Origin of the sequence: Burkholderia sp. BCC1972, from assembly GCF_905339605.1 — a bacterium.
GTDB lineage: Bacteria > Pseudomonadota > Gammaproteobacteria > Burkholderiales > Burkholderiaceae > Burkholderia.
On record NZ_CAJPGH010000013.1, the window covers coordinates 112,995 to 209,536 of the forward strand.

Here is a 96,542-nt window from a genome sequence, read left to right on the forward strand (position 1 = left end):
CCGCTGCCTTCGTTGTTGCGCGACGTGATCTTGTCGATCTCGTCGAGGAACACGATGCCGTTCTGCTCGACGTTCTGCACGGCCTTCGTCTTCACTTCCTCTTCGTTCAGCATCTTCGCCGCTTCCTCGTCGGTCAGCAGCTTCAGCGCTTCCTTGATCTTCACCTTGCGGCGCTGCTTCTTGCCGCTGCCGAGGTTCGAGAACATCGAGCGGATCTGCTCGGTCATCTCTTCCATCCCCGGCGGCGCCATGATGTCCATGCCGGCCGACGGCTGCTCGAGGTCGAGCTCGACTTCCTTGTCGTCGAGCTGGCCTTCGCGCAGGCGCTTGCGGAAGGTCTGGCGCGTCGCGTTGTTGTCGTCGTTCGCGTGCTCGGCATTGCCGCCGAAGCCCACCGCGCGCGGCTGCGGCAGCAGGATGTCGAGGATGCGGTCTTCCGCCTGGTCGGTTGCCTTGCTGCGCACCTTGCGCATCTCGGTTTCGCGAGTCTGCTTGACCGAGATCTCGATCAGGTCGCGCACGATGCTGTCGACGTCGCGGCCAACGTAGCCGACTTCGGTGAACTTGGTCGCCTCGATCTTGATGAACGGCGCATCGGCGAGCTTCGCGAGGCGGCGCGCGATTTCGGTCTTGCCGACGCCCGTCGGCCCGATCATCAGGATGTTCTTCGGCGTGATTTCCTGGCGCAGCGGGTCGGCGACCTGCTGGCGGCGCCAGCGGTTGCGCAGCGCGACGGCGACGGCCTTCTTCGCCTTCGCCTGGCCGATGATGTGCTTGTCGAGTTCCGAGACGATCTCGGCAGGGGTCATGGTGCTCATGGGGTGTCCTTACTCGATCGTTTCGATGATGCGGTTGTGGTTCGTGTAGATGCACATGTCACCGGCGATCCCGAGCGACTTCTCGACGATCTCGCGCGGCGACAGCTCGGTGTTCTCGACGAGCGCGCGGGCCGCGGCCTGCGCGTACGCGCCGCCGGAGCCGATCGCGCAGATGCCGCCTTCGGGGTCGAGCACGTCGCCGTTGCCGGTGATCACGAGCGTGGTGGTGGCATCGGCCGTGATCAGCATCGCCTCGAGGCGGCGCAGCATCCGGTCGGTGCGCCAGTCCTTCGCGAGCTCGACGGCCGCACGGGTCAGGTTGCCCTGGTGCTTCTCGAGCTTCGCCTCGAAGCGGTCGAGCAGCGAGAACGCATCGGCGGTGCCGCCCGCGAATCCGACCAGAACCTGGTTGTTGTAGATCCGCCGCACTTTCCGCGCGCCACCCTTCATGACGATGTTGCCGAGGGTTACCTGGCCGTCGCCGCCGAGCGCGACCTTGTCGCCGCGCCGGACCGAAACGATGGTCGTGCCGTGAAATTGCTCCATCTGCGTTCCTTGAGAAAAACGGGGAAGAGTCGGGCGGCGCGAGGCGCCGCCGCGTGAATCCGCAGTGCGCCGGGGAGCGGCCCGGCGCGCGTCCGTTTCATTTTAGGGCGGGCGCGGGGATATCAAGAGGCGGGAGGCAAATCGGAAAACCGGCCAACCGGGAGCCGGTGCCGGAAAAACAAAAAGCGCGCGGCAGGCCGCGCGCTTTCGGGAAGCAGCGTGTCTGAGCGGAACGCCGCTCGATCAGTCGCCGAACAGCTTCTGGCGCAACTCGCGGCGCTCCTGCGCCTCGAGCGACAGCGTGGCGGTCGGACGGGCGAGCAGCCGCGGAATGCCGATCGGCTCGCCGGTTTCCTCGCACCAGCCGTAATCGCCGGAATCGATGCGGGCGAGCGACTGCTGAACCTTCTTGAGGAGCTTGCGTTCGCGATCGCGCGTACGCAGTTCGAGCGCGTGCTCTTCCTCGATCGTCGCGCGATCGGCGGGATCGGGCACGATCACCGTCTCGCGCAGGTTCTCGGTCGTCTGGCCTGCATTCTTGAGGATGTCCGCCTGCAACTGTTCGAGCCGATTTTTGAAGAAGGCGAGCTGATCCTCATTCATGTAATCCTTGTCGCTCATCTTCAGGATTTCGGCTTCGGTCAAGAGTTTCTTCGTCATCTGCTTGCTTCTTCAATGTGCGGCAAATCGAGAGATATTGCCTGCACTTTGGGATTACCCGCAACCGCGTTTGCATTCATTTGCGATTTGCCGCCGCGGGGCCGAAAGCCTCTGGAAAACCGGTTCTCAAATACCAGGATAGGCCTGGCGCGGAGTTGCGCGCGCTGCGAACCGGTGTGCTGCGCGGCACATCGCATCGGCCGCGGCCGGGAGGCGGATTGGCGATCCGGCGCGGTTGCGATGCCCGGAAAACTGGTTCAGCAAGAACCGGGCCTGTTTGTTGCCGTACTCCAGCGGGCACGTATTGTAACTGAATCGCAAGCGGGCGCCGTATCGGGTCGATCCCCGTCGGTTGCGCCAATATCTAGAAAATATAACGCGCAAATCGCGAAAAAGCGATGACGGCGAAACCCTGCCCGAAAACGGCGCCGCGCGGGCGCCTCGGCCGCCGGGAAAGGCGGCCGGGCGACGCGGTGCGCGGCCGGTGCCCGCGCGCGTCAGGCGAGGCAGGCGTCGAGGCCGTCGGTGATCAGGTCCTGCGGCAGGTCGACGCCGATGAACACCATCTTGTTGGTCTTCTTCTCGACCGGCAGCCACTTCGCGGCGAGGTCGCTGCCCATCATCTGGTGCACGCCCTGGAACACGACCTTGCGGTCGACGCCCTTCATGTACAGCACGCCCTTGTAGCGCAGCATCCGCTCGCCGTAGATCTGCAGGATGCCGCCGAGGAAGTCTTCCAGCTTGTTCGGGTCGAACGGGCGGTCGTTGCGGTACACGAACGACTTGATCTTGTCGTCGTGGTGCGCGTGGTGGTGATTGTGGTGGTGGCCGTGGTCGTGATCGTGCGCGCATTGGCCGTGATCGTGGTCGCAACCGGCGTGATCATGGTCGTGATCGTGATCATGGTGGTCGTGCGCGTGGTCGTCTTCGGCGAGGAAGTCGGGGTCGATCTCGAGCTTCGCGTTCAGGTTGAAGCCGCGCAGGTCGAAGATTTCCTTGATGTCGGCTTCACCGAAGTTCACGACCTTGATCGCGGCCTTCGGGTTCATGTGCATCAGGCGGTGCTTGAGGCCGGCGACGGTCTGGTCGTCGACGAGGTCCGACTTCGTGATGAACAGGCGGTCGGCGAAACCGACCTGGCGCTGCACGACTTCGTGTTCGTCGAGCTGCGCATTCGCGTGCTTCGCGTCGACCAGCGTGATGACCGCGTCGAGCAGGAAGTCGTCGGCGATTTCGCTGTCGATGAAGAAAGTTTGCGCGACGGGGCCCGGGTTCGCGAGGCCGGTCGTCTCGATCACGATGCGGTCGAAGTCGAGCTTGCCTTCGCGCTTCTTCGCGGCGAGATCGCCGAGCGCGCGGGCGAGATCGCCGCGGATCGTGCAGCAGATGCAGCCGTTGCTCATCTGGATGATCTGCTCGTTCGAATCCTGCACGAGGATTTCGTTGTCGATGTTCTCTTCGCCGAACTCGTTCTCGATCACGGCGATCTTCATGCCGTGCTGTTCGTTCAGGATGCGCTTGAGCAGCGTCGTCTTGCCGCTGCCGAGAAAGCCGGTAAGGATGGTGACGGGAGTGGCCATGTCGGTCGCCTGTGGTTCGTGAATCGGGGTCAAAACCAGGATGTGCGTCGCGCCCGGGGCGTTGCCAGCCGGGGCGCACAACCATCCATTGAAACATACCTGTCAAGCCCTCGCCCGTCGTCCGAACGACAGGCGAAAGCGCTGATCCGCCGGGCGCCAGGCCGCGGCCGGCGGACGGTTACGCGCGTAGATCGGGGCGATCAGACGATTTGCAACAGCAGGCCCTTCAGATATTCGCCTTCCGGGAACGCGGCGAGCAGCGGGTGATCGACGCCCGCGCCGAGCCGTTTCAGGATGCGCGCGTCGACCTTCGCGTCGGCGGCCGCGCCCGCGACGATCTTCTGGAACAGGTCCATGTCGATCGCACCCGAGCACGAGTACGTGAACAGCAGGCCGCCCGGGCGCAGCAGCTTGAAGCCGCTCAGGTTGATGTCCTTGTACGCGCGCGCCGCCCGGTCGACGCTGTCGCGGGTCGGCGCGAACTTCGGCGGATCGAGCACGATCAGGTCGAAACGCTCGCCTTCGTCGACGAGGCGGCGCAGCGTCTTGAACGCATCGGCGTCGAGCCAGGTCGCGCGTTCGGCGTCGAAGCCGTTGGCGACGACGTTCTGCTGCGCGAGCGCGAGCGCATCGCCCGACGAGTCGATCGACACGACGCGTTTCGCGCCGCCCTTGAGCGCCGCGAGCGAGAAGCCGCCCGTGTAGCAGAAGCAGTTCAGCACGTCGCGGTCGGCCGCGTACTGCGCGACCAGCGCGCGGTTGTCGCGCTGGTCGACGTAGAAGCCCGTCTTGTGGCCGTTCGGCACGTCGACGTGATAGCGCACGCCGTTTTCGTTCGAGATCAGCGTCGCGGGCGGCGCGTCGCCGGCCAGCACGCCGGTCGTCTGTTCGAGCCCTTCCTTGTCGCGGATCGACACGTCCGAGCGCTCGTACACGTTCGGGCAGCCCGTCGCGCCGGAGAGCGCCGCGACGATCGCGTCCTTCCACGCTTCGACGCCCGCGGCCATGAACTGGCAGACGAGCTGGCCGCGCGGCGCCGCGCCGGCTTCGGCGGTGTCCGCGACGTAGTAGTCGACGATCAGGCCCGGCAGCCCGTCGGCTTCGCCGAACACGAGCCGCACCGCGCCCGTGCCCGACACCATCGTCGTGCGGTGCGCGACCGCGCGCTGCACGCGGCGCTTGAAGAACGCGTGGTCGATCGGCTCGTGCTCGTCGAAGCTCCACACGCGCACGCGGATCTGCGACTGCGGGCTGTACGCGCCGCGCGCGAGGAAGCGGCCGTCGTGCGCACGCACGAGCACGGTCGCGCCGGGCGCGGGCTTGCCGTCGACGCGGTCGATCGCATTCGCGTAGACCCACGGATGGCGGCGCAGCAGCGATTTTTCCTTGGACGGCTTGAGGGTGACGGTTTGCATGATGAGATCGAAATGAGCCGCGACGGAAGCCGACCGCGATCGGTCGCCGGGCGCGGCGGGTAACACGGGAAGTGCGTCAGTCGCGCTTCTTCGCACGCGGATGCGCGCTGTCGTAAATCTTCGCGAGATGCTGGAAGTCGAGCGACGTATAGACCTGCGTCGCGGCGACGCTCGCGTGGCCGAGCAGTTCCTGCACCGCGCGCAGGTCGCCGCTCGACTGCAGCACGTGCGTCGCGAACGAGTGGCGCAGCACGTGCGGATGGACGTTGGCGGGGATGCCCGCGGTGAGCGCCGCGCGCTTCACGCGCTCGCGCACGACGCCCGGCGACATCCGGTTGCCGCGCACCGATACGAACAGCGGATGCGGGTCGTGCTTCACGAATTCGCCGCGCACCGCGAGCCACGCGTTCAGCGCGTCGATCGCCTTGCGGCCGACCGGCACCTTGCGTTCCTTGTTGCCCTTGCCGCGCACGGTGACTTCGGCTTCGGCGAGATCGAGCCAGCCGGTCGAACGGTAGCCGTCGGCCTGCGTGTACATCACGTCGAGCCCGATCAGCTCGGCGAGGCGCAGCCCCGACGAATAGAACAGCTCGAGGATCGCATGATCGCGGATGCCTTCGGTCGTGCCGGCGAGCGGCGCGTCCATCAGCGCGGACGCGTCGTCGACCGACAGCGCCTTCGGCAAGGTCTTCGGGCGTTTCGGCGCGCGCACCGCGGCCACCGGGTTCGCGGGCATCTCGATGCGCTGCGCGAGCCAGCGGTAGAACGCGCGCCATGCCGACAGACGGTGCGAGATCGACCGCGCGGACAGCCCGCCCGCATGCGCGCGCGCGACCGCGCCGCGCATGTCGGCGGCCGTCAATGCCTCTAGCGGCCGGCCGGACGCGAGCTTCTTCAGCTCGTCGAGTTCGTGCGTGTACGCGCGCAGCGTGTGTTCCGACAGCTGCCTGACGTGTTTCAGGTTCGACAGGTAGGCGGCGATCGGATCGTCGGTCATCGCGTGCGGCGGATCAGTGCGGCAGCAGGCGCGTGAGCGCGGCGCTCGCGAGCGTCGCGATCTGCGCGAGGAAGTCGGTGGCCATCCCGTCGTGGAAGCGGCGCGGATCGGGCGAGCCGAGCACGAGCAGGCCGAACGCGGGCGCATCGGTGCCGCCGAGCGGCGTGCGCAGCGCGAGCAGCGCGACCGACGTGGCCGAGCCGTCGCCGGCCGGTGCGGCTTCGGCGCCTTCCGCCGCATTCGCGGCCGGCGCGGCGAGCGCGGGCGCGAGCCATTGCGCGGCTTCGAAGCCCGTGTTCGCGCCGCAGTACGGCGTCGACAGCCCGTTCGTGAACAGTCGCACTTCCTCGCCGACCTGGCGCGCGAAGTCGGCCTGCGCGTAGGTGTCGGCGACATCCCACACGCGCAGCGCCGTCTGCGGCACGTCGAACACGTCGGCGATGCCGTCGGCGATCGTGCGCGGCAGCGCGTAGGGATCGCGCTCCGCGATCACGCGTGCGGTCCAGCGGCTGAACTTCGCGGACAGGCTGTCGTTCTCGTGGCCGTAGCGCACGAGCTCGGCGAGCCGGCGCTCGAGATGCTTGTTCTTGTCGCGCAGCATCTCCATCTGCCGCTCCTGCAGCGAGATCGCGGCCTTGCCGTGCGGATTCGCGAGACGGATCGTCGCGAGCAGTTCGGCGTGCTGTGCGAAGAATTCGGGATTGGCGAGCAGGTAGTCGGCGACTTCGCGATCGTTCATGTGGCTGGCGCGTTCAGTTATCAAGGACGTTGCAGGGTCAGGCGTTCAGGTCGATCTCGCCTTCGAACACGGTCGCGGCGGGGCCGGCCATCATCAGCGCGGCGGCTTCGTCGCGCGCGCCGTCCCAGCCGATCGTCAGCGTGCCGCCGTGGGTGTGCACGGTCACGGGCGAATCGAGCAGGCCGCGCCGGATGCCGGCCGCGACCGCCGCGCACGCGCCGGTGCCGCACGCGAGCGTCTCGCCCGCGCCGCGTTCGTACACGCGCAGCTTCACTTCGTTGCGCGACACGATCTGCATGAAGCCGGCGTTCACGCGCTGCGGGAAGCGCGCGTGGCGCTCGATCAGCGGGCCTTCTTCCAGCACCGGGTACGCCTCGACATCGTCGACGACCTGCACCGCATGCGGGTTGCCCATCGACACCGTCGAGATCCAGCGCGTCGCGCCGCCGGCGTCGAGCGGCCACAGCGTGTCGCGGCCTTCGTGGCGGCCGTCGAGGCCCGACGCGTCGAACGGCACCTGCGCCGGCGCGAACACGGGCGCGCCCATGTCGACGACGACTTCACCGTTGTCCTGCAGCGTCAGCGTGATCAGGCCCTTCATGACCTGCACGCGCACGCTGCGCTTGTCGGTCAGGCCGCGGTCGCTGACGAACTTCACGAAGCAGCGCGCGCCGTTGCCGCAGTGTTCGACCTCGCCGCCGTCGCAATTGAAGATCCGGTACTTGAAATCCGCACCGTCGACGGTCGGTTTCTCGACGAGCAGCAACTGGTCGGCGCCGATGCCGAAGTGACGGTTGGCGAGTGCGCGCACCTGCGCTTCGGTGAGCGGCGGCAACGCGCGCGAATAGCCGTCGAGCACGACGAAGTCGTTGCCCGCGCCGTGCATCTTGGTGAACGAGAGTTTCACTGGGTCCGGAATTCCATGGCGAACAAGGCGGTCGGCACGGTGCGAACGGCCGGCGGCCATGCCGGGCGGCTTCGTTCGTCGTGCAGATCTCAACCGCAAATGATACATGCAGCCGACTGGGGCGTCCTGCGCGGGCGGGGCGGGGTGTCCGCTGGGCGCGCGAATGAGAGGGGGCAGATCGGCGGGGCGCGGCGTGGCGGCGCCGAGGCAACGGAGAAGCGGAATGCACGCGGCGTGCATTTCGTACCCGTCAAATTGAAGTCTCGATCCGGGAATCCGTATAGTGCGGCTATACGCGGCCGATGCCACCGGTTTCGCGCTCACTGCTACTGAAATGATTCAAGCCATGACCCGCATCTTCAATCCGCCCCACCCGGGCGAAACGCTGCGCGACGACGTGCTGCCGGCGCTCGGCCTGACCGTCACCGAGGCCGCGTCGCAGCTCGGCGTGACACGTGCCGCGCTGTCGCGGATCCTGCACGGCCATGCCGGCATCTCGCCGGAAATGGCGCTGCGCCTCGAAGCGTGGCTCGGCGACGAAAGCGGGGGAAGGGCCGATCTGTGGCTCGCGCAGCAGTCGGCCCACGATCTGTGGCGGGCGCGCGCAAAGGGCGCACCCAAGGTGGCGAGAGCGCAGGCGCGCACTTGACGGCGTGCCTGCGCATGCCACGCGGCAGGGTCAGTACAGGCTCGGCTCGCCGGGCGGGCGCGTCTTGAAGCGCTTGTGGACCCAGTAGTACTGCTCGGGCATCAGCGGGATCTGTTCCTCGAGGAACGCGTTCATCCGCCGTGCGTCGAGATCGTCGTCGCCGGTCGGGTAGTTATCCCACGGCTTGAATACCTTCAGACGGTAGCCCTTGTAGTTCGGCAGCACCTCGCCGATGAACGGCACGACCTGCGCGTGGCCCGTCTTTGCGAACCGGCCGACGGCCGTCAGCGTGCAGGCCGGCACGCCGAAGAAGGGCACGAACGTCGAGTTGCGCAGCCCGTAGTCCATGTCGGCGCCGAGCATCACCGGCTTGCGGTCGCGCAGCCAGCGCAGCACGGTTCGCGCGCTGTCGGCCCGGCTCGCGAGTTCCGCGCCGAAGCGGCTGCGGCCGGCCTTGGCCGCGGCTTCGATTTCCGGGCTCTTCATCGGCGTGTAGAGCGAGCCGCACGGACGGTCGAGTGCGAGGTTGATCGCCATCGAACCGGCCTCGATGCCGACGAAATGGAACCCGAGCAAGAGGGTCGGCGGCATGTCCGGATCGGTGAGGTCGATCTCGCTCTCGATCGTAAACAGCTTGCGGTAGGCCGCTTCCGACGCGAACCACTGGTAGCTGCGCTCGACGTAGCTGCGGATCGCATGGCGGAAATGCTTGCCCGCCACTTCCTCGCGCCGCTCGTCGCTCCAGTCGGGGAAGCAGAGTTTCAGATTCGTATGTACGATGCGCTTTCGCCGGCTGGGGATCTGATACAGCAGCCAGCCGAGGCCATCGCCGAACCGTGCGGTCAGACCGTACGGCAGCAGCGCGAGCAGCTTCAGCAAGCCGATGGCGAGGTGCGTGCCGAGGCGGCCTAGCATGCGGAATCTCCGTAGGGCAGGCTGGCCGGCACGTTGCGAACAGGGTGGTAAGACGGCGGAAAAGGCAGCACGGGCGGCGCTCTGTGACAATTCAGGAAAGCCGCTATAATACGGTCTTCGCCGAGTTAACTGACAACTTGCGGGGCGAAGCCGGCTGGTGCCACACGCACTGCCCGGTCCTGGTAATCCGCTAAAGCGTCGCCGCTTCAGGCCCAACGAAGCTGGCTACGTGAAACCACCCGTAACCACACAGGAGCCTGAAAAAGTGGCAAACGATTATTTCTTCACGTCCGAATCCGTCTCCGAAGGCCATCCGGACAAAGTCGCGGACCAAATCTCGGACGCGATTCTCGACGCCATCCTCGAGCAGGACAAATATTCCCGCGTTGCGGCTGAAACGCTGTGCAACACGGGTCTCGTCGTTCTGGCCGGTGAAATCACCACGACGGCCAACATCGATTACATCCAGATCGCGCGCGACACCATCAAGCGCATCGGCTACGACAACACCGACTACGGCATCGACTACAAGGGTTGCGCGGTGCTCGTCGCGTACGACAAGCAGTCGCCGGACATCGCACAGGGCGTCGATCGTGCACACGACGACAACCTCGACCAAGGTGCGGGCGACCAGGGCCTGATGTTCGGCTATGCGTGCGACGAAACGCCGGAACTGATGCCGCTGCCGATCTACCTGTCGCACCGCCTCGTCGAACGTCAGGCCAGCCTGCGCCGCGACGGCCGCCTGCAATGGCTGCGCCCGGACGCGAAGTCGCAGGTCACCGTCCGCTACGTCGACGGCAAGCCCGATTCGATCGACACCGTCGTGCTGTCCACGCAGCACGCACCGGACATCGAACTGCCAGCGCTGCGCGAAGCCGTGATCGAGGAAATCATCAAGCCGACGCTGCCGGCCGACCTGATCAAGGGCGACATCAAGTTCCTCGTGAACCCGACCGGCCGGTTCGTGATCGGCGGCCCGCAGGGCGATTGCGGCCTGACCGGCCGCAAGATCATCGTCGACACGTACGGCGGTGCCGCACCGCACGGCGGCGGCGCGTTCTCGGGCAAGGATCCGTCGAAGGTCGACCGTTCGGCTGCGTATGCAGGCCGCTACGTCGCGAAGAACATCGTCGCCGCCGGCCTCGCGTCGCGCGCGCTGATCCAGGTGTCGTACGCGATCGGCGTCGCCGAGCCGACCTCGGTGATGGTCAACACGTTCGGCACGGGCCGCGTGTCGGATGCGGTGATCACGAAGCTCGTGCGCGAGCATTTCGACCTGCGTCCGAAGGGCATCATCAAGATGCTCGACCTGCTGCGTCCGATCTACGAGAAGACCGCTGCCTACGGCCACTTCGGCCGTGAAGAGCCGGAATTCTCGTGGGAAGCGACCGACAAGGCGCTCGCACTGGCCGAAGCGGCTGGCGTCGAGCCGACGGCACGCGTCGCGTAAGCGTCGTTCGCCCGCAAAGAAAAACCCCGGCTTGCCGGGGTTTTTTTATGGGTTCCGATCGCGGCGCAACGGCGGCGATCGTCGCGGGCCGTGCCCGCCGGTGCGGGTTCAGCGTGCGCCGAACCCGAACCAGCCGTTGCTGGCCGCCAGCCGGCGCGGGCGGTTGACGCGGCGCTGCGGGCCGAGCGCACGGCGCAGCGCAAGCGCGCGCAGCGACGACGGCTTCTGCAGCAGCGAGCGCAGGCCGGCACGGCGGGCGAACGCCTGCGTGCTCATCATCGAGAAAAATGCGTGGAACCACGCACGGATGCCGTCCAGCCGGCTGTGTGCGGGCGCGCGCTCGGCCAGCGCCTGCGTGCGGGCGCGGTGATGGCGCAGCGAGCGGGCAGGAGCGGGCGGCACGACGCGCTTCGCAGCGCGGCTGAGACGGGAAGTCAGACGGAATGGCATGTGAACGATGCTTCGCTTGTATGGATGGCGCCCTTGGGAGCGCACTGGTATGAACGGCCTCGGATGGCGCAACGGATCTTACCGAAACTCGCTGCGCGCCGCGCCCGCCAGAATTGACAGGCCGCGACAGGCTACAGGGGATTCATGACGGGCAAAAGTCGCGATAAACCCTTGTGCCACAAGGCGCGTGCCGCATACCGCCTGTCGGTGAGGCAGGTGCCGCGGCGAACAGTTCCCTTGAGCCGGATCAAATCCGCGATTGGCATGCCCCTGCGTACGGCAATGGTGCTGTTCGCGGCATCCGGCGCCGATTTACAATCGTCACATTCACACAATAAACGTCTGGCATCCCATGTCGTCTCCATTGCAGTTGGAATCGATCCGCGCGCAAGTCGCGGAATTGCGCGAGCGCGGCTTCGTCGTCGCGCGTGGCCTCGTCAGCGAAGAGCAGTGCGCGACGCTCAGGCAGATCGCGGAGCGCCAGTTGCGTGAGGCCGCCGAGCCGATCGAATTCGAGGCCGACCTGCGCTACCCGGGCGCGCCGGAATCGAAGCATGCGCCGGGCGGGCACACGGTGCGGCGGCTGCTCGATGCGTACTCGCGCGATCCGGCGTTCGCCGAGCGCGCGGTCGCACCTGAAATCGGCGCGTGGATGCGCGAATATTTCGGTGAAGAGCCCGTGCTGTCGCGCGCGCATCACAACTGCATGATGACGAAACACCCGGCGTACGGCAGCCTGACGGGCTGGCATCGCGATTTCCGCTACTGGTCGTTCGCGCGCCCGGACATGGTGTCGGTGTGGCTCGCGCTGGGGCCGGAAACGAACGAGAACGGCGCGCTGTGGCTGGTGCCGGGTTCGCACACGGCCGAATTCGGGCCGGAAGCGTTCGACGACGCGAAGTTCTTCCGCAGCGACCTGCCGGAGAACCGCAGGATGATCGACGCGGCCACGTGCCCGTCGCTGCAGACCGGCGACGTCGTGTTCTTCCACAGCAATACGCTGCATTCGGCCGGGCAGAACCGTTCCGACCAGGTGAAATTCTCGCTCGTGTACACGTACCACGGCGCGAGCAACCGGCCGGTGCCCGGCACGCGTTCGGCGTCGAAGCCGGAAGTGCAGTTCTAGGTGCGAATCGGGCGGCGCGATGACACCGCGATGCCCAGGCGATGCGGCGCATCGCCGGCGAATGAAGCAACGGGCGGCCTGGCCGCCCGTTTCGTTTGATGCGTCGCGCGTGCGTGACGGGTGACGCGGGCCGTGCGTGCGCCGCGCGACGGCGCGCGTCAGCGCTTGCCGCCCGGCATCGCGAGGCCGATCAGGCCGATGAACGATGCGACGGCGCCGCCGACGATCAGCAGGATCGTCTTCGTCGCGGGCGAACCGGTGAAGAAGCGCGACACGTTGTCGTTGATCGAATGGAACGACTGGCCGCCGAAGTACAGCAGCAGGACGCCGCCGACGAGCAGTGCAACCGAGATGACCCGGGACATACCAACCTCGCTGAAACGGTGATTCGAGACGCCGCAGTGTAGGCGACGACCGCGGTCGCGTCCATCGCCGTGCCGCCGTGCGCGATCCGGCCGCTTTCGCTACCATAGTCGTCGTATGACTCCTTCGCCGCCGTCGCGCCATGTGTGCGGCCGGCGCGCGTCCCTTCCCCCGATGTCCTGACGGAACAGACTCATGGCCTACGAAGCAGCTTCCGAACGTTATGCCGGCATGCAATACCGCACCTGCGGCAAATCCGGGCTCAAACTGCCCGCCCTGTCGCTTGGCCTGTGGCACAACTTCGGCGACACGACGCCGATCTCGACGCAGCGCGAGATCCTGCGCACCGCGTTCGACCTCGGCATCAACCACTTCGATCTCGCGAACAACTACGGGCCGCCGTACGGCAGCGCCGAGACCAACTTCGGGCGGCTGCTGAAGGAGGATTTCCGGCCGTATCGTGACGAACTGCTGATCTCGACGAAGGCCGGCTGGGACATGTGGCCGGGGCCGTACGGCAGCGGCGGCGGGTCGCGCAAGTACGTGCTCGCGAGCCTCGACCAGAGCCTGCAGCGGATGGGGCTCGACTACGTCGACATCTTCTATTCGCACCGCTTCGATGCGCACACGCCGCTCGAGGAAACGGCAGGCGCACTCGCGTCGGCCGTGCAGCAGGGCAAGGCGCTCTACATCGGCATCTCGTCGTATTCGGCCGCGAAGACGCGCGAGATGGCCGAGCTGCTCGCGCAATACAAGGTGCCGCTGCTGATCCACCAGCCGTCGTACAACCTGCTGAACCGCTGGATCGAAGAGGATCTGCTCGGCACGCTCGACGACGTCGGCGCGGGCAGCATCGCGTTCACGCCGCTCGCGCAGGGCCTGCTTACGTCGAAGTACCTGAACGGCGTGCCGGCCGACGCGCGCGTGAACAAGCCGGGCGGCGGCTCGCTGAAGCAGGATCACTTGAGCGCGGACAACCTCGAGCACGTGCGCAAGCTCAACGCGATTGCCGAACGTCGCGGGCAGAGCCTCGCGCAGATGGCGCTGGCGTGGGTGCTGCGTAACGGCCGCGTGACGTCGGCGCTGATCGGCGCGAGCCGCGCGGAGCAGGTGCGCGAGAACGTCGGTGCGTTGAAGAACCTCGAATTCTCGGCGGAGGAACTCGCGGAGATCGACCGTTACGCGACCGAAGGCGGTATCAATCTGTGGGAAAAGCCGTCCACCGATCAGGCGATCTGACCGGGAGTCGATACGGCATGCGAAACATCGCGTGCCGTATCACGGGCTGGCGGGCAGCACACCGCATCGCTGCGGTGCAGCGATGCGCGTGATACGCCGGCTGACGTGTCGCGCTAGATCAGCGCAGGCAGGCCTTCAACGAGCAGCACCGCGACGCCGACGCCGAGGATGACGCCGAGCACGCGTAGCAGGTTGTGACGGAATTCGGTTGCGCACGGTACCGCGCCGAGAAATAGCGCTCCGGCCAGCGCCATCGGGATCAACAGGATGAAGTCGCCGATCGTGAAATAGGTCGTCATGCGTGTCTCCAGGTCTTGACCGAGGTCAGCGCATCAGCGCTTGATTCGGCCCCATGCCGGGTGTTTCTAGTGTTGTCCGACCCGTTGCGAGCGGGGCGGTCAATTCGAGTATAGGCAACCGGCGGCGCTTTTCGCTATCCGAACCATTAAAAATCGGCGGAAAGCCGCGTGAATCACGCGTTTTTCCTGCAAGTCGGACGAATGTCTTGCACGGATCTTTCTCGTTCCTTTCGATTTTCGCGGAATCATCGTATGTGTCCGATGCGGGCCGCCGCATCCGGAGACGCGGCGGCCCATCCGCTTACGTGCGCCCGGGTTGCGCGCGGGTGGCCGACGCGCGGAATACGAGCGCGAGCCCCGCGATGATCGCGCCCATGCCGGCGAGCGCGAGCGGCTCCGGCCGGTTGCCGAGCCACACGGCATCCATCAGCGTGGTGACGACGGGCACGAGATAGAACAGGCTCGTCACGTTGACGAGATCGCCGCGCTGCATCAACCGGTAGAACAGCAGTTGCGCGATCACCGAAATCACGATGCCGAGCCACAGCAGCGGGATGACGAATGCCCAGCTCATCTCGAACGACACCGGCCGGAACGGCACGATCGCGACGCACAGCGCGAGGCCGATCGCATTCTGCAGCGGCAGCACGTCGGCGGGCGCCGCACGTACGCGCTTTTGCAGCAGCGAGCCGGCGGTCAGCGCGACGAGGGCGGTGAGCGCATACGCGATGCCGGCAGCCGACAGGCCGCCCGTGCCGCCGCTCGCGCCACGGCACACGACGAGTGCGAGCCCGGCCAGCGACAGTGCGAGCCCCGCGACGCGCACGGGCTGCCAGCGCCGCTCGACGATCGCGAGCGTGAGGATCGGCTGCACGCCGAGGATCGTTGCGAGCACACCGGGCGCGATCCCGCGCTCGAGTGCGAGCAGGTAGAAGATCGAATAGCCGCCCATCATCAGCAAGCCGGTCAGCGCGGCCATGCGCCGCTCGCCGCGCGGCGGCAGCCAGCGTTTGCGCATGAAGGCCAGCGCGAGCAGCACGAGCGACGCGAGCGCGAAGCGTGCGGTGAGAAAGGCGAACGCGGACGCGTGACGCAGACCGAGTTCAGAGAAGATCGCGCCGCTGCTCCACAGCAGCACGAAGAGCGACGTCGCGCCATGCGCGGCAAGCGCGCGTTTGAACGAAACCATGTGAGTCCACCTGTCGAACGGATCGGAACGTTCCATTCGCGCGCGCGGCAACATGCGATGCGTGACGACGCACGCACTGAAGCCGACGGGGGCGAATGGAAGACGAAACGGAAGCCGGCTGGTCAGCCGGCGCGCGCTGCCGGAGGGGGCGGCGCGGCGCAGACGAGCGGCGGTGCGACAGGAGGAGGAAGAACCGACGGATGCGCGCACGCCTGCGGCCGCGAGTCGAACTGCGGCCGGGATTTTGCGAGGGCGGACGTGAGCGGATGCATCGTGTCGGAATGCGATTGAACGCGAATGAGAGCCTAAGGTACCGCAAGGCAGCGATCGAGCGCAATCACTGTCGGCGGTGTTGCATCGCGAACGATGCGGTGCGTCGATCCCGTGCGCGCCGCAGTGCCGGGCGGTTTCGGCGGGCAGTCACATTCGACAGGGTATGATGGGGGTGACCGGGCGGGCAAGTGCCTGCCCGGCGCAGTGGTTGATTGGAGACATTCGACGAATTCGCGGCACTTCGCCTGCTTCTTCTTCTTTTCGCGCTTCGATAAACCGTGAACAATGGGATCACGCGCAACGCTCCTCCGAGAGCGGCGCGGATCGTGCATTTGCCGGCTCGCCAGCGGGCCGGGTTTCAAGATTCAAGAGTGGGGAACCATCATGCATATCGGGTCGATTGTCTGCACTACCCATATCGCGGTGCCGAAGGGCGCGCGCGGCATCGTCCAGCGCATCCTGGGCGACATGGCCATGGTGACCTGGTACGCGGGCGTGCCGGGTGATTCGAAAGAACTCAACACCGAGCCGTTCTTTCTCGAGGACCTGATCGACACCGGCGAATCCGTCCTGCCGGCCGGCGCGGCGCTTCACTAAGCGCACATCGCACCGGACGCTCGTCTTTCGGTCCGGCTGGCGGCACAATGCGGGGCATGACAGACGCCACTTCCGCTCCCGCTTCTCCCGCCAGCCCGCCGTTCGCCGGCCTCACGCCCGAGTGCGTGCTCGACGCGCTCGACAGCGTGCTGATGCCGGCCGGCCTGCGCACCGACGGGCGCCTGCTCGCCCTCAACAGCTACGAAAACCGCGTCTACCAGGTCGGCATCGAAGACGGCCCGCCGGTCGTCGCGAAGTTCTATCGCCCGGCGCGCTGGTCGGACGACGCGATTCTCGAAGAGCATGCGTTCGTCGCCGAACTCGCCGCGCGCGAGATTCCGGCGGTGCCCGCGCGCACCTTCGACGGCCGCTCGCTGCACGCGTTCGACGGCTTCCGCTTCTCGATCTTCGAGCGGCGCGGCGGGCGCGCACCCGATCTCGACCGCAGCGACACGCTCGAATGGCTCGGCCGCTTCATCGGCCGGATTCACGCGGTCGGCGCAACGCAGCCGTATGTCGCGCGTCCCGTGCTCGACATCAAAACGTTCGGCTACGAGCCGCGCGACTACCTGCTCGCGCACGATTTCATTCCGGATGACGTACGACCGGCGTACGAGACGGCCGTCGCACTCGCGCTGGAAGGCGTCGAGGCCGCGTTCGAGCGCGCGGGCGACATCCGCCTGCTGCGCACGCACGGCGACTGCCATCCGAGCAACGTGCTGTGGACCGATGCGGGCCCGCACTTCGTCGACTTCGACGACAGCCGGATGGCGCCGGCGATCCAGGATCTGTGGCTGCTGCTGCCGGGCGATCGCGAAGGCGCGTCGCGCGCGCTGGCCGACCTGCTCGCCGGCTACGAGGATTTCTGCGAATTCGAGCCGCGCGAGCTGCATCTCGTCGAAGCGCTGCGCACGCTGCGGCTGATCCACTACGCGGCATGGCTCGCGCGGCGCTGGGACGATCCCGCGTTTCCCGCTGCCTTCCCGTGGTTCAACACGCATCGCTACTGGGAAGCGCGCGTGCTCGAGTTGCGCGAGCAGATCGGCGCGATGCAGGAAGGGCCGCTCTGGCCCGTATGACGGCGCGCGCGGCATTCACGCCGCGCGGCAGGCCGGCAAGGGCCGCGGCGCGATGCACGCGGCCCGTCCGGGCCGACTGCCTCAGAATTTCAGCATCAGCTTGATCAGCGCGGCGAAGCGCTTGCCGTACGGCGGCGCGAGCAGGTTGCGCGCATTCAGGCGCGCCTGCGTGAGCACCGGCTTCATCTTCGAGAACGTCACGAAGCCGTCGTAGCCGTGGTACGCACCCATGCCGCTCGCACCGACCCCGCCGAACGGCAAGCTGCCGCACGCGATGTGCATCAGCGTTTCGTTGATCGACACGCCGCCGGAGATCGTTTCGCGCATCACGCGATCGATCGTGCCGCCATCCTCGTCGAACAGGTAGAGCGCGAGCGGACGCGGGCGCGCATTCACGTAGGCGATCGCCTCGTCGAGCCGCTCGTACGGCACGAGCGGCAACAGCGGCCCGAAGATTTCCTCCTGCATCAGTTGCGACGCGGCCGGCACCTGCGTGATCGCGCACGGCACGAAGCGGCGCGACGCGGGATCGGATTGCGCGTCGGAGAGCGGATGCAGTTGCGCGCCGGCCGCCTGCGCGTCGCTCGCGAGTTGCTGCAGGCGCGCGTAGTGGCGCGGCGACACGATCGTCGTGTAGTCGCCGTTCGTCGACAGGTCCGGATACATCTTCGCGAAGCGTGCCCGCGCGCGCTCGATGAACGCTGCTTCCATTCCGCGCGGGAGCAGTACGTAGTCGGGTGCGATGCAGGTCTGGCCCGCATTCAGCGTCTTGCCGGCGACGATCGCGTCGACGGCTGCATCGAAGCGCGCGTTCGGGCCGACGATCGCCGGCGACTTGCCGCCGAGCTCCAGCGTGACGGGCGTGAGGTTGTCGGCGGCCGCGCGCATCACGTGGCGGCCGACATGCGTCGAGCCGGTGAACAGCAGGTGATCGAACGGCAGCCCGCTGAACGCGGCGCCGACCTCCGCATCGCCGTTCACGACCGCGACGTGGTCGCGCGTGAAGGTCTTGCCGATGAGCTGCTCGAACAGCGCCGACGTGCGCGGCGTCAGTTCGGACATCTTGATGATCGCGCGGTTGCCGGCGGCGAGCGCGCAGATCAGCGGGCCGGCCGCGAGCAGCACCGGGTAGTTCCACGGCACGACGATGCCGACCACGCCGAGCGGCTGCGGAATCACCTTCGCGCGTGCCGGGCGCAGCCACTTGTTCATCGGCTTGCGGATCGGCTTCATCCAGCGCTTGCCGTGCTTCAGTGCGTCGTCGATCTCTTCCTTCGCCATCCAGACTTCCGACAGCAGCACTTCCTGCTTCGCGCGATGGCCGAAATCGGCGCTGATTGCTTCGGCGAGTGCGTCCGCATGGTCGATCAGCATCGTGCGCAGCGCGCGCAGGTGCTGCGCGCGCGTCTCCCATGCGGGATACGGGGCGCGCAGGTACGCCGCGCGCTGATCGCGCAGCAGCGCCGTCAGCGCATCGACCGACGGCAGTGCTTGCGGGGCCAGTTCGGGCAGGTCGTTCTTCATGTCGTCTCCTCCAGTTGGGCCTGGCTGATGGGCCGGCCGTCACGCCGCACGCGCACGCTCGGCGAGCGCGGCGACGCGGATCGGGTGATGCGTGTCGCGCGACGCGGGGCCGGATGCGACGTGTGCTCGAAAACCGGTTGCTGCATTCGGCCGGCGTCGCATCCGCGCGACGGTATCGGCGTCCGAAAATCGTGCCGCACGGCACGCGCGCACGACTCGATGCGACGGCAAGCAGGTGCGGGATGCCGCGTTGCCGGCGCTTGCCGGTGCACCGACGCACGGCGGCGCGACGGGTACGCGACGGCGTGTCGCGGTGCATCGTGCTGCCGCGGCGGCAGACCGTCCAAACGGTCGGCGACGATACGTGCCGTTCGATTTCCATCGACTGCGCGCATGCCGCCGTGCAACGTCGCGCGGGCCGCCGTTTGAAATGAAATGCGGGCCGCGCGCGCGGCATCCGGAGAACCGGGTCGGCACACGTCCTGCAGAACCTGGCGCTGCATCGTTGTCCCTCCCGTTTCGCGACGAATCGGCTTCTCGTGGCCGGTGGATCGCGCGAAGCGAATCGATACATCTTAAATTTAGTTCACGCGGGCGTTTAGAGGAATCGCTCTTGAATCCGCGCGCCGCGTGCGCGGCGGCCATTCCTACAATGCCCGAACACAAGAGGGGACGCGGTCGCGCGGCGATGCCGGGCGCCATCCATGACACGACGGAGACGTGACATGCAATACGACTACATCATCGTCGGCGGCGGTTCGGGCGGGTCGAGCCTGGCAGGCCGTCTCGCCGATGCCTGCCCCGATGCGACGATCGCGCTGATCGAGGCCGGCTCGCATACGGAGCGCAACCTGCTCGTCAACATGCCGGTCGGTATCGCGGCGCTGGTGCCGTACAAGCTCGGCACGAACTACGGCTACGAGACGGTGCCGCAGCCGGGCCTCGGCGGGCGGCGCGGCTACCAGCCGCGCGGGCGCGGGATGGGCGGTTCGAGCGCGATCAACGCGATGATCTACACGCGCGGCCATCCGGGCGACTATGACGAATGGGCGCAGCTCGGTGCGACGGGCTGGGCCTGGCAGGACGTGCTGCCGTATTTCCGTCGCGCGGAAGGCAACGAACGCGGCGCGGATGAATGGCACGGCGCGGACGGCCCGTTGACCGTTTCCGATCTGCGCTTTCGCAATCCGTTCTCCGAACGATTCATCCAGGCCGCGCACGCGGCCGGCTATCCGCTGAACGACGACTTCAACGGCGCGACGCAGGAAGGCGTCGGCTTCTACCAGGTCACGCACCGCGACGGCTCGCGCTGCAGCGTGGCGCGCGCATACATCTACGGCCGCAACCGGCCGAACCTGCACGTGATCACCGACGCGACGGTGCTGCGCGTCGGCTTCGACGGCAAGCGCGCGGTCGGTGTCGCGGTCTCGCGTAACGGCCGTGTCGAGACGCTCGGCGCGCGCGCGGAAGTGATCCTGTCGGCCGGCGCGTTCAATTCGCCGCAGCTGCTGATGTGCTCGGGGATCGGCCCGGCCGAGCAGCTGCGCCGGCACGGGATCGCGGTCGTGCAGGATGCGCCGGACGTCGGCACGAACCTGATCGACCACATCGACTTCATCATCAACACGCGCGTGAATTCGTCGGAACTGGTGGGCGTGTGCCTGCGCGGCATCGCGAAGATGACGCCCGCGCTCGCGCGCTATTTCTCGAGCCGCACGGGGATGATGACGAGCAACGTCGCGGAGGCCGGCGGCTTCATCAAGAGCGATCCGTCGCTCGCGCGTCCCGACCTGCAGCTGCATTTCTGCACGGCGCTCGTCGACGACCACAACCGCAAGATGCACTGGGGCTTCGGCTATTCGCTGCACGTGTGCGCGCTGCGGCCGTTCAGCCGCGGCACGGTCGCGCTCGCGACCGGCGACGCACGCGACGCGCCGCTGATCGATCCGCGCTTCTTCAGCGATTCACGCGATCTCGACCTGCTCGTGCGCGGCACGCAAGCGATGCGCCGGATCCTGTCGCAGGCGCCGCTCGCGTCGCAGGGCGGCCGCGAGCTGTATACGCGGGCGGACCAGAGCGAGGCCGAGCTGCGCGCGACGATCGTCGCGCATGCCGACACGATCTACCACCCGGTCGGCACCTGCCGGATGGGCTCGGATGCGCGCGCGGTCGTCGATCCGCAACTGCGCGTGCGCGGCGTCGAAGGGCTGCGCGTGGTCGATGCGTCGGTGATGCCGACGCTGGTCGGCGGGAACACGAATGCGCCGTCGGTGATGATCGGCGAACGCGCGGCGGACTTCATCGTCGCGGCGCGCAACGGTGCGGTGCCGCGCGGCGAGGCGGCTGCCGCGGTGCACGGCCGCTGAGCGCGGCGCGCGCACCGAAACGGCATGCTCAGGCAAACGTATCGACGAGGCCGGCGCGGCTCACGCTCGCGGCGGCCGGTGCGGATTGCACAACGTCGGCCGGTGCATCGACGGCTGACGATCCGCCGTTCCCGCGCCGCGGCGACTGGCCGTGGGCGAAGGTCTGTTGCGGGTTCTGCTGCTGGGAAGCGAAGCCGCCGTCGCTGACGGTCGTGCTGCCGAGCCCGAGCCCGCCTGCTTCCATCGCCTCGCGCAGCTTCGGCAGCGCGGCTTCGACGGCCTCGCGCACCTGCGCGTGCTGCGACACGAACAGCGCGTGCGCATGGTTGTCCGCGACGCGCAGCACGACCTGCAGCGGCCCGAGATCGGGCGGGTTGAGCGTCAGCTCGGCGCTCTGCTGGTGCGCATTCGACAGGAACACGACCTTCTGGCTCAGTGCGTCCGTCCAGTCGGCGGTGCCGACATGCGGCGCGAGCACGTGCGCGTTGGCAGCGGCGATCGCACCGGCGGCCGGCGACAGCTGCAGGTTCGCCTGCGCGGCGGCCGCGGCCGTTGCGCCGGCCGCGAGCGTCGCGCTGGCGGCCGGATCGGTCGCTTCGCTGGCTGCCGCGAGTGCATGCTGTGCGCCGGACTGCGCGTTCGCGTCGGCCTGCAGCGCCTGCGGCGTGGCCTGGGTCGGCGCCTGCTGCGGGGCGAGCGCGCCTTTCGCGTCGGCGAGCGTACGGTCGAACGTCGGCACCTTCGGCGTCAGCGGCGCGGCGGCGGCGGTCGAGGCGGTTGCTGTCGGCGACGAGGTCGTCGCCGCGGCGGACGCGCCGGTCGCCGGCATCGCAATCGCGCCCGCGCCGCCCGTCAGCCTGGCGAGCGCGGCCTGCAGCGCGTCGCGGCTCGACGTCGGTTCGAGCGGCTGGGCAGCTGCATCCCCGGCCGCATGATCAGCCAGCGTCGCCGTGGCGTCGGGCTGGCCTGACACGGCCGTTTTTCGCGTCGTGTCGGCGACGGCGGCAGCGGCGGTGGCGGTGGCCGCATCGGCCGGCGCCGCGTTGTCCGTGCGCGCCTGCAGCTGTGCCTGCACGGCAGCGGCGGCCGCGAGCGCGGCGGCGTCGGGATTGGCCGTCGCGTTCGCGACGTCGGTGGACTTGTCGTCGTCGTCCGTGCCGGACGGCTTCGTGCTCGTGGCCGGCTTCGACGCAGCCTGCGTCGTCGATGCATCGGGCGCAGCGGGATTCGACGCGTCGCGACGGGTGACGACGCTTTGCTTCAGCGTCTGCGCGAACGGCGCAGCGGTCGCGGCCGCCGACACATCGTTGCCGGCGGCGGACGAACCCGAGCCGCGGGCGGCCTTGAGTGCGGCGCCGGCGGTGTCGAGCAGCGCGCCAAGCAGGGGCAGGGGAGGCATGACGGTTCTCTCGTTCGAATGCGTTGGTCGGTTACGACGAGCGGGCCGCGTCGGCCCGCATGCGCAGGATCTTCGCGGCGTGTTCGTCGGCGTCGCGCTGTTCGCGCCGGGCCTCGCGCGTCGCTTCCTGCGCGACGCCGCGTGCCTGCAGGATTTCATACGAGCCGACGGTGCGTTTCTTCTGTTGCCAGTTCGGGCGCGCCTCGTCGATCCGGACTTCGGCGGCGGCCAGCACGTTGCGCTGCTGCGAGATCGCCGCGTCGAGCGTGTCGATGAACGCCTGGAAATTGCGCCAGTTGCCGGCCGGCATCCCGTGTTGCGCGGACTGCGCGAAGCGCGCGTGATATTCGTCGCGGTAGCGCAGCAGCGCGTCGAGCTGCTCGGCGGCCGCGGTGCGGTCGCGCTGGGCAGTGCCGAGCTGCTTCGCGGCCGAGTCGAGGTCGTCCTGCGCGCGATCGAGCAGCAGCTGAAGGGGAAAGCCGTGAGCCATTCGGGTCAGCCTCCGTAAGCGTCGAACAGCGCGTCGAGCGCAGCGAGGCTCGACGCGAACGGCGCGCATTCGCGAAAGCCCTGCTGCAGGAATGCCTCGATGCGCGGGTAGAGCGCGATCGCGCGGTCGAGCTGCGCGTCGCGGCCGGGTGCATACGCGCCGACCGCGATCAGGTCGCGATTGCGCTGGTAGCGCGACAGCATCTGCTTGAACTGCCGCACGTGGTCGAGATGGCCTTCGTCGATCAGCGCGGTCATCGCGCGGCTGATCGACGCCTCGATGTCGATCGCGGGATAGTGGCCGGCCTCGGCGAGCGCGCGCGACAGCACGATGTGGCCGTCGAGGATCGCGCGCGCCGAATCGGCGATCGGGTCCTGCTGGTCGTCGCCCTCGGTCAGCACCGTGTAGAACGCGGTGATCGAGCCGCCGCCCTCCGGCCCGTTGCCGGTGCGCTCGACGAGCGCGGGCAGCTTCGCGAACACCGACGGCGGATAGCCCTTGGTCGCGGGCGGCTCGCCGATCGCCAGCGCGATCTCGCGCTGCGCCATCGCGTAGCGCGTCAGCGAATCCATCAGCAGCAGCACATGCTTGCCCTGGTCGCGGAAATACTCGGCGAGCGACGTCGCGTACGCGGCGCCCTGCATGCGCAGCAGCGGCGACACGTCGGCCGGCGCCGCGACGACGACCGAGCGCGCGAGCCCGTCCTCGCCGAGGATCTGTTCGATGAATTCCTTCACTTCGCGGCCGCGTTCGCCGATCAGCCCGATCACGATCACTTCCGCGCTCGTGTAGCGCGCCATCGTGCCGAGCAGCACCGACTTGCCGACGCCGGAGCCGGCGAACAGGCCCATCCGCTGGCCGCGGCCGACGGTGAGCAGCGCGTTGATCGCGCGCACGCCGACGTCGAGCACGTGGTGGATCGGCTCGCGTTCGAGCGGGTTGATCGACGGCGCCGACAGCGGCGCCTCGACTTTCGCCGTGAGCGGGCCGAGGCCGTCGAGCGGGCGGCCCGACGCGTCCACGACGCGCCCGAGCATTTCCCAGCCGACCGGCAGCCGCTTCGCGCCCGCGAGCGGATCGGCGACGGGTGCGCTTTCGCGCGGCCACACGCGCGCGCCGGGCAGCACGCCCGCGACGTCGGTGGTCGGCATCAGGAACAGGCGGTCGCCGGCGAAGCCGACGACTTCGGCTTCCGCGTGCGGCAGCGTGCTGCCGGGCGGTAGCTCGATCGTGCATTCGGCGCCGACCGACAGGCGCAGCCCGATCGCCTCGAGCACGAGGCCGGCCGCGCGCGTGAGGCGCCCGCACGGCCGCAGCGGTAGCGCGCGGTGGCTGCGCGCGCCAAGCCCGTTCAGGTGCGTGCGCCAGTGCGCGAGATGCGGATTGTGCGGTGCGCGCGGTGCGGCGCCGGCGGGGTCGGCGGCCGTATGCGGCGTGGCACCGTGTGCGGTGTCGTGCGCGGCAGCCGGCCCGAACGACGCGAGCGCGAGCTCGCGTTCGAGCGGCGTCATGCCGTCGTGCGCGAGCGCTTCGGGCGGCCGCGTCACCACGTGCTCACCTTGCCGATCGCGGCGGCGACACGCTGCCAGCGCGTGGGCAGCGTCGCATCGACCTCGCCGGTCGCGGCGTGCGCGCGGCAGCCGCCGCGCTCGATCGACGCGTCGGTGCGCACGTTCCAGCCGAGCGTATCGAGATCGTCCTGCAGGTAGGCTTCGACGACGGGCAGGTCGGCCGGATTCACCGCGAGATGCGGTGCGCCGGACAGTGCCGGTTCGGCCGCGAGCACGTCGCGCACGGCCGCGACCAGCGCGGCCGGGTCATGCTTCACGTGCTGGCGCACGACCTGCTGCGCGATGTCGAGCGCGAGCTGCGCGAGGTCGGACGCGAGATCGTGCTCGACGCTCGACACGGCCTCGCGGAACGACGCGGCGAGCGCGGCGAGCTGCGCGGCCTGCTCGCGTGCGTCGGCCTGGCCGGCCTCGAAACCCTGTTCGCGGCCCTGCTCGAAACCGGCCTGGTAGCCGAGCGCCTGGCCTTCGACGTGGCCGGCCGCATGGCCTTCGGCGTGCGCGGCGTCGCGCACGCGCTGCAGTTCCTCGGCGAGCGCGGCGGCAGCCGCCGCCGCGTCGTCGGGCGGCGGCGGGGGCGGCGGCGGGTCGAACGACGCCATCTCCCACCGCTGGTACGCGGTGAGGGTGCCCACGCGATCGCTCGCCGAATCAGACATACGCGTCTTCCGCCTTGCCGCCGATCGCGATCGCGCCGCTCTCGGCCAGGTTGCGCACGATCTGCAGGATGCGGCGCTGCTGCGTCTCGACGTCGGACACGCGTACCGGGCCGCGCGCGTCGAGATCCTCGGCGAGCAGTTCGGCCGCACGCTGCGACATGTTCGCGAGGAACTTCTGGCGCAGGGCCGGCGGCGCGCCCTTCAGCGCGATGATCAGCGTTTCCGACTCGACTTCCTTGAGCACCATCTGGATCGCGCGGTCCTCGAGGTCGAGCAGGTTCTCGAACACGAACATCTGGTCGATGATCTTCTGCGCGAGTTCGGCGTCGTACTGGCGCACGCTTTCGAGTACGCCTTCCTCATGCACGCTCGTCATGAAGTTCAGGATCTCGGCCGCGGTGCGGATACCGCCCATCGGGCTGCGCTTCAGGTTGTCGCTGCCGGACAGCAGGCCCGTCAGCACGTCGTCGAGCTCGCGCAGCGCGGCCGGCTGGATGCCGTCGAGCGTCGCGATCCGCAGGATCACGTCGTTACGCAGCCGCTCGGTGAAGCACGACGCGATTTCCGACGCCTGGTCGCGGTCGAGGTGCACGAGGATCGTCGCGATGATCTGCGGATGCTCGTTCTTGATCAGTTCGGCCACTGCGGCGGAGTCCATCCACTTCAGGCCCTCGATGCCGCTCGTGTCGCTGCCTTGCAGGATCCGGTCGATGAGCACGCCGGCCTTGTCCTCGCCGAGCGCCTTGGTCAGCACCGAGCGGATGTAGTCGCTCGAATCGAGCGACAGCGCGGTGTGCTGCTCGGCTTCCTTCGCGAACTCCTGCAGCACGCCCTCGACCTGCTCGCGCGTGACGTTCTTCAGCGCGGCCATCGCGGCGCCGATCTTCTGGACCTCGCGCGGCGCGAGGAACTTGAATACCTGCGCGGCCTCTTCCTCGCCGATCGACATCAGCAGGAGCGCGCTCTTGGTCAAGCCTTCAGCGTTCATCGGACACCCAGTTCTTCACGACGGTGGCGACGATCTTCGGATCCTGGCGGGCGATCGTGCGCGCGTAGTCGAGGTTGCGTTCGTAACGGTTCTTCTCGGTTTCGAAGCCGAGCAGCAGCGAGTCGGGCTCCTCCGCCTTCTCCAGCGCGGGCAGGCCGTCGAGCGCGACCGGATCGTCCGGCGCCGCGAGCGCCGGCGCGGCGGGCTCGGGCGGCGGGAATGCGCGGCGCATCGCCGGGCGCACGAACATGAAGTAGAGCGCCGCCGCGGCCGCCGCGATGCCGAGCCACTTCGCGGCTTCCTTCGCCATCGCGATCATGTCGGGCTGGCGCCACCACGGCAGGTCGGCGTACGGGTCGCTCGCGGTCGAGAACGCGCTGTTCACGACGTTCACCGAGTCGCCGCGCTTCTCGTCGTAGCCCATCGCGTCCTTCACGAGCTGCTCGACCTGCGCGAGCTTGGCCGGCGGCAGCGGCTGCATCGTCACGTGGCCCTTCGCGTCGGCGACCGGCTGGTAGTTGACGACGACCGCGACCGACAGCCGCTTCACGTTGCCCATCGGCTGTTCGAGATGACGGATCGTCTTGTCGACTTCGTAGTTGGTCGTCTGGTCCTTGCGGTCGCTGACCGGCGTCGTCTGCGGCCCGTTCTGGCCGTTGCCGGCGACGACCGGCGCGGACGCCGGCTGCGGCGGCGTGTTCGACAGCGCGCCCGGCACGCCCGACGCGCCGCCCTGCGCGAGTTCGGTCGAGCTGCTGGTCTGCTGGCTGCGGATCGCGGACTGCTGCGGATTGCCGTTCGGGCCGTAGCTTTCCGACGTCTGCTCGATCTTCGAGAAATCGAGGTCCGCGCTGACCTGCGAGCGCGCGTTGCCGGCGCCGAAGATCGGCGCGAGGATCGCGTCGATGCGCTTCTGCGTGTTGTGCTCGACCTGCTGCACGTACTTGAGCTGGCTCGCGTCGAGGCCCGTGGCGGACGCGGTCTGGGTCAGCAGGTTGCCGTCCTGGTCGACGATCGTCACGTTCTTCGCGGGCATGTCGGGCACGCCGGACGACACCATCCGCGTGATCGCCTGGACCTGGCCCTCGTCGAGGACGCGGCCCGGGTAGAGGTCGACGAACACCGACGCGCTCGGCGCTTCCTTGTCGCGCACGAACACCGACGGCTTCGGAATCGCGAGATGCACGCGCGCGCCGCGCACGGCATTGATCGATTCGATGGTGCGCTGCAGCTCGCCTTCGAGCGCGCGCTGGTAATTGATCTGCTCGGCGAACTGGCTGATGCCGAATTTCTGGTTGTCCATCAGCTCGAAGCCGACCGAGCCGCCCTTGGGCAGCCCCATCGCGGCGAGCTTCAGGCGCGTTTCGTGCACCTGGCTCGACGGCACGAGGATCGCGCCGCCGGCGTCGGCGAACTTGTAGGGAACGTTTGCCTGCTGGAGCGCGGCAATGATCGCGCCGCCGTCGCGGTCCGACAGGTTGCTGTACAGCACGCGGTAGTCGGGGGCGCGGCTCCACAGCACGAGCGCGGTGATCGCGGCGATCGCGAACGCGACGGCGATCAGGAACGGCAGCTTCGGGTTGCCCTTCATCCGCGAGATGCCGGGAATGCGTTCCGCGAAGCCGCCCAGCCCGAAGTCAGCGCCGGCGACGCCCGCGCCCGGCAACGCGGCGGCCGCGGCGGCACCGGACGCCGGGCTGGCGAGGCCCGCGCGGGCGTCGGGGTTGATCAGCGAGTTGGCCTGCGAATCCATGCGTCGAGTTTCTCCGGAGCGGGACCACTGAGCTCGCTCGGACGAGCGGGCGGACAATGACACGATGCGATTATCGTGATCCGCGCCGCACTCCGATCGACCGAAAAGAGCGGGGTTTCCCCCGTACTTTCTCGGCTTTGACGCGCGGCGCGCTGCTATCCTTTTTCGCGATCCGGCATGGTGCGCGTGGTGCGGCGCCGGCGGATCCGCCCGGTACGTCCGGGTCTCTTCTCTCAGCCTGGGGACAGCATGACTGCGAACGTCAGCGGAATCGGTTCGGTGTTGCAACAGATGCAGTCGATGGCCGCGCAGGCGTCCGGCGGCGTCGCGAGCCCGACGGCAGCGCTTGCCGGCTCGGGCGCGGCGACGGCCAGCACGTTCGCGAGCGCGATGAAGGCGTCGCTCGACAAGATCAGCGGCGACCAGCAGCACGCGCTCGGCGAGGCGAAGGCGTTCGAGGTCGGTGCGCCGAACGTGTCGCTGAACGACGTAATGGTCGACATGCAGAAAGCCAACATCGGCTTCCAGTTCGGGCTCCAGGTCCGCAACAAGCTAGTGAGCGCTTACAACGACATCATGCAGATGTCGGTGTGACAGGCGGGCCGGGCGGGGCCGGTGAACCGGCTTTTCCGCGCCCGGCGGCCGCCGCGTGCGCCTAAAGCTTTTCAAATCCCTTCCGATAACTCCGGAGAAGGCCGCGCCGTGCGATGCACGGTGGCGGCGACCGTATAGCCAAGGCAGAACAAGGAGAAGCGCATGTTTTCCCCAGGACACGCTGGAGCCAGTGCCTATGCGCGTGTCGGCGTCGAGACGGGGGTGATGGGCGCCTCCCCGCACCGGCTGATCGCGATGCTGTACCAGGGCGCGCGGCAGGCGATCGCGCTGGCGCGCATGCATTTGCAGCAGGGCAACGTGCCCGCGCGCGGCGAAGCGATCAGCAAGGCGATCCGGATCGTCGAGAGCGGGCTGCAGGCCTCGCTGAACCGCGACGCAGGCGGCGAGATCGCGGACCGGCTCGACGCGCTGTACGCGTATATCGGCCGGCGCCTGATGGACGCGAACGCGCAGGCGAGCGACGCGATGCTGGTCGAGGTCGACAGGCTGCTCGCGACGCTCGAGGAAGCATGGACGGGCATCGGCCCGGAAGTCGCGCGGATGGCCGCGCAACAGGCAGCGGACGCATCACGATGAATCACAAGGCCGAATACTTCGCACGTTACGAGGCGCTCGCCGCCGTGTCGGGGCGCATGCTGTGCGCCGCCCGCGACGCCGACTGGAGCGCGTTGCCGGGGTTGCAGGCCGAATTCATGCAACTGGTCGACGGGTTGAAGGAAGCCGATCCGGGCGTCGCGCTCGACGAATCGGATCTCGGGCGCAAGCTCGGCCTGATCCGCCGCATCCTGGCCGACGACGCGGCGATCCGCGATCTCGCGAGCCCGGACGTCGCGCGGTTGTCCGCGCTGTTCGAGGCGCGGCGCTCGACCCAGGTATTGACCGATCTCTATCGGGCGCGCGGGTAGGGCCCGTTTTCGGGGCCACGCAAGCGCGTTCCATAGGCAAACACACCCTAGGGTGAGCAGGCTCCGATCATGACCGGTATCGATTCCGTTGCGGCCGCGCTGCTGGCGAGCCGCCTCGACAGCCTGCTGACCGACACCGTCGCGGCGCCCGCCGGCGGCGGTGCGACCGCGCAGGTCGGCACGCCGGGCGCCGGCGCGTCGTCCCCGCCGCCGGCCGGCAGCCCGCCGGCCGCGCCGCCGGCCTCCACGCAGACCGCACTGTCCGAGGTCGGGCGCGTGCTCGACGCGATTTCGCGCGCGGGCGGCGATGCGACCCCTGCGATTGCCGGGCGTACGCCGCTGCTGGCCGATCCCACCGTGCTGCTGACCGATCCGGCCGCGCCGGCGCGCGTTCCCGCTACACCCGCGCCGGCTGCATCCGCGCCGGCCACGTCGTCCCCGCCTGCCTCCGCCGCGGCATCGTCCGCCGCGGCTGTACGCGAAGCGGCCGCGCCGCTGCCGGTCGCGGCGCTGCGTGCGGCGCTCGCGCAGGCCGTGAGCGAGAGCGGCCTCTTCTACGAATCCCATCTGGCGCAGTGGCTGGCCGGCCAGCGTCCGCTCGCGGCGCTGATGCGCGAGCCGCAGGCACGCCTGACGTCCGCCCTCGCGCCGGCCGACCGCGATGCTTCGCCGCCCGGCTCGACCGACGTGCTCGACGAACTGCTGGCGCAGCATTCGCCGCTGCCTGCGCCCGCGCGGGCGGCCGCGCAGCCGGGCACGCCGGCCCAGGGCGGCGCACCGGCTCGCGATCCTGCGCAGGCGATGCCGGCGGCGGCCCGGCAAGGCGGATCGTTGCAGCCCGATCCCGCCGATCCGCTGGGTGCGCATGCCGACACGCGCTGGACGCCCGCGCGGGCCGACCTGGCTGCCGCATCGTCCGATCCGCAGGCGCAGACCCTCGCGACCGTCCATCCGGCCGCCGTACCGATCGTCAGGCAGCAGCTCGATGCGCTCGCGACCGACCAGTTTCGCTGGACCGGCGAGGCCTGGCCGGGTGTGCGGCTCGACTGGACGATCGAGCCTGACGAACCGGGCAACCACGGGGCGCGCGGCGGGGGCGACGACGCGGGCGACGGCATCGCCTGGCGCACGCGCCTGACGCTGACGCTGCCGTCGCTCGGCACGGTCGATGCGGAACTGGTGCTGAACGGCGAGCAGCTCGTCGCGCGGCTGCGCGCGAACCAGACGGGCGCCGACCGCCTCGCGCGCAACGAGGCCGCGCTGCGGCAGCGGCTCGAGGGATCGGGGCTCAAGATCGGCGGGCTGTCGATCCGCGCGGTCGACGACGGGCCGGACGGCTTCGACCTGTTCGCGGCCCAGGCGGCGGCGGCCGCCTATGCGCGCGGCGCGGCCGGTGCCCGGCCGGCGCAGGCGGCCGACGACGAGGCGCCGCGATGAGCATGACGTCCCGCAAGCGCGCGGCCGCGCTCGTCTACGACCCGAAAGGCGGCGACACGGCGCCGCGCGTGGTCGCGAAGGGTTACGGCCTGCTCGCCGAGATGATCGTCGCGCGTGCACGCGATGCGGGGCTGTACGTGCATACGGCGCCGGAGATGGTGTCGCTGCTGATGCAGGTCGATCTCGACGACCGGATTCCGCCGCAGCTCTACCAGGCCGTCGCGGACCTGCTCGCGTGGCTGTACGCGCTCGATCGCACAGATCCCGCGCCGGACGGCGCCGCGCCGCGTTTTCCGCTGCCGCCGTTGCGCTGACGGGCCGGCATCACGCGGTTTCTTACGCAATGCTGTCTCGGCCTTGCAAGGTCGTTCTGATGGTATTTGTCTGCGATCAGTCGGCATTTCATCGCAACGCGAGCGCATCGTGCGTGTTTCTCCGCGCATCCGGCCTGCCGCCGGCGATCCCGGCGGATTGAGCTCGCAATTGATTTATGTAATGATATCCATTCTCATTTTCATGTTGCTCGGCCGGCGCGCATGCATTGCGCGCCGGCCGTTGTTTTGAACGAATGGATACTTCCGCGTGAACGCGCCCGAAACGATCGACCCGCCCAAGGCGGGCATGCCGCGCGCCGGCGTCACCGTGCTGCACCCGGCGGGCCGCCATTTGAGCGACGACGAGCTGGCCGCGCGCCGCCAGCGCTCGCGTCGCGCCACCTTCATCAAGTGGCTGCGCAAGGTGCACGGCTGGGTCGGGCTGTGGGGCGCGGTGCTCGGGCTGCTGTTCGGCGTGACGGGCGTGCTGCTCAATCACCGCGCGCCGCCGCTGAAGATCCCGACCGGCGAGCCGCAGGTCGAGGAGATGCAGGTCGCGCTGCCGGATCCGGTGCCGAAGACGCCGGCCGCGATGACGAAGTGGCTGCAGCAGGAGCTCCATTTCGACGGCAAGCCGGGCCGCATGCGCAAGGAGCCCGCGCAGGCCGTCGCGTGGGGCGACAAGCGCGTGATGCAGCCCGAACACTGGCAGTTCGGCGTATTCGGTCCGCACCAGAACCTGCAGGCCGAATACTGGGTCGGAAACGGCTACGTGTCCGTGAAGCGCACGGGCAATACGTTCCTGACGACGCTGAACAACCTGCATCGCGGCGTCGGGATGAACCTCGGCTGGGTGCTGCTGATGGATACGATCGCAGGGTCGCTGATCCTGCTGTCGCTGACCGGCGTGCTGCTGTGGACCGAACTGAACAAGCGCCGTACGGTCGGCGTCGTGCTGGTGGTCGGTTCGGTTGCCGCCGCGCTTGCTGCCGGCCTGACCTGACCTGACCGGCACGCGCGCCGTGCCGCAGCCGGCGCGATCGTCGTTGGCTGCCGCGGCGGATCAGAGCCCGCAGGTCGCGCCGCGGTTCGCCGCGATCTCGCGCGCGGCCTTCGCGCCTTCGACCTGCAGGATCGTCGGCAGCGATACGTGATTCTTCGCGGCGGTGATCTCGGCGAGGATCGAGATCGCGATTTCCGGCGGCGTCCTGCTGCCGATGTAGATGCCGGCCGGCCCGTGCAGCCGGCCCAGTTCCGCTTCGTTCAGGTCGAATTCGCGCAGCCGCTCGCGCCGCGCCGCATTGTTGCGCCGCGAGCCGAGCGCACCCACGTAGAACGCGGGCGTCTTCAGCGCCTCCATCAGCGCGAGATCGTCGAGCTTCGGATCGTGCGTCAGCGCGATCACGGCCGAACGCGCGTCGAGCTTCATGTCGAGCACCGTATCGTCGGGCATCGTGTGCACGACGCGCGTGCCCGGCACGTCCCACGCATCCGTGTATTCCTCGCGCGGATCGCACACCGTCACCTGGTAGTCGAGCCCGACCGCGATCTGGCACAGATAGCGCGACAACTGGCCGGCGCCGATCACGAGCATCCGGTAGCGCGGCCCGTGGATCGTCACGAGCCGCTCGCCGTCGAACGCGAGAGCGTCGGTCGCCTGCGCGGGCGACAGCGACGCGCGGCCGGTCGCGAGCGTCATCGTGCGCGTGACGAGGCGGCCGGCCTCGACTTCCGCACACAATGCGGCAATCCCGCTGTCGCGCGTGAGCGGTTCGAGCACGAGCTGGATCGTGCCGCCGCAAGGCAGCCCGAAGCGGTGCGCTTCCTCGGCCGTCACGCCGTACTTGAGCGCTTCCGGGCGCGCGTCGGCCGCGATCCCGCTCGCGTGCACGCGGGCGATCAGGTCGTCTTCGATACACCCGCCGGACACGGAGCCGACCACCAGGCCGTCCTCGCGTACCGCGAGCATCGCGCCTTCGGGGCGCGGCGACGAGCCCCACGTCTTCACGACCGTCACGAGCAGCACGCGGCGCCCTTCTTCGAGCCAGCGCGCGCTGGACTTCAATACATCGAGATCGACGCTTTCCATCATCTTCTTCCTGTTGCCGGGCGCGCCCGCCGATGCGGGCCGCGGTTCGATGGCGCGATTATGAACCGGCCGCGGCAAGCGTGCAGGCAACGGGGAACGCGCAAAACGGGGAAGGGCGCCGTACAGCGGCAAGGAAGGCGGGCAGGACGGCCCGTGACGGGCCGTCGGCAGGTTGCCGGGCGGAGGCATCCGCCCGGCGGGGCGATGCGTCAGAGCGAGCCCAGATACTGCGTCAGGTTGCGGATGTTGTTGTCATACGCGTTCGGCGAGCCAAGCTCGACGCCGCCGCTGCGCACGTAGTACTCGAACGGCACGGAGCGCGTGCCGAAGAACGGCAGGAAGTTGTCCGGCTGCAGCGTCGTGCCGTTCAGGCCGATCGCCCAGTTCCTCGACTTGTACAGCTCGAGATCGCGGATCGTTGCCTGGACCAGGTTCGTCTCCGACGCGCGAATCGCGGCGATGCGCTGCGTCAGCGTTTCGATGTTCGCCTGGTATGCGCTCGGCTCGCCGACCGAGACGCCACGCGCGCGGACGTAGTAGCTGAACGGCAGGTTGCGCTCGGTGAAGAACGTCAGGAAACCGTCCGGTGCCAGCGTATCCCCGTTCAGCCCGATCGCCCAGTTCTTGCTTTGATAATCCTTCAGCCCCGCAATCGTCTGGTTGGCCGCGCTGATTTCGACCTTCGCCGTGACGTTGACCAATGTATTGCTCATGAAAGACCTCTCTGGTTCTTGTTGAACTTCGGACAGGTGCAGCGACATGCCTCCGGATGGAGGCAATACGATACCAGCGACCGGATTAACCGGTTTAAATTGTTTTATTTAAAAATGTGCTGAAAATTCTTTTTTGAATGCGCGATGAATTTCCGTTTAATGAAAAATCGATCCGATGAAATCGATTGCAGCGCGCCGCGCTCCCGCTGCGGCGCATACTCTGTCTGGTCCGGGCTGGACGAGGCACACGGCCAGCCGACTTGAATACTAGTTTGGCCGATGCAAGAGTTCAATGCTGGCCGAGATATTATTTTCTGCTATTCATATTCAATTCGACCGTGTTGTATTTTTAATCGATCGACTTTGTGATCGGGGTTGAATATATCGGCATTCGAAAAACGGCAAATTAAAATCGGAATTACCGTGTGGATCGTTGCACGAAAAGCAACGTGGCGCGTGGAGCAGGGGAAGGGAGGGGGAATGCGGGGCCGGTATCCGGCCCCGCGGGTGCGCACCGTGCCGTGTGCGGCACGGCGGCGCTCAGTGCGCGTCGTGGTGACCGTGCGCGAGCTTCGAGTGATGTCGCGAGTACAGGAAGTAGATCACGAGGCCGATCACGAGCCAGATGCCGAATGCGGCCCATGTGACGGGTTGCAGGTTCAGCATCAGGAACAGGCACGCGGCGACCGCGAGGATCGGCACCACGGGCACGCCCGGGCAGCGGAATGCGCGCGGCAGGTCGGGATGCGTGCGGCGCAGCACGAGCACCGCGATCGACACCATCGAGAACGCCGCGAGCGTGCCGATGTTGATCAGCTCGGCGAGCACGTTGAGCGGCACGAGCGCGGCAATCAGCCCGAAGAACAGGCCGACGAGCCAGGTCGTCAGGAACGGCGTCGCGTAGCGCGGGTGCACGCGCGACAGCGCGGCCGGCAGCAGCCCGTCGCGCGACATCGCGAAGATCACGCGCGTCTGGCCGTAGCTCATCACGAGGATCACGGTCAGCATGCCGAGCACCGCGCCGAGATCGATGAAGCCCGCGACCCACTTCTCGCCGGCGATCTGCAGCGCGTACGAGATCGGGTGCGAGATGTTCGCGTACTGGGCCGCCGGCACGATGCCGGTCGCGACCGCGGCGACCGTCACGTACAGCACCGCGCACACCGCGAGCGACGCGATGATGCCGATCGGCAGGTCCCGTTTCGGGTTCTTCACTTCCTCGGCCGCCGACGACACCGCGTCGAAGCCGATGAACGCGAAGAACATCACGGCTGCCGCGCCGAACACGCCGTTCCAGCCGTGCGGCATGAACGGCTTCCAGTTCGCGGGCGTCACGTGGAACAGGCCGACCGCGATCACGAGCAGCACGACCGACACCTTGATGAACACCATGATGTTGTTGATGCGGGTCGACTCGCGGATGCCGATCGACAGCAGCGTCGTGATCACGATCATCACGAGGAACGCGGGCAGGTTGAACCACGTGACGACGCCCGGCACGGCGCCGGGCGCGGCCGTCAGCACGGCCGGCAGCGACAGCCCGAAGCCCTGCAGCAGCGACTGCAGGTAGCCCGACCAGCCGACCGACACGGCCGACGACGCGAGGCCGTACTCGAGCATCAGGTCCCAGCCGATGATCCACGCGACGAGCTCGCCGAGCGTCGCGTACGAATACGTGTAGATCGAGCCGGCAACGGGGATCGTCGACGCGAACTCCGCATACGACAAGGCGGCCAAGCCGCACGCGATCGCGGCGATCACGAACGACAGCATCAGTGCGGGGCCGGCTTGCACGGCGCCGGTGCCGGTCAGCACGAAAATGCCGGTGCCGATGATCGCGCCGATGCCGAGGAAGGTGAGGTCGATCGCGCCGAGCGCTTTCTTGAGCCCGGCGGCGTGTGCGCCGGCGATCATTCGATCGACGTTTTTCTTGCGGAAGAGGGACATTGCGGATGAATCGCCAGCACGCGCAGGCACGGCGCGCCGACTAAGTAAAAACCCATAATTTTAGCCGATTTGGCGTGCAAGCCCTGCTGCGGTGCAGCGGCGTGCCGCGGAATCGGCCGATAAAACAAGCGCTTGCGCGCGAAACGGGCGGGGGTTGAAGGCGACGCGGCGTGCGCCGCGTCATGGAATCGGACGAATCCGAGTATTCGGGCGAAGGCGAGTCGCGCCGGTCAGGCGCCGGCCGTGGGCGCCATGTCGACGAGCCGGTTGCTCATCACGTAGAACGTGAGTTCCGCGTTGTTCGACAGCCGCATCTTCTCGAGCAGCCGCGACCGGTACACGCTCACCGTCTTCACCGACAGCGACAGCGTGTTCGCGATGTCGGTGAGCCGCTTGCCCGACGCGAGCATGCAGAGCGTCTGGTATTCGCGGTCGGACAGCTTCTCGTGCGGCAGCGGCTCGTTCTCGAACGATACGTATTCGGCGAGCGCCTCGGCCATCGCGGGGCTCACGTACTTGCGGCCGGCCGCGACCTGCTGGATTGCGCCGATCATCTGCGCGGCGTTGACCGTCTTCGACAGGTAGCCGGCCGCGCCGGCCTTCAGCGCGCGCACCGCGTACTGGTCCTCGCGGTACATCGAGAACATCAGCACCGGCGTGCGCGACAGCTTGCGCTTGAGGCGCTTGAGCACCTCGATGCCGTTCGTGTCGGGCAGCGAGATGTCGAGCAGGATCACGTCGAATTCCTGTTTGTCGACGGCCGCCATCGCGTCGCCGCCGGTTTCGGCTTCGGTGACGTCGCGCGCGATGCCGCGGTCGATCAGCAACTGGCGAATCCCTTGCCGGACGATCGCGTGATCATCCACGAGCAGGATGTTCAGGCTCATGACGACCTCACGAAAGCGACGCGCGGCGGGCCGCGACGGGCACCGCGAGCAGCGAATCCCACGCGAAGCGCGCGACGACGCGCGTGCCGCGGCCGGTTTCCGGCGTGGCCGTCTCGAAGCTGCCGCCGAACGCCTCGCAGCGGGCGCGCATGCCGGCGAGGCCGTAGCCGCTGCGGCGGCTGCGCGCGAAACCGGTCCCATCGTCGGTGACCATGAGTGTCAGATGCGTGCCGTCCGTGACGATCCGTACGTCGACCGACGTCGCGCGGGCGTGCTTCGCGACGTTCGACAGCGCTTCCTGTGCGACGCGGAATACCGCGAGCGCGCTGGCGCCGGCGATCTGCGTGAGGCGCGCGTCGGCCGCACACACGAAGCTCGTGCGCAGGCCCGTGCGGGCCGCGTGCGTGTCGATCCACGACGACAGCGCGCCGATCATGCCTGCGTCGAGCGCCGGCGTGTCGCGTTCGTCGATCAGCCGGCGATTCGCGTCGGTGGCGGCGTCGAGCGCCTGCTGCGCCAGCGCCAGCGCGCGCAGGCAGCCTTCCGGCGCATCGGCCGGCAGCCACGTTTGAACGTTTGCGAGTGCGAAACGCGCGGCGGTCAATTCGGCGCCGAGCCCGTCGTGCAGCTCGCCGGCCAGGTGGCGGCGGGCCGCTTCGTCGGCGGCGAGCAATTGGGCGGACAGGGCTGCGATCCGTGCGGCGGAGGCGTCGCGTTTCGACGCGGTGTCGGCAACGGGCGGAGTAGCGGCGCAGCTGTGCACTCGCTGCCGCGAAGGGAACGGGGCGTGGGCGCCCGAGGGCGCGTTAAGCGACGTATCCATGACTCTCCCTGCTGTCAGAAAGCGGTTCAGACACCGGCTGGCTGCGTGGATCGGCTGCCGTTTCGATGACGGTCGCCGCCAGAGAATCGCGCCATGCCGAGGTAACAAAAGTTACATCTTGTAACACTTGCATCCGACCCTTCCACTCTCGTTCAAACGGCAACCATGCGCGCCGAATAATATCTCAAAATTTCTGAAAAGGTCATGTCGGGCGGACATTTAAGGGTAAATGTGAATAATCGGAATGAACCTGTTGTAGGAAAAACACTGACACCCGAACACCCGGCGGTGACGTATCCAAATGTAACTATTTGAGATGAGATGGTCCCAGTTTGTTACGAATTCGCCAAGTCCGGACGAAAAAAAACCGGAGCTTTCGCTCCGGTTCTTTGATGCGGCACAAATTTCGGGGGCAGATCAGTCCACGAAGGCGCGCTCGATCACGTAGTGGCCCGGCGCGCTGTTCTTGCCTTCGACGAGGCCGGCCTGCTTCAGCAGGTCGGTCGTGTCCTTCAGCATCGCGGTGCTGCCGCACAGCATCACGCGGTCGTTTTCCGGCGAGAACGGCGGGACGTCGAGATCCGTAAACAGCTTGCCCGTCGCGATCAGGTCGGTGATCCGGCCTTCGTTGTCGAACGCTTCGCGCGTGACCGTCGGGTAGTAGACGAGCTTTTCCTTGATGATGTCGCCCAGGTACTCGTGGCCCGGCAGGTCGTGCTTGATGTAGTCCATGTACGCGAGCTCGCCCTTCAGGCGGCACGTGTGCGTCAGGATCACCTTGTCGAAGCGCTCGTAGATCTCCGGATCGCGGATGATCGACATGAACGGCGCGAGGCCCGTGCCCGTCGACAGCATCCACAGCGTCTTGCCCGGCAGCAGGTTGTCGGCGACCAGCGTGCCCGTCGGCTTCTTGCCGATCAGCACCGTGTCGCCCACCTTCAGGTGCTGCAGGCGCGACGTCAGCGGGCCGTTCTGCACCTTGATGCTGAAGAATTCGAGATGCTCTTCGTAGTTCGGGCTGACGATCGAGTAGGCGCGCGCGAGCGGCTTGCCGTCGACCTCGAGGCCGACCATCGTGAATTCGCCGTTGTTGAAGCGCAGGCTCGCCTCACGGGTGCAGGTGAAGCTGAACAGCGTGTCGGTCCAGTGATGGACGGATTGGACGGTGGCGGTGTCGTATTTGCTCATGGCTTTGAAAACGGACGCGCGTAGCGGACGCGTGTAACGGGCCCAAAAACGGGCAAAAAACCGAGTGCGGCGGCCCGATCGCGGATCGGCCGGCCGGCGCGTCGGACACGCGCCTTCTCGATGACAGACGTTTGAGGAACTCGTTATTTTACCCTGTGGGCGCGAATCGCGGGCTTGACCCGCGTGGCCGCGCGGATTTGGCGCAACAAATCCTTGCAACGAGCTTTCAGTGATCGGCCGCGCGCCGCCCGGTACCGGGGAACGTCATTGCGGATCGAGGCGCAGGCGCGCGATGTACGGCAGGTGGTCCGACAGCCACGCGGCCTCGCCGGCGGGCGCGCGCCATTCGAGCGGCGTCAGGCCGCGCACGAACATCTTGTCGAGCGCGAGCGCCGGCGAGAACGCGGGGAACGTGCGGCCCGATTCGCCGAGCAGCGTCGCGACCTCGGACATCCCGATCTCGCCGAACAGCGCGACCGAATCGTTGCGCCAGTCGTTGAAGTCGCCGGCGAGCATCAGCGGGCCGTCGCCCGCGTTGCGCACGATCCAGTGCGCGATCCAGTGCATCTGGCGCAGCCGCGCGGCGCGCGTGAGCGCAAGGTGCGCGCACAGCAGCGTGACCGGGCGCGCACCCGCGAGCGTCGCACGCGCGACGAGCAGCCCGCGCCGCTCGAAGCGGTGCGCGGAGATGTCCCAGCGGCCGCCGAGGTCGAGCGGATGCGGCGACAGGATCGCATTGCCGTGCCGCCACGACGGCTTGAACACGTTCGGCCCGAGCGCGATCTGCCAGTCGAGCGCATGCGCGATCTCGGTGGCCTGGCAATGCCACACGTCGTCGACCGCGTCGTCCATCTGCGCGCCGAAGCCGGGCGCGAGCACGGGGCGCGGCATGCGGCGCGCCATCGCTTCCTGCAGGAAATACACGTCGGCGTGCGTCGACTGCATCCAGTTGCGCATCGCGTTCCACGCGGTGAAGCCGAGCGGCGAGCGGCCCTTGTGCAGGTTCCAGCTGACCGCGGTGATTTCGTCGGGCGCGGCGTGCGGTTCGGCGAAAGGCAAGGACAGGGCGTCGGCGGACATGACGCTCAGTCCTTCGCGACGTGCGCACGCACGCGGTACACGAGATGCGGATGCTGATCGACGAGCGTCCAGTCGGTCCATGCATCGCCGCCGACCGTCAGGCCGGGGTGGCTCGCGACGATCTGCCGCGGCGACACGGGCACGCACGGATCGCTGCGCGTCGCGCTTTCGTCGTCGAGCGTTTCCTGCACGTCGAGCGCAAGCGATACCGTGTTCGCGCCGGTGTCGACGGTGAGCGGCGCGACGGTGACCGAACGCGTGCGTTCGGTCGGCACGACCCGCGCGGCATTGCCGCAGCCGACGGGCACGGCGGACGGATAGCGATGGGTGTCGGTGCGGGACTGGCCCACGGTGGTGCGCTGCTGGAATGTGTCGATCGTCTGACCGTCGCGCTGCACCTGGATTTCCCACGCGACGGAGGCCGGCGCGGGGCTTTGCGCATGGGCGGCGAGCGCGACGCTCGCTAGCAGGACGGCCAGGCCGTGTTTCAGCATGAAACGTCTCCGGAAACGCGCAATAGCGGGGAACGGACGCACATCTTACGCCCGATCGATTTCGATCGTGATGTGACAGGACCGGCGGCGACAGGTTCGCCGCACGATTCGGTCCTGTTCAAAAGGTAGGGCCGTGCCGTGCATTTTCAAGCGAAGAAGCGCGCGAACTCGGCGACGGGCGCGCGCTCGGTGACGAGGCGGTTCTCGATCGCGTCGGGGTCCGCATGGCCGAGCGACATCCCGCAGACGAGCTGTTCGTTGGGGGGGATGCCGAGGTGGTCGGCGACGATCCGGTGAAACGGCACGAACGCGGCCTGCGGGCAGGTATCGAGCCCGCGTGCGCGCGCGGCCGTCATCACGCCCTGCAGGAACATCCCGCAGTCGAGCCAGGCCCCTAACGTCATCACGCGGTCGAGCGTGAAGAACAGCGCGACCGGCGCATCGAAGAAACGGAAGTTGCGCGCGTGCTGCGCGTGCATGCGCGCCTTCTCGTCGCGGCCGATGTTCAACAGCCCGTACAGGTCCCAGCCCACCTTGCGGCGCCGGTCGATATACGGCGACACCCATTCGCGCGGGTAGTAGTCGTATTCGGCGACGTACTTCTCGTCGCGCGCGGGATCGTCGTACGCCGCGGTGAGCGCGGCGGCGAGCGCATCGCGCGTGGCGCCCGTCGCGACGTACACGCGCCATGGCTGGATGTTGGTGCCCGACGGCGCGCGGCTCGCGGCTTCGAGGATCGCCTCGAGCGTGTCGCGCGGCACGGGTGTCGGCAGGAAGGCGCGGATCGCGCGGCGCGACGTGAGCGCCGTGTCGACGGCGTCGATCGCATCGGCATCGACGCGCGGGGAAGCAGCGGGGACGGACATCGGCATACCTTTCGGGCATCGCGCGACGCGCCGTGCGGGCGCCGTCGGCAACGCCGGCGCGGCGGGTGGGTGAACCAACGATCATACGCCGCGGCGCGCGGCCGTGCAGCGCACGCGAAGTGTTAGCAGCAGACTCGCGCGGCTGCTTGCTTGCGCGGGAATACTGGATCGCTACACTGAAATCGTAAGGGTCTGATGAGTGTGTGACAGCGAGTGCAAGCGAGGTTGGTATGACGACGGCGATGGTGAAACAGGAACTGGCGGTGGCGTCCTTCAGCACGGTGTACGACCTCGAGCAGGTCGAGGCCGCGCTGAGCGACCTGAACGAGAGCGCGAGCGATGCATTGCGCGCCACTTACGAGCGGATGCTCAAGACGGGGAATCTGCGCTTCTGCGTGAAGCCGAACCGGATGCCGTCGTTCGACGAGCTCGGCGAAGCGTTGCCGAATTTCGGCGAACCGCTCGACGACGTGCGCAAGCAGGTCGCGTTGTGCCTGGAGACGGAAGACCGGCTCGAACTGATGCCGATCCTGCTGCTCGGGCCGCCCGGGATCGGCAAGACGCATTTCGCGAAGGCGCTCGCACAACTGCTCGGCACCGCGTACCACTACGTGCCGATGAGTTCGCTGACGGCCGGCTGGATCCTGTCGGGCGCGTCGTCGCAATGGAAGAACGCGAAGCCCGGCAAGGTGTTCGAGGCGCTCGTGAACGGCAGCTACGCGAACCCGGTGATCGCGGTCGACGAGATCGACAAGGCCGGCAGCGATGCGCAATACGATCCGCTCGGCGCGCTGTATGCGTTGCTCGAGCACGACACCGCGCGCGCGTTCGTCGACGAATTCGCGGAAGTGCCGATCAATGCAGGCAACGTGATCTGGATCGCGACGGCGAACGACGCGCAGGCGATTCCGGAGCCGCTGCTCAACCGGATGAACGTGTACGAGATCGCGCCGCCCGATGCGGCCGGCGCGCGCCGGATCGCGCAGACGATCTACGACGAGATCCGCACGTCGCATGCGTGGGGGCGGCGCTTCCCCGACATGCTTGGCGACGACGCGCTCGACGTGCTCGCCGCGACGCCGCCGCGCACGATGCGCCGCGCACTGCTGCATGCATTCGGCGCAGCGCGGCTCGACGGCCGCGATGTGATCGCGCCGCGCGACATCCGCGCGGACGAGGGCGCCGCGAAGCGCCGGCCGATCGGCTTCTGACACGGCGGCGCGCGCACGGCCGCAGCGTGCGCGCGCCGCGCTGCGGATGCGCTCAGCAAGCGGGCGAACCGGGACGTACAATTCTCTTCTCTCCCTTCGACGCGTTAGCGGCGCGAAATGTCATGGAGCAGATGGATTGTGTCGTGATCGGCGCAGGTGTCGTCGGTCTGGCGATTGCGCGGGAACTGGCCGCGCGCGGACGTGAAACGATCGTGCTCGAGGCGGCCGACGCGATCGGCACCGGCACGAGTTCGCGCAACAGCGAAGTGATTCACGCGGGGCTCTACTATCCGCGCGGGTCGCTGAAGGCGACGTCGTGCGTGCATGGCCGCGACATGCTGTATGCATTCTGCGAGACGCATCACGTGCCGCACCGGCGCACGGGCAAGCTGCTCGTCGCGACGAGCGCCGCGCAGGTGAAGCAGTTGAAGGCGATCGCCGCGCGCGCGGCCGAAAACGGCGTGCTCGACCTGCTGCCGCTCACGCGTGCGGAGGCGCAGACGCTCGAGCCCCAGCTCGAATGCGTGGAGGCGTTGTTCTCGCCGTCGACGGGCATCGTCGACAGCCACCAGCTGATGCTCGCGCTGCTCGGCGACGCGGAACGCGACGGCGCGATGTGCGCGCTGCAATCGCCGGTCGAATCGATCGACGTGCTGCGCGGCGGGCGCTTCGTCGTGCGCACGGGCGGCCACACGCCGACCGAGATCGAGGCCGCGTGCGTGATCAACAGCGCGGGCCTCGGTGCGCAGGCGCTCGCGCGCCGCACGCGCGGGCTCGATCCGCGCTGGGTGCCGCCGCTCTATCTCGCGCGCGGCAATTACTTCAGCCTGTCGGGCCGCGCGCCGTTCTCGCACCTGATCTACCCGATGCCCGATCGCGCGGGGCTCGGCGTGCACCTGACCTTCGATCTCGGCGGGCAGGCGCGCTTCGGCCCGGACGTCGAATGGTGCGACTCGCTGCGCTACGAAGTCGATCCGGCGCGGGCGACCGCGTTCTACGCGTCGATCCGCGCGTTCTGGCCGGGCCTGCCCGACGACGCGCTGCAGCCGGCGTACGCGGGCATCCGGCCGAAGCTCGCGGGGCCTGGCGAGCCGCCGGCCGATTTCATCGTGCAGGGGGCCGCGCAGCATGGCGTGCGCGGGCTCGTGAACCTGTTCGGCATCGAGTCGCCGGGGCTCACCGCGTCGCTCGCGCTCGCGCAGCGCGTGGGCGAGATGACGTCGCGTGCATGACGCATCCGGCTCGCGCCCGCGCGGGCCGGATGCGTGAAATTCCCGTGTGAAATCCCTTATCTCCGGCATTTCGGCGCGCACATTTATGCGCTTGAGCGTTATTCTGTTGACGGGCTGTCGCCAGAACAGCTTTCAAACCGATAACGTTGGAGCGAGTCCCCCATGAAAACATCCCGTCGGAGTTTCCTGATTACGAGCATTGGTGCCGTGTCCGCGCTGGCGCTGTCGCGCGAAGCGCTGGCCGATGCGCCGATGCTGTCGGAGACGGATCCGACCGCCGTGGCGCTCGGCTACAAGGCCGATGCCACGAAGGTCGACAAGACGAAGTACCCGAAATACGCAGCGGGCCAGGATTGTGCGGCCTGCATGCTGTACCAGGGCAAGAAGGGCTCGGCATCGGGCCCGTGCGGCGCCTTCCCCGGCAAGCAGGTGTCGGCGAAGGGCTGGTGCAGCGCTTTCTCGAAGATGGGTTGAGTCCGTGCGGCATCGTGCGATGCCGCATTGTGGCGAAAACCGCAAAACGCCCGCCGTCGAAAGATGGCGGGCGTTTTTTAATGCTTGAAAACGGTTCCGGCGCTTTCTACACTCGCTGCAAACCTGCGCGCCGCGACCCACCCGCGCGCCGCACCGCCCGATACGGCGAAATCACGAGGACGAGGCACGCATGGCGACGATTGCGAATTCAACCAAAACGGTCCGGCCCGAGCGTGCGCTGAACCGCCGTGCGGTGGCCGCTGCCGTGATCGGCAACGCGCTCGAGTGGTACGACTTCACGGTGTTCGGATTCATGACGGTCGTGATCGCCGAGCTGTTCTTCCCGACCTCCAGCGAATATTCGTCGCTGCTCCTCACCACCGCGACGTTCGGCGTCGCGTTCTTCATGCGCCCGATCGGCGGCATCGTGTTCGGACTGTACGCGGATCGCGCGGGCCGCAAGGCCGCGCTGTCGCTCGTGATCCTGCTGATGACGGCCGGCATCTTCCTGCTCGCGATCGCGCCGCCCTACGCGGCGATCGGCATCGGCGGCCCGATCCTGATCGTGCTCGGCCGGCTGCTGCAGGGCTTCTCCGCGGGCGGCGAATTCGGCAGTGCGACGGCGCTGCTGATCGAGGCGGCGCCGTTCTCGAAACGCGGTTTCTACGGCAGCTGGCAGATGGCGAGCCAGGCAGCCGCGCTGCTGATCGGCGCGCTCGTCGGCGCGGCCGTCACGCGCGGGCTGTCGCACGACGCGCTGCGCAGCTGGGGCTGGCGCGTGCCGTTCATCCTCGGGCTCGTGATCGGCCCGATCGGCTTCTACATCCGCCGCCATCTCGCCGATTCCGAAGCGTTCCTGCATGCGCAGCAGAGCGCGCGCCGCGCGACGCTCGGCGAAGTGTTCACGCGCTACCCGCGCGAGGTGCTGTGCGGGCTCGGCTCGGTGATCGCGCTGACGGTGACGATCTACGTGCTGATCAGCTATCTGCCGACCTTCGCGGTGAAGCAGCTGAAGCTGCCGTACTCGGAATCGTTCTACGCGGTGATCGTCGGCAACCTGCTGCTGATGGTGCTGTCGCCGATCGCGGGCGCATGGTCCGATCGCATCGGCCGCAAGGGGCTGTCGCTGTGGTCGCTGGTGCTGACGCTCGCGCTGATGTATCCGCTGTTCGCCTGGCTCGATGCGGCGCCGAGCATCGGGCGGCTGATCGCGGTGCAGGCCGTGCTGTCGGTGACGCTCGCGGGCTACTACGGACCGTTCGGCGCGATGATCGCCGAGCTGTTCCCGGCCAACGTGCGCTCGACCGGGCTGTCGATCGCGTACAACGTCGCGGTGATGCTGTTCGGCGGCTTCGGGCAGTTCATCGTCACGTGGCTGATCAAGGTGACGGGCACGCCGCTCGCGCCGACCTATTACGTGATGGCCGGGATCGCGCTGTCGATCGTCGCGGTCGCATTCGTGCCCGCGCGCAGTGCCGACCTCGACGCGCCGGCGTGATCGCATGACGGATTGAAGACGGTCATCGGATCGTTTCGTAAAACGCAATGATGGGTGGCCCGAAGACGAAAGCAGCCTCGCTGAACCGACGCGTTCGCGCCCGAATTGTTTAGTTGTCGAACGAAACTTGCGCCGAATGAACGGAACTGTCGCTCGCGCGCGTTTTTCGCATTTTTCATTCGCGCGATACATCGGCAAAAACCCGCGTGGGTGCGTCTAGAAGAGTTTTTTCTCCAGCTTGTTGCCGCATCGTTAGCTCAAGTAATATCCGCGTACGCCGGACCCTGGCGGGACCGGTTCCGATCTGGAGACCTGGAGGAAACATGGAATACAACCGTCTGTTGCACACCCTGCGTGTTACCGCCATTGCAGGCGTGGCAGCGGCATCGCTCGGCGTCGCGGGCTCTGCATTCGCACAGATCCCGAACAAAACGCTCGTCTACTGCTCAGAAGGCAGCCCGGCGGGTTTCGATTCCGCGCAATTTACGACCGGCGTCGATTTCACCGCCGCCACGTTCACCGTCTACAACCGCCTCGTCGAATTCGAGCGCGGCGGCACGAAGGTCGAGCCGGGCCTCGCCGAGAAGTGGGACGTATCGTCCGACGGCAAGGTGTACACGTTCCACCTGCGCCACGGCGTGAAGTTCCACACGACCGACTTCTTCAAGCCGACGCGTGAATTCAACGCGGACGACGTCGTGTTCTCGTTCGAGCGCATGCTCGACCCGAACAATGCGTTCCGCAAGGCGTACCCGGTGTCGTTCCCGTACTTCACCGACATGGGCCTCGACAAGCTGATCACGAAGATCGAGAAGGTCGATCCGTACACCGTGAAGTTCACGCTGGCCGAGCCGAATGCGCCGTTCATCCAGAACATGGCGATGGAATTCGCGTCGATCCTGTCGGCCGAATACGGCGACCAGTTGATGAAGGCCGGCAAGGCCGCCGACATCAACCAGAAGCCGGTCGGTACGGGCCCGTTCATCTTCCGCAGCTACACGAAGGACGCGACGATCCGCTTCGATGGCAATCCTGATTACTGGAAGAAGGGCGAAGTGAAGATCTCGAAGCTGATCTTCTCGATCACGCCGGATCCGGGCGTGCGCGTGCAGAAGATCAAGCGCAACGAATGCCAGGTGATGAGCTACCCGCGCCCGGCCGACATCGCGACGCTGAAGGCCGACTCGAACGTCGACATGCCGTCGCAGGCCGGCTTCAACCTCGGCTACCTCGCGTACAACGTCGAGCACAAGCCGGTCGACAAGCTCGAAGTGCGTCAGGCGCTCGACATGGCGATCAACAAGAAGGCGATCCTCGAGTCCGTCTACCAGGGCGCCGGCCAGGCCGCGAACGCACCGGTGCCGCCGACCCAATGGTCGTACGACAAGAACCTGAAGCTGCCGGCCTACGACACCGCGAAGGCGAAGGCGCTGCTCGCGAAGGCAGGCTTCCCGAACGGTTTCGAGATCACGCTGTGGGCGATGCCCGTGCAGCGCGCGTACAACCCGAACGCCCGCCTGATGGCCGAGATGATCCAGGCCGACTGGGCGAAGATCGGTGTGAAGGCGAAGATCGTCACGTACGAGTGGGGCGAGTACATCAAGCGCGCGCACTCGGGCGAGCAGGACACGATGCTGATCGGCTGGACGGGCGACAATGGCGATCCGGACAACTGGCTCGGCACGCTGCTCGGCTGCGAAGCGATCAAGGGCAACAACTTCTCGCACTGGTGCTACAAGCCGTTCGACGAACTGGTCCAGAAGGGCCGTACGACGACGGGCCAGGACGCACGGACGAAGCTCTACACGCAGGCCCAGCAGATCTTCGCGCAACAGCTGCCGTTCTCGCCGATCGCGAACTCGACGGTCTACCAGCCGGTGCGCAAGAACGTGGTCGACATGCGTATCGAACCGCTCGGCTATGCCCGCTTCGACGGTGTTGGCGTGAAGTAACACACCTGTCGTAAGCTGTCGCGAAGACCGGCTAACTCATCCGGCGGCGGGAGGCCAAAAGCTTCCCGTCGCCGGTCGCACATTTCCCACAAGAAAATACGAGACGCATCATGCTCAGATTCGTGTTGCGCCGCGTGGGCATGGTGATCCCGACTTTCATCGGCATCACCATCCTGGCGTTTGCGCTGATTCACCTGATACCGGGCGATCCCATCGAAGTGATGATGGGCGAGCGCGGCGTCGACCCCGCGATGCACGCAGAGGCGATGAAACGCCTCGGGCTCGACCAGCCGCTGCCCCTGCAGTACGTCCACTACATCGGCCGGGCGCTGCATGGCGACCTCGGCATGTCGATCATCACCAACACGAGCGTCGCGGGCGAATTCTTCGCGCGCTTCCCGGCGACCGTCGAGCTGTCGCTGTGCGCGCTCGTGTTCGCGCTCGCGGTCGGGCTGCCGGCCGGCGTGATCGCCGCGCTGCGGCGCGGTTCCGTCATCGACCACGGCGTGATGGGCACCGCGCTCACCGGCTACTCGATGCCGATCTTCTGGTGGGGGCTGATCCTCATCATGGTGTTTTCGTCATACCTCGGCTGGACGCCCGTGTCGGGGCGCATCGCCGTCGAATACGATTTCCCGCACCCGACGGGCTTCATGCTGATCGACGCGCTGCTCGCGCCGGACGAAGGCTCGTTCAAGTCGGCGGTGAGCCACCTGATCCTGCCCGCGATCGTGCTCGGCACGATCCCGCTCGCGGTGATCGCGCGGATGACGCGCTCGTCGATGCTCGAAGTGCTGCGCGAGGACTACATCCGCACCGCCCGCGCGAAGGGGCTGTCGCCCGTGCGCGTGGTCGTCGTGCATGCGCTGCGCAACGCGCTGATCCCGGTCGTCACCGTGATCGGCCTGCAGATCGGCACGCTGCTCGCGGGCGCCGTGCTGACCGAGACGCTCTTTTCGTGGCCCGGTGTCGGCAAGTGGCTGATCGATGCGATCGGCCGCCGCGACTATCCGGTCGTCCAGGGCGGCATCCTGTTGATCGCGACGCTCGTGATCGTCGTGAACCTGGTCGTCGACCTGCTGTACGGCGTGCTGAATCCGCGCATCCGCCACACGAGGTAATTCCATGAGCAATCTGCAAAACACCCTGCCGACCGAATCCGCGCCGGCCGGCGGCCGTGCGCTCGCGTTGCGCGAGTTCTGGGCCAACTTCTCGCGCAACCGCGGCGCCGTCGGCGCCGGCATCGTCGTGATCGTGCTGATCGCAGTCGCGCTGCTCGCGCCGCTGATTGCGCCGCACAGCCCGGTCGAGCAATATCGCGATTTCGTGAAGATCCCGCCCGCGTGGCTCGCGGGCGGCAACTGGCAATTCATCCTCGGCACCGACGAAGCGGGCCGCGACATTCTTTCGCGACTGATGTTCGGCGCGCGGATGTCGTTCTGGATCGGCTTCGTGTCGGTCGTGCTCGCGCTGATCCCCGGCATCGTGCTCGGGCTCGTCGCCGCGTTCTTCCAGAAGTGGGCCGACACGCCCGTGATGCGCATCATGGACGTGCTGCTCGCGCTGCCGTCGCTGCTGCTCGCGGTCGCGGTCGTCGCGATCATCGGCCCGGGCCTCACCAACACGATGTTCGCGATCGCGATCGTCGCGCTGCCGGCCTATGTGCGCCTGACGCGCGCGTCGGCGCTCGGCGAGCTGCAGAAGGAATACGTGACGGCGTCGCGCGTGGCCGGTGCCGGCACGCTGCGCCTGATGTTCTCGCAGGTGCTGCCCAACTGCACGGCGCCGCTGATCGTGCAGGCGACGCTCGGCTTCTCGTCGGCGATCCTCGACGCGGCCGCGCTCGGCTTCCTCGGCCTCGGCGTGCAACCGCCGACCGCCGAGTGGGGCGCGATGCTGGCCTCCGCGCGCGACTACATCGACAACGCGTGGTGGATCGTGACGATGCCTGGCCTGTCGATCCTGATTTCGGTGCTCGCGATCAACCTGCTCGGCGACGGGCTGCGTGACGCGCTCGATCCCAAACTGAAACGGATGGCGTGACCATGAGCCAAAATCTACTGACCATCCGCAATCTCGCGGTGAACTTCAACGGCCTGCCCGCTGTCGACCGGATCAACATGTCGATCGCGCCGGGCGAGGTGGTCGGCGTCGTCGGCGAATCGGGCTCGGGCAAGAGCGTGACGATGATGGCGCTGATGGGCCTGATCGACGCGCCGGGCAAGGTGACGGCCGACGAGGTCACGTTCAACGGCGTGGATCTCTTGAAGGCGTCGCCGAAGGCGCGCCGCAAGATCGTCGGCAAGGACATCGCGATGGTGTTCCAGGACGCGCTGACGAGCCTGAACCCGAGCTACACGGTCGGCTACCAGATCAAGGAGGTGCTGAAGCTGCACGAAGGCCTGCGCGGCGACGCGCTGAACCGGCGCGCGCTCGAACTGCTCGACCAGGTCGGCATTCCCGATGCGAAGAACCGCATCGCGTCGTTCCCGCACCAGATGTCGGGCGGGATGAACCAGCGCGTAATGATCGCGATGGCCGTCGCGTGCAACCCGAAGCTGCTGATCGCCGACGAGCCGACCACCGCGCTCGACGTGACGATCCAGGCGCAGATCATGGATCTGCTCGTGAAGCTGCAGAAGGAGCGCGGCATGGCGCTCGTGCTGATCTCGCACGACCTGGCCGTGGTGTCGGAGGTCGCGCAGCGCGTCGCGGTGATGTACGCGGGCGAGATCATCGAGACCAACAGCGTGCCCGACATCTTCCGTGCGCCGCATCATCCGTACACCGAAGCGCTGCTCGCGGCGATTCCCGAGCACAATCAGGGGGCGCGTCGCCTTGCCGCATTGCCCGGCATGGTACCGGGCCGCGATGATCGCCCGTCCGGGTGCCTGTTCGCGCCGCGCTGCAAATACGTCGTCGACGATTGCCGCAAGGCGCGGCCGGCGCTCGACACGCTGGTACCGGCCAACGATGCGATGCGCGCGCGCTGCATCAGGCCGCTCAACGTTTCCAACCTCGACCTGACGGGAGGCGCACGATGAATGCAGTCAATCAGATGCCTCGCGCGTCGCACGATGATGAAGCCGTCCTGGTGGCCGACGGCCTCGCGAAACACTACTCGGTGAAGCGCGGGATGTTCGGGCAGGGCACCGTGAAGGCGCTGAACGGCGTGTCGTTCTCGCTGAAGCGCGGCAAGACGCTCGCCGTCGTCGGCGAGTCGGGCTGCGGGAAGTCGACGCTCGCGCGCCAGCTCACGATGATCGAGACGCCCACGTCGGGCAGCCTGACGATCGACGGCAAGAACGTCGCCGGCGCGAGCCGCGAGACGGTTGCCGACCTGCGCCGCCGCGTGCAGATGGTGTTCCAGAACCCGTTCGCATCGCTGAACCCGCGCAAGACCGTCGAGCAGACGCTCGCCGAGCCGCTCGAGATCAACGCGAACCTGACGGCGGCCGAGCGCGCGCAGCGCATCGCGCAGATCATGCGCACGGTCGGCCTGCGGCCCGAGCACGCGAAGCGCTATCCGCACATGTTCTCGGGCGGCCAGCGCCAGCGTGTCGCGATCGCGCGCGCAATGATCCTCGATCCACGCATCGTCGTCGCCGACGAGCCGGTGTCCGCGCTCGACGTGTCGATCCAGGCGCAGATCCTGAACCTGTTCATGGATCTGCAGGAGCAGTTCAAGACGAGCTACGTGTTCATCTCGCACAACCTGTCGGTGGTCGAGCACGTCGCGGACGACGTGATGGTGATGTACTTCGGCAGCGTCGCCGAGCTTGGCGACAAGGCAACGATCTACGCGCGGCCGCGCCATCCGTACACGCGGGCGCTGATGTCGGCGACGCCGGCGATCTTCGAGGAAGACCGCCGCGTGCAGATCAAGCTGCAGGGCGAACTGCCGTCGCCGCTCAATCCGCCGTCGGGCTGCGCGTTCCACCAGCGCTGCCCGTACGCGGTCGAGCGGTGCCGCGTGGAGGAGCCGAAGCTGCGCGAGGTCGATGGCCGGCAGGTCGCGTGCCATCGCGCCGAGGAGGTAGGGGAGGCGAATGCCTGAAGTGTTGGCGGCGCGCGTGTCCGGCGTGCGCCGTGCGGGGACGAGCGGTGCGCGCGTGATGCGTGCGTACCGTTACGCGCGGCGCTGGAGCGTGCGCACCGTCACGGGCGCGGCGCTGGCCGGCGCGTGCGTGGCGGCCAGCCTCGTGGTTCCCGTCGAATCCGCGCGCGCCGAAGGGCGCGCGCCGGCCACCTCACCGATCCATCCGTCGCAAGTCCCGCCGCCCGGCATGAGCCTGCCGGGCTTCCACGCACCGTCCGTGTCGGACGGCACGGTGTCGCGCGGCACCGTGCGCGTGCAGCCCGCGCGCATGCCGTTCTACGTCGCAACGAAGGGCAACGTCACGCTGTACGTGCTCGGCACGCTGCACACCGGCGACCCGTCCGATTACCCGAGCGCGCAGCCGTTCCGGCCGCGCATCCTCGCGGCGCTCGCCGCATCGCCGACGCTCGCGCTCGAGCTGTCGCCCGACGACCTGCTCGAATCGCAGGACGACGTGTCGAAGTACGGCGTGTGCCGCTATCCGTGCCTGCAGCGCCTGCTGCCCGAACCGCTGTGGCAGCGGCTCGCGGCGCGCCTGCGCGGCAATCCGGCCGCGCTCGCCGAAATCCGCAAGATGCGGCCGTGGCTCGCGGCGCTCGTCGTCGAGACCTACGACTCGCTGTCGGCCGGCCTGCAGACCGAATACGGCACCGAGGCGCAGCTGCAGAACGTGTTCCTGAAGAAGAAGGGCGGCCGCGTGATCGGGCTCGAGACGCTCGCCGAACAGATGCGCGCGTTCACCGGGCTGACGCTGGCCGAGCAGCGCGAGATGCTCGCGCAGGACATGGTGCAGACGCCCGCGCAGAACGCCGACGACATCAAGGCGCTGCACCGGCTGTGGCGAATTGGCGACGCCGACGCGATCTCCGCGTGGGCCGTCGCGAAGAGCGAGCGGCTCGCGCGTTCGAAGGCGTTGTCGGACGCAATCGACAACAAGATCGTGTACGAGCGCAACCGGCGCTTCGTTGCACGAATGACTGCAATCGCCGCGCCGAACCGGCCGCTGTTCGTCGCGATCGGCGCGCTGCATCTGGGCGGCCCGCGCGGCGTGCTCGAATTGTTGCGCCAGCAAGGATACCGGGTCGACGCGAACTGATCGCGGCCGGCGGTACGCCCTGATCTTCCCCTGTTTGATTGACATCGCGCGCACGGCGTGAAGCGCCTGAGCCGCGGTGTGAATCGATAAGGAAAACCCTTGATTCGTCGGAAAATAGCGTTTAAAACGATTGACATCCCGTTCTGCCAATCTCTATTCTTCACCCCACAAGTTGAAAAAATGAAAAGAATAGATAAGTTCTACGGGGTAGCAGAAATAAAGCGCGGGGTGAGCGTCGCCGGCACGTGAAGCACGTGCCGGCCGCGGAGAGTCTGCATGCACGGCGGGGCCAATCATCGTCGGATAACACATGCATGCAGGCCGACTTGCACATAAGCAACGTTCCGTCGTCTGACCGGGGAATGCAGTGATCGGGCGGCGGCGGACGTTTTTTAATCCGGAAGATTTTTCCGGTCACCGTCGAAAGACGGTTTCGGGGGGCGAATCGACAGACGGCGAAGCCGCAGCGATTGCGCCAACGGAAAAGCGCCACGAGGGCGCTTTTTTCTTTTGTGCGGCCGATACGTGCAGCGTGCGCTGCTGTACGGGATGAATGCGCGTCACGCGCCTTCGTCGGCCTGCAGTGCGCCGGGTGCGACGACGTCGACGCCGGCGGCCTCCAGTGCCGCGCGGATCCGCTTCGCGAACGCGAGCGCATGCGGCCCGTCGCCGTGCAGGCAGACGGTCTGCGCGTTGAGCGGCACCCATTCGCCGCTCAAGGCACGCACCTGCCGGTTGCGCACCATGTCGAGCGTGCGCGCGAGCACCGCGTCTTCATCGTCGATCAAGGCGCCGGGCTGGTTGCGCGGCACGAGCGAGCCGTCCGCGCGGTAGCCGCGATCGGCGAACACTTCCTCCACGGCGGCGAGCCCCGCATGCCGCGCGGCCGCGACGAACACGCTGTTCGCGAGCCCGAACACCGCGAGCGACGGATCGAAGTCGTGGATCGCGGACACCACCGCGTCGGCGATCAGCGGGTCGCGCGCGGCCTGGTTGTACAGCGCGCCGTGCGGCTTCACGTGCGCGATGCGCCCGCCTTCGGCCTGCGCGATCGCCGACAGCGCGCCGAGCTGGTACAGCACGCCCGCGTAGATGTCGCCGGCCGGCAGCTGCATTTCCTTGCGGCCGAAATTTTCCGGATCGTGAAAGCTCGGGTGCGCGCCGATCGACACGCCTTTCTGCACGGCCCAGCGCACGCAGTCGCGCATCGCATTCGCGCCGCCTGCATGCCAGCCGCAGGCGATGTTCGCCGACGTGACGAGGTCGAGCAGCGCCTCGTCAGATCCGCATCCTTCGCCGAGATCGGCATTCAGATCGATTTCCATGATGTTTCCTCGTCCACTGATTGCGTGGCACGTCCTTCGTTACTGCTTCCGCCATTGTCACGCTGCGCGCGATTGAGCGCGACGGCGCGCTTCTTCTCGCATGTCGATCGCAACGTCGATCTGCCGCAGATAGGCACGTTCCGCGGAGAGGGCGGCGCGCGCGGCGTCGGGTGTCGTGCGCACGAAGCGGATCGGCAGGTTGAGCCGCGCCTGTGCGAGTTTCCACAGATCGGCGCGGATCACCGTGCCGATCTTCGGGTAGCCGCCAGTGGTCTGCGCGTCGTGCATCAGCACGATCGGCTGGCCGTTCGGCGGCACCTGGATCGTACCGGGCAGCACCGCGTGCGACAGCAGCTCGACCGGCCGCTCGCGCGCGAGCTCGGCGCCGGCGAGGCGATAGCCCATCCGGTTGCTGTTCGCGGTGACGAGCCATTCCTCGTCCCAGAACGCCTGCTGCGAATCGGCCGCGAACGATGCGTAGTCGGGGCCCGGCAGCACGCGCACGGGCATCGCCCAAGGCGCATGCGCGGGGCGGTGACGGCGCGGCGGCTCGTCGACGCGCACGAACGCGCACCACGCGGGCGCCTTCACGCCGAACTCGGGCGCATCGGCCGCGAGGCAGCCCGCGCCGGCCGGCGGCACGCCGACCGGGAGCCGGTCGCCGTCGCGCAGCGTGCGGCCGCCGAGGCCGCCGAAGCGCGACGCGAGATCGGTACTGCGCGAGCCGAGCATCGGCAGCACGTCGATGCCGCCCGCAATGCACAGATAGCCGCGCATCCCGCGTTTCGCGGCCGGCAGCACGAGCGTCTGCCCGGCCTCGACCGGCAGGCTCCACCATGAATACACGCGCCGGCCGTCGAGCGTCGCGCCGAATTCGGTGCCGGTGATCGCGATGCGCGTCGCGCGCGTAAAGCGGAACGCGGCGGGGCCGATCGTGACTTCGACGGCCGCCGCGTCGGGGCGATTGCCGACGAGCCGGTTGCCGACCTCGAGCGCGAGGCCGTCGAGTGCGCCGCCCTGCGCGACGCCGAGGTGGCGGCTGCCGCGGCGCCCGAGATCCTGCACGGTGGACAGCGGGCCGGCGCGCAACACCTCGATGGTGCCCGGTGCGTTGCTCTGGGTCATGACGCGTCGACTCCCGCAATGGTGAAGCGCACGCGATCGCCGGGCAGCAGCAGCGTCGGCTGCGGCCGCGCCGGATCGAACAGCACCTGCGACGTGCGGCCGATCAGTTGCCAGCCGCCGGGCGATGTGGCCGGGTAGATGCCCGTCTGCGCGCCGCCGATGCCGACCGAGCCGGCCGGCACCTCGAGGCGAGGCGCGGCGCGGCGCGGCGTGTGCAGCGACGCGTCGAGGCCGCCGAGATATGCGAAGCCCGGCTGGAAGCCGACGAAGAACACGACGTATTCGCCGGCCGCGTGGCGCGCGACGACCTCGCCGGCCGGCAGGCCCGTGTGCGCGGCGACGGCCGCCAGGTCGGGGCCGGCGGCACCGCCGTATTCGACCGGGATCTCGACCTCGCGGCCGTCAGCATGCTCGACGTCGGCCGTCTCCCACGCGTCGCGCAGCGCGGGCGTGAGCGATTCGGCCGTCGCCGCGAGCGCGTCGAACACGATGGTCAGGTTGTTCATGCCCGGCACGACGTCGATCACGTCGGGCCACGCGCGCGCGGCCTCGGCAACGGCCCAGACGCGGCGCTGGCAATCGAGCGTGGCGGGCGGCGGCACCTCGCAGACGAGGGCGGCATCGCCGAGCGGATAAATGCGGGGTTGCGTCATCGGGCTGGCACGGTTCGGACGGCAATGTTAGCGCACATTGTCAATAAGATATCGATAAGTTACCAATAAGCGTTTTCGCCTAGCCCGTATACCGGGGCTTCTGGCGTACACTCGGCACACCCCGACATCCCGCTTGCGCCGCCTTTCCATGAAGCGTCATCCGACCAAGATCGTGTCATCCGAACACCTCGTTTCCGATTCGAGCGCGGAGCTGTCGGAGCTCGAATACGGGCTCATCATGGCCGGCAACGCGTTCAATCGCTGGATGGTGCGCTGCATGTCGGCGGCCGGCGCGAAGGACATGACGGCGGTCGAGGTGTCGCTGCTGCATCATGTCAGCCATCGCGAACGCAAGAAGAAGCTCGCCGACATCTGCTTCGTGCTCAATATCGAGGATACGCACGTCGCGACCTATGCGCTGAAAAAACTGATCGCCCGCGGCTACGTGAAGAGCGAGAAGAGCGGCAAGGAAGCGTTTTTCTTCGCGACCGACGCGGGCCGCGACCTGTGCCTGAAATATCGCGAGGTGCGCGAGCACTGCCTGATCGAGACGCTGAAGGACAGCGGGCTCACCAACGAGCAGATCGGCGACGCGGCGCAACTCCTGCGCCACGCATCGGGCCTCTACGACACGGCCGCCCGCGCGGCGGCGTCGCTGTAAGCGATTGCGAAAACTGTTGCGCGCGAGGCTGCGCTGACGGGCGTGCGGCAACGACCGCGACGCCGCGCGCCGCGTCATCCGGCGGCCGGGTACAGCGCGGCGTCGGTCACGATCCAGCGTAGCGCGAGATCATGCGCTTCGGCCGGCAGCGCGTCGACGCGGCACGCTTCGTACGCGATGCCGACCGTCACCGGCAGCGTGTCATCCGGCCACGCGGCGAGCGTGCGGTCGTAGTAGCCGCCGCCGTAGCCGAGCCGGTAGCGCTGCGGATCGAATCCCACGCACGGAATCAGCAACAGGTCGGGCACGACGACGATTCCCGACGCAGGCTCCGGAATCCGGTGATGACCTTCGCGCATCGGCGTGTGCGCATCCCACGCATGGAACGCGAGCGGCGTGTGACGCTCGCCGATCACCGGCAAGGCGGCGCGCCGGCCGGCACCTGCCGCGCACCACGCGAGCACCGCATCGCGCGCATCGAATTCGCCGGGCAGCGGCCAGTAGAACCCGACCGTGTGCGGTGCCAGGCGGTCGAGCAGCGTGCGCAGCCGCGCATCGAGCGCGGCGTTCGCGGCAGGCTGCGACGCGGCGTCGCGACGCGCGCCGGACAGCGTTTTGCGCAGCGCAACCTTCGGGTTCGGCACAGGGTGGCGTGCTATGCTTTCGCTCAATTCGTGCTCCATTCAAAACGATGTCGAACAGCCTTTTTCGAGTATATCGCGCGGTCGCGCTGACGCTTTCGGCCGTCGCGCTCGTCGCGGGTACGGCCGCGTGCGCCGCACCGAACGACGACACGCTCGCCGGGGATGACCAGATCTTCGTGCAGCTTCGCGAAGCCGCACGCCGCAACGACGCCGCGAAAGCCGCGCAGCTCGCGTCGATGATCCCGAACTATCCGGTCCCGTCCTACGTCGAGTATTTCCAGATCAAGCCGCAGCTGTTCGATTCGACGGGCCGCGCGCGCGTCGATGCGCCGGACGCGCCTGTGCAGTCGTTCCTGCAGCGTTACGATGGCCAGGCGATCGCCGACCGCCTGCGCAACGACTACCTGCTCGTGCTCGGCGCGCGCCATGACTGGCGCAACTTCGACGACCAGTACAAGCGCTTCGTGCTCGACGACGACACGCAGGTCAAGTGCTATGCGCTCGAATCGCGCGCGGCGCGCGGCGAGAACGTCGCCGACGCGGCGCGTGCGCTGCTCGTCGAGCCGAAGAACTACGGCGACGCCTGCGTCGACCTGATTACAGCGCTCACCGTCAACCAGCAGTTCACGAGCGACGACGTGTGGCAGCAGGCACGCCTCGCGTACGAGCAGAACTACACGACGCTCGGCGGCAAGATCGTCGATGCGCTCGGCCCGCGCCCGGTCGGTTTCGACCAGGCGACGAGCGCGCCGCCGCTGTACCTCGCGCGCGGCGTCGGCGCCGACGCGACGTCGCACCAGCTCGCGCTGATCGCGCTCGGCCGCATGGCGCGCAACGATCCGGACGCGGCGGCGGGCATGCTGACGACGGTCGCGCCGTCGCTGACCAAGCAGGAGCAGGCGATCGCGTGGGGCGCGATCGGCTATCAGGGTGCGATCAAGCGCTCGCCGCTCGCGTCGGTCTGGTACGCGAAATCCACGAACGCGCCGCTGTCGAACCCGGGCTACGAATGGCGCACGCGCGCCGCGCTGCTCGCCGGCAACTGGCCGATGGTGCGCTGGTCGATCGAGCAGATGCCGCCGTCGCTGCGCGACGATCCGGCCTGGATCTACTGGCATGCGCGCGCGCTCAAGCAGAGCGGCGACACGCTGCAGGCGAACCAGGAATTCGAGCAGGTCGCCGGGCAGTTCAACTTCTACGGGCAGCTCGCCGGCGAAGAGCTCGGCCAGCGCACGTCGATCCCGCCGCGCACGAAGGTGAGCGACGCCGAGATCGATGCAATGGGCAAGATTCCGGGCTTCGCGCTCGCGCAGCGCTTCTACGGGCTGAACCTGCGCCTCGAAGGCAACCGCGAATGGAACTGGCCGCTGCGCGGGATGACCGATCGCCAGCTGCTCGCGGCCGCCGAATACGGCAAGCGCGTCGAGCTGCTCGACCGCACGGTCAACACGGCCGACCGCACGAAGGCCGAGCACGACTTCACGCTGCGCTATCCGTCGCCGTACCGCAACATCGTCGAGCGCTATGCGCAATCGACGGGCCTCGACGTCGAATGGGCGTACGGGCTGATCCGCCAGGAATCGCGCTTCATCATCAGCGCGCGTTCGTCGGTGGGCGCGGGCGGCCTGATGCAGCTGATGCCGGCGACGGCCCAGATGGTCGCGAAGAAGCTCGGCATGGGCGCGATCACGCGGGCGCAGATGCACGACATCGACACCAACATCCAGCTCGGCACCTGGTATCTGGCGGACATCTACAACAACTTCGACAGCTCGCCGGTGCTCGCCACCGCCGGCTACAACGCGGGCCCGGGCCGGCCGCGCCAGTGGCGCCAGGTGTTGACGCAGCCGGTCGAAGGCGCGATCTTCGCGGAGACGATTCCGTTCAACGAGACGCGCGACTACGTGAAGAACGTGCTGTCGAACACCGTCTACTATGCGGCGCTCTTCGAGGGCAAGCCGCAGTCGTTGAAGAAACGTCTAGGCATGATCTCGCCCTGATACGCAATCTTCACACTGCCGCGCGAGACGCGGCAGTGTTCTTTTGAGGCTCAAGACATGGATCGCCAGACCGTCGCGCTGTTGGGCGGCACCGGCTTCATCGGCAGCCGGCTCGTCAATGCGCTGATCGACGCCGGCAAGCAGGTCCGGATCGCCACGCGCCGGCGCGACCACGCGCGCCACCTGCAGATGCTGCCGGTCGAGATCGTCGAGCTCGAAGCGCTCGACACGCGCACGCTCGCGCGCTTCGTCGCCGGCGCGCACGCGGCGATCAACCTGGTCGGCGTGCTGCACGGCGGCCACGGCACGCCGTACGGACCGGGCTTCGAGCGCGCGCACGTCGCGCTGCCGGCCGCACTCGCGAGCGCCTGCACCGAAGTCGGCGTGCAGCGCCTGCTGCACATGAGTGCGCTCGGCGCCGATTCGCGCGGCGCGAGCATGTACCAGCGGTCGAAGGGCGACGGCGAGGCCGCGCTGCATGCGATCGCGGCGACCGATTCGCTCGCGCTGACGATCTTCCGCCCGTCGGTCGTATTCGGCCCCGGCGACGCGTTCCTCAACACGTTCGCGAACCTGCAGCGCACGGTGCCCGTGCTGCCGCTCGCGATGCCCGATGCGCGCTTCCAGCCGGTATTCGTCGGCGATGTCGTCCGTGCGTTCGTCAACACGCTCGATCTCACGGCCGCGCACGGCAAGACCTACGAACTCGGCGGCCCGACCGTCTATACGCTCGAACAGCTGGTGCGCTATTGCGGCACGCTGGTCGGCCGGCAGGCACGCATCGTGCGGCTGCCCGACGCGCTCGCGCGGCTGCAGGCGAGCGTGTTCGAGTGCCTGCCCGGCGAGCCCGTGCTCACGCGCGACAATCTCGCGACGATGTCGGTGCCGAACGTGCTGTCGGGCCCGCTCGCGCCGGAACTCGGGATCTCGCCCGCGAGTCTCGAAAGCATCGCGCCCGCGTATCTCGGCGAAGCCACGAAGCGCTCGCGATTCGACTGGTTCCGCTCGCGACGCTAGCGCCCGCGTGCGGCGCCGTCGTCCGGCCCCTTTCTTTTCCCTTTTCGCGATGTCCGGAATCCCGTCATGAAACTCGTCATTGGTGACAAGAATTACTCGTCGTGGTCGATGCGGCCGTGGCTGCTGCTCGCGCATTTCGGCATCCCGTTCGACGAGATCGTGGTCGAGCTGCGCCGCGACGACACGGCCGCGCGCATCCGCGAATACTCGCCGACCGGCAAGGTGCCGTGCCTGGTCGATGACCACGGCATCGCGATCTGGGATTCGCTCGCGATCGCCGAGACGCTCGCCGAGCGCTATCCGCAATTTCCGATGTGGCCGGCCGATCCGCTCGAACGTGCGCACGCGCGCTGCGTGTCGGCCGAGATGCACTCGGGTTTCGCGGCGCTGCGCACGCAGATGGGCATGAACGTGCGCGCGTCGATGCCGGGGCGCGGGGCGACGCCCGATTCACTCGCCGACATCGCGCGCATCGATGCGCTGTGGAGCGCGTGTCTCGAAGCGTCGGGCGGGCCGTTCCTGTTCGGCGAATTCGGGATCGCCGATGCGATGTACGCGCCCGTCGTGATGCGCTTCAACACGTATGCGCCGGGCCTGTCGCCGGACGCGGCCGGCTATGCGGCGCGCGTGACGGCGCTGCCGGCCGTGCAGCGCTGGATCGACGCCGCGCGCCGCGAAACGAACGTGATCGCCGAATACGAGCCGACGCCATGAACATTTACGCAGTAGGCGGAGCGATCCGCGACGAATTGCTCGGCGTGCCCGTGCAGGACCGCGACTACGTGGTGGTGGGCGCGACGCCCGAGCAGATGGCCGCGCAGGGGTACCGGCCGGTCGGCAAGGATTTCCCGGTGTTCCTGCATCCGCAGACGCAGGAGGAGTACGCGCTGGCACGCACCGAGCGCAAGACGGCGGCCGGCTATCACGGCTTCCAGTTCCATTACGCGCCGGACGTGACGCTCGACGAGGATCTCGCGCGGCGCGACCTGACGATCAACGCGATGGCGCGCGAGGTGAACCCGGAGGGCGTGCTGGTCGGGCCCGTGATCGATCCGTTCGACGGGCAGGCCGACCTGCGCGCCCGCGTGTTCCGGCACGTGAGCGACGCGTTCGTCGAGGATCCGGTGCGGATCCTGCGGATTGCGCGCTTCGCCGCGCGGTTCGCGGATTTCACGGTGGCGGACGAGACGCTCGCGCTGATGCGGCGGATGGTCGACGCGGGCGAGGTCGACGCGCTGGTACCCGAGCGCGTGTGGCAGGAAATCGCGCGCGGGCTGATGGAAGCGAAGCCGTCGCGGATGTTCGCGGTGCTGCGCGAGTGCGGCGCGCTCGCGCGCATCCTGCCCGAGGTCGATGCGCTGTGGGGCGTGCCGCAGCGCGCCGACTACCACCCGGAAGTCGATACGGGCGTCCACGTGATGATGGTAGTCGACTATGCGGCGAAGCAGCGCTATTCGCTGCCGGTGCGCTTCGCGGCGCTCACGCACGATCTCGGCAAGGCGACGACGCCCGCGGACGTGCTGCCGCGTCATGTCGGCCACGAAGGCCGCAGCGTCGACCTGCTCAAGCCGTTGTGCGAGCGGCTGCGCGTGCCGAACGAATGCCGCGATCTCGCGCTCGTGGTCGCGCGCGAGCACGGCAACCTGCATCGCGTGATGGAGATGGGGGCGGCCGCGCTGGTGCGGCTGTTCGAGCGCAGCGATGCGCTGCGCAAGCCGGCGCGTTTCGCCGAGATGCTGCAGGCGTGCGAATCGGATGCGCGCGGGCGGCTCGGGCTCGATGCGCAGCCGTATCCGCAGGCCGAGCGGCTGCGCGTCGCGCTCGCGGCCGCGCGCAGCGTCGATGCCGGTGCGATCGCGCGCGGCGTCGGCAACGATACCGAGAAGATCAAGGATGCCGTGCATCGCGCACGGATCCAGGCCGTCGCGCAAGCGCTCGAGATCGGCGAATAAGGGCGGCGACCGGGCGGCGCGCGCCCGCAGCCGTTACGACTTCTTCTTGCGCGCCGGGGTAGCGGCCGCCGGGCGTTTGCCGGCGGACGCGCGCGGCTTCGCCGACGCCTTCTTGCCTGCGGCACCGGCCGTGGCCGGCCGTGCCGCATCGCCGTCGCGATCGCTGCGCTTGGCGCTCGGCGCGGCGCGTCGGCTCACGCGCGGCTCGCCCGGCACCGGCTGCGCGATGTCCATCGTCGCCGACACCAATTCGGCACACCTGTCGTCGAACAGCGGCAGCGTGCCGACCGCGATCAGCTCGGCCGGCCCGTCGCCGACGTTCGCGACGCGATGCCGCTTGCGCGCATCGAAGTGCAGCGAATCGCCGGGCGCCAGCGGGTACACCTTCTTGCCGACCGTATAGCAGATGCGGCCGGTCAGCACGTACACGAACTCGTCTCCGCCGTGCGACACCCATTCCGAGCGGTAGCCTTCCATCATCCGCACCTTGAGCGCGTTGACCTGGCTGCCGTCGAAGGTGGTGGAGAGGCGCTCGTACCACTGCGACGTGGCGTCGAGCGCATACGGCTGGCGGCTGCCTTCGTGCGAATCGGGTTGCGCCTGGCGCGGCTGGTCGATCAGCGCGCCGAGCGGGACGTCGAGCGCCTTGGCGACGTTGACGAGCGAAGACAGCGAGATGCCGGTGAGATGCCGCTCGACCTGCGACAGGAACCCGACCGACAGCTTCGCTTCGGTCGCGACTTCCAGCAGCGTCTTCTTCGCTTCCCGGCGCAGGCGGCGAATGCGCAGGCCGATACGCATGATGTCTGAATCCATGAATCTCTTTCGGCAACGAGTCGGGAGGCGAGCGGAGGGGCGGTGCAGTCGCCGGGACTTGCTTTGCGCGCATCGCACGAAGCACGGCCGCCGGGGCGGCAATGCCGGCGCATTGTACCGTGCACCGTCGCCGGGCGAATCGGCGTTGTGCCGGGATCCGCAGCCATCGCGCCGATTTTAGTCCTACGAAAATTTTAGCTTGACCTCAATTTCCGCGTGCTCTAGATTCTGTCGCGCATCAAACAAAGTTAAGTGAGACAAAAATTTCCCGAAGGCCTGCCGCCGGAACGGCGCCGCGGCCCGGCGGCGCGCCGGGTCGTGCGCGATCGGCGCCACGGCGGCGTGTCGCTTCAGGCATGCACGATGCCGCGTCACGCCGCCGGCTGCCGACAACAACGAATCACGGGCACACGATGATCGATCGACTGAAATACAGCTTCTCCGGCCTTCCCCCGTACGACGCGTCCGTCGCCGACACGCAGGCCGGCCTGTCGCGCCTGCTCGATGCCGCGCGCCTCGACGCGGTGGTCGTCACGTCGCAGGACGAATACGTGACCGAGTACCTGCCGCGCAGCAACAACCCGCGCTACGCGCTGTCGGGCTTCGACGGCTCGGCCGGCTGCGGGATCTTCCTGAGCGCGGCGACCGCGCAGGCGCTCGGCGTGCCGCCGTTCGTGCTGTTCGTCGATGGCCGTTACCACCTGCAGGCCGAGCAGCAGTGCGATCCGGCGCGCGTGCGCATCGAGAAGCTCGGGATGAACGTGACGATCTGGCAGGCGCTGGCCGACTGGCTGGTCGTGCATGCCAGCCGGCTCGCGCGGGTCGGCTACGACGCGCTGCGGATCAGCGTCGGCCAGCGCGACCGGCTGCTCGCGCAGACGCAGGCCGCATCGCTCGACTGGACGAGCCTCGCCGATCGCGAGATCGACCGCGCGATCGCGCTGCCGGGCTGGATCGTCGAGCGGCCGATCTTCGAGGTGCCGGAGACGATGACCGGCCTGAGCGTCGCGCAGAACCTCGACACGCTGAACCGCCGGCTCGCCGCACGGACCGGCGCGGCCGACGGCAAGACCGCGTTCTTCTCGTGCGCGTCGGACGATCTCGCGTATCTGCTGAACAGCCGCGGTTATCACATCCCGAATGTGTCGTCGCACCTCGGCTACCTGTTCGCGGTCGGCGGGGAGGTCGCGCTGTTCCTGCCGGAAGGCTGCGACCGCTGCGAGGTCGCGCTCGATTCGTATCCGGCGCTGCACGTGATCCGCCGCGAGGTGGCTGCGCTCGAGCGTTTTCTCGCGCAGTTCGCGGTCGAGCACGTGTGCTACGGCTTCGAATCGGTGAACTGTGCGCTCGTCGACGCGGTGCGCCGCGTGTGGCCGCACGCGCCGCATACCGATTTCAACCCGGTCGAGGCGATGCGCGCGAGCAAGACGCCGGCGGTGCTCGAGCGGTTCCGCGACGCGTTCGCGCGCAGCTCGGCGGCGATCGCCGAGACGATGCGCTGGGCGAAGACCGGCGAGCCGGGCGCCCGCCACACCGAATACGACCTCGCCCGCACGATCAACGACGCGTACGGCGCGCGTTCGGCCGTCGCGCTGACGTTCCCGTCGATCGCGGCGAACGGCGCGAACAGCGCGTTCGCGCATTACACGGCGGCGAGCGCCGGCGTCGAGCTGACGGAAGGCGAGCTCGTGCTGCTCGACAGCGGCGCGTACTACGAAGCCGGTTTCGCGACGGACTGCACGCGCGTCGTGTTGCGCCGCACGCGTCCCGATACCGTTGCGCAGCCGTGGCAGCGCGAGATCTACACGGTCGCGCTGAAGGCCTGCATCAAGGGGCTCGTCACGCGCTTCCCGAGCACGGCGACGGGCGCCGACGTCGACGCGCTCGTGCGGCAGGTGTGCCGCGACCACGGCCACGATTTCGGCCACGGCACCGGGCACGGCGTCGGGATTCACGTGCACGAAGGCGGCGTGCGGTTCGCGCCGGGCGCGCAGTACGGGCTGGTGCCGAATGCGGTGATCTCGGTCGAGCCGGGCATCTACCTGGCGGGCAAGGGCGGCGTGCGGATCGAGAACATCGTGATCATCCGCCCGGACGAAACGCAGCCGGATACCGTGCGGTTCGAGAACATCGTGACGGTCGGCTACGACTGGGACCTGATCGATCTCGCGTTGCTCGACGACGACGAGCGCGCTTACCTGCGCGACTACGAGCGGCTTTGCGTGGAGCGCGGCACGCAGGTCACCGCGTGTCCGCTGCTGTAGGCGCCGCCGCCCGCGGTGCTCAGTTCAGCAGGCGCGCGCGCACGAACGGTGCGATCCGCTCGGCGAGCCATGCATGCGTGCGCGTCGTCGGGTGCAGCGTGTCCCAGAACACGAAGCGCGCCGGATCGCGGCAGTCCGCCCGCGGCACCTGCGCGCCCAGGTACGTGAGCGACGACGGTTTCGGGATGTCGAGGCACGCGCGCGTCGCGTCGTCGAAGCCGTATTGGGCCGGGTGGCTCAGCAGGTCGTCGAACGGCGCGTACGCGTCGAACACCTCGAGCCGCAGCGTCGCGCCGTAGCGGGCATGCAGCGCGGCGGCCGCGTCGACGAGGCGCCGGTTGTAGTCCTTGACCTGCGCGGCGACGCTCGCCGTGTCGGCGCGGGTCGCGAACACCGGCGCGCGCGACACGTCCGGCAGCGTGACGAGCATGATCCGCGTCGCGCCGGCCGCGGCGAGCCGCTCGAGGCTGTCGCGCACCGCATTCGCCGCCTGCTCGGGCGAGCGCCCGTAGTTCACGAGATCGTTGCCGCCCGCGAACACCGCGAACAGCGTGTTCGCGGGTCGGTAGTCCGGCGCGCGATCCATATATTCGCGCCACGAGTCGATCTGCTGCACGAGGCCCGGCACGACGAGGTGCTGGTCGGTCGCCGCCCCGCCGATCGCCCAGTTGTAGAACGGCAGCCGCAGCGCGTTCGCGAGATATTCGGCCCACACCGGGCCGTTGCTGAAGCGGCCCGCATGCCAGCTCGTGCCGTTCGGCAGCTTCCACTGGCTTGCGTTGAACATGTTCTGGGTGTCGGACAGGCTGTCGCCGAACACGATCAGCTTGTTGACGCGCGCATCCTGCTGCGCGGCATCGATGGTCCACACCGTGTAGTTGAACGACAGCGCGTTGTTGGCGGCGACTGCCTGCGTGAGCCCGGACCGGATGCCTTTCGCGGCCAGCGTCTTGCGGCACACGTCGGCGAGCGTGTCCTGCGTCGTCGTGCTGTAGAACATGTTCTTCCACTGCGTGATGCCGTCGGCCCACCAGTAGCCGGGCACGCGATACCAGTCGCCGCCGGCGGGGTCGCGCGCCCATTCGTAGGTCGCGGCCGGCTTCAGCGGATCTGTATCGATCCGGTACCAGCAGCGCAGGTACGTGTAGGTGTCGGAGCCGCGGCGCGCCGCGCGCGCCGTCGCGCCGGGCGTGCTCGATGCGGCCGGCGGCGCGACCTCGGGGCCGGCCGGCGACAGCGACATGTCGCCCGTCGGCGTGGGCAGCGGCGCAGGGCCGGCGGCATGGGCGGCGGGGAGCGTCAGCGCGGCGGCCAGCGCCGCGACGGTGGAAGCGGCGACGACGCGGGACGACAACGGAATACGGAAATGAGACATGCGGCCCTCTTCTGATTGTTGTGACGGGACGGCGGCGCGGTTGCGCAGCCGTGTATCGGAAGGGACCGTGAGTGCCGGGCTCGGGCCCGGTCTGTCGAAACGTGAAGTGCCGCGAACGGCGGCGAAAGGCAGTTGATACGGTAGCGGCGGTGCCGCCGGCCGGTCAGCGCGCGAGCGCCGACACGCGTCCGTCCGGGCCGTAGACGCCGGTCGGCGCGGGGGCCGAGCGCAGTACCGCGAGCGCGCGCTCGTTGTAGTCCATCCGGATGCGGATCAGCATCCCGTTGTTCGCATTGGCCTGGCGCGCGCGTTCGGCGGCCTGCTGCAGCAACTGCCAGCGGCCGGCGAGGCGTGCATCGCGCTCGGCGGCCTGGTCCATGCCCTTCTTGCCGGCCGGAAAGCCGAGCGCGGAAAGCTGCGTGTCGCGCGTGCGTTCGAGCTGCGCGAGCCGGTCGATCAGCGCGCTTTTCCTTTCGACGATGCCGGGCAGCATCTCGAGCGGCTCGGCCGTCGTCAGCGCCTTTTCCTCGTAGACGAGCAGGGACGCGAACGCCTCGACCGTCGCGTGTTCGTCGTTGACCGTGGCCAGCAGCTCTTCTCTCATCGCGTCATGCTCGTCGCGCCGGTGCACGCGGTGGCGCGCGCCGGCAAACCGGTGGAACCGGCCGCGAGGCCGGCTTAGTTACCCTGCGGGCGCTGCTGCTGCAGCAGCTCGCGGGCAGTATTCAATACGCCGTCGGCAATCTTGTGCGCGTCGATCGTCAACGTGCCGTTGTTCAGCGCGTCCTTGATCGACTGGACCAGGCCCGTGTCGATATCGGCGCCGCCCGATGCGGATGCCGAACGCAACTGGCCGGACAGACCCGACAGGTTCACGGTCGTGTCGCCGCCGGTCGATCCAGCGTCGGCCGCCTGCGCGGACGACTGGGCCGCGCCGGATTGCGCACGGGACGCGCCGTTGCCGGTCGGCGCCAGGGGGCTCGGGTTCGGAGTGGAATCGATCTTCACGATGGGTTTCCTGTACGGTTTGACCCAGATAACGGCCGGGTCGGCCCGAACTTTAGCATCGCGAGCCCGAAATGCTCCGAATAAACAATTCTTTACACTCTTGCGGCTGAATCCGTCCCTATAGCGGAATTTCCACGGTGCCGGCGTCCTTGACGATCGCCGTGACGATCTGGCCCGCGGCCATCCGCACCCGCACCGACTGGCCCGGTGCCGCATTCGCGAGCACGCTGCCTTCGGCCGAAATCGTGAACCCGGGGCCGGCCGCGACGACCCGCACCGTCTGGCCGGCCGACACCGACGCCGCGCTCTTCAGCAGGTCCTGCCGCAGCGGCAGGCCGGCCGAGATGCGCGCGAGCGCGGTCGCGCCGATCGCCTGCGTCGGGTCGGTGATCACCGCGAGCGGCATGACCGTCAGGTCGCCGTCGCGGGCGACCAGGTCGGCCGCGGAGAGCGGCTCGCCGGGCGCGATCTGGCGCGCGGCGACGTAATAGGTGGCCTGCACGGCGACCTTCGCCTGCAGGTAGACGGTCCACGGCCGCTCGCCCGCGCAGCGCACGCCGACCGTCGTGCGGCCCCACAGGCGCGCGCCGGTCGGCAGGAACGGCTCGAGCGTCGTGCACGCGGCGAGCCCGCGCGGAAACGCGGTCGTGACCGTCGCGGTGGTCTTGCCGGGCAGGCCGGCGATCTGCTGCTGCAGGAACGCGAGGGCCGCGCGGCGGATCGTCTCGGGATCCTGCTGGCCGGGCGGCGTCGCGGGCTGGGCCGCGTTCGCGGAAGCCACCGCCGCGCGCGGCGCCGGTGCGGCTGGCGCCGCGCGGACCGCCGCGACGCGTGCGGCGGCGGCCGACGGTTGCGCCGGCCGAACGGGATTCGACGCGGGTTCGGCCGTGCCGGCGACGACCGTCGCGATTGCCGCTGGATCGGCTGCACGCTGCTGCAGGCTGGAGCCGGTGTTCGCGCGGGCGGCTGCATAAACGGGCGCCGGCGGCGGCACGGTCGTCACGACCATCGCGCCGGCCGGTTGCGCCGCGTAGCCGGTTGCGACCACGCCGGTCGCGGTACTTGCCGCCGACGCCGCGCGGCCCGTTTCCGGCGCGATACCCGCACCCGAAGCCGTTCCCGCATTCCCGCCGAACTGCCCGCCGCTCGCCGCGTTGGCGTGCGCGAGCGCGGTTTCGGCCGTCTCGCCGCGTCCGGGAATCACGATCATCCCGTCTTCCGCGTGCGCGGCCGGCGCGACGATCCACAGCGCCGCGGCGAGCGCAAACGCACGCCGGACGCGCGTGAGCCGCCCGTTCCTGCCGCGAAGTGCGCCGCCCGTCATCGCCGTGTCCTCGATCCGTTGATCCGATTCGCATTCTAGGGAGCCGGGCCGCCGCGCAAACGATGAATAGAGGGGGCCTTTGCCGCGTTATTCGCCCGATTGCCGGTTGCGTCCGGCGCCTACCATCGCTGTCATGGAAAAAAGCCTCTCGGGTCGCCATCCGGCGCGAGGGGCGTGCAGCGCTTCATACGGAGGGACGCACACATGCTGGACAAACTCGATGCGGAATTCGCGTTCGGCCGACAGGCGCTCGACGTGCGCGCCTACCGGCAGGAACTGCTGTCGTCGAACATCGCGAACGCCGACACGCCCGGCTACCAGGCCCGTGACGTCGATTTCGCGTCGACGCTCGCGCGCTCGCTGAAGCAGACGAGCGGCGGCCTGGCGCCGAGCAACGCCGCGCAGCTGCCGATGGCGCAGCCGGCCGGCGTGACGAACGGCATGTCGATGGTGTCGACGGCGGCCGGTCACATGGCCGGCACCGCGAAGCTGATCCCGACCGGCGGCCCGTCGGACGACTACGGCCGTGCGCAGTACCGGATGCCACTGCAGCCGTCGCTCGACGGCAACACGGTCGATCTTGACGTCGAGCGCGTGCAGTTCGCGAACAACGCGCTGCACTACGAAACCGGGATGACCGTGATGACCCAGCAGATCAAGGCGATGATCGCCGCGATCTCGACGAACTCGTAAGCGCAACCGAACCCGAGCACAAGCACCAGGAGCCACCATGCCTTCGTTGATGAACATCTTCGGCGTCGCCGGTTCGGCGCTGTCCGCGCAATCGCAGCGCCTGAACGTCACCGCGTCGAACCTCGCGAACGCCGACAGCGCCACCGGCCCCGACGGCAAGCCGTACAAGGCCAAGCAGGTCGTGTTCGCGACCGACCCGATCGGCGGTGCGCGCACCGCGTCCGGCCAGGGCGTGGGCGGCGTGCGCGTGACGAAGGTGATGGACGACCCGTCGCCGATGAAGTCGACCTACGACCCGGCGAACCCGGCCGCCGACGCGAACGGCTACGTGCAGATGCCGAACGTCGATCCGGTGCAGGAGATGGTGAACATGATCTCGGCGTCGCGCTCGTACCAGGCCAACGTCGAGACGCTGAACACCGCGAAGACGCTGATGCTCAAGACGCTGACGATCGGCTCGTAAGCCGCGCGTCCACCGACCTCACAGACCCGACAGACCCGACAGTTTCGACAGAAGGCCACCCAGGATGACTTCCTCCAGCACGACGATCGGCAGCAATGGCACGAACGTGTCGACCCTGCCGACCGACACGATGAACACCAACAACGTGTCGTCGACCAAAGGCACGTCGGCGAGCGACCTGCAGGCGACGTTCCTGAAGCTGCTCGTCACGCAGCTGCAGAACCAGGATCCGACGAGCCCGGTCGACAGCTCGCAGATGACGTCGCAGCTCGCGCAGATCAACACGGTGAGCGGCATCGCGCAGCTGAACACGTCGCTGACGTCGCTGTCGACGCAGCTCACGGCCGGCCAGCAGACGCAGGCGGCGCTGCTGATCGGCACGAACGTGCTCGCGCCGGGCAACGCGGTCGCGGTGAAGAGCGGCGCGGCGTCGCCGTTCGGCGTGTCGCTCGCGAGCGACGTGTCGAACCTGACGATCACCGTGAAGAACAGCGCGGGCGTCGTCGTCAACACGATCAACGCGGGCAAGCAGTCGGCCGGCACGGTGCCGTTCAACTGGACGCCGACCGACGCGGCCGGCAACGCGCTGCCGGACGGCGCGTACACGGTCAGCGCGCAGTACACCGGCACCGACGGCAAGGCCTACGCGCCGACCGTGCTGGCAGCCGCCACGGTGCAGAGCGTGATCAAGCAGGCGGACGGCACGGCGGGGCTGGTGCTGTCGAACGGTACGACGGTGGGGCTCACCCAGGTCGCGTCGATCTTCCCGAACGTCAAGACGTCGTCCACGACCGGCGACACCCCCACCAACTGATCGAGCTTTCTCGAAACGGAGACCGAAATGGGTTATCAACAGGGTCTGAGCGGCCTCGCCGGTGCCTCGAACGCACTCGACGTGATCGGCAACAACATTGCGAACGCGAATACGGTCGGCTTCAAGTCGAGCACCGCGCAGTTCTCCGACATGTACGCGAACTCGGTCGCGACGTCGGTCAACACGCAGATCGGCATCGGCACGTCGCTGGGGTCGGTGCAGCAGCAGTTCGGCCAGGGCACGATCAATACGACGAACTCGTCGCTCGACGTCGCGATCAACGGCAACGGCTTCTTCCAGATGTCGAACAACGGCGTGACGACGTACTCGCGCGACGGCACGTTCCAGCGTGACAAGAACGGCTTCATCGTCGATTCGCAGGGCCGTAACCTGATGGGCTATGCGGCCGGCGCGGGCGGCGTGATCAACACCGCGCAGACCGTGCCGCTGCAGGCGCCGACGACCAACATCGCGCCGACCGCGACGACCAAGATCACCGGCCAGTTCAACCTGAACTCGCAGGACACGGTGCCGACCAAGACGCCGTTCAGCGCGACCGACAGCACGACCTACAACTACTCGACGTCGATCCAGGTGTACGACTCGCTCGGCGGCTCGCAAGCGGTCAACATGTATTTCGTGAAGTCGGCAGCCGGCACGTGGGAAGCGTACGCGGGCGTCCAGGGCGGCACGACGACCGATCTCGGCACGGTCACGTTCGATACGTCGGGCGCGATCAAGAGCACGACGACGGGCACGCCGCCGGCGCCGACCGCTTCGGTCGGCCAGTTCCAGTTCACCGTGCCGAACACCGACGGCTCGGCAACGCCGCAGAGCCTCACGCTCGACCTGACCGGCACCACGCAGTACGGCGGCAAGGACGGCGTGAACAACCTCGCGCAGAACGGTTTCGCGAGCGGCACGCTGACGACCTATTCGATCGGCTCCGACGGCAAGCTGACCGGCAACTACTCGAACGGCCAGACCGCCGTGCTCGGCCTGATCGCGCTCGCGAACTTCAACAACCCGAACGGGCTGGTGAACCTCGGCGGCAACCAGTACGCCGAATCCTCGGCGTCGGGCGTGCCGCAGGTGTCGGCGCCGGGCAGCACGAACCACGGCACGCTGCAGGGCAGCGCGCTGGAAAACTCGAACGTCGACCTCACGTCGCAGCTCGTCAACCTGATCACCGCGCAGCGCAACTACCAGGCGAACGCGCAGACGATCAAGACGCAGCAGACCGTCGACCAGACGCTCATCAACCTGTAAGCGCGGATAACCGGCAGCCATGGACCGACTGATCTACACGGCGATGACGGGCGCGTCGCAGTCGCTCGACCAGCAGGCGATCGTCGCGAACAACCTCGCGAACGCATCGACGACGGGCTTTCGCGCGCAGCTCGCGACGTATCGCGCGGTGCCGATGAATTTCGGCGACGGCAGCAACATCGACCCGACGACGACGCGTACCTACGTGCTCGCGTCGACGCCCGGCGCGGATTACGCACCGGGTCCGATCACGCGCACCGGCAACCCGCTCGACGTCGCCGTGCAGGGCGCCGGCTGGCTGTCGGTGCAGACGGCCGACGGCAGCGAGGCGTACACGCGCGCCGGCAACCTGCACGTCGACGAGAACGGCCAGCTCGTCAACGCGAGCAACCTGCCGGTGATCGGCAACGGCGGCCCGATCTCGGTGCCGCCGAACGCGGAAGTGACGATCGGCAAGGACGGTACGGTGTCCGCGCTGATGCCGGGCGACCCGCCGACGGCCGTTGCGATCGTCGACCAGATGAAGCTCGTCAATCCCGATCCGGCCACGCTCACGCGCGGCAACGACGGGCTGTTCCGTACCGCCGACGGCAATCCGGCCGATGCCGACACGAACGTGGTCGTCACGCCGAATTCGCTCGAAGGCAGCAACGTCAACCCGGTGACCGCGATGGTCGCGATGATCGACAACGCGCGTGCGTTCCAGCTTCAGTCGAAGCTGATCCAGACGGCCGACCAGAACGAGCAGACGGCGAACCAGCTGCTCAACTTCAGCTGAGCGCCCGCGCCAGCCCAAGCAGGAGAATCGATAAATGAACCGTTCGCTCTACATCGCCGCCACCGGCATGAATGCGCAGCAAGCGCAGATGGACGTGATTTCGAACAACCTCGCGAACACCAGCACGAACGGTTTCAAGGCGTCGCGCGCGGTGTTCGAGGATCTGCTGTACCAGACCATCCGCCAGCCCGGCGCGAACTCGACGCAGCAGACCGAGCTGCCGTCGGGCCTGCAGCTCGGCACCGGCGTGCAGCAGGTTGCGACCGAGCGCCTGTACACGCAGGGCGGCCTCACGCAGACCGGCAACTCGAAGGACGTCGCGATCAACGGCGCGGGCTTCTTCCAGGTGCTGATGCCGGACGGCACGAACGCGTACACGCGCGACGGCTCGTTCCAGACCAACGCGCAGGGCCAGCTCGTCACGTCGAGCGGCTACCAGGTGCTGCCGGCGATCACCGTGCCGCAGAACGCGCAGTCGCTGACGATCGGCAAGGACGGCGTCGTGTCGGTCACGCAGCCGGGCTCGAGCAACGCGGTGCAGATCGGCTCGCTGCAGATCGCGACCTTCATCAACCCGACCGGCCTCGAGGCGAAGGGCGAGAACCTGTTCGCGGAAACGACGTCGTCGGGCGCGCCGAACGTGTCGCAGCCGGGGCTGAACGGCGCGGGCGTGCTCAACCAGGGCTACGTCGAGGCGTCGAACGTGAACGTCGTGCAGGAACTCGTCAACATGATCCAGACGCAGCGTGCCTACGAGATCAACAGCAAGGCCGTGACGACGTCCGACCAGATGCTGCAGACCGTCACGCAGATGAAGAGCTAACCGGAAAGTCCCGCCGTCGCCATGAAGCAGGTTCGCCTCCTCCCGTCAGCCCCCTTCCGCGCAGCCTGCGCGGTCGCGGTGGCGGCGCTCGCCGGTTGCGCGCAGATCCCGCGCGATCCGATCATCCAGCAGCCGATGACCGCGCAGCCGCCGGCGCCGATGTCGATGCAGGCGCCCGGCTCGATCTACAACCCCGGCTACGCGGGGCGGCCGCTGTTCGAGGATCAGCGGCCGCGCAACATCGGCGACATCCTGACGATCATGATCGCGGAGAACATCAACGCGACCAAGTCGTCGGGCGCGAACACCAACCGGCAGGGCAACACCGACTTCAACGTGCCGACGGCCGGCTTCCTCGGCGGGCTGTTCGCGAAGGCGAACCTGTCGGCCACCGGCGCCAACAAGTTCGCGGCCACCGGCGGCGCGAGCGCGGCGAACACGTTCAACGGCACGATCACGGTGACGGTCACGGGCGTGCTGCCGAACGGCAACCTCGTGGTCAGCGGCGAGAAGCAGATGCTGATCAACCAGGGCAACGAATTCGTGCGCTTCTCGGGTGTCGTCAACCCGAACACGATCTCGGGCGCGAACTCCGTCTACTCGACGCAGGTCGCCGACGCGAAGATCGAATACTCGTCGAAGGGCTACATCAACGAAGCCGAGACGATGGGCTGGCTGCAGCGCTTCTTCCTCAACATCGCGCCGTGGTGATGACGATGCAGACGACCCTGATCCACCGCCTGTCGGCGCGCACGCATCGCGCCGCGCGGCTCGCCGTCGCGTTCGTGGCCGCGGCCTGCGTGCTCGGCGCGGCGCCCGCGCAGGCGGAACGCCTGAAGGACCTCGCGCAGATCCAGGGCGTGCGCGACAACCCGCTGATCGGCTACGGCCTCGTCGTCGGTCTCGACGGCACGGGCGACCAGACGATGCAGACGCCGTTTACGACGCAGACGCTCGCGAACATGCTCGCGAACCTCGGCATCTCGATCAACAACGGTTCGGCGAACGGCGGCCCGTCGTCGCTGAACAACATGCAGCTGAAGAACGTCGCGGCCGTGATGGTGACGGCCACGCTGCCGCCGTTCGCGCGGCCGGGCGAGGCGCTCGACGTGACCGTGTCGTCGCTCGGCAACGCGAAGAGCCTGCGCGGCGGCACGCTGCTGCTCACGCCGCTGAAGGGCGCGGACGGGCAGGTGTACGCGCTCGCGCAGGGCAACATGGCGGTCGGCGGCGCGGGCGCCAGCGCGAACGGCAGCCGCGTGCAGGTGAACCAGCTCGCGGCCGGCCGGATCGTCGGCGGCGCGATCGTCGAACGCGCGGTGCCGAACGCGGTCGCGCAGATGAACGGCGTGCTGCAGCTGCAGCTGAACGACATGGACTACGGTACCGCGCAGCGGATCGTGTCCGCGGTCAACTCGAGCTTCGGCTCGGGCACCGCGACGGCGCTCGACGGCCGCACGATCCAGCTCGCGGCGCCGGCCGATTCGGCGCAGCAGGTCGCGTTCATGGCGAGGCTGCAGAACCTCGACGTGAGCCCGGACAAGGCCGCGGCGAAGGTGATCCTGAACGCGCGCACGGGCTCGATCGTGATGAATCAGATGGTCACGCTGCAGAGCTGCGCGGTCGCGCACGGCAACCTGTCGGTCGTCGTCAATACGCAGCCGGTGGTGTCGCAGCCGGGGCCGTTCTCGAACGGGCAGACGGTGGTCGCGCAGCAGTCGCAGATCCAGCTGAAGCAGGACAACGGCGCGCTGAAGATGGTGACGGCCGGCGCGAACCTCGCCGACGTCGTGAAGGCGCTGAACACGCTCGGCGCGACGCCCGCGGACCTGATGTCGATCCTGCAGGCGATGAAGGCGGCCGGCGCGCTGCGCGCCGACCTGGAGGTGATCTAAATGGCGGCGAATCTTCCGAACGCAAACGACCTCACGCAGCGCTTCGCGCTCGACGTGCAGGGTTTCGACGCGCTGCGCGCGCAGGCGAAGCAGTCGCCGCAGGCCGGCGCGAAGGCGGTTGCCGGCCAGTTCGACGCGATGTTCACGCAGATGATGCTCAAGAGCATGCGCGACGCGTCGCCGGACGGCGGGCTGCTCGATTCGCATACGTCGAAGATGTACACGTCGATGCTCGACCAGCAGCTCGCGCAGCAGATGTCGAAGCACGGGATCGGCGTCGCCGACGCGCTGATGAAGCAGCTGCTGCGCAACGCCGGTGCGGGCACGGGCAGCGACACCGCGGCCGACCTCGGCGCGGGCGGCATGGGCGGCATGGGTGCCGGCGGCCTTGGCACGGCCGGCAACGAAGGCAGCCTCGCCGCGATGAACGCGATGGCGAAGGCCTATGCGAACGCGGCGAACAACGGCGGGCTCGCCGGCGCGCGCGGCTACTCGGCCGGCAGCGCGCTGACGCCGCCGGTCAAGGGCGCGAGCGGCGTGCAGGACGCCGACGCGTTCGTCGACCGGCTCGCCGGCCCCGCGCAGGCGGCCAGTGCGACGACCGGCATCCCGGCCCGCTTCATCGTCGGCCAGGCCGCGCTCGAATCGGGCTGGGGCAAGCGCGAGATCCGCGCGTCCGACGGCTCGACCAGCTACAACGTGTTCGGCATCAAGGCGAACAAGGGCTGGACGGGCCGCACGGTATCGGCGCTGACGACCGAATACGTGAACGGCACGCCGCGCCGCGTGGTCGCCAAGTTCCGCGCGTACGACTCGTACGAGCACGCGATGACCGACTACGCGAACCTGCTGAAGAACAACCCGCGCTACTCGGGCGTGCTCAGCGCGAGCCGCAGCGTCGAAGGCTTCGCGCACGGGATGCAGAAGGCTGGCTACGCGACCGACCCGAATTACGCGAAAAAGCTGATCTCGATCATGCAGCAGATCGGCTGACGGCCAGCGCCCGCTTCGCTGAAGACGGGCGCCCGCCGCCATCCGTTTCCCCCCTCAGGACCGCGCCCGGCAGCCCGCCGCGCGCGGTTTCAACGTTTGCGCGAAAAAATTCGCCAATTCGATCTAAACTTTCGGTCAGCACTGCCGCTAAGTGTGAGAGACCTGCGACCGGGCCCGTGATCTGGCCCGGTTTTACTGCGCACCGGTTGCCCGGGCGCCCATGACAAGAAAGACCGGCTAGCCATGAATATCGAAACGTCGACGGACCCCAGCCTGGATGCAGGCCACTCCGGGCCCGACTATGCCCGCCGCAATCCGCTGGAAATCGGCGTGCAGCTGCGCAACCTCGTGAATCGCGGCGATTTCCTGACCGTCCAGTATCCGGGCGGCCAGCTCGTCACGCGCCTGCTCGAGGTCGATGTCGGCGCGCGGACGTTCACGTTCGACTGGGGTGCGCTGTCCGAGCAGAACGCCGGCATCCTCGGCGCGTCGCACTGCACGTTCGCGGCCTCGCCGGAGGGCGTGCGCGTCGAATTCACCACGGGTACGCCGCGCGAGACGCGCTACGAGGGGCTGCCCGCGTTCGTCGCCGATTTCCCCGACGTGCTGGTCTGCATCCAGCGCCGTGAATATTTCCGCGTCGATGCGCCGATCGTCGATCCGTTCCTGTGCCGCGGCAAGCTGCCGGACGGCGAGAGCTTCCTGTTCGAGGTGCACAACCTGTCGCTCGGCGGCGTGGGGCTGCGCACGGCCGACGAACGCGTCGAGGCGCTCGAGGTCGGCACGCTGCTGCCGGACGTCGAGCTCGAGCTGACCGGTCACGGCAAGCTGTCGCTCGACCTGCAGCTCGTGTCGCAGCGCTCGACGCAGATGCCGAACGGGTCGCGGCGCTACCAGCTCGGGTTCCGCTACATGTCGCTGCCGGGCAGCGCGGAAAACACGCTGCAGCGGCTGATCACGCAGCTCGAGATGAAGCGCCGCTCGCTCGCGCGGGCCTGACGCGCCCGCGGCCGCCGGCCTGGCCCGGCGCGCCCCGCGACCCTCCGCCGGCGCCACCTGCCGGACGGCTCGGCCCGCGCCGCGCATTCGCGCGTCGCGCGTGCATTTTTTCCTCAATTTTTCCCATCGGCGGCCGTTATACCGGGAGTCACGCAACCCGGCGGCCGCAGCGCGGCCGGCTCATCAGGATCGCGCATGTCCAACACACTCATGAACCTCGGCGTCAGCGGCCTGAATGCCGCGCTCTGGGGCCTCACGACGACCGGCAACAACATCAGCAACGCCGCGACGCCCGGCTATTCGGTCGAGCGGCCGGTCTATGCCGAAACGAGCGGCCAGTACACGGGCAGCGGTTACATGCCGCAGGGCGTGAGCACCGTCACCGTGCAGCGCCAGTACAGCCAGTACCTGAGCGACCAGCTGAACACCGCGCAGACGCAGGGCGGCGCGCTGTCGACGTGGTACACGCTCGTCGCGCAGCTGAACAACTACATCGGCAGCCCGACGGCGGGGATCTCGACCGGGATCACGAGCTACTTCACCGGGCTGCAGAACGTCGCGAACAACGCGTCCGACCCGTCGGTGCGCCAGACCGCGATCAGCAACGCGCAGACGCTGGCCAACCAGATCAACGCGGCCGGCCAGCAGTACGACGCGCTGCGCCAGAGCGTGAACACGCAGCTCACCAGCACCGTGTCGCAGATCAACACGTACACCACGCAGATCGCGAAGCTGAACCAGCAGATCGCGGCGGCGAGCAGCCAGGGGCAGCCGCCGAACCAGCTGATGGACCAGCGCGACCTCGCGGTGTCGAACCTGTCGGGCCTCGCCGGCATCCAGGTCGTGCGCAACGACAGCGGCTACAGCGTGTTCCTGTCGGGCGGCCAGCCGCTCGTCGTCGCCGACAAGAGCTACCAGCTCGCGGCCGTCACGTCGCCGTCGGATCCGAGCGAGCTGACCGTCGTGTCGCAGGGGATCGCCGGCGCGAACCCGCAGGGGCCGAACCAGGCGCTGCCCGATTCGTCGCTGTCGGGCGGCACGCTCGGCGGCCTGCTCGCGTTCCGCAGCCAGACGCTCGATCCCGCGCAGGCCCAGCTCGGCGCGATCGCGACCAGCTTCGCCGCGCAGGTCAACGCGCAGAACGCGCTCGGCATCGACCTGTCGGGCAACAAGGGCGGCAACCTGTTCACGACGCCGTCGCCGACCGTGTACTCGAACCAGGGCAACACCGGCAACGCATCGCTGTCCGTGTCGTTCGCGAACGCGTCGCAGCCGACGACGGGCGACTACACGCTGTCCTACGACGGCACCAACTACACGCTGGCCGACCGCGCGAGCGGTGCGGTGGTCGACCAGAAGGCGGGGCCGATGCCGGTCTCGCTCGGCGGGCTGAATTTCTCGACCCCGTCCGGCTCGATGAACGCCGGCGACAAGTTCACCGTGCTGCCGACGCGCGGCGTGCTGAACGGCTTCGGCCTCGCGACGACGAGCGCGTCGGCGATCGCGGCCGCGTCGCCGGCCGTCACGTCGGCGGCGGGCACCAACACCGGCACGGGCAAGATCACGCTGGCCGGCGTGACCGCGGGCTACCAGGTGCCGACGACCAAGCTGACCTACGACGCGACGGCGAAGACGCTGACGGGCTTCCCGGCCGGCACCACGGTGACGGTCGGCACCACGCCGCCGACGTCGGTCACGATCGGCAGCCCGACGGACACCGTCCCGTACGACCCGGCGGCCGGCGCGACGATGACGATGTCGGGGACGGCCGCGGGCGCGCTCAACGGCGTGAGCATCACGCTGACCGGCGCACCGGCGACCGGCGACTCGTTCACGATCGGGCCGTACGCGGGCGGCACCAGCGACGGCTCCAACGCGCTCGCGCTGTCGAAGCTGGTCAACGCGAAGGCGCTCGGCAACGGCACGGCGACGCTCACGGGCGCGTACGCGAGCTACGTGAACGGCATCGGCAATACGACGACCCAGCTGAAATCGTCGAGCGCCGCGCAGACCGGGCTGGTCGGCCAGATCACCCAGGCGCAGCAGTCGGTGTCGGGCGTGAACCAGAACGAGGAAGCGGCCAACCTGATGCAGTACCAGCAGCTTTACCAGGCGAACGCGAAGGTGATCCAGACGGCGGCGACGCTGTTCCAGACCGTGCTCGGCCTGTTCAACTGACCGGATTCGAGGAATAGAGGCGATGCGGATTTCCAGCACCCAGTTCTTCCAGCTGAACGTTTCACAAATGAACGACCAGCAGGCCCAGCTCGCGCAGCTGTATCAGCAGATCTCGAGCGGCGTGAGCCTGCAGACGGCGGCCGACAACCCGGCCGGCGCGGCGCAGGCCGTGCAGCTGTCGATGACGTCGGCGACGCTGTCGCAGTACGCGACCAACCAGAACGCGGCGCTCGCGTCGCTGCAGGCCGAGGACCAGACGCTGCAGAGCGTCAGCGGCGTGCTGACGAGCGCGCAGTCGCTGCTCGTGCGCGCCGGCGACGGCTCGCTGTCCGACAGCAACCGCTCGGCGCTCGCAACGCAGCTGCAGGGCTACCGCGACCAGTTGATGACGCTCGCGAACACCAACGACGGTGCGGGCAACTACCTGTTCGCCGGCACGAAGAATTCGGCGGCGCCGTTTTCGACGACGGCGAGCGGCAGCGTCGCCTACGTCGGCGACACGGGGACGCGCCAGGTGCAGATCGCCGATTCGAGCACCGTGTCGCAGGGCGACACGGGCGCGGCCGTCTTCATGTCGGTGCCGGGGATCGGCAGCTCGCCGGTGCCGTCGGCCGGCGCGGGCAACACGGGCACCGGCACGATCGGCACGGTCACGGTGACGAACCCGTCGATCGCGACGAACGGCCATCAGTACGCGATCACGTTCGGCGGCACGGCCGCCGCGCCGACCTACACGGTGACCGACAACTCGGCCAGCCCGCCGACCACCACGCCGGCGCAGGCCTATTCGGCGGGCTCGGCGATCGCGCTCGGCGGCGGCATGACGGTGGCCGTATCGGGCACGCCGGCCGCGGGCGACACGTTCGCGGTCTCGCCCGCGCCGCAGGCGAGCGGCGGCTCCGACGTGTTCTCGACGCTCGACGCGATGATCTCGGCGCTGAATACGCCCGTGACGGCCAATGCGGTGGCGGGCGCAGCGCTGAAGAACGCGCTGATGACGGGCTCGACCAAGCTCGGCAACACGATGCGCAACGTCACGACGATCCAGGCATCGGTCGGCGGCCGCGAGCAGGAAGTCAAGGCGATGCAGGCCGTCAACCAGACGGCGACGCTGCAGACGACCAGCAACCTGTCGGACCTGACCAGCACCAACATGGTCACGACGATCAGCCAGTACCTGCAGGTGCAGAACGCGCTGACCGGCGCGCAGAAGGCTTACGTGCAACTGCAGAACCTGTCGCTGTTCCAGTACATCAATCCTTGATGCACGGCGCGCCGGCGGCGATGTGAGCGCACGCTTGCATTACCGCCGGCGCGATCCGCTGCCCGCGTGCCCTGCGCGGGCGGCCGTTGCACCGGGCCGCGCGGCCGCGCACCGGTTCGCTCGTCCGGCAAGCCGCGTCGCACGCCGGCCAGCCGGCGATTGCGCTCCGCGTGTCGGCCTGCTTGTCAGCCCGCTTGCCAGCCCCATTCCCGCTCCGTAAACTCGCGCCAGATTCCAGACCGGCGCATCCTTGGCAGCCGGCGACCGACAGGAGCCCTTTCCCCATGTCCGATTCCTACTTCCCGCGCTGGCGGGTCCAGTCGACCGGCGCGGCCTCGCGCGTGGTCGGCCCCGACGAGCGCCTGCCGTGGCCGCAGATGGTCGCGATGGGCGTGCAGCACGTCGTCGCGATGTTCGGTTCGACCGTGCTCGCGCCGCTGCTGATGGGCTTCGACCCGAACCTGTGCATCTTCATGTCGGGCATCGGCACGCTGCTGTTCTTCGTGCTGGTCGGCGGCCGCGTGCCGAGCTACCTCGGCTCGAGCTTCGCGTTCATCGGCCTCGTGATCGCGGTGACGGGCTACGGCGGCAGCGGCCCGAACCCGAACATCCCGGTCGCGCTCGGCGGAATCGTCGCGTGCGGCGTCGTGTACGTCGCGCTCGGCGCGCTGGTGCAGGCGATCGGCACGCGCTGGATCGAGACGCTGATGCCGCCCGTCGTCACCGGCGCGGTCGTCGCGGTGATCGGGTTGAACCTCGCGCCGATCGCGGTGAAGGGCGTGTCGGGCTCGACCTTCGAGTCGGTGATGGCGCTCGTCACGGTGCTGTGCGTCGGCGGCGTCGCGGTGTTCGCGCGCGGGATGATGCAGCGCCTGCTGATCCTCGTCGGGCTCGCGATCGCGTACGCGCTCTATGCCGTCGCGACCAACGGGATGGCCCTCGGCAAGCCGATCGATTTCGCGATCGTCGCGCATGCCGCGTGGTTCGGTGTGCCGAGCTTCCGTGCGCCGGTCTTCGATCCGCATGCAATGCTGATGCTCGCGCCGATCGCGGTGATCCTGGTTGCGGAGAACCTCGGCCACATCAAGGCCGTCAGCGCGATGACGGGGACCAGCCTCGACCGCTACGTCGGCCGCGCGTTCATCGGCGACGGGCTCGCGACGATCGTATCGGGCAGCGTCGGCGGCACGGGCGTGACCACCTACGCCGAGAACATCGGCGTGATGGCCGTCACGCGGATCTATTCGACGCTGGTGTTCGCGGTCGCCGCGCTGATCGCGATCGGGCTCGGCTTCTCGCCGAAATTCGGCGCGGTGATCCAGACGATCCCGGGCCCCGTGCTCGGCGGCGTGTCGATCGTCGTGTTCGGGCTGATCGCGGTGACGGGCGCGCGGATCTGGGTCGTCAACAAGGTCGACTTCTCCGACAACCGCAACCTGATCGTCGCGGCCGTCACGCTCGTGCTCGGCGCCGGCGACTTCTCGCTGAAGATCGGCGGCTTCGGGCTCGGCGGGATCGGCACCGCGACGTTCGGCGCGATCATCCTGTACGCGATCCTGCGCAAGGAAAAGGAACCGGGCCCGGTGGTCTGATTCAACAGCGGGCGGTGCAATGCCGCCCGCCGGCGCGCTCTCACGCGCCGGTATTCGACTGCGCCTGCAGCCACGCGCAGAACTGCGCGACGAGCGGATCGTCGGCCGGCGCGCCCGGCGCGATCCACCAGTAGCTGCGCGTCGCGATGCGCGGCCCGTCGAGCGGCATCACGAGCCGGCCGCTCGCGAGCTCGTCGTCGATCAGCGGCAGCGGGCCGAGTGCGACGCCGAGCCCGTCGACGGCCGCCTGCAGTGCCAGGTAGAAGTGGTCGAACGACTGCCGCTTGCGACCCTTCATCGCCACGCCGGCCGCCGCGAACCAGTCGCGCCAGCCTTCCGGCCGCGTATCCGAATGCAGCAGCACGTGGCGCGCGAGATCGTCCGCGCGGGTGATCGGCGCGCGCTTGAGCAGCGCGGGACTGCAGACCGGGATCACGCTTTCGTCGAGGAAGTGGCCGCTCGTGCAGTTCGGCCAGTGGCCGGGGCCGCGGCGGATCGCGACATCGAAACCGTTCAGCATGTCGAGCGGCGCATTCGACGTCGACAGTTTCAGCTCGACGTTCGGCACGTCGCGCTGGAACCGCGACAGGCGCGGCAGCAGCCATTTCATCGCGAAGGTCGGCAGTGCGTTGATGCGCAGCACGCGCGCCGCGCCGGTGTTGCGCAACTGCTCGGTCGCATGCGCGATGCTGTCGAACGCCGCGCGCACGGTGTCCAGGTAGCGGCGGCCTTCGTCGGTGAGCTTCACGCGCTTGCCGTAGCGGTGGAACACCGGCTTGCCGAGCCACGCCTCGAACGCGGCGATCTGCCGGCTGATGGCACCATGAGTCACATGCAGCTCGTCGCCGGCGGCGCTGAAGCTTTCATGTCGTGCCGCGGCTTCAAAGGCCCGAAGCGCGGAAAAGGGCGGGAGATCGCGTGCCATGCTTGTGATTCTAGATCACAAGGGCGTGCCGATAAAATCGTTTTGCCACGATCCGGAACGGCGGTAACCTCGGTTCACCGTTTAGTGAGGAGCACCATGCAATCCGTTTCCCCGCCGTCTGCCGCGACGCCCCGCAGCGTCGGCCTCGCCGAGCTGTTCACCGGTTTCCTGTCGCTCGGCCTGATGTCGTTCGGCGGCGCGCTGCCGTTCGCGCGGCGCACGATCGTCGACGAGCGCAAGTGGCTCTCCGCCGACGAATTCACCGATCTGCTCGGCCTGTGCCAGTTCCTGCCGGGCGGCAACGTGATCAACCTGTCGGTCGCCGTCGGCATGCGCTTTCGCGGCGTGGCCGGCGCGTTCGCCGGCATTCTCGGGCTGATCGCGGGCCCGACGCTCGTCGTCGTCGCGCTCGGCGTGCTGTACGCGAAGACGCAGAACGATCCGCACGTGCAGCACCTGTTCGCGGGGCTCGCCGCCGCGGCCGCCGGGCTGCTCGTCGCGATGGCCGTGAAGGTCGCGAAGCCGCTGCGGCACGCACCGGCGGCGGCCGGCATCGCGGCGCTCGCGTTCGTCGCGATCGCGGTGCTGCGCATTCCGCTGCTGACCACGATGCTCGTGCTGACCCCCGTCAGCGTGTGGCTTGCGTCACGCCGCCGCGACGCGAGCAAGCCGCAGTCGGCGCAGGCCGCCGCGCGCGACACCCGGCCGGGAGACCGCTCATGACCGACACGCTGATCGCCATCGCGACGATCTTCAGCCAGCTGTCGCTGCTCGCCTTCGGCGGCGGCAACACGATCCTGCCGGAGATGCAGCGGCAGGTCGTCGACGTGCATCACTGGATGAGCGCGCACGAGTTCACCGCGCTGTTCGCGCTGGCCCAGGCGGCGCCCGGGCCGAACATGATGATCGTGTCGCTGGTCGGCTGGCACGTGGCCGGCTGGTCCGGGCTGCTGGTCGCGTCGCTCGCGAAGTTCGGGCCGTCGTCGATCGTCACCGTGCTCGCGCTGCATGCGTGGGAGCGTTTTCGCGACCGGCCGTGGCGCCGCTACGTGCAGCAGGGGATGATGCCCGTCACGGCCGGGCTCGTCGCGGCAAGCGCGGTGCTGATTTCCGAGGCGTCGAACCGCACGGCGATCCAGTGGGGCATCACGGCCGCGTGTGCGGTGCTCGCGTGGCGCACGCGCATCCATCCGCTGTGGCTGCTCGCCGGCGGCGCGCTGATCGGGCTCACGGGTATCGGGCAGTGAGCGACGCACAACCGCCCGCCCGTGCGCGATACTGGCGCGACTTTTCACGGGAGGATCGATGGATCTCGACGGCGCCAGCCGCAATCTCACCGTCGCCGCGTTGCTGACGCTGTCCGGCGGCTATCTCGACGCATACACGTACGTCGGCCACGGCCACGTATTCGCGAACACGATGACCGGCAACGTCGCACTGCTCGGCATCAACGTGTCGGCCGGCGACTGGGCCGCCGCGCTGCATCACGTGCCGCCGCTCGTCGGCTTCGTGCTCGCGGTGTTCGTCGCGCACCTGCTCGGCCTCGCCGCGCAGCGCGGCTGGATGCGGCACACGGCGTTCGCGAGCCTGATCGTCGAGATCGCGTTTCTCGGTATCGCCGCGAGCGGCCTCGTCGGCGTGTCGAGCGCGTGGCTGATTCCGGGCATCTCGTTCGTCGCGACGCTGCAGACGCTGTCGTTCACCCATCTCGAGGAATTGTCGTACACGTCGGTGATGACGACCGGCAACCTGCGGCGCGCCGCGCAGAAGCTGTTCGTCGGGCTGATCCCGCGCTACGACGCGGGCGCGCTGCACGACTCGGCTCTGCTCGCGACGATCAGCTTCTGCTTCCTGGCCGGCGCGGTGGTCGGCGGACTCGTGACGCGGCTCGTGCCGGACATCGCGCTGTGGGGCGCGGTGCTGCTGCTCGTCGGCGCCTTCGCGGAAATCGTGCGGCGCGCGTGGCGCCGGCATGCGGCCGACGGCGGGCCGGCGGCGGCGTGACCGCGCATCCGGCGGGCGTTCCCGTGCGCCCGTCCGTTCCGCGGCGCCTGCCGCGCGATCCTGACCGCCCCGACGCACCGTAAGCCGCGCGGCCGGTTGCTGCTGCGCGGCGCCCGCCGTCCGCCGGACAAGCGTCCCATGCGCAACGTTGTGCGCGGGCGACAGTTCCGCCGTTACCGCACATTTCAATTTCTTTCAGCGATCGCACTCGTCATATGATTCAGCCCACATCGCGCGCGCCAAGAACGTGAGCGATCGCCACCCGGCTGCGCACGCGGCCGGCCATGAACGGAGACACCTACAAACAGGAAAGCTCATGAAGCAGACCACTCGACTCGCAGCCATCGCAGGGGGCGCCGCGCTCGCATTTGCCAGCCAGTACGCGGCCGCACAAAGCTCGGTCACGCTCTGGGGCGTCGCCGACGCCAGCATCCGTTACCTGACCAACGCCAACGCCAAGAACGACGGCCTGCTGTCGATGACCAACGGCGCGATCACGAACAGCCGCTTCGGCATCTACGGCACGGAAGATCTCGGCGGCGGCCTGAAGGCCGTGTTCAACCTCGAAAGCGGCGTGAACCTGCAGAACGGCGCATTCGCCGACAGCGGCCGCCTGTTCAACCGTGCAGCGTACGTCGGCCTGCAGAGCCCGTACGGCACGGTGACCCTCGGCCGCCAGAAGACGCCGCTGTTCGACCTGCTGTCGGATACCTACGATCCGCTGACGGTCGGCAACTACCTCGAAAACGCGTGGCTGCCGGTCGCACTCGGCGGCGGCCTGTATGCGGACAACCAGATCAAGTACACGGGCAAGTTCGAAGGCCTGACCGCGAAGGCGATGTACTCGACCGGCACCAACTACGAATCGACCGGCGCCGGCGGCTTCTCGGGCCAGATTCCGGGCTCGCTCGGCAAGGGCAATGCGTGGGGCGTGTCGCTGTCGTACGTGATGGGCCCGCTCAGCATCGCGGCCGGCGCGCAGCAGAACAGCGACAACTCGGCACGCAAGCAGACGATCTACCACGCGAACGTCGTGTATGCGTTCAGCAAGGCGAAGATCTACGCGGGCTACCTGCGCTCGAAGGATGACACCGGCTTCGTCGACAGCCTGCTCGCGCAGAAGACGATTCCGGTCGCGAAGGGCACCGGCCGGATCGACGACGGTCCGTTCGCGGGCGTGAGCTGGCAGGTCAGCGCGCCGCTGACGCTGACGGGCGCGTTCTACTACGACCACATGCGCAATGCGATGACCGAGAACGGCACGCTCGCGAGCGGCAACCGCTACGCGGTCGTCGGCATCGCCGAGTACGCGCTGAGCAAGCGCACGGAAGTCTACGGCACCGTCGACTTCAACAAGACGACCGGCGCGGCGAACGTCGAGCTGCCGGGGCGCAACAACCAGACCGGCATCGCGATCGGCCTGCGCAATATCTTCTGACGAACGTCGGAACGCATGCGCCGGCATTCGCCCGGCGCGCATCGAAGAGGCTCCGCGAGGCGCCTCTTTTTTTTCGACACGCGACGTTCATACGCGTGCCCGACTATTCGGCAATCGCTCCATTGCGGAAGTCCCGCGCCGTAAGCGATCCGTCGGCATTCCAGAACATACTTTTACAGTACGCGCGAGCGCTTTCCGCTACGCTGCGTGCATCGCCCGTTGCGTGCCGAGAGGCTCGCGCGTGCGTCGTTCCGGTGGTGCTCGGCGAGCGCGGCCGGCCAGGTGCGTAACTTGTGTATCCGGTGATGACAATCGCGGTCTGCCGGTTTTTTTTCGTGGGACGATGCGCTCACGATTTTCTTGAAAGGGGATGACGATGGGTATCCTGAACACCGTGGGTGAAATCGCTGGCGCAGTGGCAGCCGTCGAAGGCGCGGAAAAGCTGGATCCGGATGCGGGCCTGCTGACCAAGGCGGCCGCGGCCGTCGCCGGTTTCAAGGGCGCCGAAGCGATCGAAGGCATGCTCGAGAAGAAGAAGGACGACGAGCAAGCAGCAGACGACACGCAGGCGACGGACGGCGGCGACACGTCGCAGGCCTGAGCATGGCGGCTGGTCCGGCCGCGGGCGCGCCCTTCGCGCGCCCGGGCGGACCGGTGCCGCGCAGCCGGCGGGTCGGGCATGCGGTCGATCGGTGACGCATGACACACCCGGCAGTCGGTTTGACCGGCGAGAGGCCACGTCTCTCGCCGTTTTTTATTGGGCGCGCGCCGGGTCGCACCGTGCGCCGCACGAATCGCCGAATCTTGCTATCGTGCCGTCATCCGAACTGCGATGAGGGGATGCGATGGATTTCGACTACGACCTGTTCGTCATCGGCGCCGGCTCCGGCGGCGTGAGGCTCGCGCGGATGTCCGCGTCGTACGGCGCACGCGTCGGCATCGCGGAAGAGGAGCAGATCGGCGGCACCTGCGTGCTGCGCGGCTGCATCCCGAAGAAGCTGCTCGTCTACGCATCGCACTACCCGCATGAAGTCGAGGACGCGAAGGGCTTCGGCTGGACTTTCGGCGCGGGCACGCTCGACTGGTCCGCGCTGATCGCCGCGAAGGATCGCGAGATCAACCGGCTCAGCGACATCTACATCAACCTGCTGCGGCAATCGGGCGTCGACATGCACGCCGGCCGCGCGACGCTCGTCGATGCGCATACCGTCGCGATCGGCGGCCGCACGATCCGCGCGCGCCACATCGCGATCGCGACCGGCTCGCGCCCGTCGATGCCGGCGCGGCCCGGCATCGAGCACGCGATCACGTCGCGCGAGGCGCTGTCGCTCGCAACGTGCCCCAAGCGTATCGCGGTGATCGGCGGCGGCTATATCGCGGTCGAGTTCGCGGGCATCTTCAACGGCTTCGGCAGCCACGTCGACCTGTTCTATCGCGGCGAGAAGATCCTGCGCGGCTTCGACGACGACGTGCGCCAGTTCCTGACCGACGAGATGACGAAGCAGGGCGTCGCGATCCACGTGCGTACGGTGGTCGAGTCGATCGAGCGCGCGGACGACGGCACGCTGAGCGTGCGGGTCGACGATGCGCGGCACGGGCCGTACGACCAGGTGCTCTATGCGACCGGCCGCGTGCCGAACGTCGACGGGCTCGGGCTCGAGCAGGCGGGCGTGCTGCTCGACGCACGCGGTGCGATCGCCGTCGATGCCTATTCGGCGACGTCGGTGCCGTCGATCCATGCGATCGGCGACGTCACGTCGCGGCCGCAGCTCACGCCGGTCGCGACGCGCGACGGCGGGCTGCTCGCGCGCACGCTGTTCGGCGGCTCGCGTGTCGCGGCCGATCACGCGTATGTGCCGTCGGCCGTGTTCAGCCAGCCCGAGGTCGCGACGGTCGGCCTGACCGAAGCCGATGCGCGTCACGCGCACGGCGAGGTCGATATCTATCGCACGTCGTTCAAGGCGCTGCGTCATACGCTGTCGGGCCGCGACGAGCGCACGATGATGAAGCTCGTCGTCGCGCGCGACAGCCAGCGCGTGGTCGGCGCGCACATGGTCGGCCGCGACGCGGGCGAGATCATCCAGGGCATCGCGATCGCGATTCGGGCGGGCGCGACGAAGGCGCAGTTCGACGACACGATCGGCATCCATCCGACCGCGGCCGAGGAATTCGTGACGATGCGGCAGAAGGTGGCCGACTAGCGGGCGCGGCATGCGCGCGCGTGCGGTTCGATTGCCGCGGTGCGCATTGGCCGGTGAGCCGTTTCCTTTCACGGCAAAGCCGAATGAGTTTCGGTGATAGTGGTCGAGCTTTTGATCACGCCGACTGACCGTGCCGGTCACGTTTCTCGAAATTATCGGGTCGCGCATTGGCCCGGCGTTGCAATGCGCAGCAATCGGCATGCTCCGGATTCTTTCCCGGCAAGCCTTTTCCCGTGGCGACCCGCGTGCGATCCCGTCGGATATTTAATATAAGTACGAAAATCGTCAACTATTATCAAGAACCCCCGTCTCGATAATCAGGCTTGATATGATCGCGCAAAATCCTATCCGGGGCCGGTCATGCGCGATCAACAGCGCAGTAATCAGAATAACGGGGTAATTCACGTGCGCGACGCATTCGCGCATCGATTTGCCTGTCCGCTTTGTGCCGCAACACATCCGTTGCGCGTACCCATCCATCCGATACCGCGATCGCCGGCCCGGCGATGACGGCGCACGTGCGCATCGCGCCGATGCGTACGTGTCCGCCCTCACCGCAGCCGTTTCGAACGCCGGCTCGTCCGCGAGCCGGCGTGCCCGCCAGGGCCATCTTTCCATGCAAGGAGACCAGCAGTGAACCATCAGACTCGACGCACCGTCCTCGTGGCGGCGGCGGTCGTCGCAGCGCTGTCCGGCTGCGCGACCGAATCGTCGCGCACGCTCGACGTGCCGGCCGTCAGCAGCGCGCAGAAGCCGTATGCGGGCAAGCCCGTCGCGATCGCCGTCGGCAAGTTCGACAATCGCTCGAGCTATATGCGCGGCATCTTCTCCGACGGCATCGACCGCCTCGGGGGGCAGGCGAAGACGATCCTCGTTACGCGCCTGCAGCAGAGCCGGCGCTTCAACGTGCTCGACCGCGAGAATCTCGACGAGATCAGGCAGGAAGCCGGCTTCATGAAGAAGGCGCAGGCCGTGAAGGGCGCGAACTACGTGGTGACGGGCGACGTGACCGAATTCGGCCGCAAGGACGTCGGCGATCACCAGCTGTTCGGCATTCTCGGTCGCGGCAAGACGCAGGTTGCGTATGCGAAGGTCAACCTGAACATCGTTGACACGACGACGTCGGAAGTCATCGCATCGAGTCAGGGCGCGGGTGAATTCAGCCTGTCGAACCGCGAGGTGATCGGCTTCGGCGGCACGGCCGGCTACGACTCGACGCTCAACGGCAAGGTACTCGACCTCGCGATCCAGGAAGCCGTGAACCATCTCGTCGACCAGGTCGACGCCGGGGCGTTGAAGGCTGCGCAGTAAAACCCGCGCGCAATCCGGCGCGGACGCATCATTCCATCAACCAGAAGAGACTAGACCATGAAACGGGGAATCTGGCTGCCGGCGACGGCGGCTGCATTGCTGCTCGCGGGCTGCGCGGCACCCACCACGCCGCCGCTGTATCAATGGACCGGCTATCAGCCGCAGGTGTACGAATACTTCAAGGGTCAGCAAGCACCGCAGCAGCAGATCGATGCGCTCGAAAAGGCGCTGCAGGAGATTCGCGCGAAGGGGCATACGCCGCCGCCGGGTTTCCATGCGCATCTCGGGATGCTGTATGCGAGCGTCGGCAACGGGCAGCAAGCCGAACAGGAACTGCAGGCCGAGAAGCAGTTGTTCCCGGAATCCGCGCCGTACATGGATTTCCTGATGAAGAAGAAAACCGGCGCATCGAAAGCCGCGAATCCGGCGGCCGCCGGCCAGACGGTCGCCGCCGAGAAGCACGCCGATTCGAACTCCGCCAAACAGTGACGCGCCCGCCATGTTCAAGACACTTTCATTCAAGCTGCTGTCCGTGCTGTCGATCGCCGCACTGCTGAGCGCGTGCGCGCAACCGGTGCAACGTCCCGACTACACGGCGTTCAAGAAGAGCCAGCCGCGCTCGATTCTCGTGCTGCCGCCGGTCAACGAAACCACTGACGTCGGCGCGACCTACGGCGTGCTGTCGCAAATGACGCTGCCGCTTGCCGAGTCGGGTTACTACGTGGTGCCCGTCGCGGTGATGGACGAGACGTTCAAGCAAAACGGGTTGACGAACGCAACCGATATCCAGGGCACGTCGCCCGCAAAGCTGCGCGAGATCTTCGGCGCGGACGCCGCGCTGTACTCGAAGGTCACGCAGTACGGCTCGGTCTATCAGCTGGTCGACAGCACGACGATCGTTTCGGCATCGGCGAAACTCGTCGACCTGAAGAGCGGTGACGTGCTGTGGCAGGGCGAGGGCCGGGCGACAGGCAAGGAAGTCGGCAACAACATGAGCGTCAATGCGTTCGGAATCGTCGGGGCGCTGGTGCAGGCAGCCGTCAAGCAGGTTGCGCATTCGCTGACCGACGAAGCGCACGACGTGGCCGGGCTGACGAGCAGCCGTCTGCTGTCGGCCGGCCCGCCGAACGGGTTGCTGTACGGGCCGCGCTCGCCGAAGTACGGCACCGACTGACGCACGGCAGCCGTCCCGGCGTGCCGGAACCGGTCTGAACGGCCGCGCGAGCGCACGGCCGTCTTGTATCCGCGCATCGATGCTTCGTGATGCTCAATGCACGCCGAACGCGTCGAGCATCCGGTACCAGCTCATCGCGAGCACCAGTGCCGGCGTGCGCAGCGCTTCGCCGCCGGGGAAATCGCGGTGCCGGATCTTCTCGAACAGGTCGAAGCGGCTCGCCTGTCCATCGATCGCTTCGGCGATCAGCTTGCCCGCGAGCGCGGTCGTGTTCACGCCGTGCCCCGAAAACCCCTGCGCGAAGTACAGCGTCGGCGCGATGCGGCCGAAGTGCGGCGCGCGGTTCATCGTGATGTCGACGAAGCCGCCCCATGCATAGTCGACCTTCACGTCCGCAAGTTGCGGGAACGTCTTCAGCATGTCCGCCCGCATCGCCGCGGCGAGGTCGCGCGGCTCGCGCGTCGAATAGCTGACCTTGCCGCCCCACACGAGCCGCGTGTCGGGCGCCGGCCGGAAATAGTCGAGCACGAAGCGGCTGTCGCAAATCGCCGCGCGCGCGGGCATCAGCGCGGCGGCGCGCGCTTCGCCGAGCGGCTCGGTCGCGATCACGTAGGTGCCGACCGGCATGATCTTCTTCGACAGCGCGGGGGCGAGCGCGCCGACGAAGGTGTTGCACGCGAGCACGACGAAGCGCGCGCGCACATTGCCGCCGCTCGTCTCGACGACGTGGCCGCCGGCGACGTCGCGCACGCGCGTCACGCAGCTGTCCTCGTGGATGCGCACGCCTGCGTCGGTCGCCGCGCGCGCGAGGCCGAGCGTGTAGTTGAGCGGATGCAGGTGGCCGCTGTCGGGGTCGTACAGCCCGCCGCAATAGCGGGCCGACTGCACGTAGTCGCCGAGTTCGTCGGCTTCGACGAAGTGGAAGCGGTCGTAGCCGAAGCGCTTCGCGGCTTCGTCGCGCCAGCGCTTCAGCGAATCGGCGTCGCGCTCGGTGTTCGCGGCGGTCAGGTAGCCGGGCACCAGCGCGCAGTCGATGTCGTGCTGCGCGATGCGCGATTTCACGAGCGACAGCGTTTCGAGCCCCATGTCCCAGATGCGCTTCACGTCGCCTTCGGGCATGAATTGCGCGAACGTGTCGATGTCGCACGCGAAGCCGCCGATCAGCTGGCCGCCGTTGCGGCCGCTCGCCGCCCATCCGACCCGCGACGCTTCGAGTACGGTCACCGAATGGCCGCGCTCGGCGAGGTTGAGCGCGGCGGACAGGCCCGTGAGGCCCGCGCCGATCACGCACACGTCGGCGTCGACCGTGCCGGTGAGCGGCGCGTGGCGGGTCGTATCGTTGGCGGTCGCCGCGTAGTAGGACGCGACGTGCGGCTGGTTGGCGAATGTCTGCATGGTCTGGATAACGAAAGAATTGGGCTCAGAACAGCTCGCGCACACGGTGGTAGAGCATCCCGAGTTCGAGCGCGGGTTGCCGCCATGCGTCGCCGCCGGGAAAGCGCCGGTGACGCAGACGCGCGAACAGGTCGAATGCGCGCGCGTCGCCCGCGATCGCACCGGCGATCGCGCGTCCGGCAATGCCGGTGAGCGCGACGCCGTGCCCGCTGAAGCCCTGGACGTAGAAGAAGTTGGGATCGAGTGCGCCGAAGTCCGGCGCGCGGTTGCGCGTGACGTCGACGAAGCCGCCCCACGCGTGGTCGACGCGCACGTCGCCAAGTTGCGGGAACACGCCGACCATGCGCTGCCGGATCGTTTCGGCGAGCGTGGCGGGCGATGCGCCGGCCGAGTTCGCGCGGCCGCCGAACAGCATCCGGTGGTCGGCCGACAGCCGGAAATAGTCGAGGAAGAAATTGTTGTCGCACACGGCTTCGCGCTTCGCGATCAGCGCGTCGGCGCGCGCCTGGCCGAGCGGCTCGGTCGCGATGATGTACGACGCGATCGGCGCGATGCGCGCGGCGGTCGCGGCCGGCAGGATGCCGCCGGGCCCCGCGTTGCAGCACGACACGACGTAGCGGCAGCGCACCTCGCCCGACGGCGTGCGCACGACGGGGCGCGCACCGCGCACGACATCGAGCGCCGGCGTATGCGCATGCAGCGCGACGCCTTCGCGGCGCGCTGCCTCGGCGAGACCGAGGCAGTACTTGAGCGGATGCAGGTGGCCGGACAGCGGGTCGTGCACGCCGGCCAGATAGCGTGTCGACGCAATGCGTGCGTGGATTTCGCCGGTGTCGAGCCAGGTGAGCGACGGATGGCCCCAGCGCGACGTCGCGGCCGCCATCCACGCGCGCAGGTCGTCGATGCGGCGCGGTTTCGTCGCGACCGTCAGGTAGCCGCGCGTGAAGTCGCAGTCGATCCCGTAGTGCGCGATGCGTTCGGCGATCATCGCGACGCCGTCGAGCGACAGCGACCACGCGGCGCGCGCGCCGTCGGCGCCGAGCTGTTGCTCGATCACCTCGTCCTTCGCGAAGCCCGTGATCGCCTGGCCGCCGTTGCGGCCCGACGCGCCCCAGCCGGGCCGGTGCGCATCGATCACGGCGACGGACAGCCCGCGCGCGCGGCAGTCGAGCGCCGTCGACAGGCCCGCGAAGCCGGCGCCGATCACGCAGACGTCGACGTCGATCGCGTCGTCGAGGACGGGGTCATCGACCACGGGCCGCGCGACGGTTGCTTCGTAGTACGAGTCGCGCGCAAGCGCATCGGCGCGGCGGGTGAAAGACTGCGTCATGAAAACGACTCCCTCGAAAAGGCTGCAACCTGCGCGCAGCCACCCTGAAAACGGCGCGGGACGCCGTGCGCGCGGCACGGCGTCCCGCGTGTGCTGCGTCAGAACGAATAGATGAACTGCGTGGCGAGCAGGTCGTTGGACTTGCCGTACGAGCCGTCGTTGCGCAGGAACACCTTGTTGTTCGCCCAGTCGTGCCGGTATTCGACCTTCACGGTGATCTGCTGGGTCGGATAGAACAGCAGGTCGAGCGCGACATCCTGGCGTACCGCGCCCTTGCACTCGAAGCCCAGGCCGCCGCCGGCCTTCGACTGCGCGAGGCAGTCCGCGTCGACGCCGAAGCCGTTGCTCGGATCCATCCCGTTGCCGTTCAGCGCGATGCCGCCGCCGCCGCCGCCGTTCTTCGAGTTGGCGAGCAGGTCGTAGCGCAGCGTCACGCCCATGCGGCCGACCACCGGCGCGTTGAACTTGCGGTGCGCGAGCAGCGACAGGCCGTACCACTGCGCGAGCCCGCCGTTGAACGCCGCATGCTGCTGCCGGCCGTAGTCGACTTCCGCGTTGTACTGAATATCGGCGAGCGTGTAGGTCGCGTCGAGTTCGCCGAAGAAGAATGAACCGTACGCGCTTGGCGAGGCACCGCCTGGGCCATAGTTAGCGCCAATTTGCTGACCAGTCGTTGGATCTGTTACAGGAGCAGACGAAAGCGTTTGTCGTCCGATGTTGAACGACCCGCCGATGTCAAGCGCGCTCGACCACGTGTAGTCCGCGCGCGCGGTGAATGTCGGCACCTTGTTGCTGGTGGTGATCGGATCGCCGAGCGCGTTGGTGCCCTTCGTCGTGACCGAACCATACGTGCGGTACTGCTCGTTGCCGAGGAAGAACTTCCACGCCCAGGCGCCCTTCGTGTAGTTCGCGCCGATGCCGACGTAGCTGCCCGGATCGGAGAAATCGTACAGCAGGTTGTGCGTGAGCGTGAGCATCTGGTTCGACTGCTGCACCTCGTAGCCGCCGAAGCTCGGGATCAAGCCGGCGACCAGCGTCGTCTCGGCGGTGATCGGCACGTTGATGACCGCCGTGTTCAGCAGGTTGTCGGTGATCGAGCCGCGCGAGTTCTGCAGCAGCGTGATGCCGTTGCCGCGGTTCGGCATCAGCGTGATCTCGGCCGACGGCGCCATCGGGCCGACGCCGAACGTCTTCTTGATGTCGAGGTAGAGATCGCCGAACGTGCTGTTGAAGTAGTTGTACGCGTTCTCGTGGTTCGCGAACAGGAACGACGACGTGCCGGCCGCACGGTTGTAGATGTAGGTCGGATCGATGTAGCCGGTGACCGACAGGCCGGCCAGCGGGCCGGTGTTGGCCGCGTCGGTCAGCGAGTCGACCTTCAGCTGCTGGTTCGCGATCTGCTGCTTCATTTCGCTGACCTCGTCGTTGGTCAGCGCGGCCTGCGCCTTGCCGTAATCCGGCGAGCCCGGATCGGCCGCCACGGCGACGGCCTTGCCGCCGCCGGCCGTACCCGCACCCGCGCTCGCGCCGGCCGTCGCGACCGCGCCGCCACCCGGCTTCGCGGCGAGCTGCGCCTGCATCGCCTTCATCTGTTTCTGCAGCGCCGCGACCTGCGCCTGCAGCGCCTTGATCTCGGCGGATGTCGAGCCGGCCAGCGCGATGCCCGGCAACGCGCCGGCCACCAGCAGGCAGATCAGTTTCTTCTTCATTGCGGATTCTCCTTGTCGTGCGCCTGTCAAATCGGGATCGAATCGCGCGCCCCCCCCTGGGGCAGCGCGCCTTGCTTGTCTGCAGTGCTTGTTATCCTTGAAGCGGGAAACGGGGCGTCACGCCATCGCGAACGCCGCCTTCAGGTCGGCCATCCGGCGCCGCTCGCGT

General features: G+C 68.1%; 93 protein-coding genes (1 of these 93 only partly in view). 51 read left to right on the forward strand and 42 right to left on the reverse strand.

Annotation, left to right across the window (positions count from 1 at the left end; all coding sequences use genetic code 11):
- From hslU to dapF, 8 genes are all read right to left on the reverse strand, one after another.
- Positions 1-818, reverse strand: the 5' portion of a protein-coding gene (gene hslU, locus U5798_RS19750) for an ATP-dependent protease ATPase subunit HslU (protein ID WP_309288327.1). It extends 526 nt beyond the left edge of the window; the window shows 818 of its 1,344 coding nt (coding positions 1-818); its start codon is at positions 816-818; its stop codon lies beyond the left edge, outside the window.
- A 9-nt stretch (positions 819-827) separates the two neighbouring features.
- Complete coding sequence (gene hslV / locus U5798_RS19755; RefSeq protein WP_006477497.1) at positions 828-1,364, reverse strand: ATP-dependent protease subunit HslV; 537 nt, start codon at positions 1,362-1,364, stop codon at positions 828-830.
- A 243-nt stretch (positions 1,365-1,607) separates the two neighbouring features.
- Positions 1,608-2,024, reverse strand: a complete 417-nt coding sequence (gene dksA, locus U5798_RS19760; RefSeq protein ID WP_006477498.1) for an RNA polymerase-binding protein DksA — start codon at positions 2,022-2,024, stop codon at positions 1,608-1,610.
- Positions 2,025-2,521: 497 nt separating this feature from the next.
- The gene (locus tag U5798_RS19765; protein WP_322082941.1) at positions 2,522-3,604 is read right to left on the reverse strand and encodes a GTP-binding protein; all 1,083 of its coding nucleotides are present in this window, start codon (positions 3,602-3,604) and stop codon (positions 2,522-2,524) included.
- A 200-nt stretch (positions 3,605-3,804) separates the two neighbouring features.
- The gene (locus U5798_RS19770) at positions 3,805-5,019 is read right to left on the reverse strand and encodes a class I SAM-dependent rRNA methyltransferase (protein ID WP_322082942.1); all 1,215 of its coding nucleotides are present in this window, start codon (positions 5,017-5,019) and stop codon (positions 3,805-3,807) included.
- Between the two features lie 76 nt (positions 5,020-5,095).
- The gene (gene xerC, locus U5798_RS19775) at positions 5,096-6,016 is read right to left on the reverse strand and encodes a tyrosine recombinase XerC (RefSeq protein ID WP_124455755.1); all 921 of its coding nucleotides are present in this window, start codon (positions 6,014-6,016) and stop codon (positions 5,096-5,098) included.
- 13 nt (positions 6,017-6,029) lie between these two features.
- On the reverse strand, positions 6,030-6,755 hold the full coding sequence (locus U5798_RS19780; RefSeq protein WP_124455754.1) for a DUF484 family protein: 726 nt from the start codon (positions 6,753-6,755) through the stop codon (positions 6,030-6,032).
- A gap of 37 nt (positions 6,756-6,792) precedes the next feature.
- Positions 6,793-7,662, reverse strand: coding sequence for a diaminopimelate epimerase (dapF, locus tag U5798_RS19785; protein WP_185658248.1), 870 nt, complete (start codon positions 7,660-7,662; stop codon positions 6,793-6,795).
- Between the two features lie 346 nt (positions 7,663-8,008).
- On the opposite strand from dapF, the gene U5798_RS19790 reads away from it, so the two are divergent.
- Entirely contained in the window at positions 8,009-8,311 is a 303-nt protein-coding gene (locus tag U5798_RS19790; RefSeq protein ID WP_322082943.1) for a HigA family addiction module antitoxin, read from the forward strand.
- 30 nt (positions 8,312-8,341) lie between these two features.
- Here the strand turns inward: U5798_RS19790 and U5798_RS19795 are convergent, their stop codons facing one another.
- On the reverse strand, positions 8,342-9,226 hold the full coding sequence (locus tag U5798_RS19795) for a lipid A biosynthesis lauroyl acyltransferase (protein ID WP_124455751.1): 885 nt from the start codon (positions 9,224-9,226) through the stop codon (positions 8,342-8,344).
- A 265-nt stretch (positions 9,227-9,491) separates the two neighbouring features.
- On the opposite strand from U5798_RS19795, the gene metK reads away from it, so the two are divergent.
- Positions 9,492-10,679 (forward strand): methionine adenosyltransferase, encoded by a 1,188-nt coding sequence (metK, locus tag U5798_RS19800; RefSeq protein ID WP_039353866.1) that lies wholly within the window; start codon positions 9,492-9,494, stop codon positions 10,677-10,679.
- A gap of 108 nt (positions 10,680-10,787) precedes the next feature.
- Here the strand turns inward: metK and U5798_RS19805 are convergent, their stop codons facing one another.
- Positions 10,788-11,129: a hypothetical protein gene (locus U5798_RS19805; RefSeq protein ID WP_124455750.1), complete on the reverse strand. Its 342-nt coding sequence runs from the start codon at positions 11,127-11,129 to the stop codon at positions 10,788-10,790.
- A 352-nt stretch (positions 11,130-11,481) separates the two neighbouring features.
- On the opposite strand from U5798_RS19805, the gene U5798_RS19810 reads away from it, so the two are divergent.
- The gene (locus tag U5798_RS19810) at positions 11,482-12,255 is read left to right on the forward strand and encodes a phytanoyl-CoA dioxygenase family protein (protein WP_124455749.1); all 774 of its coding nucleotides are present in this window, start codon (positions 11,482-11,484) and stop codon (positions 12,253-12,255) included.
- Positions 12,256-12,413: 158 nt separating this feature from the next.
- Here the strand turns inward: U5798_RS19810 and U5798_RS19815 are convergent, their stop codons facing one another.
- Positions 12,414-12,620 (reverse strand): DUF3185 family protein, encoded by a 207-nt coding sequence (locus tag U5798_RS19815; RefSeq protein ID WP_124455748.1) that lies wholly within the window; start codon positions 12,618-12,620, stop codon positions 12,414-12,416.
- 193 nt (positions 12,621-12,813) lie between these two features.
- Between U5798_RS19815 and mgrA the strand changes: the two genes are divergently transcribed.
- Positions 12,814-13,857: an L-glyceraldehyde 3-phosphate reductase gene (gene mgrA / locus U5798_RS19820; protein WP_124455747.1), complete on the forward strand. Its 1,044-nt coding sequence runs from the start codon at positions 12,814-12,816 to the stop codon at positions 13,855-13,857.
- Positions 13,858-13,970: 113 nt separating this feature from the next.
- Here mgrA and U5798_RS19825 read toward each other — a convergent pair whose 3' ends face one another.
- Together U5798_RS19825 and U5798_RS19830 are read right to left on the reverse strand one after the other, a co-directional pair.
- Positions 13,971-14,156: a hypothetical protein gene (locus tag U5798_RS19825; RefSeq protein WP_011353526.1), complete on the reverse strand. Its 186-nt coding sequence runs from the start codon at positions 14,154-14,156 to the stop codon at positions 13,971-13,973.
- 301 nt (positions 14,157-14,457) lie between these two features.
- A complete protein-coding gene (locus tag U5798_RS19830; RefSeq protein WP_322082944.1) occupies positions 14,458-15,345 on the reverse strand; it encodes a DMT family transporter in 888 nt (295 codons plus the stop codon).
- Between the two features lie 657 nt (positions 15,346-16,002).
- Here U5798_RS19830 and U5798_RS19835 point away from each other — a divergent pair.
- Together U5798_RS19835 and U5798_RS19840 are read left to right on the forward strand one after the other, a co-directional pair.
- Positions 16,003-16,215 carry a hypothetical protein gene (locus tag U5798_RS19835; RefSeq protein ID WP_124455744.1) on the forward strand — a complete coding sequence of 71 codons (213 nt, stop codon included), beginning with the start codon at positions 16,003-16,005 and terminating at the stop codon, positions 16,213-16,215.
- Between the two features lie 56 nt (positions 16,216-16,271).
- Positions 16,272-17,294, forward strand: a complete 1,023-nt coding sequence (locus U5798_RS19840; RefSeq protein ID WP_322082945.1) for a serine/threonine protein kinase — start codon at positions 16,272-16,274, stop codon at positions 17,292-17,294.
- A gap of 81 nt (positions 17,295-17,375) precedes the next feature.
- Here the strand turns inward: U5798_RS19840 and U5798_RS19845 are convergent, their stop codons facing one another.
- Positions 17,376-18,818 (reverse strand): coniferyl aldehyde dehydrogenase, encoded by a 1,443-nt coding sequence (locus U5798_RS19845; RefSeq protein ID WP_322082946.1) that lies wholly within the window; start codon positions 18,816-18,818, stop codon positions 17,376-17,378.
- Positions 18,819-19,543: 725 nt separating this feature from the next.
- On the opposite strand from U5798_RS19845, the gene U5798_RS19850 reads away from it, so the two are divergent.
- Positions 19,544-21,184, forward strand: coding sequence for a GMC family oxidoreductase (locus tag U5798_RS19850; RefSeq protein WP_322082947.1), 1,641 nt, complete (start codon positions 19,544-19,546; stop codon positions 21,182-21,184).
- A gap of 28 nt (positions 21,185-21,212) precedes the next feature.
- On the opposite strand, the gene U5798_RS19855 is transcribed toward U5798_RS19850, so the two are convergent.
- The 6 genes from U5798_RS19855 to fliF are packed head-to-tail and all read right to left on the reverse strand — an operon-like array spanning position 21,213 to position 28,041.
- Positions 21,213-22,583 (reverse strand): flagellar hook-length control protein FliK, encoded by a 1,371-nt coding sequence (locus U5798_RS19855; RefSeq protein WP_322082948.1) that lies wholly within the window; start codon positions 22,581-22,583, stop codon positions 21,213-21,215.
- A gap of 31 nt (positions 22,584-22,614) precedes the next feature.
- Entirely contained in the window at positions 22,615-23,073 is a 459-nt protein-coding gene (gene fliJ / locus U5798_RS19860) for a flagellar export protein FliJ (RefSeq protein ID WP_124455738.1), read from the reverse strand.
- Between the two features lie 5 nt (positions 23,074-23,078).
- Positions 23,079-24,584 (reverse strand): flagellar protein export ATPase FliI, encoded by a 1,506-nt coding sequence (gene fliI, locus U5798_RS19865; RefSeq protein ID WP_415859507.1) that lies wholly within the window; start codon positions 24,582-24,584, stop codon positions 23,079-23,081.
- A gap of 32 nt (positions 24,585-24,616) precedes the next feature.
- A complete protein-coding gene (fliH, locus tag U5798_RS19870) occupies positions 24,617-25,300 on the reverse strand; it encodes a flagellar assembly protein FliH (protein WP_124455736.1) in 684 nt (227 codons plus the stop codon).
- The gene (gene fliG / locus U5798_RS19875) at positions 25,293-26,288 is read right to left on the reverse strand and encodes a flagellar motor switch protein FliG (RefSeq protein ID WP_124455735.1); all 996 of its coding nucleotides are present in this window, start codon (positions 26,286-26,288) and stop codon (positions 25,293-25,295) included. The genes fliH and fliG overlap by 8 nt, the downstream gene beginning before the upstream one ends.
- Positions 26,278-28,041, reverse strand: coding sequence for a flagellar basal-body MS-ring/collar protein FliF (gene fliF, locus U5798_RS19880; RefSeq protein WP_124455734.1), 1,764 nt, complete (start codon positions 28,039-28,041; stop codon positions 26,278-26,280). Before fliF ends, fliG begins: the two co-directional genes overlap by 11 nt.
- 249 nt (positions 28,042-28,290) lie before the next feature.
- Here fliF and fliE point away from each other — a divergent pair, with 249 nt between their 5' ends.
- The 6 genes from fliE to U5798_RS19910 all read left to right on the forward strand — a co-directional run bounded on the left by fliE (position 28,291) and on the right by U5798_RS19910 (position 32,315).
- Positions 28,291-28,635, forward strand: a complete 345-nt coding sequence (gene fliE / locus U5798_RS19885; protein WP_034190274.1) for a flagellar hook-basal body complex protein FliE — start codon at positions 28,291-28,293, stop codon at positions 28,633-28,635.
- A gap of 162 nt (positions 28,636-28,797) precedes the next feature.
- Positions 28,798-29,232 (forward strand): flagellar export chaperone FliS, encoded by a 435-nt coding sequence (fliS, locus tag U5798_RS19890; protein WP_322082950.1) that lies wholly within the window; start codon positions 28,798-28,800, stop codon positions 29,230-29,232.
- A complete protein-coding gene (locus U5798_RS19895) occupies positions 29,229-29,561 on the forward strand; it encodes a flagellar protein FliT (RefSeq protein ID WP_124455732.1) in 333 nt (110 codons plus the stop codon). Before fliS ends, U5798_RS19895 begins: the two co-directional genes overlap by 4 nt.
- A 69-nt stretch (positions 29,562-29,630) precedes the next feature.
- Complete coding sequence (locus tag U5798_RS19900) at positions 29,631-30,998, forward strand: flagellar hook-length control protein FliK (RefSeq protein WP_322082951.1); 1,368 nt, start codon at positions 29,631-29,633, stop codon at positions 30,996-30,998.
- Entirely contained in the window at positions 30,995-31,312 is a 318-nt protein-coding gene (locus U5798_RS19905; RefSeq protein ID WP_124455730.1) for an EscU/YscU/HrcU family type III secretion system export apparatus switch protein, read from the forward strand. Before U5798_RS19900 ends, U5798_RS19905 begins: the two co-directional genes overlap by 4 nt.
- Positions 31,313-31,580: 268 nt before the next feature.
- Complete coding sequence (locus U5798_RS19910) at positions 31,581-32,315, forward strand: PepSY-associated TM helix domain-containing protein (protein WP_124455729.1); 735 nt, start codon at positions 31,581-31,583, stop codon at positions 32,313-32,315.
- 60 nt (positions 32,316-32,375) lie between these two features.
- On the opposite strand, the gene U5798_RS19915 is transcribed toward U5798_RS19910, so the two are convergent.
- The 9 genes from U5798_RS19915 to U5798_RS19955 form a co-directional block, all read right to left on the reverse strand.
- Positions 32,376-33,401: an XdhC family protein gene (locus U5798_RS19915; RefSeq protein WP_322082952.1), complete on the reverse strand. Its 1,026-nt coding sequence runs from the start codon at positions 33,399-33,401 to the stop codon at positions 32,376-32,378.
- A 209-nt stretch (positions 33,402-33,610) separates the two neighbouring features.
- Positions 33,611-34,114: a hypothetical protein gene (locus U5798_RS19920; RefSeq protein WP_124455727.1), complete on the reverse strand. Its 504-nt coding sequence runs from the start codon at positions 34,112-34,114 to the stop codon at positions 33,611-33,613.
- A 540-nt stretch (positions 34,115-34,654) separates the two neighbouring features.
- Positions 34,655-36,061: an amino acid permease gene (locus tag U5798_RS19925; protein ID WP_322082953.1), complete on the reverse strand. Its 1,407-nt coding sequence runs from the start codon at positions 36,059-36,061 to the stop codon at positions 34,655-34,657.
- 230 nt (positions 36,062-36,291) lie between these two features.
- Complete coding sequence (rqpR, locus tag U5798_RS19930) at positions 36,292-36,948, reverse strand: response regulator transcription factor RqpR (protein WP_124455725.1); 657 nt, start codon at positions 36,946-36,948, stop codon at positions 36,292-36,294.
- Positions 36,949-36,955: 7 nt separating this feature from the next.
- Positions 36,956-37,771, reverse strand: coding sequence for a quorum system sensor histidine kinase RqpS (gene rqpS / locus U5798_RS19935; protein WP_322082954.1), 816 nt, complete (start codon positions 37,769-37,771; stop codon positions 36,956-36,958).
- Between the two features lie 417 nt (positions 37,772-38,188).
- A complete protein-coding gene (locus tag U5798_RS19940) occupies positions 38,189-38,959 on the reverse strand; it encodes a ferredoxin--NADP reductase (protein WP_034190283.1) in 771 nt (256 codons plus the stop codon).
- A gap of 264 nt (positions 38,960-39,223) precedes the next feature.
- Positions 39,224-40,039, reverse strand: coding sequence for an endonuclease/exonuclease/phosphatase family protein (locus tag U5798_RS19945; RefSeq protein WP_124455723.1), 816 nt, complete (start codon positions 40,037-40,039; stop codon positions 39,224-39,226).
- A 5-nt stretch (positions 40,040-40,044) separates the two neighbouring features.
- Positions 40,045-40,533 carry a hypothetical protein gene (locus U5798_RS19950; RefSeq protein ID WP_322082955.1) on the reverse strand — a complete coding sequence of 163 codons (489 nt, stop codon included), beginning with the start codon at positions 40,531-40,533 and terminating at the stop codon, positions 40,045-40,047.
- Between the two features lie 146 nt (positions 40,534-40,679).
- Positions 40,680-41,399, reverse strand: a complete 720-nt coding sequence (locus U5798_RS19955; protein WP_124455721.1) for a nitroreductase — start codon at positions 41,397-41,399, stop codon at positions 40,680-40,682.
- 230 nt (positions 41,400-41,629) lie between these two features.
- Between U5798_RS19955 and U5798_RS19960 the strand changes: the two genes are divergently transcribed.
- The 10 genes from U5798_RS19960 to U5798_RS20005 all read left to right on the forward strand — a co-directional run bounded on the left by U5798_RS19960 (position 41,630) and on the right by U5798_RS20005 (position 52,961).
- A complete protein-coding gene (locus U5798_RS19960; protein ID WP_124455720.1) occupies positions 41,630-42,610 on the forward strand; it encodes an AAA family ATPase in 981 nt (326 codons plus the stop codon).
- Between the two features lie 122 nt (positions 42,611-42,732).
- The gene (locus U5798_RS19965) at positions 42,733-43,842 is read left to right on the forward strand and encodes an NAD(P)/FAD-dependent oxidoreductase (RefSeq protein ID WP_124455719.1); all 1,110 of its coding nucleotides are present in this window, start codon (positions 42,733-42,735) and stop codon (positions 43,840-43,842) included.
- A 162-nt stretch (positions 43,843-44,004) separates the two neighbouring features.
- Entirely contained in the window at positions 44,005-44,316 is a 312-nt protein-coding gene (locus U5798_RS19970; protein WP_021163765.1) for a high-potential iron-sulfur protein, read from the forward strand.
- Positions 44,317-44,506: 190 nt separating this feature from the next.
- Positions 44,507-45,814, forward strand: a complete 1,308-nt coding sequence (locus U5798_RS19975) for an MFS transporter (protein WP_124456815.1) — start codon at positions 44,507-44,509, stop codon at positions 45,812-45,814.
- A gap of 323 nt (positions 45,815-46,137) precedes the next feature.
- The gene (locus tag U5798_RS19980) at positions 46,138-47,766 is read left to right on the forward strand and encodes an ABC transporter substrate-binding protein (RefSeq protein ID WP_124456814.1); all 1,629 of its coding nucleotides are present in this window, start codon (positions 46,138-46,140) and stop codon (positions 47,764-47,766) included.
- A gap of 110 nt (positions 47,767-47,876) precedes the next feature.
- Positions 47,877-48,887 carry an ABC transporter permease subunit gene (locus U5798_RS19985; RefSeq protein ID WP_124456813.1) on the forward strand — a complete coding sequence of 337 codons (1,011 nt, stop codon included), beginning with the start codon at positions 47,877-47,879 and terminating at the stop codon, positions 48,885-48,887.
- 4 nt (positions 48,888-48,891) lie between these two features.
- On the forward strand, positions 48,892-49,809 hold the full coding sequence (locus U5798_RS19990; RefSeq protein WP_124456812.1) for an ABC transporter permease subunit: 918 nt from the start codon (positions 48,892-48,894) through the stop codon (positions 49,807-49,809).
- Between the two features lie 2 nt (positions 49,810-49,811).
- The gene (locus U5798_RS19995; RefSeq protein WP_322082956.1) at positions 49,812-50,810 is read left to right on the forward strand and encodes an ABC transporter ATP-binding protein; all 999 of its coding nucleotides are present in this window, start codon (positions 49,812-49,814) and stop codon (positions 50,808-50,810) included.
- Positions 50,807-51,823: a peptide ABC transporter ATP-binding protein gene (locus U5798_RS20000; protein ID WP_322082957.1), complete on the forward strand. Its 1,017-nt coding sequence runs from the start codon at positions 50,807-50,809 to the stop codon at positions 51,821-51,823. Before U5798_RS19995 ends, U5798_RS20000 begins: the two co-directional genes overlap by 4 nt.
- On the forward strand, positions 51,816-52,961 hold the full coding sequence (locus U5798_RS20005) for a TraB/GumN family protein (protein ID WP_322082958.1): 1,146 nt from the start codon (positions 51,816-51,818) through the stop codon (positions 52,959-52,961). Before U5798_RS20000 ends, U5798_RS20005 begins: the two co-directional genes overlap by 8 nt.
- 560 nt (positions 52,962-53,521) lie before the next feature.
- Here U5798_RS20005 and pxpA read toward each other — a convergent pair.
- Genes pxpA through pxpB form a run of 3 tightly spaced genes read right to left on the reverse strand, consistent with a single transcriptional unit; the run spans position 53,522 to position 56,064 of the window.
- Entirely contained in the window at positions 53,522-54,286 is a 765-nt protein-coding gene (gene pxpA, locus U5798_RS20010) for a 5-oxoprolinase subunit PxpA (RefSeq protein ID WP_124456808.1), read from the reverse strand.
- Positions 54,287-54,343: 57 nt separating this feature from the next.
- Entirely contained in the window at positions 54,344-55,411 is a 1,068-nt protein-coding gene (locus tag U5798_RS20015; RefSeq protein ID WP_124456807.1) for a biotin-dependent carboxyltransferase family protein, read from the reverse strand.
- A complete protein-coding gene (gene pxpB, locus U5798_RS20020; RefSeq protein WP_322082959.1) occupies positions 55,408-56,064 on the reverse strand; it encodes a 5-oxoprolinase subunit PxpB in 657 nt (218 codons plus the stop codon). Before pxpB ends, U5798_RS20015 begins: the two co-directional genes overlap by 4 nt.
- A gap of 148 nt (positions 56,065-56,212) precedes the next feature.
- On the opposite strand from pxpB, the gene U5798_RS20025 reads away from it, so the two are divergent.
- Positions 56,213-56,725 carry a winged helix DNA-binding protein gene (locus U5798_RS20025; protein ID WP_124456805.1) on the forward strand — a complete coding sequence of 171 codons (513 nt, stop codon included), beginning with the start codon at positions 56,213-56,215 and terminating at the stop codon, positions 56,723-56,725.
- Between the two features lie 74 nt (positions 56,726-56,799).
- Here the strand turns inward: U5798_RS20025 and U5798_RS20030 are convergent, their stop codons facing one another.
- On the reverse strand, positions 56,800-57,408 hold the full coding sequence (locus U5798_RS20030; RefSeq protein ID WP_124456804.1) for a 5-formyltetrahydrofolate cyclo-ligase: 609 nt from the start codon (positions 57,406-57,408) through the stop codon (positions 56,800-56,802).
- Positions 57,409-57,416: 8 nt separating this feature from the next.
- On the opposite strand from U5798_RS20030, the gene U5798_RS20035 reads away from it, so the two are divergent.
- The 4 genes from U5798_RS20035 to U5798_RS20050 all read left to right on the forward strand — a co-directional run bounded on the left by U5798_RS20035 (position 57,417) and on the right by U5798_RS20050 (position 62,338).
- Positions 57,417-59,369, forward strand: a complete 1,953-nt coding sequence (locus U5798_RS20035; RefSeq protein ID WP_124456803.1) for a lytic transglycosylase domain-containing protein — start codon at positions 57,417-57,419, stop codon at positions 59,367-59,369.
- A 57-nt stretch (positions 59,370-59,426) separates the two neighbouring features.
- Positions 59,427-60,386: a complex I NDUFA9 subunit family protein gene (locus U5798_RS20040; protein WP_322082960.1), complete on the forward strand. Its 960-nt coding sequence runs from the start codon at positions 59,427-59,429 to the stop codon at positions 60,384-60,386.
- A 66-nt stretch (positions 60,387-60,452) separates the two neighbouring features.
- Complete coding sequence (locus tag U5798_RS20045) at positions 60,453-61,100, forward strand: glutathione S-transferase family protein (protein ID WP_322082961.1); 648 nt, start codon at positions 60,453-60,455, stop codon at positions 61,098-61,100.
- Positions 61,097-62,338 (forward strand): multifunctional CCA addition/repair protein, encoded by a 1,242-nt coding sequence (locus U5798_RS20050; RefSeq protein WP_124456800.1) that lies wholly within the window; start codon positions 61,097-61,099, stop codon positions 62,336-62,338. Before U5798_RS20045 ends, U5798_RS20050 begins: the two co-directional genes overlap by 4 nt.
- Positions 62,339-62,371: 33 nt before the next feature.
- Here U5798_RS20050 and U5798_RS20055 read toward each other — a convergent pair whose 3' ends face one another.
- Entirely contained in the window at positions 62,372-63,154 is a 783-nt protein-coding gene (locus tag U5798_RS20055; RefSeq protein WP_322082962.1) for an XRE family transcriptional regulator, read from the reverse strand.
- Positions 63,155-63,567: 413 nt separating this feature from the next.
- Between U5798_RS20055 and U5798_RS20060 the strand changes: the two genes are divergently transcribed.
- Positions 63,568-65,418 (forward strand): M24 family metallopeptidase, encoded by a 1,851-nt coding sequence (locus tag U5798_RS20060; protein WP_322082963.1) that lies wholly within the window; start codon positions 63,568-63,570, stop codon positions 65,416-65,418.
- Between the two features lie 19 nt (positions 65,419-65,437).
- Here U5798_RS20060 and U5798_RS20065 read toward each other — a convergent pair whose 3' ends face one another.
- From U5798_RS20065 to flgA, 4 genes are all read right to left on the reverse strand, one after another.
- Complete coding sequence (locus tag U5798_RS20065; RefSeq protein WP_322082964.1) at positions 65,438-66,793, reverse strand: SGNH/GDSL hydrolase family protein; 1,356 nt, start codon at positions 66,791-66,793, stop codon at positions 65,438-65,440.
- 163 nt (positions 66,794-66,956) lie between these two features.
- Positions 66,957-67,397: a flagella synthesis protein FlgN gene (locus U5798_RS20070; RefSeq protein WP_034190345.1), complete on the reverse strand. Its 441-nt coding sequence runs from the start codon at positions 67,395-67,397 to the stop codon at positions 66,957-66,959.
- Between the two features lie 74 nt (positions 67,398-67,471).
- A complete protein-coding gene (flgM, locus tag U5798_RS20075; protein ID WP_124456796.1) occupies positions 67,472-67,801 on the reverse strand; it encodes a flagellar biosynthesis anti-sigma factor FlgM in 330 nt (109 codons plus the stop codon).
- Between the two features lie 118 nt (positions 67,802-67,919).
- A complete protein-coding gene (gene flgA, locus U5798_RS20080; RefSeq protein WP_124456795.1) occupies positions 67,920-69,125 on the reverse strand; it encodes a flagellar basal body P-ring formation chaperone FlgA in 1,206 nt (401 codons plus the stop codon).
- A gap of 204 nt (positions 69,126-69,329) precedes the next feature.
- On the opposite strand from flgA, the gene flgB reads away from it, so the two are divergent.
- The 13 genes from flgB to U5798_RS20145 all read left to right on the forward strand — a co-directional run bounded on the left by flgB (position 69,330) and on the right by U5798_RS20145 (position 82,886).
- Positions 69,330-69,818, forward strand: a complete 489-nt coding sequence (flgB, locus tag U5798_RS20085) for a flagellar basal body rod protein FlgB (RefSeq protein ID WP_124456794.1) — start codon at positions 69,330-69,332, stop codon at positions 69,816-69,818.
- 37 nt (positions 69,819-69,855) lie between these two features.
- The gene (gene flgC, locus U5798_RS20090) at positions 69,856-70,281 is read left to right on the forward strand and encodes a flagellar basal body rod protein FlgC (protein ID WP_034190310.1); all 426 of its coding nucleotides are present in this window, start codon (positions 69,856-69,858) and stop codon (positions 70,279-70,281) included.
- Between the two features lie 64 nt (positions 70,282-70,345).
- Complete coding sequence (locus U5798_RS20095) at positions 70,346-71,095, forward strand: flagellar hook assembly protein FlgD (RefSeq protein ID WP_124456793.1); 750 nt, start codon at positions 70,346-70,348, stop codon at positions 71,093-71,095.
- A gap of 27 nt (positions 71,096-71,122) precedes the next feature.
- On the forward strand, positions 71,123-72,364 hold the full coding sequence (gene flgE, locus U5798_RS20100; protein ID WP_322082965.1) for a flagellar hook protein FlgE: 1,242 nt from the start codon (positions 71,123-71,125) through the stop codon (positions 72,362-72,364).
- Between the two features lie 19 nt (positions 72,365-72,383).
- Positions 72,384-73,142 carry a flagellar basal-body rod protein FlgF gene (gene flgF / locus U5798_RS20105; RefSeq protein WP_124456791.1) on the forward strand — a complete coding sequence of 253 codons (759 nt, stop codon included), beginning with the start codon at positions 72,384-72,386 and terminating at the stop codon, positions 73,140-73,142.
- Positions 73,143-73,176: 34 nt separating this feature from the next.
- Complete coding sequence (flgG, locus tag U5798_RS20110) at positions 73,177-73,965, forward strand: flagellar basal-body rod protein FlgG (RefSeq protein ID WP_006477564.1); 789 nt, start codon at positions 73,177-73,179, stop codon at positions 73,963-73,965.
- Between the two features lie 21 nt (positions 73,966-73,986).
- Positions 73,987-74,676, forward strand: a complete 690-nt coding sequence (flgH, locus tag U5798_RS20115) for a flagellar basal body L-ring protein FlgH (RefSeq protein ID WP_124456790.1) — start codon at positions 73,987-73,989, stop codon at positions 74,674-74,676.
- Positions 74,677-74,681: 5 nt separating this feature from the next.
- Positions 74,682-75,860 carry a flagellar basal body P-ring protein FlgI gene (locus U5798_RS20120; protein WP_415859506.1) on the forward strand — a complete coding sequence of 393 codons (1,179 nt, stop codon included), beginning with the start codon at positions 74,682-74,684 and terminating at the stop codon, positions 75,858-75,860.
- A complete protein-coding gene (gene flgJ, locus U5798_RS20125; RefSeq protein ID WP_322082967.1) occupies positions 75,861-76,853 on the forward strand; it encodes a flagellar assembly peptidoglycan hydrolase FlgJ in 993 nt (330 codons plus the stop codon).
- A 243-nt stretch (positions 76,854-77,096) separates the two neighbouring features.
- Positions 77,097-77,852: a flagellar brake protein gene (locus U5798_RS20130; protein ID WP_006477567.1), complete on the forward strand. Its 756-nt coding sequence runs from the start codon at positions 77,097-77,099 to the stop codon at positions 77,850-77,852.
- Positions 77,853-78,047: 195 nt separating this feature from the next.
- Positions 78,048-80,030 carry a flagellar hook-associated protein FlgK gene (gene flgK / locus U5798_RS20135; protein ID WP_124456787.1) on the forward strand — a complete coding sequence of 661 codons (1,983 nt, stop codon included), beginning with the start codon at positions 78,048-78,050 and terminating at the stop codon, positions 80,028-80,030.
- Between the two features lie 22 nt (positions 80,031-80,052).
- The gene (flgL, locus tag U5798_RS20140) at positions 80,053-81,294 is read left to right on the forward strand and encodes a flagellar hook-associated protein FlgL (RefSeq protein WP_124456786.1); all 1,242 of its coding nucleotides are present in this window, start codon (positions 80,053-80,055) and stop codon (positions 81,292-81,294) included.
- A 284-nt stretch (positions 81,295-81,578) separates the two neighbouring features.
- Positions 81,579-82,886 carry a solute carrier family 23 protein gene (locus U5798_RS20145; protein WP_322082968.1) on the forward strand — a complete coding sequence of 436 codons (1,308 nt, stop codon included), beginning with the start codon at positions 81,579-81,581 and terminating at the stop codon, positions 82,884-82,886.
- Positions 82,887-82,926: 40 nt separating this feature from the next.
- On the opposite strand, the gene U5798_RS20150 is transcribed toward U5798_RS20145, so the two are convergent.
- Complete coding sequence (locus U5798_RS20150) at positions 82,927-83,811, reverse strand: transcriptional regulator GcvA (protein WP_124456784.1); 885 nt, start codon at positions 83,809-83,811, stop codon at positions 82,927-82,929.
- Between the two features lie 96 nt (positions 83,812-83,907).
- On the opposite strand from U5798_RS20150, the gene U5798_RS20155 reads away from it, so the two are divergent.
- From U5798_RS20155 to U5798_RS20195, 9 genes are all read left to right on the forward strand, one after another.
- Positions 83,908-84,534: a chromate transporter gene (locus tag U5798_RS20155; RefSeq protein ID WP_322082969.1), complete on the forward strand. Its 627-nt coding sequence runs from the start codon at positions 83,908-83,910 to the stop codon at positions 84,532-84,534.
- Positions 84,531-85,058: a chromate transporter gene (locus tag U5798_RS20160; protein ID WP_089495784.1), complete on the forward strand. Its 528-nt coding sequence runs from the start codon at positions 84,531-84,533 to the stop codon at positions 85,056-85,058. Before U5798_RS20155 ends, U5798_RS20160 begins: the two co-directional genes overlap by 4 nt.
- Positions 85,059-85,116: 58 nt before the next feature.
- Entirely contained in the window at positions 85,117-85,815 is a 699-nt protein-coding gene (locus U5798_RS20165; RefSeq protein ID WP_322082970.1) for a YoaK family protein, read from the forward strand.
- A 316-nt stretch (positions 85,816-86,131) separates the two neighbouring features.
- Positions 86,132-87,253, forward strand: coding sequence for a porin (locus U5798_RS20170; RefSeq protein ID WP_124456781.1), 1,122 nt, complete (start codon positions 86,132-86,134; stop codon positions 87,251-87,253).
- Between the two features lie 376 nt (positions 87,254-87,629).
- Entirely contained in the window at positions 87,630-87,854 is a 225-nt protein-coding gene (locus U5798_RS20175) for a hypothetical protein (protein ID WP_124456780.1), read from the forward strand.
- Positions 87,855-88,098: 244 nt separating this feature from the next.
- On the forward strand, positions 88,099-89,454 hold the full coding sequence (gene gor, locus U5798_RS20180; RefSeq protein WP_322082971.1) for a glutathione-disulfide reductase: 1,356 nt from the start codon (positions 88,099-88,101) through the stop codon (positions 89,452-89,454).
- A 633-nt stretch (positions 89,455-90,087) separates the two neighbouring features.
- Complete coding sequence (locus tag U5798_RS20185; protein ID WP_322082972.1) at positions 90,088-90,765, forward strand: CsgG/HfaB family protein; 678 nt, start codon at positions 90,088-90,090, stop codon at positions 90,763-90,765.
- 57 nt (positions 90,766-90,822) lie between these two features.
- On the forward strand, positions 90,823-91,254 hold the full coding sequence (locus U5798_RS20190; RefSeq protein WP_322082973.1) for a DUF4810 domain-containing protein: 432 nt from the start codon (positions 90,823-90,825) through the stop codon (positions 91,252-91,254).
- A gap of 10 nt (positions 91,255-91,264) precedes the next feature.
- The gene (locus U5798_RS20195; protein ID WP_322082974.1) at positions 91,265-91,939 is read left to right on the forward strand and encodes a DUF799 domain-containing protein; all 675 of its coding nucleotides are present in this window, start codon (positions 91,265-91,267) and stop codon (positions 91,937-91,939) included.
- A 93-nt stretch (positions 91,940-92,032) separates the two neighbouring features.
- Here the strand turns inward: U5798_RS20195 and U5798_RS20200 are convergent, their stop codons facing one another.
- The 3 genes from U5798_RS20200 to U5798_RS20210 all read right to left on the reverse strand — a co-directional run bounded on the left by U5798_RS20200 (position 92,033) and on the right by U5798_RS20210 (position 96,373).
- Positions 92,033-93,334, reverse strand: coding sequence for an FAD-binding oxidoreductase (locus U5798_RS20200; RefSeq protein WP_322082975.1), 1,302 nt, complete (start codon positions 93,332-93,334; stop codon positions 92,033-92,035).
- A gap of 25 nt (positions 93,335-93,359) precedes the next feature.
- The gene (locus tag U5798_RS20205) at positions 93,360-94,664 is read right to left on the reverse strand and encodes an FAD-dependent oxidoreductase (protein ID WP_322082976.1); all 1,305 of its coding nucleotides are present in this window, start codon (positions 94,662-94,664) and stop codon (positions 93,360-93,362) included.
- 98 nt (positions 94,665-94,762) lie between these two features.
- Positions 94,763-96,373: a DUF3138 family protein gene (locus tag U5798_RS20210; protein ID WP_322082977.1), complete on the reverse strand. Its 1,611-nt coding sequence runs from the start codon at positions 96,371-96,373 to the stop codon at positions 94,763-94,765.
- Positions 96,374-96,542: the final 169 nt, after the last annotated feature.

Coding starts and splice junctions, on each gene's coding strand:
- U5798_RS19970 (WP_021163765.1), top strand. CDS start 44,005: ATGAAAACATCCCGTCGGAGTTTCCTGATTACGAGCATTGGTGCCGTG.
- fliS (WP_322082950.1), top strand. CDS start 28,798: ATGTTTTCCCCAGGACACGCTGGAGCCAGTGCCTATGCGCGTGTCGGC.
- U5798_RS20190 (WP_322082973.1), top strand. CDS start 90,823: ATGAAACGGGGAATCTGGCTGCCGGCGACGGCGGCTGCATTGCTGCTC.
- U5798_RS20120 (WP_415859506.1), top strand. CDS start 74,682: ATGCAGACGACCCTGATCCACCGCCTGTCGGCGCGCACGCATCGCGCC.
- flgC (WP_034190310.1), top strand. CDS start 69,856: ATGCCTTCGTTGATGAACATCTTCGGCGTCGCCGGTTCGGCGCTGTCC.
- U5798_RS19975 (WP_124456815.1), top strand. CDS start 44,507: ATGGCGACGATTGCGAATTCAACCAAAACGGTCCGGCCCGAGCGTGCG.
- U5798_RS20165 (WP_322082970.1), top strand. CDS start 85,117: ATGGATCTCGACGGCGCCAGCCGCAATCTCACCGTCGCCGCGTTGCTG.
- U5798_RS19795 (WP_124455751.1), bottom strand. CDS start 9,226: ATGCTAGGCCGCCTCGGCACGCACCTCGCCATCGGCTTGCTGAAGCTG.
- U5798_RS19945 (WP_124455723.1), bottom strand. CDS start 40,039: ATGTCCGCCGACGCCCTGTCCTTGCCTTTCGCCGAACCGCACGCCGCG.
- dksA (WP_006477498.1), bottom strand. CDS start 2,024: ATGACGAAGAAACTCTTGACCGAAGCCGAAATCCTGAAGATGAGCGAC.
- U5798_RS19980 (WP_124456814.1), top strand. CDS start 46,138: ATGGAATACAACCGTCTGTTGCACACCCTGCGTGTTACCGCCATTGCA.
- flgH (WP_124456790.1), top strand. CDS start 73,987: ATGAAGCAGGTTCGCCTCCTCCCGTCAGCCCCCTTCCGCGCAGCCTGC.
- U5798_RS20200 (WP_322082975.1), bottom strand. CDS start 93,334: ATGCAGACATTCGCCAACCAGCCGCACGTCGCGTCCTACTACGCGGCG.
- U5798_RS20060 (WP_322082963.1), top strand. CDS start 63,568: ATGATCGATCGACTGAAATACAGCTTCTCCGGCCTTCCCCCGTACGAC.
- U5798_RS19765 (WP_322082941.1), bottom strand. CDS start 3,604: ATGGCCACTCCCGTCACCATCCTTACCGGCTTTCTCGGCAGCGGCAAG.
- U5798_RS20005 (WP_322082958.1), top strand. CDS start 51,816: ATGCCTGAAGTGTTGGCGGCGCGCGTGTCCGGCGTGCGCCGTGCGGGG.
- U5798_RS19855 (WP_322082948.1), bottom strand. CDS start 22,583: ATGCCTCCCCTGCCCCTGCTTGGCGCGCTGCTCGACACCGCCGGCGCC.
- U5798_RS19925 (WP_322082953.1), bottom strand. CDS start 36,061: ATGTCCCTCTTCCGCAAGAAAAACGTCGATCGAATGATCGCCGGCGCA.
- U5798_RS19845 (WP_322082946.1), bottom strand. CDS start 18,818: ATGAAGAACGACCTGCCCGAACTGGCCCCGCAAGCACTGCCGTCGGTC.
- U5798_RS20095 (WP_124456793.1), top strand. CDS start 70,346: ATGACTTCCTCCAGCACGACGATCGGCAGCAATGGCACGAACGTGTCG.
- flgB (WP_124456794.1), top strand. CDS start 69,330: ATGCTGGACAAACTCGATGCGGAATTCGCGTTCGGCCGACAGGCGCTC.
- U5798_RS20045 (WP_322082961.1), top strand. CDS start 60,453: ATGAAACTCGTCATTGGTGACAAGAATTACTCGTCGTGGTCGATGCGG.
- U5798_RS20155 (WP_322082969.1), top strand. CDS start 83,908: ATGCAATCCGTTTCCCCGCCGTCTGCCGCGACGCCCCGCAGCGTCGGC.
- U5798_RS20175 (WP_124456780.1), top strand. CDS start 87,630: ATGGGTATCCTGAACACCGTGGGTGAAATCGCTGGCGCAGTGGCAGCC.
- U5798_RS19770 (WP_322082942.1), bottom strand. CDS start 5,019: ATGCAAACCGTCACCCTCAAGCCGTCCAAGGAAAAATCGCTGCTGCGC.
- flgL (WP_124456786.1), top strand. CDS start 80,053: ATGCGGATTTCCAGCACCCAGTTCTTCCAGCTGAACGTTTCACAAATG.
- fliJ (WP_124455738.1), bottom strand. CDS start 23,073: ATGGCTCACGGCTTTCCCCTTCAGCTGCTGCTCGATCGCGCGCAGGAC.
- rqpS (WP_322082954.1), bottom strand. CDS start 37,771: ATGGATACGTCGCTTAACGCGCCCTCGGGCGCCCACGCCCCGTTCCCT.
- flgG (WP_006477564.1), top strand. CDS start 73,177: ATGAACCGTTCGCTCTACATCGCCGCCACCGGCATGAATGCGCAGCAA.
- U5798_RS19900 (WP_322082951.1), top strand. CDS start 29,631: ATGACCGGTATCGATTCCGTTGCGGCCGCGCTGCTGGCGAGCCGCCTC.
- mgrA (WP_124455747.1), top strand. CDS start 12,814: ATGGCCTACGAAGCAGCTTCCGAACGTTATGCCGGCATGCAATACCGC.
- U5798_RS20130 (WP_006477567.1), top strand. CDS start 77,097: ATGAATATCGAAACGTCGACGGACCCCAGCCTGGATGCAGGCCACTCC.
- U5798_RS20195 (WP_322082974.1), top strand. CDS start 91,265: ATGTTCAAGACACTTTCATTCAAGCTGCTGTCCGTGCTGTCGATCGCC.
- U5798_RS19995 (WP_322082956.1), top strand. CDS start 49,812: ATGAGCCAAAATCTACTGACCATCCGCAATCTCGCGGTGAACTTCAAC.
- U5798_RS19950 (WP_322082955.1), bottom strand. CDS start 40,533: ATGCTGAAACACGGCCTGGCCGTCCTGCTAGCGAGCGTCGCGCTCGCC.
- U5798_RS20210 (WP_322082977.1), bottom strand. CDS start 96,373: ATGAAGAAGAAACTGATCTGCCTGCTGGTGGCCGGCGCGTTGCCGGGC.
- flgE (WP_322082965.1), top strand. CDS start 71,123: ATGGGTTATCAACAGGGTCTGAGCGGCCTCGCCGGTGCCTCGAACGCA.
- U5798_RS19920 (WP_124455727.1), bottom strand. CDS start 34,114: ATGAGCAATACATTGGTCAACGTCACGGCGAAGGTCGAAATCAGCGCG.
- U5798_RS20170 (WP_124456781.1), top strand. CDS start 86,132: ATGAAGCAGACCACTCGACTCGCAGCCATCGCAGGGGGCGCCGCGCTC.
- U5798_RS19905 (WP_124455730.1), top strand. CDS start 30,995: ATGAGCATGACGTCCCGCAAGCGCGCGGCCGCGCTCGTCTACGACCCG.
- U5798_RS20040 (WP_322082960.1), top strand. CDS start 59,427: ATGGATCGCCAGACCGTCGCGCTGTTGGGCGGCACCGGCTTCATCGGC.
- U5798_RS20150 (WP_124456784.1), bottom strand. CDS start 83,811: ATGGCACGCGATCTCCCGCCCTTTTCCGCGCTTCGGGCCTTTGAAGCC.
- pxpA (WP_124456808.1), bottom strand. CDS start 54,286: ATGGAAATCGATCTGAATGCCGATCTCGGCGAAGGATGCGGATCTGAC.
- U5798_RS19850 (WP_322082947.1), top strand. CDS start 19,544: ATGCAATACGACTACATCATCGTCGGCGGCGGTTCGGGCGGGTCGAGC.
- xerC (WP_124455755.1), bottom strand. CDS start 6,016: ATGACCGACGATCCGATCGCCGCCTACCTGTCGAACCTGAAACACGTC.
- U5798_RS20050 (WP_124456800.1), top strand. CDS start 61,097: ATGAACATTTACGCAGTAGGCGGAGCGATCCGCGACGAATTGCTCGGC.
- U5798_RS20015 (WP_124456807.1), bottom strand. CDS start 55,411: ATGACCCAGAGCAACGCACCGGGCACCATCGAGGTGTTGCGCGCCGGC.
- U5798_RS19915 (WP_322082952.1), bottom strand. CDS start 33,401: ATGGAAAGCGTCGATCTCGATGTATTGAAGTCCAGCGCGCGCTGGCTC.
- flgF (WP_124456791.1), top strand. CDS start 72,384: ATGGACCGACTGATCTACACGGCGATGACGGGCGCGTCGCAGTCGCTC.
- U5798_RS19815 (WP_124455748.1), bottom strand. CDS start 12,620: ATGTCCCGGGTCATCTCGGTTGCACTGCTCGTCGGCGGCGTCCTGCTG.
- U5798_RS20065 (WP_322082964.1), bottom strand. CDS start 66,793: ATGTCTCATTTCCGTATTCCGTTGTCGTCCCGCGTCGTCGCCGCTTCC.
- U5798_RS20000 (WP_322082957.1), top strand. CDS start 50,807: ATGAATGCAGTCAATCAGATGCCTCGCGCGTCGCACGATGATGAAGCC.
- U5798_RS20070 (WP_034190345.1), bottom strand. CDS start 67,397: ATGAGAGAAGAGCTGCTGGCCACGGTCAACGACGAACACGCGACGGTC.
- U5798_RS19895 (WP_124455732.1), top strand. CDS start 29,229: ATGAATCACAAGGCCGAATACTTCGCACGTTACGAGGCGCTCGCCGCC.
- U5798_RS19835 (WP_124455744.1), top strand. CDS start 16,003: ATGCATATCGGGTCGATTGTCTGCACTACCCATATCGCGGTGCCGAAG.
- U5798_RS19965 (WP_124455719.1), top strand. CDS start 42,733: ATGGAGCAGATGGATTGTGTCGTGATCGGCGCAGGTGTCGTCGGTCTG.
- U5798_RS19940 (WP_034190283.1), bottom strand. CDS start 38,959: ATGAGCAAATACGACACCGCCACCGTCCAATCCGTCCATCACTGGACC.
- fliF (WP_124455734.1), bottom strand. CDS start 28,041: ATGGATTCGCAGGCCAACTCGCTGATCAACCCCGACGCCCGCGCGGGC.
- U5798_RS20145 (WP_322082968.1), top strand. CDS start 81,579: ATGTCCGATTCCTACTTCCCGCGCTGGCGGGTCCAGTCGACCGGCGCG.
- fliG (WP_124455735.1), bottom strand. CDS start 26,288: ATGAACGCTGAAGGCTTGACCAAGAGCGCGCTCCTGCTGATGTCGATC.
- pxpB (WP_322082959.1), bottom strand. CDS start 56,064: ATGACGCAACCCCGCATTTATCCGCTCGGCGATGCCGCCCTCGTCTGC.
- fliH (WP_124455736.1), bottom strand. CDS start 25,300: ATGTCTGATTCGGCGAGCGATCGCGTGGGCACCCTCACCGCGTACCAG.
- U5798_RS19990 (WP_124456812.1), top strand. CDS start 48,892: ATGAGCAATCTGCAAAACACCCTGCCGACCGAATCCGCGCCGGCCGGC.
- flgK (WP_124456787.1), top strand. CDS start 78,048: ATGTCCAACACACTCATGAACCTCGGCGTCAGCGGCCTGAATGCCGCG.
- gor (WP_322082971.1), top strand. CDS start 88,099: ATGGATTTCGACTACGACCTGTTCGTCATCGGCGCCGGCTCCGGCGGC.
- U5798_RS20055 (WP_322082962.1), bottom strand. CDS start 63,154: ATGGATTCAGACATCATGCGTATCGGCCTGCGCATTCGCCGCCTGCGC.
- fliE (WP_034190274.1), top strand. CDS start 28,291: ATGACTGCGAACGTCAGCGGAATCGGTTCGGTGTTGCAACAGATGCAG.
- hslV (WP_006477497.1), bottom strand. CDS start 1,364: ATGGAGCAATTTCACGGCACGACCATCGTTTCGGTCCGGCGCGGCGAC.
- rqpR (WP_124455725.1), bottom strand. CDS start 36,948: ATGAGCCTGAACATCCTGCTCGTGGATGATCACGCGATCGTCCGGCAA.
- U5798_RS19825 (WP_011353526.1), bottom strand. CDS start 14,156: ATGACGACCTATTTCACGATCGGCGACTTCATCCTGTTGATCCCGATG.
- U5798_RS20205 (WP_322082976.1), bottom strand. CDS start 94,664: ATGACGCAGTCTTTCACCCGCCGCGCCGATGCGCTTGCGCGCGACTCG.
- flgA (WP_124456795.1), bottom strand. CDS start 69,125: ATGACGGGCGGCGCACTTCGCGGCAGGAACGGGCGGCTCACGCGCGTC.
- U5798_RS20030 (WP_124456804.1), bottom strand. CDS start 57,408: ATGGAGCACGAATTGAGCGAAAGCATAGCACGCCACCCTGTGCCGAAC.
- U5798_RS20160 (WP_089495784.1), top strand. CDS start 84,531: ATGACCGACACGCTGATCGCCATCGCGACGATCTTCAGCCAGCTGTCG.
- U5798_RS20035 (WP_124456803.1), top strand. CDS start 57,417: ATGTCGAACAGCCTTTTTCGAGTATATCGCGCGGTCGCGCTGACGCTT.
- U5798_RS19830 (WP_322082944.1), bottom strand. CDS start 15,345: ATGGTTTCGTTCAAACGCGCGCTTGCCGCGCATGGCGCGACGTCGCTC.
- U5798_RS19840 (WP_322082945.1), top strand. CDS start 16,272: ATGACAGACGCCACTTCCGCTCCCGCTTCTCCCGCCAGCCCGCCGTTC.
- U5798_RS19780 (WP_124455754.1), bottom strand. CDS start 6,755: ATGAACGATCGCGAAGTCGCCGACTACCTGCTCGCCAATCCCGAATTC.
- U5798_RS19805 (WP_124455750.1), bottom strand. CDS start 11,129: ATGCCATTCCGTCTGACTTCCCGTCTCAGCCGCGCTGCGAAGCGCGTC.
- fliI (WP_415859507.1), bottom strand. CDS start 24,584: ATGACGCCGCTCGAACGCGAGCTCGCGCTCGCGTCGTTCGGGCCGGCT.
- U5798_RS19960 (WP_124455720.1), top strand. CDS start 41,630: ATGACGACGGCGATGGTGAAACAGGAACTGGCGGTGGCGTCCTTCAGC.
- U5798_RS20025 (WP_124456805.1), top strand. CDS start 56,213: ATGAAGCGTCATCCGACCAAGATCGTGTCATCCGAACACCTCGTTTCC.
- U5798_RS19955 (WP_124455721.1), bottom strand. CDS start 41,399: ATGTCCGTCCCCGCTGCTTCCCCGCGCGTCGATGCCGATGCGATCGAC.
- flgJ (WP_322082967.1), top strand. CDS start 75,861: ATGGCGGCGAATCTTCCGAACGCAAACGACCTCACGCAGCGCTTCGCG.
- U5798_RS19985 (WP_124456813.1), top strand. CDS start 47,877: ATGCTCAGATTCGTGTTGCGCCGCGTGGGCATGGTGATCCCGACTTTC.
- U5798_RS19810 (WP_124455749.1), top strand. CDS start 11,482: ATGTCGTCTCCATTGCAGTTGGAATCGATCCGCGCGCAAGTCGCGGAA.
- U5798_RS19790 (WP_322082943.1), top strand. CDS start 8,009: ATGACCCGCATCTTCAATCCGCCCCACCCGGGCGAAACGCTGCGCGAC.